General features: G+C 64.6%; 107 protein-coding genes, 2 tRNA genes, 1 other RNA gene and 2 pseudogenes (2 of these 112 only partly in view). 40 read left to right on the forward strand and 72 right to left on the reverse strand.

From position 1 onward, the window contains the following. The 9 genes from nusA to ftsH form a co-directional block, all read right to left on the reverse strand. Positions 1–317: the start of a transcription termination factor NusA gene (gene nusA, locus IB232_RS15160; RefSeq protein ID WP_192399450.1), read on the reverse strand. The gene continues 1,165 nt to the left of window position 1, outside the view; 317 of the gene's 1,482 nt are visible here — the first part of the coding sequence; the start codon lies at positions 315–317; its stop codon lies beyond the left edge, outside the window. A 47-nt stretch (positions 318–364) separates the two neighbouring features. Then, positions 365–823 carry a ribosome maturation factor RimP gene (gene rimP, locus IB232_RS15165; RefSeq protein ID WP_192399451.1) on the reverse strand — a complete coding sequence of 153 codons (459 nt, stop codon included), beginning with the start codon at positions 821–823 and terminating at the stop codon, positions 365–367. A 132-nt stretch (positions 824–955) separates the two neighbouring features. Then, positions 956–1,032, reverse strand: a tRNA-Met gene (locus IB232_RS15170). A gap of 96 nt (positions 1,033–1,128) precedes the next feature. After that, a tRNA-Leu gene (locus tag IB232_RS15175) sits at positions 1,129–1,214 on the reverse strand. A gap of 10 nt (positions 1,215–1,224) precedes the next feature. Continuing rightward, positions 1,225–1,608, reverse strand: a complete 384-nt coding sequence (secG, locus tag IB232_RS15180; protein WP_192399452.1) for a preprotein translocase subunit SecG — start codon at positions 1,606–1,608, stop codon at positions 1,225–1,227. A 3-nt stretch (positions 1,609–1,611) separates the two neighbouring features. Continuing rightward, a complete protein-coding gene (gene tpiA, locus IB232_RS15185; RefSeq protein WP_192399453.1) occupies positions 1,612–2,367 on the reverse strand; it encodes a triose-phosphate isomerase in 756 nt (251 codons plus the stop codon). 65 nt (positions 2,368–2,432) lie between these two features. Beyond that, the gene (gene glmM / locus IB232_RS15190; RefSeq protein ID WP_192399454.1) at positions 2,433–3,770 is read right to left on the reverse strand and encodes a phosphoglucosamine mutase; all 1,338 of its coding nucleotides are present in this window, start codon (positions 3,768–3,770) and stop codon (positions 2,433–2,435) included. A gap of 15 nt (positions 3,771–3,785) precedes the next feature. Continuing rightward, positions 3,786–4,637, reverse strand: coding sequence for a dihydropteroate synthase (gene folP / locus IB232_RS15195; protein ID WP_192399455.1), 852 nt, complete (start codon positions 4,635–4,637; stop codon positions 3,786–3,788). 9 nt (positions 4,638–4,646) lie between these two features. After that, positions 4,647–6,551, reverse strand: coding sequence for an ATP-dependent zinc metalloprotease FtsH (ftsH, locus tag IB232_RS15200; RefSeq protein WP_192399456.1), 1,905 nt, complete (start codon positions 6,549–6,551; stop codon positions 4,647–4,649). Positions 6,552–7,040: 489 nt separating this feature from the next. Here ftsH and yhbY point away from each other — a divergent pair, with 489 nt between their 5' ends. Next, entirely contained in the window at positions 7,041–7,352 is a 312-nt protein-coding gene (gene yhbY / locus IB232_RS15205; RefSeq protein ID WP_021700432.1) for a ribosome assembly RNA-binding protein YhbY, read from the forward strand. Between the two features lie 26 nt (positions 7,353–7,378). Here yhbY and IB232_RS15210 read toward each other — a convergent pair whose 3' ends face one another. The 8 genes from IB232_RS15210 to grpE all read right to left on the reverse strand — a co-directional run bounded on the left by IB232_RS15210 (position 7,379) and on the right by grpE (position 17,497). Continuing rightward, complete coding sequence (locus IB232_RS15210) at positions 7,379–7,813, reverse strand: DUF4149 domain-containing protein (RefSeq protein ID WP_192399457.1); 435 nt, start codon at positions 7,811–7,813, stop codon at positions 7,379–7,381. Continuing rightward, on the reverse strand, positions 7,791–8,267 hold the full coding sequence (gene greA, locus IB232_RS15215) for a transcription elongation factor GreA (RefSeq protein ID WP_192399458.1): 477 nt from the start codon (positions 8,265–8,267) through the stop codon (positions 7,791–7,793). Before greA ends, IB232_RS15210 begins: the two co-directional genes overlap by 23 nt. Next, a complete protein-coding gene (carB, locus tag IB232_RS15220; protein WP_192399459.1) occupies positions 8,264–11,485 on the reverse strand; it encodes a carbamoyl-phosphate synthase large subunit in 3,222 nt (1,073 codons plus the stop codon). Before carB ends, greA begins: the two co-directional genes overlap by 4 nt. Positions 11,486–11,521: 36 nt before the next feature. After that, positions 11,522–12,658 (reverse strand): glutamine-hydrolyzing carbamoyl-phosphate synthase small subunit, encoded by a 1,137-nt coding sequence (gene carA, locus IB232_RS15225; RefSeq protein ID WP_192399460.1) that lies wholly within the window; start codon positions 12,656–12,658, stop codon positions 11,522–11,524. A gap of 185 nt (positions 12,659–12,843) precedes the next feature. After that, the gene (gene dapB, locus IB232_RS15230; protein ID WP_192399461.1) at positions 12,844–13,647 is read right to left on the reverse strand and encodes a 4-hydroxy-tetrahydrodipicolinate reductase; all 804 of its coding nucleotides are present in this window, start codon (positions 13,645–13,647) and stop codon (positions 12,844–12,846) included. Positions 13,648–13,657: 10 nt separating this feature from the next. Then, complete coding sequence (gene dnaJ, locus IB232_RS15235; RefSeq protein ID WP_192399462.1) at positions 13,658–14,788, reverse strand: molecular chaperone DnaJ; 1,131 nt, start codon at positions 14,786–14,788, stop codon at positions 13,658–13,660. A 120-nt stretch (positions 14,789–14,908) separates the two neighbouring features. After that, on the reverse strand, positions 14,909–16,825 hold the full coding sequence (gene dnaK / locus IB232_RS15240) for a molecular chaperone DnaK (protein WP_192399463.1): 1,917 nt from the start codon (positions 16,823–16,825) through the stop codon (positions 14,909–14,911). Positions 16,826–16,927: 102 nt separating this feature from the next. Next, complete coding sequence (gene grpE, locus IB232_RS15245; protein WP_192399464.1) at positions 16,928–17,497, reverse strand: nucleotide exchange factor GrpE; 570 nt, start codon at positions 17,495–17,497, stop codon at positions 16,928–16,930. Positions 17,498–17,644: 147 nt separating this feature from the next. On the opposite strand from grpE, the gene recN reads away from it, so the two are divergent. Then, a complete protein-coding gene (gene recN, locus IB232_RS15250) occupies positions 17,645–19,318 on the forward strand; it encodes a DNA repair protein RecN (RefSeq protein ID WP_192399465.1) in 1,674 nt (557 codons plus the stop codon). Positions 19,319–19,385: 67 nt separating this feature from the next. On the opposite strand, the gene fur is transcribed toward recN, so the two are convergent. After that, positions 19,386–19,796 (reverse strand): ferric iron uptake transcriptional regulator, encoded by a 411-nt coding sequence (gene fur / locus IB232_RS15255; protein ID WP_192321966.1) that lies wholly within the window; start codon positions 19,794–19,796, stop codon positions 19,386–19,388. A gap of 97 nt (positions 19,797–19,893) precedes the next feature. Between fur and IB232_RS15260 the strand changes: the two genes are divergently transcribed. After that, positions 19,894–20,409, forward strand: coding sequence for an outer membrane protein assembly factor BamE (locus IB232_RS15260; protein ID WP_192399466.1), 516 nt, complete (start codon positions 19,894–19,896; stop codon positions 20,407–20,409). 59 nt (positions 20,410–20,468) lie between these two features. Here the strand turns inward: IB232_RS15260 and IB232_RS15265 are convergent, their stop codons facing one another. Both IB232_RS15265 and IB232_RS15270 read right to left on the reverse strand, forming a co-directional pair. Continuing rightward, positions 20,469–20,774, reverse strand: a complete 306-nt coding sequence (locus IB232_RS15265) for an RnfH family protein (RefSeq protein WP_192399467.1) — start codon at positions 20,772–20,774, stop codon at positions 20,469–20,471. Further along, positions 20,767–21,201 (reverse strand): type II toxin-antitoxin system RatA family toxin, encoded by a 435-nt coding sequence (locus IB232_RS15270; RefSeq protein WP_192399468.1) that lies wholly within the window; start codon positions 21,199–21,201, stop codon positions 20,767–20,769. Before IB232_RS15270 ends, IB232_RS15265 begins: the two co-directional genes overlap by 8 nt. A gap of 129 nt (positions 21,202–21,330) precedes the next feature. Here IB232_RS15270 and smpB point away from each other — a divergent pair, with 129 nt between their 5' ends. After that, positions 21,331–21,813, forward strand: a complete 483-nt coding sequence (smpB, locus tag IB232_RS15275) for an SsrA-binding protein SmpB (RefSeq protein ID WP_137971016.1) — start codon at positions 21,331–21,333, stop codon at positions 21,811–21,813. A 30-nt stretch (positions 21,814–21,843) separates the two neighbouring features. Here the strand turns inward: smpB and IB232_RS15280 are convergent, their stop codons facing one another. Continuing rightward, positions 21,844–22,611 (reverse strand): FCD domain-containing protein, encoded by a 768-nt coding sequence (locus IB232_RS15280; protein ID WP_192399469.1) that lies wholly within the window; start codon positions 22,609–22,611, stop codon positions 21,844–21,846. A gap of 311 nt (positions 22,612–22,922) precedes the next feature. On the opposite strand from IB232_RS15280, the gene IB232_RS15285 reads away from it, so the two are divergent. From IB232_RS15285 to IB232_RS15305, 5 genes are all read left to right on the forward strand, one after another. Further along, positions 22,923–24,608 carry a lactate permease LctP family transporter gene (locus IB232_RS15285; RefSeq protein WP_192399470.1) on the forward strand — a complete coding sequence of 562 codons (1,686 nt, stop codon included), beginning with the start codon at positions 22,923–22,925 and terminating at the stop codon, positions 24,606–24,608. A gap of 170 nt (positions 24,609–24,778) precedes the next feature. Continuing rightward, positions 24,779–25,924, forward strand: coding sequence for an FMN-dependent L-lactate dehydrogenase LldD (gene lldD, locus IB232_RS15290; protein ID WP_192399471.1), 1,146 nt, complete (start codon positions 24,779–24,781; stop codon positions 25,922–25,924). A 132-nt stretch (positions 25,925–26,056) separates the two neighbouring features. Further along, positions 26,057–28,882, forward strand: coding sequence for an FAD-binding and (Fe-S)-binding domain-containing protein (locus IB232_RS15295; protein ID WP_192399472.1), 2,826 nt, complete (start codon positions 26,057–26,059; stop codon positions 28,880–28,882). A gap of 65 nt (positions 28,883–28,947) precedes the next feature. Next, entirely contained in the window at positions 28,948–29,220 is a 273-nt protein-coding gene (locus IB232_RS15300; protein ID WP_192399473.1) for a hypothetical protein, read from the forward strand. A 77-nt stretch (positions 29,221–29,297) separates the two neighbouring features. Then, positions 29,298–29,543 carry a hypothetical protein gene (locus tag IB232_RS15305; RefSeq protein ID WP_137971010.1) on the forward strand — a complete coding sequence of 82 codons (246 nt, stop codon included), beginning with the start codon at positions 29,298–29,300 and terminating at the stop codon, positions 29,541–29,543. On the opposite strand, the gene IB232_RS15310 is transcribed toward IB232_RS15305, so the two are convergent. Then, entirely contained in the window at positions 29,544–32,462 is a 2,919-nt protein-coding gene (locus IB232_RS15310; protein WP_192399474.1) for an ATP-binding protein, read from the reverse strand. 146 nt (positions 32,463–32,608) lie between these two features. On the opposite strand from IB232_RS15310, the gene ssrA reads away from it, so the two are divergent. Beyond that, positions 32,609–32,966: a transfer-messenger RNA gene (gene ssrA / locus IB232_RS15315) on the forward strand. Between the two features lie 634 nt (positions 32,967–33,600). Here ssrA and IB232_RS15320 read toward each other — a convergent pair. From IB232_RS15320 to IB232_RS15370, 11 genes are all read right to left on the reverse strand, one after another. Continuing rightward, the gene (locus IB232_RS15320; protein ID WP_192399475.1) at positions 33,601–34,593 is read right to left on the reverse strand and encodes a tyrosine-type recombinase/integrase; all 993 of its coding nucleotides are present in this window, start codon (positions 34,591–34,593) and stop codon (positions 33,601–33,603) included. A gap of 204 nt (positions 34,594–34,797) precedes the next feature. Then, the gene (locus IB232_RS15325; protein ID WP_192399476.1) at positions 34,798–36,075 is read right to left on the reverse strand and encodes a hypothetical protein; all 1,278 of its coding nucleotides are present in this window, start codon (positions 36,073–36,075) and stop codon (positions 34,798–34,800) included. Between the two features lie 139 nt (positions 36,076–36,214). Continuing rightward, on the reverse strand, positions 36,215–37,402 hold the full coding sequence (locus IB232_RS15330) for a zonular occludens toxin domain-containing protein (RefSeq protein ID WP_192399477.1): 1,188 nt from the start codon (positions 37,400–37,402) through the stop codon (positions 36,215–36,217). A 12-nt stretch (positions 37,403–37,414) separates the two neighbouring features. After that, positions 37,415–37,744 carry a DUF2523 domain-containing protein gene (locus IB232_RS15335; protein WP_192399478.1) on the reverse strand — a complete coding sequence of 110 codons (330 nt, stop codon included), beginning with the start codon at positions 37,742–37,744 and terminating at the stop codon, positions 37,415–37,417. After that, complete coding sequence (locus tag IB232_RS23530; RefSeq protein ID WP_225592338.1) at positions 37,744–38,955, reverse strand: virulence factor TspB C-terminal domain-related protein; 1,212 nt, start codon at positions 38,953–38,955, stop codon at positions 37,744–37,746. The genes IB232_RS15335 and IB232_RS23530 overlap by 1 nt, the downstream gene beginning before the upstream one ends. Positions 38,956–39,108: 153 nt before the next feature. Further along, positions 39,109–39,315, reverse strand: a complete 207-nt coding sequence (locus tag IB232_RS15345) for a major capsid protein (protein WP_192399479.1) — start codon at positions 39,313–39,315, stop codon at positions 39,109–39,111. Between the two features lie 5 nt (positions 39,316–39,320). Beyond that, positions 39,321–39,539, reverse strand: a complete 219-nt coding sequence (locus IB232_RS15350; RefSeq protein WP_192399480.1) for a hypothetical protein — start codon at positions 39,537–39,539, stop codon at positions 39,321–39,323. A gap of 107 nt (positions 39,540–39,646) precedes the next feature. Beyond that, a complete protein-coding gene (locus IB232_RS15355) occupies positions 39,647–40,012 on the reverse strand; it encodes a hypothetical protein (protein WP_192399481.1) in 366 nt (121 codons plus the stop codon). 180 nt (positions 40,013–40,192) lie between these two features. Beyond that, positions 40,193–40,462, reverse strand: a complete 270-nt coding sequence (locus tag IB232_RS15360) for a hypothetical protein (protein WP_192399482.1) — start codon at positions 40,460–40,462, stop codon at positions 40,193–40,195. A gap of 4 nt (positions 40,463–40,466) precedes the next feature. Continuing rightward, complete coding sequence (gene pflM / locus IB232_RS15365) at positions 40,467–40,757, reverse strand: lysogeny maintenance protein PflM (RefSeq protein WP_192399483.1); 291 nt, start codon at positions 40,755–40,757, stop codon at positions 40,467–40,469. 3 nt (positions 40,758–40,760) lie between these two features. Beyond that, positions 40,761–40,976 carry a DNA-binding protein gene (locus IB232_RS15370; RefSeq protein WP_192399484.1) on the reverse strand — a complete coding sequence of 72 codons (216 nt, stop codon included), beginning with the start codon at positions 40,974–40,976 and terminating at the stop codon, positions 40,761–40,763. A 463-nt stretch (positions 40,977–41,439) separates the two neighbouring features. Between IB232_RS15370 and IB232_RS15375 the strand changes: the two genes are divergently transcribed. Next, complete coding sequence (locus IB232_RS15375; protein WP_192399485.1) at positions 41,440–41,793, forward strand: hypothetical protein; 354 nt, start codon at positions 41,440–41,442, stop codon at positions 41,791–41,793. A gap of 30 nt (positions 41,794–41,823) precedes the next feature. Here IB232_RS15375 and IB232_RS15380 read toward each other — a convergent pair whose 3' ends face one another. Further along, positions 41,824–43,635 carry an ATP-dependent nuclease gene (locus IB232_RS15380; RefSeq protein ID WP_192399486.1) on the reverse strand — a complete coding sequence of 604 codons (1,812 nt, stop codon included), beginning with the start codon at positions 43,633–43,635 and terminating at the stop codon, positions 41,824–41,826. Positions 43,636–44,229: 594 nt separating this feature from the next. On the opposite strand from IB232_RS15380, the gene IB232_RS23540 reads away from it, so the two are divergent. Beyond that, positions 44,230–44,379, forward strand: a complete 150-nt coding sequence (locus IB232_RS23540; protein WP_225592340.1) for a hypothetical protein — start codon at positions 44,230–44,232, stop codon at positions 44,377–44,379. Positions 44,380–44,652: 273 nt separating this feature from the next. Here the strand turns inward: IB232_RS23540 and IB232_RS15385 are convergent, their stop codons facing one another. Further along, positions 44,653–45,435, reverse strand: a complete 783-nt coding sequence (locus IB232_RS15385) for a MetQ/NlpA family ABC transporter substrate-binding protein (RefSeq protein ID WP_192399487.1) — start codon at positions 45,433–45,435, stop codon at positions 44,653–44,655. 290 nt (positions 45,436–45,725) lie between these two features. On the opposite strand from IB232_RS15385, the gene IB232_RS15390 reads away from it, so the two are divergent. Both IB232_RS15390 and IB232_RS15395 read left to right on the forward strand, forming a co-directional pair. Beyond that, positions 45,726–46,904, forward strand: coding sequence for an MFS transporter (locus tag IB232_RS15390; RefSeq protein WP_192399488.1), 1,179 nt, complete (start codon positions 45,726–45,728; stop codon positions 46,902–46,904). 159 nt (positions 46,905–47,063) lie between these two features. Next, the gene (locus IB232_RS15395; RefSeq protein ID WP_192399489.1) at positions 47,064–48,098 is read left to right on the forward strand and encodes a sensor domain-containing diguanylate cyclase; all 1,035 of its coding nucleotides are present in this window, start codon (positions 47,064–47,066) and stop codon (positions 48,096–48,098) included. Here IB232_RS15395 and IB232_RS15400 read toward each other — a convergent pair. The 7 genes from IB232_RS15400 to IB232_RS15430 form a co-directional block, all read right to left on the reverse strand. After that, the gene (locus tag IB232_RS15400; protein WP_192399490.1) at positions 48,095–48,847 is read right to left on the reverse strand and encodes a class I SAM-dependent DNA methyltransferase; all 753 of its coding nucleotides are present in this window, start codon (positions 48,845–48,847) and stop codon (positions 48,095–48,097) included. The two genes, IB232_RS15395 and IB232_RS15400, sit on opposite strands and share 4 nt — an antisense overlap. 179 nt (positions 48,848–49,026) lie before the next feature. Further along, positions 49,027–49,254 (reverse strand): hypothetical protein, encoded by a 228-nt coding sequence (locus IB232_RS15405; RefSeq protein WP_192399491.1) that lies wholly within the window; start codon positions 49,252–49,254, stop codon positions 49,027–49,029. Positions 49,255–49,415: 161 nt separating this feature from the next. Further along, positions 49,416–51,776 carry a DNA polymerase II gene (locus IB232_RS15410; protein ID WP_192399492.1) on the reverse strand — a complete coding sequence of 787 codons (2,361 nt, stop codon included), beginning with the start codon at positions 51,774–51,776 and terminating at the stop codon, positions 49,416–49,418. A gap of 65 nt (positions 51,777–51,841) precedes the next feature. Beyond that, positions 51,842–53,743 (reverse strand): potassium transporter Kup, encoded by a 1,902-nt coding sequence (locus IB232_RS15415; protein WP_192399493.1) that lies wholly within the window; start codon positions 53,741–53,743, stop codon positions 51,842–51,844. 172 nt (positions 53,744–53,915) lie between these two features. Further along, positions 53,916–54,464 (reverse strand): methylated-DNA--[protein]-cysteine S-methyltransferase, encoded by a 549-nt coding sequence (locus IB232_RS15420; RefSeq protein ID WP_225592341.1) that lies wholly within the window; start codon positions 54,462–54,464, stop codon positions 53,916–53,918. Between the two features lie 84 nt (positions 54,465–54,548). Continuing rightward, a complete protein-coding gene (locus IB232_RS15425; RefSeq protein ID WP_192399494.1) occupies positions 54,549–55,304 on the reverse strand; it encodes a substrate-binding periplasmic protein in 756 nt (251 codons plus the stop codon). Between the two features lie 51 nt (positions 55,305–55,355). After that, positions 55,356–56,189, reverse strand: a complete 834-nt coding sequence (locus tag IB232_RS15430; protein ID WP_192399495.1) for an AraC family transcriptional regulator — start codon at positions 56,187–56,189, stop codon at positions 55,356–55,358. A 141-nt stretch (positions 56,190–56,330) separates the two neighbouring features. Between IB232_RS15430 and IB232_RS15435 the strand changes: the two genes are divergently transcribed. Beyond that, complete coding sequence (locus IB232_RS15435) at positions 56,331–58,076, forward strand: S8/S53 family peptidase (RefSeq protein ID WP_192399496.1); 1,746 nt, start codon at positions 56,331–56,333, stop codon at positions 58,074–58,076. A 107-nt stretch (positions 58,077–58,183) separates the two neighbouring features. Here IB232_RS15435 and IB232_RS15440 read toward each other — a convergent pair whose 3' ends face one another. Then, the gene (locus IB232_RS15440) at positions 58,184–58,366 is read right to left on the reverse strand and encodes a hypothetical protein (RefSeq protein ID WP_192399722.1); all 183 of its coding nucleotides are present in this window, start codon (positions 58,364–58,366) and stop codon (positions 58,184–58,186) included. A gap of 103 nt (positions 58,367–58,469) precedes the next feature. Continuing rightward, positions 58,470–58,886, reverse strand: coding sequence for a group II truncated hemoglobin (locus IB232_RS15445; protein WP_192399497.1), 417 nt, complete (start codon positions 58,884–58,886; stop codon positions 58,470–58,472). A 194-nt stretch (positions 58,887–59,080) separates the two neighbouring features. Between IB232_RS15445 and IB232_RS15450 the strand changes: the two genes are divergently transcribed. Further along, positions 59,081–60,457 carry an L-serine ammonia-lyase gene (locus IB232_RS15450; protein ID WP_192399498.1) on the forward strand — a complete coding sequence of 459 codons (1,377 nt, stop codon included), beginning with the start codon at positions 59,081–59,083 and terminating at the stop codon, positions 60,455–60,457. 9 nt (positions 60,458–60,466) lie between these two features. Here the strand turns inward: IB232_RS15450 and IB232_RS23985 are convergent, their stop codons facing one another. Together IB232_RS23985 and IB232_RS23990 are read right to left on the reverse strand one after the other, a co-directional pair. Then, positions 60,467–61,312, reverse strand: a complete 846-nt coding sequence (locus tag IB232_RS23985; protein WP_412547740.1) for a methyl-accepting chemotaxis protein — start codon at positions 61,310–61,312, stop codon at positions 60,467–60,469. A gap of 63 nt (positions 61,313–61,375) precedes the next feature. Next, positions 61,376–62,503 (reverse strand): annotated as a pseudogene (locus tag IB232_RS23990) (cache domain-containing protein); the annotation flags it as partial. Between the two features lie 212 nt (positions 62,504–62,715). On the opposite strand from IB232_RS23990, the gene IB232_RS15460 reads away from it, so the two are divergent. The 3 genes from IB232_RS15460 to IB232_RS15470 are packed head-to-tail and all read left to right on the forward strand — an operon-like array spanning position 62,716 to position 65,248. Then, positions 62,716–64,500 (forward strand): DUF1538 domain-containing protein, encoded by a 1,785-nt coding sequence (locus IB232_RS15460; RefSeq protein WP_192399500.1) that lies wholly within the window; start codon positions 62,716–62,718, stop codon positions 64,498–64,500. Then, positions 64,497–64,859: a P-II family nitrogen regulator gene (locus IB232_RS15465; protein ID WP_192399501.1), complete on the forward strand. Its 363-nt coding sequence runs from the start codon at positions 64,497–64,499 to the stop codon at positions 64,857–64,859. The genes IB232_RS15460 and IB232_RS15465 overlap by 4 nt, the downstream gene beginning before the upstream one ends. Further along, positions 64,856–65,248 (forward strand): hypothetical protein, encoded by a 393-nt coding sequence (locus IB232_RS15470; RefSeq protein ID WP_192399502.1) that lies wholly within the window; start codon positions 64,856–64,858, stop codon positions 65,246–65,248. The genes IB232_RS15465 and IB232_RS15470 overlap by 4 nt, the downstream gene beginning before the upstream one ends. A gap of 58 nt (positions 65,249–65,306) precedes the next feature. Here IB232_RS15470 and IB232_RS15475 read toward each other — a convergent pair whose 3' ends face one another. From IB232_RS15475 to hutI, 13 genes are all read right to left on the reverse strand, one after another. Then, a complete protein-coding gene (locus IB232_RS15475; RefSeq protein WP_137970974.1) occupies positions 65,307–66,068 on the reverse strand; it encodes an ABC transporter permease in 762 nt (253 codons plus the stop codon). Continuing rightward, positions 66,065–66,997 carry an ABC transporter ATP-binding protein gene (locus IB232_RS15480; RefSeq protein ID WP_192399503.1) on the reverse strand — a complete coding sequence of 311 codons (933 nt, stop codon included), beginning with the start codon at positions 66,995–66,997 and terminating at the stop codon, positions 66,065–66,067. Before IB232_RS15480 ends, IB232_RS15475 begins: the two co-directional genes overlap by 4 nt. A gap of 50 nt (positions 66,998–67,047) precedes the next feature. Further along, positions 67,048–67,572 (reverse strand): SRPBCC family protein, encoded by a 525-nt coding sequence (locus tag IB232_RS15485; protein WP_192399504.1) that lies wholly within the window; start codon positions 67,570–67,572, stop codon positions 67,048–67,050. 63 nt (positions 67,573–67,635) lie between these two features. After that, entirely contained in the window at positions 67,636–68,064 is a 429-nt protein-coding gene (locus tag IB232_RS15490) for a YybH family protein (RefSeq protein ID WP_192399505.1), read from the reverse strand. Positions 68,065–68,081: 17 nt separating this feature from the next. Then, a complete protein-coding gene (locus tag IB232_RS15495) occupies positions 68,082–68,855 on the reverse strand; it encodes a DUF899 domain-containing protein (RefSeq protein WP_192399506.1) in 774 nt (257 codons plus the stop codon). Positions 68,856–68,971: 116 nt separating this feature from the next. Beyond that, on the reverse strand, positions 68,972–69,322 hold the full coding sequence (locus IB232_RS15500) for a YciI family protein (RefSeq protein WP_192399507.1): 351 nt from the start codon (positions 69,320–69,322) through the stop codon (positions 68,972–68,974). Between the two features lie 87 nt (positions 69,323–69,409). Further along, the gene (locus IB232_RS15505; RefSeq protein ID WP_192399508.1) at positions 69,410–70,645 is read right to left on the reverse strand and encodes an RNA polymerase sigma factor; all 1,236 of its coding nucleotides are present in this window, start codon (positions 70,643–70,645) and stop codon (positions 69,410–69,412) included. Between the two features lie 105 nt (positions 70,646–70,750). After that, positions 70,751–71,461, reverse strand: coding sequence for a histidine utilization repressor (hutC, locus tag IB232_RS15510; protein ID WP_192399509.1), 711 nt, complete (start codon positions 71,459–71,461; stop codon positions 70,751–70,753). 162 nt (positions 71,462–71,623) lie between these two features. Continuing rightward, a complete protein-coding gene (gene hutH, locus IB232_RS15515) occupies positions 71,624–73,156 on the reverse strand; it encodes a histidine ammonia-lyase (RefSeq protein ID WP_192399510.1) in 1,533 nt (510 codons plus the stop codon). Between the two features lie 49 nt (positions 73,157–73,205). Further along, a complete protein-coding gene (locus IB232_RS15520) occupies positions 73,206–74,606 on the reverse strand; it encodes a purine-cytosine permease family protein (RefSeq protein ID WP_192399511.1) in 1,401 nt (466 codons plus the stop codon). Positions 74,607–74,693: 87 nt separating this feature from the next. Further along, the gene (hutU, locus tag IB232_RS15525) at positions 74,694–76,358 is read right to left on the reverse strand and encodes a urocanate hydratase (protein WP_192399512.1); all 1,665 of its coding nucleotides are present in this window, start codon (positions 76,356–76,358) and stop codon (positions 74,694–74,696) included. A 36-nt stretch (positions 76,359–76,394) separates the two neighbouring features. After that, positions 76,395–77,330 (reverse strand): formimidoylglutamase, encoded by a 936-nt coding sequence (gene hutG, locus IB232_RS15530; protein ID WP_192399513.1) that lies wholly within the window; start codon positions 77,328–77,330, stop codon positions 76,395–76,397. Next, positions 77,320–78,537 (reverse strand): imidazolonepropionase, encoded by a 1,218-nt coding sequence (hutI, locus tag IB232_RS15535; RefSeq protein ID WP_192399514.1) that lies wholly within the window; start codon positions 78,535–78,537, stop codon positions 77,320–77,322. Before hutI ends, hutG begins: the two co-directional genes overlap by 11 nt. Before the next feature lie 188 nt (positions 78,538–78,725). Here hutI and IB232_RS15540 point away from each other — a divergent pair, with 188 nt between their 5' ends. Continuing rightward, entirely contained in the window at positions 78,726–79,298 is a 573-nt protein-coding gene (locus IB232_RS15540; protein WP_192399515.1) for a HutD family protein, read from the forward strand. Positions 79,299–79,346: 48 nt separating this feature from the next. On the opposite strand, the gene IB232_RS15545 is transcribed toward IB232_RS15540, so the two are convergent. Beyond that, the gene (locus IB232_RS15545) at positions 79,347–80,786 is read right to left on the reverse strand and encodes a sodium:solute symporter family protein (protein ID WP_192399516.1); all 1,440 of its coding nucleotides are present in this window, start codon (positions 80,784–80,786) and stop codon (positions 79,347–79,349) included. Between the two features lie 486 nt (positions 80,787–81,272). Between IB232_RS15545 and IB232_RS15550 the strand changes: the two genes are divergently transcribed. The 3 genes from IB232_RS15550 to IB232_RS15560 all read left to right on the forward strand — a co-directional run bounded on the left by IB232_RS15550 (position 81,273) and on the right by IB232_RS15560 (position 83,713). Further along, positions 81,273–82,214: a lysylphosphatidylglycerol synthase transmembrane domain-containing protein gene (locus IB232_RS15550; RefSeq protein ID WP_192399517.1), complete on the forward strand. Its 942-nt coding sequence runs from the start codon at positions 81,273–81,275 to the stop codon at positions 82,212–82,214. Positions 82,215–82,232: 18 nt separating this feature from the next. Then, entirely contained in the window at positions 82,233–82,967 is a 735-nt protein-coding gene (locus IB232_RS15555) for a class I SAM-dependent methyltransferase (protein ID WP_192399518.1), read from the forward strand. 134 nt (positions 82,968–83,101) lie between these two features. Then, entirely contained in the window at positions 83,102–83,713 is a 612-nt protein-coding gene (locus tag IB232_RS15560; protein ID WP_192399519.1) for a hypothetical protein, read from the forward strand. Between the two features lie 43 nt (positions 83,714–83,756). Here the strand turns inward: IB232_RS15560 and IB232_RS15565 are convergent, their stop codons facing one another. Together IB232_RS15565 and IB232_RS15570 are read right to left on the reverse strand one after the other, a co-directional pair. Beyond that, positions 83,757–84,836, reverse strand: coding sequence for a fatty acid desaturase family protein (locus tag IB232_RS15565; RefSeq protein ID WP_192399520.1), 1,080 nt, complete (start codon positions 84,834–84,836; stop codon positions 83,757–83,759). A gap of 9 nt (positions 84,837–84,845) precedes the next feature. After that, the gene (locus IB232_RS15570) at positions 84,846–85,934 is read right to left on the reverse strand and encodes a flavin reductase family protein (protein ID WP_192399521.1); all 1,089 of its coding nucleotides are present in this window, start codon (positions 85,932–85,934) and stop codon (positions 84,846–84,848) included. Positions 85,935–86,075: 141 nt separating this feature from the next. On the opposite strand from IB232_RS15570, the gene fabR reads away from it, so the two are divergent. The 8 genes from fabR to IB232_RS15610 all read left to right on the forward strand — a co-directional run bounded on the left by fabR (position 86,076) and on the right by IB232_RS15610 (position 91,930). Beyond that, positions 86,076–86,711: an HTH-type transcriptional repressor FabR gene (fabR, locus tag IB232_RS15575; RefSeq protein ID WP_192399522.1), complete on the forward strand. Its 636-nt coding sequence runs from the start codon at positions 86,076–86,078 to the stop codon at positions 86,709–86,711. A gap of 152 nt (positions 86,712–86,863) precedes the next feature. Continuing rightward, on the forward strand, positions 86,864–87,364 hold the full coding sequence (gene ureE / locus IB232_RS15580; protein WP_192399523.1) for an urease accessory protein UreE: 501 nt from the start codon (positions 86,864–86,866) through the stop codon (positions 87,362–87,364). Further along, positions 87,361–88,035 (forward strand): urease accessory protein UreF, encoded by a 675-nt coding sequence (locus IB232_RS15585; protein ID WP_192399524.1) that lies wholly within the window; start codon positions 87,361–87,363, stop codon positions 88,033–88,035. The genes ureE and IB232_RS15585 overlap by 4 nt, the downstream gene beginning before the upstream one ends. Positions 88,036–88,051: 16 nt before the next feature. Further along, positions 88,052–88,666 (forward strand): urease accessory protein UreG, encoded by a 615-nt coding sequence (ureG, locus tag IB232_RS15590; RefSeq protein WP_192399525.1) that lies wholly within the window; start codon positions 88,052–88,054, stop codon positions 88,664–88,666. An 82-nt stretch (positions 88,667–88,748) separates the two neighbouring features. Then, positions 88,749–89,321 carry a HupE/UreJ family protein gene (locus IB232_RS15595; RefSeq protein WP_192399526.1) on the forward strand — a complete coding sequence of 191 codons (573 nt, stop codon included), beginning with the start codon at positions 88,749–88,751 and terminating at the stop codon, positions 89,319–89,321. A gap of 69 nt (positions 89,322–89,390) precedes the next feature. Continuing rightward, on the forward strand, positions 89,391–90,284 hold the full coding sequence (locus IB232_RS15600) for a hypothetical protein (RefSeq protein ID WP_192399527.1): 894 nt from the start codon (positions 89,391–89,393) through the stop codon (positions 90,282–90,284). A gap of 223 nt (positions 90,285–90,507) precedes the next feature. Further along, positions 90,508–91,089, forward strand: a complete 582-nt coding sequence (locus IB232_RS15605) for a TIGR00730 family Rossman fold protein (protein WP_192399528.1) — start codon at positions 90,508–90,510, stop codon at positions 91,087–91,089. Positions 91,090–91,162: 73 nt separating this feature from the next. Then, positions 91,163–91,930, forward strand: a complete 768-nt coding sequence (locus tag IB232_RS15610; RefSeq protein ID WP_192399529.1) for a tetratricopeptide repeat protein — start codon at positions 91,163–91,165, stop codon at positions 91,928–91,930. A gap of 9 nt (positions 91,931–91,939) precedes the next feature. Here the strand turns inward: IB232_RS15610 and IB232_RS15615 are convergent, their stop codons facing one another. Then, entirely contained in the window at positions 91,940–92,794 is an 855-nt protein-coding gene (locus IB232_RS15615) for a mechanosensitive ion channel family protein (RefSeq protein ID WP_192399530.1), read from the reverse strand. Positions 92,795–92,944: 150 nt separating this feature from the next. Between IB232_RS15615 and IB232_RS15620 the strand changes: the two genes are divergently transcribed. The 4 genes from IB232_RS15620 to IB232_RS15635 all read left to right on the forward strand — a co-directional run bounded on the left by IB232_RS15620 (position 92,945) and on the right by IB232_RS15635 (position 97,260). After that, the gene (locus IB232_RS15620) at positions 92,945–93,982 is read left to right on the forward strand and encodes an ABC transporter substrate-binding protein (RefSeq protein WP_192399531.1); all 1,038 of its coding nucleotides are present in this window, start codon (positions 92,945–92,947) and stop codon (positions 93,980–93,982) included. After that, the gene (locus tag IB232_RS15625; protein ID WP_192399532.1) at positions 93,979–95,691 is read left to right on the forward strand and encodes a diguanylate cyclase domain-containing protein; all 1,713 of its coding nucleotides are present in this window, start codon (positions 93,979–93,981) and stop codon (positions 95,689–95,691) included. The genes IB232_RS15620 and IB232_RS15625 overlap by 4 nt, the downstream gene beginning before the upstream one ends. A gap of 123 nt (positions 95,692–95,814) precedes the next feature. Next, positions 95,815–96,813, forward strand: a complete 999-nt coding sequence (locus tag IB232_RS15630) for a response regulator (RefSeq protein ID WP_192399533.1) — start codon at positions 95,815–95,817, stop codon at positions 96,811–96,813. Positions 96,814–96,816: 3 nt separating this feature from the next. After that, positions 96,817–97,260, forward strand: coding sequence for a PAS domain-containing protein (locus IB232_RS15635; protein ID WP_192399534.1), 444 nt, complete (start codon positions 96,817–96,819; stop codon positions 97,258–97,260). Positions 97,261–97,263: 3 nt separating this feature from the next. On the opposite strand, the gene IB232_RS15640 is transcribed toward IB232_RS15635, so the two are convergent. Beyond that, entirely contained in the window at positions 97,264–98,610 is a 1,347-nt protein-coding gene (locus tag IB232_RS15640) for a DEAD/DEAH box helicase (protein WP_192399535.1), read from the reverse strand. Between the two features lie 56 nt (positions 98,611–98,666). Beyond that, positions 98,667–100,724, reverse strand: coding sequence for an AsmA family protein (locus IB232_RS15645; protein ID WP_192399536.1), 2,058 nt, complete (start codon positions 100,722–100,724; stop codon positions 98,667–98,669). Between the two features lie 116 nt (positions 100,725–100,840). Here IB232_RS15645 and IB232_RS15650 point away from each other — a divergent pair, with 116 nt between their 5' ends. Next, positions 100,841–101,623, forward strand: a complete 783-nt coding sequence (locus IB232_RS15650) for a TatD family hydrolase (protein WP_192399537.1) — start codon at positions 100,841–100,843, stop codon at positions 101,621–101,623. Between the two features lie 80 nt (positions 101,624–101,703). Here IB232_RS15650 and IB232_RS23995 read toward each other — a convergent pair whose 3' ends face one another. Together IB232_RS23995 and IB232_RS24000 are read right to left on the reverse strand one after the other, a co-directional pair. Continuing rightward, positions 101,704–102,417, reverse strand: a complete 714-nt coding sequence (locus tag IB232_RS23995) for a methyl-accepting chemotaxis protein (protein ID WP_412547741.1) — start codon at positions 102,415–102,417, stop codon at positions 101,704–101,706. 141 nt (positions 102,418–102,558) lie between these two features. After that, positions 102,559–103,701: pseudogene (locus IB232_RS24000) on the reverse strand (HAMP domain-containing protein); the annotation flags it as partial. Between the two features lie 208 nt (positions 103,702–103,909). Between IB232_RS24000 and IB232_RS15660 the strand changes: the two are divergent. Then, the gene (locus IB232_RS15660; RefSeq protein ID WP_192399539.1) at positions 103,910–104,803 is read left to right on the forward strand and encodes an ROK family protein; all 894 of its coding nucleotides are present in this window, start codon (positions 103,910–103,912) and stop codon (positions 104,801–104,803) included. A gap of 8 nt (positions 104,804–104,811) precedes the next feature. Here IB232_RS15660 and ampE read toward each other — a convergent pair whose 3' ends face one another. From ampE to IB232_RS15675, 3 genes are all read right to left on the reverse strand, one after another. Then, entirely contained in the window at positions 104,812–105,630 is an 819-nt protein-coding gene (gene ampE, locus IB232_RS15665; protein ID WP_192399540.1) for a regulatory signaling modulator protein AmpE, read from the reverse strand. Then, the gene (ampD, locus tag IB232_RS15670; protein WP_192399541.1) at positions 105,627–106,190 is read right to left on the reverse strand and encodes a 1,6-anhydro-N-acetylmuramyl-L-alanine amidase AmpD; all 564 of its coding nucleotides are present in this window, start codon (positions 106,188–106,190) and stop codon (positions 105,627–105,629) included. Before ampD ends, ampE begins: the two co-directional genes overlap by 4 nt. A 92-nt stretch (positions 106,191–106,282) precedes the next feature. Next, positions 106,283–108,622, reverse strand: coding sequence for a DUF1631 domain-containing protein (locus IB232_RS15675; RefSeq protein WP_192399542.1), 2,340 nt, complete (start codon positions 108,620–108,622; stop codon positions 106,283–106,285). Between the two features lie 308 nt (positions 108,623–108,930). Here IB232_RS15675 and nadC point away from each other — a divergent pair, with 308 nt between their 5' ends. Continuing rightward, positions 108,931–109,779 carry a carboxylating nicotinate-nucleotide diphosphorylase gene (nadC, locus tag IB232_RS15680; protein WP_192399543.1) on the forward strand — a complete coding sequence of 283 codons (849 nt, stop codon included), beginning with the start codon at positions 108,931–108,933 and terminating at the stop codon, positions 109,777–109,779. A gap of 172 nt (positions 109,780–109,951) precedes the next feature. Here the strand turns inward: nadC and IB232_RS24005 are convergent, their stop codons facing one another. Beyond that, entirely contained in the window at positions 109,952–110,296 is a 345-nt protein-coding gene (locus tag IB232_RS24005) for a prepilin-type N-terminal cleavage/methylation domain-containing protein (RefSeq protein WP_192399544.1), read from the reverse strand. Between the two features lie 142 nt (positions 110,297–110,438). Next, complete coding sequence (locus tag IB232_RS23765; RefSeq protein WP_192399545.1) at positions 110,439–110,789, reverse strand: prepilin-type N-terminal cleavage/methylation domain-containing protein; 351 nt, start codon at positions 110,787–110,789, stop codon at positions 110,439–110,441. Positions 110,790–111,017: 228 nt separating this feature from the next. On the opposite strand from IB232_RS23765, the gene pilB reads away from it, so the two are divergent. Together pilB and IB232_RS15700 are read left to right on the forward strand one after the other, a co-directional pair. Beyond that, complete coding sequence (gene pilB, locus IB232_RS15695; RefSeq protein WP_192399546.1) at positions 111,018–112,718, forward strand: type IV-A pilus assembly ATPase PilB; 1,701 nt, start codon at positions 111,018–111,020, stop codon at positions 112,716–112,718. 3 nt (positions 112,719–112,721) lie between these two features. Continuing rightward, positions 112,722–113,398: the 5' portion of a type II secretion system F family protein gene (locus IB232_RS15700; RefSeq protein WP_192399547.1), read on the forward strand. It continues 547 nt past the right edge of the window; 677 of the gene's 1,224 nt are visible here — the first part of the coding sequence; it begins with the start codon at positions 112,722–112,724; the stop codon falls past the right edge of the window.

Consider the following 113,398-nt stretch of genomic DNA (forward strand, 5'->3'; position numbering starts at 1 on the left):
CGGCCGAACTCGATGGACTCCACCGGTTCCTCGACAAAATCGCCAAGCTTGGCGCCGGCCTCGCGCTCCTGCGCCTGCTCGACGGTCAGCTGGGCCGACGGGTTTTCCAGATCGTCCTCGGCCACCACTTCCCAGCGACGGAAAGTCTCATAGCTGCCGTTATGGCGGTTGATCGCCACGCGCAGCTCGACTTCGTCGTCGAAACGTTTTTTGGTCGCCGTCGCCAGAGCCAGCTCCAGCGCTTCGAAAATCACATCGGCCGGTACGCCTTTTTCGTTGGATACCGACTCAACAACCAGCAGTACTTCTTTACTCATCGTACGCCTCGCCTTTCGCAATCCATTGGATCCGCGGGATCCGCGTCTCAGTCAAAACGGGGGATAATGTTGGCCTTGTCGATCAGATCGATCGGCAACAGGAATTCGTGGTCATCCACCAGCACCACCACGTCCTGCTCCTCCACACCGCGAAGGAGGCCCTGGAAATTGCGCCGCCCATCGAAGGGCGAACGCAGTTTGATCTTCACCTGTTCGCCAACATGCTTGGCGAACTGTTCGATAGTGAACAGCGGTCGATCCATGCCCGGCGAGGACACCTCTAGGGTGTATTCGCTGCTGATCGGATCTTCGACGTCCAGTACGGCGCTGACCTGCCGGCTGACCGCCTCGCAATCCTCGATCAGGATGCCGTTGGCATGATCGATGTACACGCGCAGCAGGGAATGTCGCCCCTGGGAAATGAACTCGATGCCCCAGCATTGATAGCCGAGAGATTCGATCACCGGGGCCAACATGGCCTGCAACTGTTCCAGCTTGCTCGACACCCGAAGCCCTCCGCGCATGTCGTAGAAATAAAAAATGGGCGAAACGCCCATCCATCGTGCCACCCGACCGCAATGCCGGTGGCGGATTGTCCAGCTAGCAAAAAGCCCCTGAATAAGGGGCTTCTCTACAACTGGTTGCGGGGGCTGGATTTGAACCAACGACCTTCGGGTTATGAGCCCGACGAGCTACCAGACTGCTCCACCCCGCGCCAAAGCTGGGCCAAGAGTATACGGACGTTACCCCTGAGGGTCAACCGAACTCCTGGAAACGACAAGGCCCGCGATCTGCGGGCCCTGCCGAAATATGGTACCGAGGAGGGGACTCGAACCCCTACAGCCTATGGCCACTACCACCTCAAGGTAGCGTGTCTACCAATTCCACCACCTCGGCAAAGAGGGTATTACTTCTGCTCCGGGACTTGCGGCACGTCAGCCTTTTCGACTGCCGGCTTTTGCTCTTCGAGCACCGGAACATCTTCAACCGCCGGCCTCTCTTGCTGCACTTCCAGCACTGCCGGATCTGGCAAACCAGCCTGCGTCAGATTATCAGCTTTTTCTTTAGCAAAGAAGGCTAAACCCAAGCTGGTAATGAAAAAAGCCGCGGCGAGTATAGCAGTAAAGCGACTCAGAAAGGTAGCAGAACCTTGGCTTCCGAACACGGTACCCGAGGCACCCGCACCGAAAGAAGCACCGGCATCGGCACCCTTACCCTGCTGCAGCAGCACCAGACCAACGACACCAATGGCGCCCAGCAGATGCACGACGATTACGACTGTTTCCAGCATTTATCAGTTTCCTGCGGCGCGACAGATCGCACCAAACTCATCTGCGTTCAAAGAGGCCCCACCAATGAGCCCCCCATCGATATCCGGCATACCGAACAACTCGGCAGCATTGGCGGCCTTGACACTGCCGCCATACAGAATTCTCACACCGCGCGCTACTTCTGCATTTTCTGCATCCAGCTGCGCACGAATAGCTGCATGGACTTCCTGAGCCTGCTGTGGCGATGCAGTCAATCCGGTACCGATGGCCCAGACCGGCTCGTAAGCCACAACAGCCTTGGAGAAGGCACCGACACCCAACTCCTCGATCACACTTCCCAACTGGGCGGACACCACTTCAAGCGTCCTACCCGCCTGACGCTGCTCAAGGGTCTCACCGATGCACAGAACCGGAACCAGACCACAGGATTGCGCAGCGGCAAACTTGCGACTTACCTGCTCGTCACGCTCACCCAGAATCATGCGACGCTCGGAGTGCCCCACCAGCACCATGCCGCAACCGGCATCGGCCAACTGGCTGGGCGCAATCTCACCGGTCAGAGCACCTTGCATGGGCTCTACGGCGCAGTTCTGCGCACCGACAGCGATCGCCTTGCCTTCCAACCCAATCAGTACCTGATTGATGTGCAGACAAGGCGGCATGACTGCCACTTCGACACCGCTAGGCAGCGCCAATTGACGAAGGCCCTTGATCAGCTCTGCGACGCTGGCGCGGGTACCGTGCATTTTCCAGTTACCAGCTACCAGGGGGCGACGCATGCCAGACCTCGTCGTTCAAAGTGGGCGCAGATGTTACCCAAGAGCTTTTCCACTAGCAAGCCGAATCAGGCACAGACCTCGCCGACCACTTTGGCCAGCTCCTCGGCATAGCTACGCACCTGATTTTCGTCATCGCCCTCGACCATCACGCGCACCAGCGGCTCGGTGCCGGACTTGCGCAGTAGCACACGGCCTCGCCCCGCCATGCTCTCGGTGACTCGCGCGCAGGCATCCTTGACCGCTGCATGCTCCACGGGATCAACATCGCCGGAAAAGCGCACATTGATCAGTATCTGCGGGCACTTGCGCACCACCTGGCGCGCCTCGGCCAAGGTCTGCCCGCTGCGCTTGAGCGCCATCAGCACCTGCAACGCAGCGATGATCGCGTCGCCCGTGGTGGTGTGCTGGCAGCACACCAGGTGTCCGGAGTTCTCGCCCCCCAACTGCCACTCGCGCTCCTGCAGCTCGGCCATCACGTAACGATCGCCGACCTTGGCCCGCACGAAGGGAATGCCCAGCTCGCCGAGCGCCAGCTCAAGACCGAGATTGCTCATCAGGGTACCCACCACACCGCCCTGCAGCTTGCCGCGCTCCTGCAGGTCGCGGGCGATGATGTACAGCAGCTCATCGCCATCCACTGCAGTACCCGTGTGGTCGACCATCAACACGCGATCGCCATCGCCATCGAAGGCGATACCCAAATCCGCCTGCTGCGCCAGCACCTCGGCCTGCAGCGACTCGACATGGGTGGAGCCACAGTTGTCGTTGATGTTCAGGCCGTTGGGCTGTGCCGACAACACGGACACCTGGGCACCCAGTTCGCGGAACACACTGGGCGCAACCTTGTAGGTGGCGCCATGGGCGCAGTCGATGACCAGCTTGAGACCGGCGAAGCTGGTGCTGCTCGGCACACTGCTCTTGCAGAACTCGATATAGCGACCCGCTGCATCGTTGATGCGCGAGACCTTGCCGAGCTGATCGGACTCCACCACCGTCATCGACTGATCGAGCAGCTCCTCGATCATCAACTCGATCTCGTCCGGCAGCTTGGTGCCCTTGCCGGAAAAGAACTTGAACCCGTTGTCATAGTGAGGATTGTGCGAGGCGCTGATAACGATGCCCGCCTCGGCCTGGAAGGTACGCGTCAGATAGGCAATAGCCGGCGTCGGCATGGGACCGAGCAGCATCACGTCCGCGCCAGCGGCTACCAGGCCCGCCTCCAGTGCAGACTCGAACATATAGCCCGAGATACGGGTGTCCTTGCCGATCAGGATGCGGCACTTACCCTGCTTGCGGAACGCCATTCCGGCAGCCCAGCCCAGCTTGAGGATGAACTCGGGAGTGATGGGAAACTGGCCGACAGGGCCACGGATACCGTCGGTACCGAAATACTTTCTGCTCATAGTCACTCCAACTTCTTATTCTGCTGCCTGCACGGCGGCGATCATGCGCACCGCATCGACAGTTTCGGCGACATCATGGACGCGCAGGATACACGCCCCCTTGGCCACCGCCAGGGCCGCCAGGGCCAGCCCGCCAGACAGGCGCTCGTGAACTTCGCGCCCCAGCGCCTGACCGATCATGGACTTGCGCGACACACCGACCAACAGCGGCCGACCCAGTTCATGCAGCGCCTCCAGGCGCTTGAATAGGCTCAGGTTGTGGGCGAGAGTCTTGGCGAAACCGAAGCCGGGATCAAGGACGATGCGCTCGGCATGAATGCCCGCCCCGGCGCAAGCGGCAATGCGTTGAGCGAGAAAATCACGAACCTCGCCCACCACATCGCGATACTGCGGATTCTGCTGCATGTTGCCGGGTTCACCGAGCATGTGCATCAGGCACACCGGCAAACCTGTGTCGGCTGCCGCCTCCAGTGCACCATCACGACGCAATGCGCGCACGTCGTTGATCAGCCCTGCCCCCAGCCGAGCGCCCTCGCGCATAACCGCGGGAGTCGAGGTATCCAGGGAGATGATCACATCCAGCTCGGCGGCAATGGCCTCGACCACCGGAGCCACACGCTCCAGCTCCTCGACAGGCGACACAGGGCGAGCCCCCGGGCGAGTTGACTCACCACCAACGTCAATCAGCGTCGCCCCGGCCTCTACCATCTGCTCAGCATGACGCAAGGCAGCATCGCGCGCGGCGAAACGGCCGCCGTCGGAAAAGGAGTCGGGAGTGACATTGAGGATGCCCATCACTTGCGGCTGGGCCAGATCGAGCACCCGGCTACCGCATGGCAGCCGGGGCGGGTACTGCGGAACGGTCATGCGCGGGCCTTAGTGCTCACCCGCCGGCCCGCCAATCGGAGTCTCCGGGCGCTCGGCCTGCTCCTTGGGTGCAGGCGTGCCGGAACCGCCCTGCCAATCGCGCGGCTCGCGCGGCGTGCGACCAGCCATGATGTCGTCGATCTGGTCGGCATCGATGGTCTCGTACTTCATCAGTGCGTCGGCCATCATGTCCAATTTGTCGCGATTTTCTTCCAGCAAACGCTTGGCGGTGCCGTAGCAGCCATCGATGATACTGCGAACTTCTTCGTCGATAGCCTTAGCAGTTTCGCCGGAGACATTAGCCTGCTGACTGCCGGCACTGCGACCAAGGAACACCTCGCCCTCCTCCTCCGCGTACATCAGCGGACCGAGCTTCTCGGACAGGCCCCACTTGGTCACCATGTTCCGCGCCAAGCGCGTAGCACGCATGATGTCGTTGGAAGCACCAGTGGTGACGCCATCGAAGCCGAGCGTCATCTCTTCGGCGATACGGCCGCCGAACAGCGAGCAAATCTGGCTGGTCAGGGCACGCTTGGACAGGCTGTAGCGATCCTCTTCCGGCAGGAACATGGTCACGCCCAGCGCACGCCCGCGCGGAATGATCGACACCTTATATACCGGGTCGTGCTCGGGAACCAGGCGACCAACGATGGCGTGACCGGCCTCGTGGTAGGCGGTATTGAGCTTCTCCTTCTCGGACATGACCATGGATTTGCGCTCGGCGCCCATCATGATCTTGTCCTTGGCGAGCTCGAACTCCTTCATCTCCACCAGACGCTTGCTGGCGCGAGCGGCGAACAGCGAGGCCTCGTTGACTAGGTTGGCCAGGTCGGCACCGGAGAAGCCCGGGGTGCCGCGCGCAATGACCGCAGGCTCGACGTTGTCACCCACCGGCACCTTGCGCATGTGCACTTTGAGAATCTGTTCGCGGCCGCGGATATCCGGCAGACCGACCACCACCTGGCGGTCGAAGCGACCGGGGCGCAGCAGCGCCGGGTCCAGTACATCCGGACGGTTGGTGGCGGCAATAACGATGATGCCGTCGTTCATTTCGAAGCCGTCCATCTCGACCAGCAGCTGGTTGAGGGTCTGTTCGCGCTCGTCATGACCACCGCCCAGGCCGGCGCCACGGTGGCGACCAACGGCGTCGATCTCGTCGATGAAGATGATGCAGGGCGCATGCTTCTTGGCCTGCTCGAACATGTCACGCACACGGGAAGCACCGACACCGACGAACATCTCGACGAAGTCGGAGCCGGAAATGGTGAAGAACGGCACTTTGGCTTCGCCTGCGATGGCCTTAGCCAGAAGGGTCTTACCGGTACCAGGCGGGCCGACCATCAGCACGCCGCGTGGAATACGGCCACCCAGGCGCTGGAACTTGCCAGGGTCGCGAAGGAACTCGACCAGCTCGCCGACCTCTTCCTTGGCCTCGTCGCAACCGGCGACGTCAGCCAGAGTGGTCTTGACCTGATCCTCGGAGAGCAGGCGCGCCTTGGACTTGCCGAAGCTCATCGGACCACCTCGACCACCGCCACCGCCCTGCATCTGGCGCATGAAGAACATGAACACGGCGATGATCACCAGGATCGGGAAGCTGGCCACCAGCAACTGGGTCCAGATGCTCTGGCGCTCCGGCTGCTTGCCGACGATCTCGACGTTGTTGTCGATCAGATCCTTGATCAGACCGCGGTCTTCGATGGCCGGACGAACGGTTTCGAAGGTAGTGCCGTCGAGGTTCTTGCCGCTGATGATGTAACCATCGACAGTGACTTGCTTGACCTTACCTTCCTGCACCTGTTGGATGAACTCGGAATAGTTCAGCTTGCCGGCTTCGCTAGGACTGGAGAAGTTGTTCATCACCGTGACCAGGACGGCTGCGATGATCAGCCACAGGATCAGGTTCTTTGCCATGTCGTTCAATTCGCTACCCTCTGAAACGAGCCTCGTCCTGGAAACGCGCTTCGCATGACGGCTGGTGGATTACCAGCCTAACTTACTACACAACCCCTACCCCAGGCAGGAACCGTCTGTAACCCTTTATGAGACCTGGCCATCCGACCCGCCCCCCTCAGGCCAGTTCCAGTCTAGGCGCCACGGCGCCTGCGAACCAGCCAGCGCACACGGCGGCAACTCTCCACCACACTCATATGGGGGCCGGATCGAAAATCACAAGGCCCATCCGATGGCCGCCTCTTCAGGAAAAGAGCACCGAAGCCATCCCGACCCGCGCGAACTAGTCTTGAGCGTGCAACAGGTTGATCGCCCGAATAGAAATGGGCGCAGCCGAGCCGGCTCGGGTAAACTCCGCGGTTTTTGCGGCCGGTGCGCGGCAACGGAATGGGTGAAGGCTGCGGCCTGCCCGCCGGGCAGGGTCGATATAAACAGCAGCAGGATTAGATTATGGCGCTTACCAACGAACAGAAGAAACACTTCAAGTCCATCGGTCACCACCTGAAACCGGTACTGATCGTAGCCGAGAACGGTCTCACCGAAGGAGTACTGGCCGAACTGGAGCGCGCCCTCAACGATCATGAACTGATCAAGGTGCAGTTCCGCCTGACCGAGCGCGACGACCGCCGCGCGCTGATCGACGAACTGGCCTCCGTCGGCCGCTGCGAGCTGGTTCAGGTGATCGGCAAGATGGCCCTGATCTACCGCAAGAACCCCAAGCCGAACAAGAACCTGTCCAACATTCATCGCTATCAGGCCTAAACAAGGCCTGTTCTTGCGTTCCCGCCTTACTCGCTCCGCTGCCCCGGCAGCGGTTGCAGCACCAGCACCAGGCCGCACAGTGCCAGCACCAGATAGTTGAACTGCAACCAGCGCGCCGCGTCCGGCTGCCACTGGCGCACGGCGAAGAACACAACGGCCATGACCAGCACGATCAGCAGCAACTGGCCGCGCAACTCGCGCCACAGGCTGGACAGCCCCTGCGCCTGTGCCAACACCATGCCCTGAAGCACCACGCAGAACGCAGCAAAGCCGATCAGCAGCGGGCTGAGCGCCGCATTGACCTCTTCGATCAGCAGCGGCGCTAGGCCCATCTTCTCCAGCGTCGGCAGCATGACGAAGTGCAGCAGCCACAGGCCACCAACCCAGAAGGTCTGGGCCAGCTGCCAACTGATCGCACCAGCCCTTAGCGGCTGGCGCTTAAATATGGCGGACTTCGACAATCTCGTACTCGACCAGGCCGCTCGGCGTCTTCACCGCCACCACATCGCCCTCTTCCTTGCCCACCAGGGCGCGGGCGATGGGTGAGCTGACAGACAGTTTGCCGATCTTGATGTCGGCCTCGTCCTCACCAACGATCTGATAGGTCACGCTCTCGTCGGTCTCGCAGTTGGCGATATCGACAGTGGTACCGAAGATCACCTTGCCGGTGTGGGCGATGGTGGTGACGTCGATCACCACCGCGTGCTGCAGGCGGCCTTCGATGTCGCGAATACGCGCCTCGACCATGCCCTGCTGTTCGCGGGCGGCGTGGTACTCGGCGTTCTCCTTGAGGTCGCCCAGCTCGCGCGCCTCACCGATGTCCTGGCTGAGCTTGGGACGCACCACCTTGGTCAGATGGGCCAGCTCTTCTTCCAGGGCGCGAGCGCCCTGGACGGTCATGGGGTACTTGTTCATGCCTTGATTCCTGCATGCAGGTCCTGCAGGCGACGCACGGTCTTCTCGGGACCGAACTTGAGCGCTTCGCAGATCGCCTGACCAGCCGCGATGGTGGTGGTGCAGTAGATCTTGTGCTGCAGGGCGTTACGACGGATGGAGTAGGAGTCAGCGATAGACTGACGGCCTTCGGTGGTATTGATGATCAGGGTGACTTCGTCATTCTTGATCATGTCGACCACGTGAGGACGACCCTCGGTCACCTTGTTCACGCGACGCACCGGCAGGCCGGCAGCCTCGATCACCTTGGCGGTACCGGCGGTAGCGACCACTTCGAAGCCCAGGTTGACCAGATCGCGCGCGACCTCGACGGCCTGCGCCTTGTCGTCTTCGCGCACGCTGATGAAGGCGCAACCGGAGTTTGGCAGGATCTCGCTGGCACCCAGCTGTGCCTTGGCAAAGGCCTCGCCGAAACTGTCGCCGACGCCCATCACTTCACCGGTGGACTTCATCTCCGGGCCGAGGATCGGGTCGACGCCCGGGAACTTGGCGAACGGGAAAACCGCTTCCTTGACACTGAAGTACGGCGGAATCACTTCCTCGGCGTAACCGGCTTCGGCCAGCGACTTGCCCGCCATGACGCGAGCAGCCACCTTGGCCAGCGACTCGCCGACGCACTTGGAGACGAACGGTACGGTACGCGAGGCGCGCGGGTTCACTTCGATGACGTAGATGTCCTCGCCCTGCACAGCCATCTGCACGTTCATCAGGCCGACCACGCCGAGCTCCAGGGCCATTTTCTTGACCTGGTCGCGGATCTCGTCCTGGATGTGCGCCGGCAGCGAGTACGGCGGCAGCGAGCAGGCGGAGTCACCGGAGTGCACGCCGGCCTGTTCGATGTGCTGCATGATCGCGCCGATCACCACGGTCTCGCCGTCGCAGACCGCGTCGATGTCGACTTCGATGGCGCAATTGAGGAAGCGGTCCAGCAGCACCGGGCTGTCGTTGGACACCTTCACGGCTTCGCGCATGTAGCGCTTGAGTTCTTCTTCCTGGTAGACGATTTCCATGGCACGGCCGCCCAGTACGTAGGACGGGCGCACGACCATCGGGTAGCCGATGGACTTGGACAGGGCCAGGGCCTCGTCTTCGCTGCGCGCGGTGGCGTTGGCCGGCTGACGCAGGTTCAGGCGCTGGACCATCTGCTGGAAGCGCTCGCGGTCTTCGGCGCGATCAATGGCGTCAGGCGAGGTACCGATGATCGGCACGCCGGCCTCTTCCAGGGCGCGGCAGAGTTTCAGCGGAGTCTGGCCGCCGTACTGCACGATCACGCCTTTCGGCTGCTCGACGCGGACGATTTCCAGCACGTCTTCCAGGGTCACCGGCTCGAAGTACAGGCGGTCGGAAGTGTCATAGTCGGTGGAAACGGTTTCCGGGTTGCAGTTGACCATGATGGTCTCGTAACCGTCTTCACGCATGGCCAGCGCCGCGTGTACGCAGCAGTAGTCGAACTCGATGCCCTGGCCAATACGGTTGGGGCCGCCGCCGAGAATCATGATCTTGTCGCGACCGCTCGGGTTGGCCTCGCACTCTTCCTCGTAGGTCGAGTACATGTAGGCGGTGTCGGTGGCGAACTCGGCGGCGCAGGTATCGACGCGCTTGTACACCGGCAGCACTTTCAGCTTGTGGCGGTGGCTGCGCAGGGTCTTCTCGGTCACGCCCAGCAGCTTGGCCAGACGGATGTCGGAGAAGCCTTTGCGCTTGAGCTTGTACATCAGGTCGCGGTCGATGGCCGACAGCGCCAGGGTCTTGATGCGCTCTTCGTCCTTGACCAGGTCTTCGATCTGCACCAGGAACCACTCGTCGATGCGGGTCAGGTCGAACACTTCGGCGACGGTCTTGCCGGCACGGAAGGCATCGGCCACGTACCAGACGCGGTCGGCGCTGGGCACGGTCAGTTCACGACGCAGGGTGCTCTCGGCTTCCGGGTCGTTCAGGTCGAGCTTCTCGTCGAAGCCGGCAACGCCGACTTCCAGGCCGCGCAGGGCTTTCTGCATGGACTCCTGGAAGGTGCGGCCGATGGCCATGACCTCACCCACGGACTTCATCTGGGTGGTCAGGCGGGCGTCGGCTTTCGGGAACTTCTCGAAGGCGAAACGCGGGATCTTGGTCACGACGTAGTCGATGGCCGGCTCGAACGAGGCCGGGGTGCGACCGCCGGTGATGTCGTTCTGCAGCTCGTCCAGGGTGTAACCCACGGCCAGCTTGGCGGCGATCTTGGCGATCGGGAAGCCGGTGGCCTTGGAGGCCAGGGCCGAGGAACGCGACACGCGCGGGTTCATCTCGATCACCACCATGCGGCCGGTGTTCGGGCAGATGCCGAACTGCACGTTGGAACCGCCGGTTTCCACGCCGATCTCGCGCAGCACCGCCAGGGAGGCGTTACGCAGGATCTGGTATTCCTTGTCGGTCAGGGTCTGTGCCGGCGCCACGGTGATCGAGTCACCGGTGTGCACGCCCATCGGGTCGAAGTTCTCGATGGAGCAGACGATGATGCAGTTGTCCTTCTTGTCGCGGACCACCTCCATCTCGTATTCCTTCCAGCCGATCAGCGATTCGTCGATCAGCAGCTCGCTGGTCGGCGACAGATCCAGGCCGCGGGCGCAGATCTCTTCGAATTCTTCACGGTTGTAAGCGATGCCGCCGCCAGTGCCGCCCATGGTGAAGGACGGACGGATGATGCAGGGGAAGCCGACCTTCTCCAGCACGCCGTAGGCTTCTTCCATGTTGTGCGCGATGCCGGAAACCGGGCAGGCCAGGCCGATGTCTTTCATCGCCTTGTCGAAGCGCGAGCGGTCTTCGGCCTTGTCGATGGTGTCGGCGTTGGCACCGATCATCTCGACGCCGAATTTCTCCAGGATGCCGTGCTTTTCCAGGTCCAGGGCGCAGTTCAGCGCGGTCTGGCCACCCATGGTCGGCAGCAGCGCGTCCGGACGTTCCTTCTCGATGATCTTGGCCACGGTGGCCCACTTGATCGGCTCGATGTAGGTGGCGTCGGCCATGGCCGGGTCGGTCATGATGGTGGCCGGGTTGGAGTTCACCAGGATGACGCGGAAGCCTTCTTCCTTCAGGGCCTTGCAGGCCTGGGCGCCGGAATAGTCGAACTCGCAGGCCTGACCGATGACGATGGGGCCGGCGCCGAGGATCAGGATGCTTTTGATGTCTGTACGTTTTGGCATGTTTCTTACTCGAATCCTTGGGTCAGTCGGCGGGGCTTAGCGGCGCTTGGCCATGGCTTCGATGAAGCGGTCGAACAGCGGGGCGACGTCGTGCGGGCCCGGGCTGGCTTCCGGGTGACCCTGGAAGCTGAAGGCATCCTTGTCGGTACGCTCGATGCCCTGCAGGGTGCCGTCGAACAGCGACTTGTGAGTGGCGCGCAGGTTGGCCGGTAGGCTCGGCTCGTCCACGGCGAAACCGTGGTTCTGGCTGGTGATCATCACCACGCCGCTGTCGAGGTCCTGTACCGGGTGGTTGGCACCGTGGTGGCCGGTGCCCATCTTCACGGTCTTGGCGCCGGAGGCCAGGGCCAGCAACTGGTGGCCGAGGCAGATGCCGAAGACCGGAATTTCGGTCTGCAGCACTTCCTTGATCGCAGCGATCGCGTAGTCGCACGGCTCGGGGTCGCCAGGGCCGTTGGAGAGGAACACGCCGTCCGGGTTCAGCGCCAGTACGTCCTTGGCAGGAGTCTGGGCCGGCACCACGGTCAGGCGGCAGCCGCGCTCGACCAGCATGCGCAGGATGTTGGTCTTGACCCCGTAGTCATAGGCGACCACGTGGTAAGGCAGCTCGCTGGCGGCGATTTCCGGATGGCTGTCGTCTTTCAGGTTCCACACGCTGGTGCGCCACTCGTAGCGCTCGGTGCAGCTGACCACCTTGGCCAGGTCCATGCCTTTCAGGCCGGGGAAGCTGCGCGCCAGCTCCAGGGCTTTTTCCTCAGTGGCGTCTGCGCCAGCCAGGATGCAGCCGTTCTGCGAACCCTTCTCGCGCAGGATGCGGGTCAGGCGACGGGTGTCGACGCCGGCGATGGCGACGGTACCGTTCTCTTTCAGGTACTCGTCCAGCGGCTGCTTGTTGCGCCAGTTGCTGGAGGTCAGCGGCAGGTCGCGCATGATCAGGCCGGCGGCCCACACACGGTTGGACTCGGCGTCTTCCGGCGTGGTGCCGGTGTTGCCGATGTGCGGGTAGGTCAGGGTGACAATCTGCTGGGCATAGGAAGGATCGGTGAGGATTTCCTGATAGCCGGTCATGGCGGTGTTGAACACCACCTCACCAATGGTATGGCCGTCGGCCCCGATTGCTTCACCGCGGAAAATGCTGCCGTCGGCAAGGGCGAGAATGGCTGGCTTAGTCAAGAAGACCTCCCTTAGATCTGAAACTTGCACAAACGCAGGTTGTAAAAAAGCGGGATGACGTATTGACCGTCACCCCGCTTCTTTATCTGATTCATTCTGCGTTACTTTTAGTGGACACACTAAAGCGGGAAGCTTACAGGAAAAGCCCTTTTCGGTCCACAGCTTGCATGGACCGTTCAGGCATTTCAGTTCAGCCCCAACACGTCCTGCATGTCATAAAGGCCGGCAGACTGCCCTTGCAGCCATTGAGCCGCACGCACCGCGCCCTTGGCGAAGGTCATGCGACTGGACGCCTTGTGGGTAATCTCCACTCGCTCGCCATCGGCGGCGAACAGCACGGTGTGATCACCAACCACATCGCCGGCACGCACGGTGGCGAAACCGATGGTCTCGCGCTCGCGGGCGCCGGTCTGGCCCTCGCGACCATAGACCGCGACCTTCTGCAGATCACGCCCCAGGGCATTGGCCACCACTTCCCCCATGCGCAGGGCGGTGCCGGACGGCGCGTCGACCTTGTGCCGGTGATGCGCCTCGATGATCTCGATATCGACATCATCACCCAGCACGCGGGCGGCAGTATCCAGCAGCTTCAGGCACAGATTGACGCCGACGCTGTAGTTGGCGGCGAAGACGATCGGAATCTGCTTGGCCGCTTCGCTCAGCAGCTGCTTTTCCTCCGGCGAGAAGCCGGTGGTGCCGATGACCATGGCCTTGCCCGCCTGGCGGCAGACTTCCAGATTCTTCAGGGTCACCGAGGGGTGCGTGAAGTCGATCAGCACATCGAACTGATCCAGCACGGCATTCAGGTCACCCGCCAGGGTCACGCCGATCTTGCCCTGCGCCGCCAGTTCGCCTGCGTCGGCGCCGATCAGGCTGCTGTCCGGGCGATCCACCGCCGCGCTCAGCTGCGCGCCTTCCGCCTGGCCGACCGCCTCGATGAGGATCTTGCCCATGCGCCCGGCGGCGCCCATCACTGCGATACGTTGCATAGCCTGTTCCTTAGATGTCGCCGAAGAAGCGCTTCATGCCGTCGAACCAGCCGCTGGCCTTGGGCGAGTGGGAACTGTCGCCTTCCAGCGACTTGCGGAACTCTTCCAACAACTCGCGCTGGCGCTTGTCCAGATTGACCGGCGTTTCCACCGCCACCCGACACATCAGATCGCCAGCACCGCCGCCGCGCACCGGCGCCACGCCCTTGCCACGCAGGCGGAACAGTTTGCCGGTCTGGGTGCCTTCCGGGATCTTCAACTTGACCCGGCCATCCAGGGTCGGCACTTCCAGCTCGCCGCCCAGCGCCGCGTCGGCAAAGCTGATCGGCACCTCGCAGTACAGGTGCTTGCCGTCGCGCTGGAAGATCGGGTGCTCGCGCACGTTGACCACCACGTACAGATCGCCTGAAGGCCCGCCGTGGGAGCCCGCCTCGCCTTCGCCGGACAGACGAATACGGTCGCCGGTATCGACACCCGCCGGCACCTTGACCGACAGGGTCTTGCTCTCTTCCACGCGGCCCTGACCATGGCAGCTGCCACAGGGGTCGGTGATCATCTTGCCGCTGCCGTGGCAGCGCGGGCAGGTCTGCTGCACTGAGAAGAAGCCCTGCTGCATGCGCACCTGGCCGATGCCGCCGCAGGTGGTACAGGTCACCGGACTGGTGCCCTTCTTGGCGCCGCTGCCATCGCAGGTCTTGCAGCCAACCAGGGTCGGCACGCGAATGGTCACGGTGGTGCCGCGCACCGCCTCTTCCAGGTCCAGTTCGAGGGTGTAGCGCAGGTCACTGCCGCGCTGGGCGCCGCCACGCTGACCGCCGCGACCGCCGCCACCGAAGAAATCGCTGAACACATCGCCGAAGATGTCGGAGAAGTTCGCACCGCCCGCGCCGAAGCCGCCACCGCCGCCCATCTGCGGGTCGACGCCGGCATGGCCGTACTGGTCGTAAGCCGAGCGCTTGGCGGCGTCGGAGAGCACCTCGTAAGCCTCGTTGGCCTCCTTGAATTTCTCTTCCGCGGCCTTGTCGTCCGGATTGCGGTCGGGATGGTGCTTCATCGCCAGGCGGCGGTAGGCCTTCTTCAGGTCCGCTTCGCTGGCGCCGCGCTCCACACCGAGCACTTCGTAATAGTCACGTTTGGCCATACATCTACACCTTTAAATTCGTCTGCCCCAGACACACCAACGCGGGAGCATGCTCCCGCGCGGCGAATCGCACCCGCCGAAGCCAGGCTTCGGCAGGCTGGAACGGAAGCAAGCCGTAGCTTACTTGTTGTCCTTGACCTCTTCGAACTCGGCGTCGACCACGTCGTCGCCGGCGTCCTTGGCATCATCCGCGCCTTGGGCGGCAGCGCCCGGTTGCGGCTGCTCGGCATACATCTTCTGCGCCAGCGGAGTGGTAGCTTCGGACAGGGCGTTGATCTTGGCCTCGATGGCAGCCTTGTCGTCGCCTTTGAGGGCAGCTTCCAGTTCGCCGATGGCCTTCTCGATGGCCGCCTTCTCGTCGGCAGTCGCCTTGTCGCCAGCCTCGGTGATCATCTTGCGAGTGGCATGGACCAGACCATCGCCCTGGTTGCGGGCAGCGGCCAGCTCCTCGAACTTGCGGTCTTCCTCGGCGTTGGCCTCGGCGTCACGCACCATGCGCTCGATCTCCTCGTCGGACAGACCGGAGTTGGCCTTGATCACGATCGACTGCTGCTTGCCGGTGGCCTTGTCTTTGGCACCGACGTGCAGGATGCCGTTGGCGTCGATGTCGAAGGTCACTTCGATCTGCGGCACGCCACGCGGGGCCGGCGGGATCTCGGCCAGGTCGAACTTGCCCAGCGACTTGTTCTGCGCGGCTTGCTTGCGCTCGCCCTGCAGCACGTGAATGGTCACGGCGCTCTGGTTATCGTCGGCAGTCGAGAACACCTGCGACTTCTTGGTCGGGATGGTGGTGTTCTTCTCGATCAGCGCGGTCATCACGCCGCCCATGGTTTCGATACCCAGGGTCAGCGGGGAGACGTCGAGCAGCAGCACGTCCTTCACGTCACCAGCCAGTACGGCGCCCTGAATGGCTGCACCGATGGCCACGGCTTCGTCCGGGTTGACGTCCTTGCGCGCTTCCTTGCCGAAGAACTCGGCGACCTTCTGCTGCACCAGCGGCATACGGGTCTGACCGCCGACCAGGATCACTTCGTCGATGCTGCCAACGTCCAGACCGGAGTCCTTCAGGGCGATGCGGCACGGCTCGATGGTGCGGGTCACCAGCTCCTCGACCAGGGCTTCCAGTTTGGCTCGGGAAATCTTCACGTTGAGGTGCTTCGGACCGGTCGCATCGGCAGTGATGTACGGCAGGTTGACGTCGGTCTGCTGGGCGGACGACAGCTCGATCTTGGCTTTCTCGGCAGCCTCCTTCAGGCGTTGCATGGCCAGCGGATCGCCCTTCAGGTCGATGCCGGACTCTTTCTTGAATTCGTCGACGAGGTAGTCGATCAGGCGGATGTCGAAGTCCTCACCACCGAGGAAGGTGTCGCCGTTGGTGGCCAGTACTTCGAACTGGTGCTCGCCGTCGACTTCGGCGATCTCGATCACCGACACGTCGAAGGTACCGCCACCCAGGTCATAGACGATCACGGTGTGGTCGCCCTTGGCCTTGTCCATGCCGTAGGCCAGCGCAGCCGCGGTCGGCTCGTTGATGATGCGCTTGACGTCCAGACCGGCGATGCGGCCGGCGTCCTTGGTGGCCTGGCGCTGGCTGTCGTTGAAGTAGGCAGGCACGGTGATGACCGCCTCGGTCACCGGCTCGCCGAGGTAGTCTTCGGCGGTCTTCTTCATCTTCTTCAGCACTTCCGCAGAAATCTGCGGCGGCGCCATCTTCTGGCCGTTCACTTCGACCCAGGCGTCACCGTTGTCGGCCTTGGCGATCTTGTAAGGCACCATCTTGATGTCTTTCTGCACGACTTCTTCGTCGAAGCGGCGACCGATCAGCCGCTTCACCGCGTACAGGGTGTTGTGCGGGTTGGTCACGGCCTGACGCTTGGCGGACTGGCCGACCAGGATCTCGCCATCGTTGGCGTACGCGATGATCGACGGCGTGGTGCGCGCGCCTTCGGCGTTCTCGATGACCTTGACGTTACCGTTTTCCAGAATGGCGACGCAGGAGTTGGTGGTCCCCAGGTCGATACCGATGATTTTGCCCATGTTCAAATTCTCCGAAACTTTGTCGTTAACCGCGGCCTGTCATGCCCGCCGCGTCAGCTATGAATTCGCTTGCTGTAACAGATGGGGTCGAGCCGATGAATTTCAAGCCTGCTCGTCGATGGAGGGCGGCGGCGCCATTGGCGCCTTGCTCACCACGACCATGGCCGGGCGCAGCAGGCGACCGTTGAGCAGGTAGCCCTTCTGGAACACCTTGAGCACGGTGTTCGGCTCGACGTGGGTGCTCTCTTCCATCGCCATGGCTTGGTGATGCTCGGGATTGAACGGCGCGCCATGCGGATCGACCGCCTCCAGCTGGTAGCGCTTGAGGGTGTCGTGGAACAGCTTGAGGGTCAGCTCCATGCCTTCACGCACAGCCCTGATCGCCTCGTCGTTGGGGCTGGACAGCTCCAGGCCACGCTCCAGGCTGTCGACCACCGGCAGCAGGTCGTTGGCGAACTTTTCCAGAGCGAACTTGTGCGCCTTCTCCACGTCCTGCTCGGCGCGGCGGCGCACATTCTGCAGGTCGGCGGCCACGCGCAGGGAATTGTCCTGGGCGGCGGCCAGCTGCTCTTCGAGGCTCTGCACACGGGCAGCCAGCTCGTCGCCGACGGCCATCTCGGGCGCCAGCTGCTCTTCCGGGTTCGTCGTATCCAGGGTCTGTTCGTCTGCCATTGGTTCCTCCTGTCTATACATCGGCGGGTCATGGCCCGCGCTTCTTGCCGCCTATATGGGGGCCGGTCGCACGGTTTCAAGGGTTATTGCCGGGACAAAACAAAACACTGTATAAATAGCCAGCACAAACTTTTGGGAGCGCTCTCCATGCTGGTGCACCTGTCCGTTCACAACTACGCCATCGTCGAACACCTGGATCTGGAGCTGGAACGCGGCATGTCCGTGATCACCGGCGAAACCGGCGCCGGCAAATCGATCATGCTCGACGCCCTTGGCCTGGCTCTCGGTGATCGCGCCGACAGCGGCGTGGTCCGCCCTGGCGCCGACAAGGTGGACATCCTCGCCAGCTTCGACCTGGAGGACATCGCCGAGGCCCGCGCCTGGCTCGCCGAGCGTGACCTGGACAACGACGGCCCGTGCATCCTGCGCCGCGTCATTACCAGCGAAGGCCGCTCGCGCGGCTACATCAACGGCGCGCCCTGCCCGCTCGGCGACCTCAAGGCCCTCGGCGAGCTGCTGATCGACATCCACAGCCAGCACGAGCACCAGTCGCTGCTCAAGCCCGACACCCATCGCCGCCTGCTCGACGAATACGCCGGCAGCCAGGAGCTGGCGCGCCAGGTTCACCTTGCCGCCCAGCGCTGGCGCCAGACCCGCCAGGAACTGCAGCGCCTGTCGTCGACCGGCGACGAGCAGCGCGCCCGCCACCAGTTGCTCAGCTACCAGCTGGAAGAACTGGAGAACCTGGGCCTGGGTGACAACGAGCTGGAACGGCTGGAGCAGGAGCACAAGACCCTGAGCAGCGCCGAACAGCTGCTCGGCGCATGCCGCCAGGTGCTCGACCTGTGCAGCGAGAGCGACGCCGGCAACGTGCTGTCCGCCCTCACCGCCAGCCTCAACCGCCTTACCGCCTTCAGTAGCCAGCCCGGCGCCCTGGGCGAAGCGACCAACCTGCTGGCCAGTGCGCAGATCCAGGTCGAGGAAGCGGTCGGCGAGCTGAATCGCTTCCTCGACCATTTCGACGCTGACCCGCAGCGCCAGCAGTTGCTGGAAGAGCGCCTGGACGCCATCTACAGCCTGGCGCGCAAGCATCGGGTGCAACCCTTCGAGTTGGCCGAGCTGCAGCAGAGCCTGCTGGAAGAGCTGGAAAGCCTCAACGCCGATGACGAGGCGGTGGAGCGCCTGGGCGAGGAGCTGGCCGCCTACGCCCGTCACTATCAGGAGAAAGCCGCCGAACTGAGCGCCCTGCGCCAGCAGGCCGCCAGTCGCCTGGCCGAAGCCGTGCAGGTTGAGATGCAGACCCTCGGCATGCCCGGCGGTCGCTTCAGCATCGAACTGCAGGCCGGCAGTGCCGAAGAGCCGCAACCCCATGGCCTGGAACAGGTGGAATTCCTGGTCAGCGCCAACCCGGGCCAGCCACTGAAATCCTTGGCCAAGGTCGCCTCGGGCGGCGAGCTGTCGCGTATCAGCCTGGCCATCCAGGTGATCACCGCGCAGACCTCGCGGGTACCGACCCTGGTGTTCGACGAAGTGGACGTCGGCATCGGCGGCCCCACCGCTGAAGTGGTCGGTCAGCTGCTACGCCGCCTGGGCGAGCGCGGCCAGGTTCTGACCGTCACCCACCTGCCGCAAGTCGCAGCCCAGGGCCACCATCATCTGTTCGTGCACAAGCAGCGCGACAGCGCCGAGACCCGCACCGCCGTGGCCAATCTGGATACCGCGCAGCGCGTCGAAGAGGTGGCGCGCATGCTCGGCGGCGTCGACCTCACCGAGGAATCCCTGCAGCACGCACGCAAGATGGTCACCAGCGCCCAGAGCTGACACCAAAAGCCGCCCATGAAAAAGGCGCCCCGCGGAGCGCCTTTTCTCTATCCAGTACAGGCTGCGCTTACTTCTTCTTGCGCACGTACAGCACCAGATTGTGATCGACCAACTCGAAGCCATGCTGCTTGACGATCTCTTTCTGCAGCTTCTCGATCTCCGGATCGAAGAACTCGATCACTTCGCCGCTATCCACGCAGACCATGTGGTCGTGGTGCCCGCCGTCGGCCAACTCGAACACGGCATGGCCGCCATCGAAGTTGTGGCGCTCGACCAGGCCGGCGGCCTCGAACTGGGTCAGCACGCGGTAGACGGTGGCCAGGCCTACATCTTCGCCGGCCTCCATCAGAGCCTTGTATACGTCTTCCGCACTCATGTGGCGCTGGCCGGAAGTGGCCGAGTCGAGCATCTGCAGAATCTTCACGCGCGGCAGGGTGACCTTGAGGCCAGCCTTACGCAGTTCGTTGTTTTCAACCATGGTCAGCTTTCTCGTGGTTGCTGCTTCGCAGCTCCCGTTAATGCGGGTATGATCGGGGTTTAATTTGCCCAGCCAAGATAGTGGAAGTCACCCACCGATGCAAAACACCAAGCTCTTGCTGCCCAGCCTCACCCTCGTGGGTCTGTTCGCGCTCGCCGGCTGTTCGTTTCCCGGGGTCTACAAAATCGACATCCAGCAGGGCAATGTCGTTACACAGGACATGATAGACCAGTTGAAGCCCGGAATGACCCAGCGCCAAGTGCGGTTTATCATGGGCAACCCGCTGATCACCGATACCTTCCACGCCAAGCGCTGGGACTATCTGTACAGCATTCAACCGGGTGGTCGTCAGCGTTACCAGGAACGCATCAGCCTGATGTTCGACGGCAGCGATCAACTGATCGGCCTGGCCGGTGACTTCATGCCGGGCGTCAGCCGCGACCAGGAAATCCTCGGCGAAGGCAGTGACACCAGCATCAACCAGCAGCCTCAGCAGCAGACCGAAGAACCGGCCAAGCCGGGCTCCCTGCTGGAGCAGATCCAGGACGAAGTGGACGCCGCCGAGCCGATCCCGGTGCCGATCCCGGAGCCGCTGGACCCGCAGCCGCAGTAATCCGCCACAACGAAAAAGCCCGGCCAATGCCGGGCTTTTTCATGGCCGCTGGAAAGCACTCAGTCGCCTTGCTGCGCCGCCCTGGCTCGCGCCGCACGCGCCTTGCGCACTTCCTTGGGATCAGCCAACAGAGGCCGGTAGATCTCGACCCGCTCACCCGCTTCCAGCACCCGCTCCTCCGGCTTGGCCACCAGCTTGCCAAAGATGCCCAGCACAGCGGCGTTCAGATCGAGACCAGGAAAGTGCGCCTGCATGCCCGAGCGCAGCGCCGCCTCGCGCACGGTGGTGCCGGCCGGCACGCTCAGGTGCAGCAGGCGCTGCTCGCCTTCGAGGGCGTACACCACCTCGATGTCGATCTCAGCCATAGAGCTGCTTGGCCCGCTGGCAGAAGGCATCGACCATGGTGTTGGCCGCCTGGGTGAACAGCGGACCGAGCGTCGCCTTGACCAGCGGCCCGGCGTAATCGAAGGTCATGTCCAGGCTGATCTTGCAGGCCTTGTCGCCGAGCGCCTTGAACTCCCACACACCGTGCAGCTTGGAGAATGGACCGTTCACCAGCTGCATGTCCATGGACTTGCCCGGCACCAGGCGGTTGCGCGTGGTGAACTGCTGGCTGATGCCACCCTTGGCCACCGTCAGGGTCGCGCGCATCTCGCTCTCGCTGGATTCCAGCACCTCGGATGCCGCGCACCAGGGCAGGAATTGCGGATAGCTGGCCACATCGTTGACCAGGTCATAGAGGGCCTGCGCCGGATAGGGCAACAGGGCCGAGCGTTGGATACGGGTAGTCATCAGCCTTTTGTTCCTGAACTGCCGCGCCAGCCTGCCAGCGCCACGGAGCGCGCATTGTGCGGAATTGGACCACCCCTCTCAAGCACACCTGTCGCCAGGGGCGCATCGACTCCCTATAATGCGCGCCCTATGGCCAAGCAGAAGAAACACCCCACCGGGACCATCGCGCTGAACAAAAAGGCGCTGCACGACTACTTCATCGAACACAAGTTCGAGGCCGGCCTGGTCCTGTCCGGCTGGGAAGTGAAGAGCCTGCGCGCCGGCAAGGCGCAGCTGGTAGACAGCTATATCCTGCTCAAGGATGACGAAGCCTGGCTCATGGGTTGCCACATCACCCCGCTGAAGACCGCCAGCACCCACGTCATCGCCGACCCTATCCGCACCCGCAAGCTGCTGCTGAACAAGCGCGAGCTGGACAAGTTGTTCGGCTCGGTACAGCAGAAGGGCTATACCTGTGTGGCCCTGTCGATCTACTGGAAGGCCCACCTGATCAAGTGCGAGATCGCACTGGCCAAGGGCAAAAAGGACTTCGACAAGCGCCACACCGAGAAAGAGCGCGACGCCGATCGCGAGGTCCAGCGCGCCATGCGCAGCAAGGGCAAGGACGAATAAGACAAAGGGCGGATCATCCGCCCTTTTCTTTTACAGTCCCTGGCGGCGCTGCGCCCGCTCCAGCCGCCGGGCCTCCTGCTGGGCCTCGGTCAGCACCTCCTGCACATACTGGATATGCAGATTCGACAGCTGCCGAGCCTCCTCGGCACGCCGCTCGATGATCGCCTCGAACAGCGCCTGATGCTGGGCGCGCAGCTGGTCACGCGTCTCGCTGCGCTGCAGGTACATGCCGCCGATATTGGTCACCACGTTGTGCCTGAGCAGATCGAACAGGCCGCGAATGGTGTGCAGCAGCACGGCGTTGTGGCTGGCCTCGGCGATGGCCAGGTGGAAGCGCGCATCGGCCGCGCCTTCCTCCGCCCGGCTGGCCTTGCTGTCCGGCGCATAGCAGCGCTGCAGCTCGTCGAAGGCGGCCTGCAGACGCTCGTGGTCGACCGGCGTGGCGCGCTGCGCCGCGTAGAAGGCGCAGGAGCCCTCCAGCGTATGGCGGAACTCCAGCAGATCGCGCTGCGCATCGGGGTTGCTTTCCAGCAGGTGCAGCAGCGGATCGCTGAAGGTCGAGCCCAGCTCGGCCGCCACGTAGTTGCCGCCACCCTGGCGACTGACCAGCAGCCCCTTGGCCACCAGCTTCTGGATCGCCTCGCGCAGCGACGGGCGCGACACGCCGAACTGCTCGGCCAGCGCGCGCTCCGCCGGTAGCCGCTCTCCAGCCTTCAGCGTGCCCTCGAGAATCATCGACTCGAGCTGACTGACGATGTCGTCCGACAGGCGGCGCTGCCGCACCTGACCGAATGTCATACCACTTTCCACCCTCATTCCCTATCGCCCGGCAACCGTCTGGCCCGCCATTCGCGACTTGTGCCGGGCAGCCTAACCAGCCCTGCCAGCAGCAGCAAGCAGCTGCAAGCGGTGAGCCGGTTCGACCAAAGTCGCAGACGGACAAATTGACACACCAAGAGCCGGGCTTTTACCCTGAGCGCCTGGCTTTGTAAATTGGTATGACCAATTATCTTAAGTCATCGCGTCGCTCGATCTGCCGCCGCCAGGCCAGAAGCCTGTCGATCACCGAGCGCAAGGCACCTCCAAAAACAATTAGGGAGCCACCCGCAATGCAAACCTGGCAACAGCTCTATACCCCGCTCGGCAGCCTGGGCCTGTCGGCGTTCGCCGCACTGATCCCGATCATCTTCTTCTTCCTGGCCCTGGCCGTGTTCCGCCTCAAGGGCCACATCGCCGGCACCATCACCCTGGCGCTGTCACTGCTGGTGGCGATCTTCGCCTTCGGCATGCCGGCCGAGAAAGCCTTCGCTGCCGCCGGCTACGGCTTCGCCTACGGCCTGTGGCCGATCGCCTGGATCATCGTCGCCGCGGTGTTCCTCTACAAACTCGCGGTCAAGAGCGGCCAGTTCGAGGTGATCCGCAGCTCGGTGCTGTCGATAACCGACGACCAGCGCCTGCAGGTGCTACTGATCGGCTTCTCCTTCGGTGCCTTCCTCGAAGGTGCGGCCGGCTTTGGCGCGCCGGTGGCGATCACCGCCGCCCTGCTCGTCGGCCTCGGCTTCAACCCGCTGTACGCCGCCGGCCTGTGCCTGATCGCCAACACCGCACCGGTGGCTTTCGGCGCGCTGGGCATCCCGATCACCGTGGCCGGCCAGGTCACCGGCATCGACGCCTTCAAGATTGGCGCCATGACCGGCCGCCAGCTGCCGCTGCTGTCGATCATCGTGCCGTTCTGGCTGGTAGCGATGATGGATGGCTGGAAAGGCGTGAAGGAAACCTGGCCGGCCGCGCTGGTCGCCGGTGGCAGCTTCGCCGTCACCCAGTACTTCACCTCCAACTTCATCGGTCCGGAACTGCCGGACATCACCTCGGCTCTGGTCAGCCTGATCAGCCTGACCCTGTTCCTCAAGGTCTGGAGCCCGCGTCGCGCCGAAGACAGCGAAGTAGTCGGCGTCTCCGGCGGTGCCGCCACCCTGGGCGGTTTCGGCGGCCAGAGCGGCGCCACCCCGTCGCCCTACAGCTTCGGCGAGATTCTCAAGGCCTGGTCGCCCTTCCTGGTGCTGACCGTGCTGGTCACCATCTGGACCCTCAAGCCGTTCAAGGCCCTGTTCGCTCCAGGCGGCGCGCTGGAGAGCTTCGTCTTCCTGTTCGCAATCCCTCACCTGGACCAGTTGGTGATGAAGGTCGCGCCGATAGTCACTGCGCCTACTGCCATCCCGGCCGTGTTCAAGCTGGACCCGATCTCCGCCACCGGTACCGCGATCTTCTTCTCGGCCCTGATCTCCATGCTGATCCTGAAGATCGATATCAAAACTGGTCTGACCACTTTCAAGGAAACCTTCATCGAGCTGAAGTGGCCGATCCTGTCGATCGGCATGGTGCTGGCCTTCGCCTTCGTCACCAACTTCTCCGGCATGTCCACCACCCTGGCGCTGGTCCTCGCCGGCACCGGCGCGCTGTTCCCGTTCTTCTCGCCGTTCCTCGGCTGGCTGGGCGTGTTCCTGACCGGCTCGGACACCTCGTCCAACGCCCTGTTCGGTTCGCTGCAGGCCACCACCGCGCACCAGATCGGAGTCAACGACACCCTGCTGGTGGCCGCCAACACCAGCGGCGGCGTGACCGGCAAGATGATCTCGCCGCAATCCATCGCCGTGGCCTGCGCCGCCACCGGCATGGTCGGCAAGGAATCCGACCTGTTCCGCTTCACCCTCAAGCACAGCCTGATCTTCGCCACCTTCGTCGGCCTGATCACCCTGGTCCAGGCCTACTGGCTGACCGGCATGCTCGTGCATTGAGGACATTCGGATCTGCTGCGCGTCGGCGATACAGCGTTAGACATGGGCTCGGGCTGCTCATTTACAGCTCGTAAACTCCGCGCCCTCGGCCATGTCTGCCTTGTCTCGCTCTAGCTCGCGAGATCCGCCCGCAACATCGTTGTTCCCATTTTCCAACGGATGAGAAGCCAATGATCATCTCCGCCTCCACCGACTACCGCGCCGCCGCGCAGCGCAAGCTGCCGCCGTTCCTGTTCCACTACATCGATGGTGGCGCCTACGCCGAGTACACGCTGCGGCGCAACGTCGAGGACCTGGCCAGTATTGCCCTGCGGCAGCGCGTGCTGAAGAACATGTCCGAGCTGAGCCTGGAAACCGAGCTGTTCGGCGAGAAGCTGGCCATGCCGGTGGCCCTGGCCCCGGTCGGCCTGACCGGCATGTACGCCCGCCGCGGCGAAGTGCAGGCGGCCAAGGCGGCGGCGGCCAAGGGCATTCCCTTCACCCTGTCCACCGTGTCGGTCTGCCCGATCGAGGAAGTGGCGCCGGCCATCGACCGGCCGATGTGGTTCCAGCTCTATGTGCTGAAGGACCGCGGCTTCATGCGCAATGCCCTGGAGCGGGCCAAGGCCGCCGGCGTCACCACCCTGGTGTTCACCGTCGACATGCCCACCCCCGGCGCGCGCTACCGCGATGCCCACTCCGGCATGAGCGGTCCCAACGCCGCCCTGCGCCGGGTGCTGCAAGCCATGACCCACCCGGCCTGGGCCTGGGACGTGGGCGTGCTGGGCAAGCCGCACGACCTCGGCAACATCTCCACCTATCGTGGCAACCCCACCGGCCTGGCCGATTATATCGGCTGGCTGGGGGCCAATTTCGACCCGTCGATCTCCTGGAAGGATCTGGAATGGATCCGTGAATTCTGGGACGGCCCGATGGTGATCAAGGGCATCCTCGACCCCGAGGACGCCCGCGACGCCGTGAAATTCGGCGCCGACGGCATCGTCGTGTCCAACCACGGCGGCCGCCAGCTCGACGGCGTGCTGTCCAGCGCCCGCGCCCTGCCGGCCATCGCCGACGCGGTGAAGGGCGAGCTGAAGATCCTTGCCGACTCCGGCATCCGCACCGGCCTCGACGTGGTGCGCATGCTCGCCCTCGGCGCCGACGGCGTGATGCTCGGCCGCGCCTTCGTCTACGCCCTGGCCGCCGCCGGTGGCGCCGGGGTGAGCAACCTGCTCGATCTGTTCGAGAAGGAAATGCGCGTGGCCATGGTCCTGACCGGCGCCAAGTCGATCGCGGAGATCAGCCGCGATTCGCTGGTGCGTGAACTGGGCGTCTGACGTTCTAGTCCCCTCTCCCTCCGGGAGAGGGCTAGGGTGAGGGAAAGTTCGAGTCGCCCACGGCACCCTCACCCCCGGCCCCTCTCCCAGTGGGAGAGGGGAGATAAAAACACCGTGATACATGGAGCACGCATGAGCCTGCCCGCCGCCTTCCTCGCCGAAGTCCACCGCCTGATCCCGCGCGAGCGCCTGTTCGACGATCCGCTGTCGACGCTGGCCTTCGGCACCGACGCCAGCTTCTACCGGCTGATTCCCAAACTGGTGGTACGGGTCGAGGCCGAGGCAGAGGTGGTGCGCCTGCTCGAACTGGCCAGCGCCCAGCGCGTGCCGGTGACCTTTCGCGCCGCCGGCACCAGCCTCTCCGGCCAGGCCATCAGCGACTCGGTGCTGATCGTCCTCGGCGACAGCTGGAACGGGCGCGACATCCGCGCGAACGGCGCACAGATCCGTCTGCAGCCCGGCGTGATCGGCGCCCAGGCCAACGCCTGGCTGGCGCCGCTGGGGCGCAAGATCGGCCCCGACCCGGCCTCGATCAACGCGGCGAAGATCGGCGGCATCGTCGCCAACAACTCCAGCGGCATGTGCTGCGGCACGGCGCAGAACACCTACAAGACCCTCGCCGGCCTGCGCGTGGTGCTGGCCGACGGCAGCGTGCTGGACAGCGAGGACGCCGCCAGCATCGAGGCATTCCGCCAGAGCCACGGCGCGCTGCTCGACACCCTGGCCGAGCTGGGTCGGCAGACCCGCGCCAACACCGCGCTGGCCGACAAGATCCGCCACAAGTACAGACTGAAGAACACCACCGGCTTCTCGCTCAATTCGCTGGTCGACTTCGACGAGCCGATCGACATCCTCAACCACCTGATGGTCGGCTCCGAAGGCACTCTGGGCTTTATCAGCGCAGTGACCTACGACACCGTGCCGGAGCACCCGCACAAGGCCAGCGCGCTGATCGTCTTCCCCGACGTGGAGAGCTGCTGCCAGGCCGTGCCGCTGCTCAAGCAGCAGCCGGTGTCCGCCGTGGAGCTGCTCGACCGCCGCAGCCTGCGCTCGGTGGAAAACATGCAGGGCATGCCCGAGTGGGTGCGGAGCCTGTCGAACGGCGCCTGTGCCCTGCTGATCGAATCGCGCGCCGCGGCGCAATCGCTGCTGCACGAGCAGATCGGCCGGATTATGGCCTCCATCGCCCACTTCCCGATGGAAAAGCAGGTCGACTTCAGCGAGGACCCGGCCGTCTACAACCAGCTGTGGAAGATCCGCAAGGAGACCTTCCCCGCCGTCGGCGCCGTGCGCCAGACCGGCACCACAGTGATCATCGAGGACGTCACCTTCCCGGTAGAACGCCTGGCCGAAGGCGTCAACCGCCTGATCGAGCTGCTGGAGAAGCATCGCTACGACGAGGCCATCCTGTTCGGCCATGCCCTGGAGGGCAACCTGCACTTCGTCTTCACTCAGGGCTTCGACGATCCAGTCCAAGTCGCGCGTTATGAGTCTTTCATGCAGGACGTGGCGCAGCTGGTGGCGGTGGAATTCGGCGGTGCGCTCAAGGCCGAGCACGGCACCGGGCGCAACATGGCGCCCTTCGTCGAGCTGGAGTGGGGCAGCGAGGCCTACCAGCTGATGTGGACCATCAAGCGCCTGTTCGACCCGCAAGGCATCCTCAACCCGGACGTGGTGCTGTCGGCCGACCCGCAGATCCACCTGAAGAACCTCAAGCCGCTGCCGGCCGCCGACGAGATCGTCGACAAGTGCATCGAGTGCGGCTTCTGCGAGCCGGTCTGCCCGTCCAAGGGGCTGACCCTGACGCCGCGCCAGCGCATCGTCATCTGGCGCGATATCCAGGCGCGCAAACGCGCCGGTATCGACACCACAGAACTGGAAGCCGCCTACCACTATCAGGGCGTGGACACCTGCGCCGCCACCGGTCTGTGCTCGCAGCGCTGCCCGGTGGGCATCAATACCGGCGACCTGGTGCGCAAGTTGCGCGCCCGCGACGCCGAGCACGGGCGCAGCGCCGACTGGCTGGCCGCGAACTTCCACCGTACCCTGCAGGGCGCGCGGGTCATGCTGCACGTGGCCAATGGCGCGCGCATGCTGCTGGGCGCACCGCTGCTGGGCAAGACCTCGGCCCTGCTGCACAAGGCCAGCGCCGGCCGCGTGCCGCAGTGGACGCCGGCCATGCCGCAGCCGGTGCGCAACCTCGACCTGCCCGCGTTCAGCGACGATGCGCGGCCCCGCGTGGTCTACCTCGCCGCCTGCATCTCGCGCGCCATGGGCCCGGCCTTCGCCGATGCCGAGCAGACACCGCTGATCGACAAGACCCGCCGCCTGCTGGAAAAGGCTGGCTTCCAGGTGGTGTTCCCTGCGGACGCGGACAACCTCTGCTGCGGCCAGCCGTTCGCCTCCAAGGGCTACCCGGAACAGGCCGAGCGCAAGAAGCAGGAGCTGGTCGACGCGCTGCTCAAGGCCAGCCGCGGCGGCCTCGATCCGATCTACTGCGACACCAGCCCCTGCACCCTGCGCCTGATCCAGGACGGCCTCGATTCGCGGCTGCGCCTGCACGACCCGGTGAAGTTCATCCGCGAACACCTGTTCGAGCGCCTGGAGTTCACCCCGCAAGACAAGCCGGTGGCGGTGCACGTCACCTGCTCCACCCAGCACCTGGGCGAGGCCCAGGGCCTGATCGACATCGCCCGCCGCTGCGCCAGGGAAGTGGTGATCCCCGAGGGCATCCACTGCTGCGGCTTCGCCGGCGACAAGGGCTTCACCACGCCGGAGCTGAACGCCCACTCGCTGCGCTCGTTGAAGGACGCGGTGCAGATCTGCGAGGAAGGCATCTCCACCAGCCGCACCTGCGAGATCGGCCTGTCGACCCACAGCGGCATCGACTACCACGGCCTGGTGTACCTGGTGGATCGCGTCACCCGGGCAAAAAACTCTGAACCGAGGCCGCTCTAGCTCAGTCGACTACACACGGGCCCGCTTGCCGGGCTCGCTTCGACGACTGAAGAGGAGAGACCTCGATGAAGCGTACTGCCCTGATTCTTGCCTGTGCCCTCGCCGCCTCGCCGGCGTTCGCCAACGACGATCTGTGCGCCACTAACCTGCAGAAGATCGATGACCAGCTGGCCAGCCAGACCGCCCTCGGCGAGGCCGCCAAGCAGCAGGTCGAAGATCTGCGCAAGCAGGCCGTGCAAGCCCAGCAGGCCGGTGATATGGAAGGCTGTGCCGGGCATGCCGGCCAAGCCGTGACCCTGCTGGAGAAAACCGGCAAGGGCGACGGCCCGGCCAATTGACGGCTGGAGAGCCGGCGGCACGGCGGACCTGGCGTCCGTCTCTATACTGAGTTCACCCCATCCATGGAGGACTCACCATGCGCCGGCTCTTCCTGCTCTGCTCTACCCTGCTGTTCAGCACCTCGCTATGGGCCATGCACTGCCCCCAGGACATGGCCAAGATCGACGAAATGCTCAAGACCGACCCGCCCGCCGATGCCGAAGTGCTGGCCGAAGTGCAGCGCCTGCGCGCAGAAGGCGAGCAGCTGCACAAGTCGGGCAATCACGGTGAGTCGGTGAAGGTGCTGGAGGAAGCGCTGAACCTGCTGCAGGCCAGCGAGTAGTCAGGCTTCCTGACCGAGCAGCGACAGCGCCATCTGGCGCAGTTGCTGCAGGTCCACCGGCTTCAGCAGGCAGGCCTGCGCCCCCCTGGCGCGGGCTTCCGCCAACAGCTCCTCGTCGGCCGCAGCGCTGACCACCAGCACCGGCACCTCGGCCAGGCGCGGCTCGTTGCGCATGTACTCCAGCACCTCCAGGCCGCTGCCATCGGGCAGATCGAGATCGAGCAGCACCAGCGCCGGCGTCTGCTCGCTGAGTTGCAGCAGCGCACGGCGCACAGAGCCCACGCCGCCGACCACCGCCATCTCGCGCAGCCCTTCCTGCAGCACCCGCAGGCAGGCCGGATGGTCTTCCACGCAGAGCACCTGGGCCAGCACCTGGCGCGCACGCGTCGCGGCCGGCTTTTCAGCGGCCCCATCGAGCGGCGGCTCGGCGGCGCTGGGCAGCTCGATCCAGAAACGGCTACCCAGGCCGATGTCACTGGTGAAGCCCATCTCGCCACCCATCAGCTCCGCCAGTTCGCGGCACAGCACCAGGCCGATGCCGGTGCCAGGGATATTGGAGTTCTCCCGGCCGAGCCGCTGGAACGGCTGGAACAGCTGCGCCTGCTGTTCGGTGCTGAGGCCAGGACCACTGTCATCGACCCACAGGCGCACACCGCTGGCACGCACCTCGTAGCCCATGCGGATCATGCCCTGCGGGCTGTTGTACTTGATCGCGTTGGACAGCAGGTTGAGCATCACCTGGCGCAGGCGGCGCAGATCGGCCAGGACGAACAGCGGCGGATGGGCCTCGGCCAGTACCTGCAGCTGCAGGCGGCGCTGCTGCACCTCGGGCTGGATCAGCTCAGCGCAACTGCGTAGCAACGGGCCGATATCCACCGGTTGCAGCTGCAGCTGCTGCTGGCGGCTCTCGATGCTGGAAAGGTCGAGAATGTCGTCCACCAGCGAGGTCAGGTGCCGGCTGGCCAGCACGATTTCGCGGGCGTATTCCGCCTCCTGATTGCGCTCGGCATGGTCCTGGGCCTCCAGCTCGATCAGTTGGGCGAAGCCGTGGATGGCATTGAGCGGCGTGCGCAGTTCGTGGCTCATGCTGGACAGGAAACGGCTCTTGGCCTGGCTGGCGGCCTGGGCCTCGTGGCTGGCTCGGCGCAACTCTTCCTGCACCTGCTTGAGGCGGGTGATGTCGACGTGGGTGCCCGCCGCTCGTACCGCGCGGCCCTCGGCGTCACGCTCGATCACCTTGCCGCGGCTGAGCAGCCAGACGTAGCGGCCCAGACCATCGGCATAGCGGTACTCGGCCTCGAAGAAGTCCTCGGCGCTGTCATCGGCCATGCTCAGGCGCAGGTGGCGCACTCGTGGCAGGTCGTCCGGATGCACGCGCCGGTTGAATTCGGCGAACGGCATGCAGTCGCTGGGCAGCCCGAAGCGCCGCACGAAGCGGTCGCTGATGCGGATGCTGAGGCTCTCCGCCTCCACTTCCCAGAGGCTCTCGGTGGTGCTCTCCAGCACCAGCTCCAGGGTGCGCTGAGCCCGCAGGCGACTCTCCTCGCTGGCCTGCAACTGCTGGCCGGCGTGCTGCACTTCCACCGCCATCTCGGCCATCTCGGCGATCGAGGTCGGTGGCGCCGCCGGCTTGCGCTCGCCCACCGCCAGGCTGCGCATCATGCCAACGATACCGGCGATGGGCTCGGCCAACTCGTTGCTCAGGCGCCGCGAGCGTGTCCACATCCAGGTACCGAACAGCAGATAGAAGAACACCAGGCCGGCGATCAGCAGGTAGCCGATGATCTGGTATTGCTCGGCCAGGCGGTTGGTCTCGCTGAAGATGTTCGCCTCGTCCACCACCAGCAACAGGCGCCAGCCGGTCTGCGGAATCTCGCTCCAGGCCATCAGTTGGCCACGGCCGCCGAGCTGCACCTCGACCACGCCGTGGTGCCGGGTGGCCATGGCCTCCAGCAGCGGACGCAGGCCCTGCTGGCGATCCAGCTTGAAGTCAGCCGGTTTGAGTACCTCGCGGCTGACCGCCTCGGCGTAGGAGTAGCTGGTCAGCTCGCGCAGGCCGAAGTCCTTCTCGCCCGCCGTGGGCAGGGCCATGATCGCGTTGTCGCTGCCCACCAGCAGCGCATATCCCTGCCAGGGCACCTGCAGGTTGCCGATCTCAGCGAGCATCTGCCCGACCGTCACGTCCAGGCCGGCGACGCCCTCGAGGAAGTTATCGCGATAGACCGGGGCGATGGCCGACATCATCCAGCCCTGACCGGCCGGATCGAGGTAGACCTCGGTCCACACGGTGCTGCGCTTGGGGTTGTGCTCGGCGTTGGCCAGGTAATAGAAGTTGTACTGCGGGATGACCATGTCATGCGGGTACTGCTGCAGCACATCGAAATACGGGTAGATGCGGTTGTAGCTGTCCCAGGTGTTGAAGTAGACCGCCGCCACCAGCGGATCAGCCTGGCGGATCGAACGCATCAGCGGGTCCACCCGCGACAGGCGTAGTGCCTTGGCGCGGTCCTGCTTGGCCGGTGGCGTAGCGGCGGAATAGAAGGAGGCGGCGCGGCCATCGTCGCTGCTGCTGTAGAACACGCCGCTCGGTGCGCTGGCGTGACGCTTGCGCTCCAGCTCGTCCGGGGCGAAGCGGTGATCGCTCAGGGCCTCGGTCACCGCGTCACGGTAGATGCCGACCTGGGCCTCGATGGCGCGCAGACGGCTGTCGATCACCTGCCCTTCGCGGCGCACAGCGCTGTCCAGATCCTGCAGCGCACTGCTCTGCAGATAACCGACCTGGGCCTCGCGGATGGATTCGTTGGTGTAGAGATAGACGGCGATCAGCACCGACTCCACCAGTACCAGGGGAATCAGCGCACTCTGCAGGAACGCTCGCCAGATCCAGCGGCGCAAAGGCTTGAGTGGTGCGAGCGGCATCCGTCGCTCCTCGAATTCTAATCTGAAGAGGATGGCACAAGACCGCCGAACGGCCAGTGCCTGCCAGGCATTGTACTGGCAGTTCGATGGTCGACGCTGGTGAACCTTTGCCGTACACTGCCTATTAAACCTCGCAAGAGAGTTCTGGGGCCGATTAGGATTCGACGCCGGTAGCAAAACTTGAGGGGCATGCCGAGTAGGTGACAGTTCTCGTAAATCCGCTGCCACAACTTTATAGTTGCCAACGACGACAACTACGCTCTAGCCGCCTAAGTGCCGCTAGCTGACCCTAGGGGATGCCTGTAAACCCGACGATTAGGTCAGTCAGATAGAACAGGATCGCCGCCAAGCTCGCTGCAGGTGTAACGGCTAAAACTTATGCAGCTCGCTCCAAGCGCCCTGCCACTCGGGCCGCGCGGAGTTAACTCAGTAGAGATGGCTAAGCATGTAGAACCGATAGCGGAGAGCTGGCGGACGGGGGTTCAAATCCCCCCGGCTCCACCAAATAAGCCCCTGATTTTCCTAGAGAAAGTCAGGGGTTTTTCTTTGGGTGTCGAAAAAGTGTCGAAACGACCCACGCGCAAGGCGAGAAAAAATTTGCAGGCATCGGCTGGCCCCAGACACCATTTTGACGTAGAAGTTATATAAATAATTTGCATTCAAGATGATCCGCCCCACTCTCCGCGCGGTCTCTGATAGTTCAGCTTGCAGCGCTTGCGCCTCGTCTTTCCGCTGAAGAACTGGCAAGGAATGTGGCTCCCCACCTGAGCAGCAGTAGGCATGCTCGCTTAGAAGGTTGCAGCCCAATGGGTACGCTTTACCGAGAGCGGTACGAGGTTCCTCTCGTGCAGCTTCCAGGCCAGCTATTTTTAGACGTTATGTGTCACGCAAGCAGAGTTTTGCTTGTGAATGTCCTCTATCAGGACGTGACACAGGCGGTCTACTACCCAGCTGAGAACGCCGAAATTCCTTGCGATGAGGCTGAGCGGGCATGCCGGATGGCCTTGGAGCATTTTCGCTCAAGCTCTTTTGATCTCTATGTACACGACCGGAGCAAGGTTCTCCGGCGTTGCGCCCTCATACTGGAACCCAATGCTCCGCTGTATGACGGAATCCTCTTTAAGATCGACGAAACCGATCAACGCGAGAGTGCGGCTAATGGCCCTAACCTCAGCGCATCCTGAAGGTGATCTGGCGCCAAGTGCGCATAGCGCATAGTCATGGCCAAGCTCGAGTGACCCAGGATCTTTTGCAGCGTAAGGATGTTGCCACCGTTCTGGATGAAGTGACTGGCGAAGGTATGTCGGAGAGAATGGGCCGCCTGCCCCTTCGGCAGCTCAATAGTCGTCCTGGCGAGGGCTCTGCGAAACGAGGTGATAGCCGAGTTCGGCTGACCATGCTGTTTCCAGTGTCTAAGGATTTTGGCTTCTAGCTCAGTCGTGATGGGTACTGATCGGACCTTACCGCTCTTGGTCCCACTGAAGGTAATCACCGCATTACGTAGCCCGGTCCGCTTCAGCTTCTCGGCCTCTGACCAACGTGCGCCGGTGGCCAGACAGATGAGCGTGATGATTTCGACATGTGGGTTATCACAGCCACTGCGGATAGCCTCCAACAGCTCGGCAATCTGATCGGTCGTCAGCCAGGACAATTCACGTTCCTGGATCTTCAACGGCTTCACCAGGGCCAGCGGATTGGCGTAGTCGATAACTCCTAGGCCTCGCAGTTCGTTGTAGAGCGAACGCAGATAGCCAAGCTCATTGTTGAGAGTCTTAGGCGAAACGCCCTCCCCTAGCCTGACGCGGCGATCATGAGCGTAGGTCTGCGGGTCGAGCTTGGCGGCCTGCGGATTGCGAAGTCGCTTAGCGAGCAAATCCAGCTTGGAGCGGCGGCGCTCCCCGTCCCTGAGAGAGTGCCCATGCAGGTCGAACCAAGCGGCGACCAGCTCGGTCAATCGGCGGGTGTCAGTTGGTTTGGGTGACCAGCTCGGATTGTCTACGACCTTGGAACGGCAATTAGCCTCGAACCGCTGAGCTTCTGCCTTGGTCTTGAGAATCTTGCGGAAGCGCTTGCCCTTGATCGGCTCTATGTCGACCTTCCAGCGGCCATCGACTAATTGCTCAATGGCCATTGCAGAAAAGCACGCTAGTGCATAGTGAGCAGCACCACAAACGCAACCAAAAAGACAGAAAAGACAATAAAGAAGCCCCATGAAAGGGCTTTCGCTCGGAAGGCACACGAGGGGCAGTCGTCAGCGTCTGACGGCCAATCTCTCCCACAATCCGGGCATTTGGGGGTGTTCTGCATAGCATCGACTCAGAAATAGAGACGGAGATCATATAGCACGCCCCCAACGGATATGCCGTTCCTCCAAGAGGTCGCGGATGTGGTTGTAGAGGTCAATCGTGGTCATATCCTTGGCCGCGTAGTGGTCGCGGATCACCGGCCAGCATTCCCACTCGGTGAGCCGCTTAAAGGCCTTTTTTGCGCCCACCCTTTCCCTTGCCAGCAAGCTGACGAAGTTGCCCAGGAACAGCTCGACGTTCTTTCCGGAGAAGCCACGGGCCGTCTTGTAGTGGCGCTTGTAGTGGGTGTCTTCCAGCAGCGAATCGGCGGCGATATCGACTCGCACATCCTGACGAATCAGGGTCCAGATGGCCTCATAGCGGCCGGGACGGGCTTGCAGGCGGAACTGACTAAGGCCGTAGCGCCAGAGGCCGTCTAGGTGGGCTGCAAAGGCCGCAAAGGAGCTGGTGTCGATCAGCTCGCCGGAGCGCACGTCTACCGAGCCGCTGGCGAATTGCTGGATGATCGAGTGGTGGTAGCGCAGCTCTATGCGCCACACGGCTTGGGCCGGGTTGTAGTTGTCCGGGTCGCCCTCGTCGAAGCTGTCACGACGACGCCAGACGCCTTCCCAGTAGTCGAGTTTGTCAGTGGCCTTGGCCTGCTCAGTCTTGTTGTAAATGCACAGCTGGATGCCGCCAGCGGAGCCAAACATGGAGGTTTCGCCACGGCCATACACACTGGCCTTGGTCGCCCAGGAAATCTCATTGATGCCCGATATGTCGCGGTGAGTGCGCGCACGGCAATGCATGCGAGCCATCAGGTCGGCAGGCGGTTGCCAGCCCTGTAGGTCTAGTGCCAGGTGCACAGCGCATTGATTGACTTCGAGGTTGGTCATCACCTCATTGGCGTAGTAGTCCATGCGAGCTTGCAGACGCTCAGGGCTCAGGGCGTCGATGGCATGCGGGGAGACTTCGATTTTCAGGTGGGGGCCGATGGCGTCGATCTTGGCGTTGAAGTTCTTCACCAGCAGGACGAAGCCCAGGTCGGCGTTCTGGAGCTTGTACTGGTAGCCGGAGTCACGTCCGACGCGACCGGAGTGCCAGCGCTGGCCGGCGAAATCGACGATGGCGCCAGGGGTTTCAAACAGCGCCATGATTTCCGGGCGGATCAGCCCCCGGTAGAGCTGGCGGACCGTGTCCACCCCGCAGCGCAGCAGACGGACTTTCGACAGGTCAGTGAGGATGGCGGTGTGGTCATCGAAGAACAGACGCCCGGTCGCTGACTCGTTGAATTCCTGATCGACTCGCAGTTGGTCCTTAACGCTCATTTTCTCACTCCGAATTGGTACGAATTGAAACTCGGTAATTGGGTTTATCTGACGTGTTACAGGGTCGTCCCGCGCGCGCCTTTTGCGCATCGCTCGTGCCTCGCGCATGCGCGAAAAGGCGCCCGAAAGCAGGCGCGGATCACCATAGGAAGCGGCCCTTCTCGTAGGGCACCCGTGTCACGATGCTGCCGGCTTGGGCTTGCTGCTGGCCTTCCAGGGGCTGTTCCGGTGGTGGGGGCTGGCGATCGGTGTTCATGCGTTCTTGATCACTGCCCCGATCGGCGATCGCGGGATCGAAGTAGCCGTGTTTAACCGTGTTCTGGCAGAAGGCAAACGAGGTTTTGTGCCAGGTGCCTTGCTGGCTGAAGCACTCGCAGATGTAGGACTTTTGGCCATCCCTGACGGGCTTATAGCGGCGCCGGTTGCGCTCGATGTAGCCCTCATCCGAACTCATCACGCAGGACAGCTTGGGGTAGGTCTTGGGCTTGGTTAGCTCGTCATAGATCGGCGCTGAGCTGGGCACATCGGGTATCCGCGGGGTGCGCAGGGCAAGGTATTTCTCCGCGGTGATGGCGTCCTTACCCGAAGCGCGGGCCACTGGGTTGATCAGGGAGCCGACCTGGCCTTTCACCTGATCGACCAGCCCCTTCTCCTCTGCGGGCGCGCCTTGCTCAGCGGCGGTTTCGGCCTTGCCCAGCTCGTAGCGTTCGTAGGCGCGGTAGACCAGAAAGGCCGCCCCGCCGATCACGGCCATGGCCAAGAGAAACTTGGTCGGCAGCTTGGTCTGGAAATGGTGCTGGGCGTTGGCGCTGGTGTAGACGCCGAAGAACTTCTTATCCAGGCGGACGGTCTTTTTGTCGGCGTCCTTGAAGCTGCTTTTGACCTCGACCTTTTCAATCACCGCATCCGACTCGAAGCGCAGCAGCTGCTGCGACTTGAACACCCGCCAGTAGTGGACGTGGCCGTTACACAGGCGGCGCAAATGCACGTCGATGTAGCGCGGGTCCTGGGTGACCAAGTGCACCTCGTGGCCGGAGTGACGCATGGTCTCGAAGCGGGTGATGTGTTCCGGTGGCCGGGCGCGGGTGTCGCGGGCACCGAACCAGCCTTGCGCCTCGTCCACCACGACGATGCAGTCCTTGGGCAGATCGAACCAGAGTTCGGGGTCATCGAACTGGAACCAGCTGGCTTTAAGCAGCTCGGGCTTGAGGCCGTTGATGTTGTGGTAGTAGACCGGGCGACCTTCCGCGAAGGCCTTGGCATCGACCTCGCGAATGGTGTTGAGGGTCTTGCCGTGGCCGGGCTTTCCGGTGCGGATGTAGAGCATGTGGCGGCCTCCTTATGCTTCGATGGAGGTGCCGCCCGGCTTGCGCCAGACCTGCGAACGTCGACGGTCCTGGGCCTTGTTCAGCCCCGCGATCACCAATCGAGTGGTGACGGCCGCCAGGAAGATGTTAATGGCTACATCGACCTTGGCCAGCCCGAGAATCTGCTGAATCACCAGGGTGCTAGAGCCCATGCGCGAGGTGACGTAGCCGGCCACCTGCTCGAGCAGGACGTTGTAGCCGACGTAGGTCACGAAGCCGATGCCTAGCAGGCGCAGCACGAAGTTAATCAGCGGCTGGATCAGCATGAAAACGAACTGAGCAACCCAGAGCCAGACGGGCATCATTCACCTCCAACAGCGCGGCCCACGTAGAGGGCGTAAAAGACCGCAGCTGCCGCCACGATCAGATAGGAAAGGTCGCTGGCGAACTGGCACAGCGGTTCGAACGAGAGTGAAAAGGTGCGGCCACCGTTGGTGGTCAGCGAGAACGACTTGGCCTGGGGGCAGCTGCTCGGCAGGAAGCGGGTTCCCTCGCTGAACATTTCGCTCAGATTGATTTCCTCATCCTCTTCAGCCTCGAAGTCCGGCTGATCCAAGAAGTCGGCGATATCGTCTTGCTGCCCAAGGAAGTCGGACTGTTCCAGACCGTCGCAATACTGTTCCTTCTGCAGGTAGAGCTGAGCGCAGGCGATGGCATCCCCCTCGCAGGAAAGCGGTGCGTCGCAGTTGGCAAAGCCGCCAGCAGAGCCACCGTTGTCACCGCCGCCAGGGTCACCACCTCCCGGATCACCGCCACCGGGATCGCCACCGCCAGGGTCACCACCTCCCGGATCGCCACCACCGGGATCGCCACCGCCAGGGTCACCGCCGCCCGGATCGCCACCACCGGGATCGCCGCCACCGGAGCAGCCTTCGCCTTGTGGATTGGTATCGCAGGGATCGGGCGGAACCTCGGGCACATCGGGTTGAGGCGTGTCTGAGGTGTTGCAGGTCTCGCCGGTCTGCTCGCCCTTGTAGTCGCAGTAGGTCACGGCGCCTTCGCCGTCGAAGTTGTAGCAACCGTCCACACCAGAGGTTCGGTTGACCTTGCAGCCGCTGCTACAGGCCCAGGACGGCGGTGGAATCTCAGTGCCGGGGGCGATGTTGTTAGGGGCGTTGGAGTCTTTACGGCCTAGTGGCCACTGGAAAACGTCAGGGTTTCCAGATACGCACTCTTCCCAGGGAACTGCGTTCACCCCCACGCCGGTGACTGAGCTTTGATCCTTGATTCCGCCCTCATAAACGGCGTACTTGATTTCATAGAGGCAGGTGTAAATCTCTGGAGGGGAGCTAGTGACCTGCTGGACACCATTGAAGGTGAAGTCCGCGACACGACGACCATCGGGAGCCGACCACTTGCTGCGCCAGTCGTCGCGGGCAGCGTCAAGAACGGCCTGACACGCTGCCTGGGGGGTCGCGTACTCGCCGTCGTCGTACTTGTCGGGCATGTACGGAAAGGCGGCGAAGACAGCAGGCGAAAGCAGTACTAGCAGGGCGAGTAAGACACTGCGCATGGTCACACCCGCCCAAAGAACAGCGCCCACAAGGCGGCCACTGTGACGATGAGAACGAACCATTCTTGAGACATGGCGGTTACTTCCAGCTGGATAAGAAAACCCCGCCGGAGCGGGGTTGTTCTTGCCCGGCACGGGACGTGACGAGCAGGCTTACAGGGCGCGACGCATGTACTTGAAGGCCGCAGCGGCCACCAGCACACCGAACACAGCCCAACCGATGGTGCCAACGTCGGTGCCGGCCTCGGTCAGAGCAGCGGTGGCATCGGCCGGGACAGCGGCGTAGGCCTGCTGGATGGACAGAACGCCGACAGCAGCAGCGACACCGAGGGAGCGTTTCAGGGTTTGCAGTTGTTTCATGGTCATTACCTTTGCTTGAGTGCTTTTCGGAGGGCCAGGAAGCCGAACACCAGGGCAAACAGGGTGATTGCTTCGCCTTGCAGCTCGGCCACTTGGTCCCAGGTCAGGGCAGACCCATACAGGGCCTGCATTTCCTCTTGGGTCAGGCTGACCAGAGTTCCGGTGCAGATGGGTTCACCACCTGCGCCGACGCTCCAGCTGCCGTCACACGCCAGGAAATTCATAGGGGGCTCAGGCAGCGCGGGCAGGCTTTAACCAGCGACCACAGGCGCTTGGGGGCGCAGTTGTGGCAGTGGTTGCAGAAGATCCGGACCATCTGAGCCGCCCGTTATCAGGACTTGGCGGCGTCAGCCGGGGTCGCCGGTTTGGCGGTCTGGCTCTGCTGCTGGGCTTGGCGCTGACCGGGTTCGGTGCGGGGCTTTGCCGACTCGATGTGCAGGGCGAGATTTTTGCCCTTGTTCTGGCCGCCACGGTCCACCTCGAAGGTGATGCGGACCATTTCCAGCGGCTCGAAGTGAGCGCCAGCGGCGAAGACCTCGTCGGCGTGATCGTCGGCGACGGCCATGCCGATGATGGACAGGCCGTGTTCGGTCTTGCCGTCCGGCTCATCGCCGTAGAAGACCTTTACGTACTTCGCGCCTTCCATTTCGGTTTTCTGGGTGCCCAGGAATACGACTTCCATTACGGAACGTGCCATGTGTGTTGCCTCGCTAGTGGTGCGCCTGATTGCGCGGTTTGCCTTTCAGCAGGCCGAGCGGGTCCACACGGGCGAACTTTTGAAGTTTTTCGCCCGAGGGGTTTCTCGGTATGCCGGGGGTTTACAACTCGGCCGGTGCGCGGGCCGTTATCGCGTTAACACCAAGGGCCACGGCCCTTGTCATCCCGTGTCGCCACCGTCGCCCGCGACTGGTGGACCAGTCCCGGACGCCGCTGGCGATGGCTTGTCGGGTGGGGGATCGGTCGAGGCCTCGCAGGACTCGACTACCGATTGCATGGAGCGGGTCAGAATCTCTTCGATCAAGTCGGCCTCTTCGGTGAGCTGCCAGGTGCTGAGGCCGACGCCAAGAGCAATGCCGATGATTACCGGGATGGTCCATTGGCCCAGGAGCCAAAACATGTAGCGGCCGAAGCTGACAGTCAGGCTCATTGGCTCAGCCCTCCAACTCGAACGGCTCGCGGATTGGAACGAAGGGCGTTGGATTGCCCGAGTCGTGAATAACGTTCCAGTACTTCGGGGGCCGGCGCGGTGGCGTGTGTTTCGCGCAGAGAGAGGCAGGGCTCGCCTTCCAGATTCCATCGACCTTGGCCACAGACGCGGGGTGGCATTGGTCGCAGGGTGTGGACTGGGAGAGCGCGGGAGCCGGTGCGCGACGGGACCAGCACACAGAGCAGTCGCAGTTGTCGGCGTGCGGTAGGTGTAGATAGCGGTCGAGAGTGTTCATGGCTCATGCCGTCCACTCCTGTTCCAGCAGCCAGGAACGCAGCAGAGCGCTATTCACCATGCGAAGCTTCCCCAGCTTCACCGACGGCAGAACACCGCGATACACCCAAGCGCGGGCAGTGCCAACGGTCAGCCCATTGCGGTCGGCCCACTTCTCAATAGTTTCTACATCCTGTTGCGGCCCTGCCAGCTTGCCGGGCTCCAGCTCTTCCAGTTCCATGCTCGTTCCGTCACTATTCGTCTCAATAAGCACGTAAATGAGTCAGCTCATTTATGTAATGTACAACCGTAATATACATAACGAGACGCACGATGTGTATATTACAAAGACACGGTTTTAGACCGTTTGAGTCTATGGACGAAAGGATTAGGCGCTTAATTGACATAACAGGTGTCGATGAGCTGGTGAGAGCAACCAGCATCGGCGGCACCCGGTGGAAGACGGTGCGCTATGACAAGAGAACGAGGATCAGCACCCAAGAGGTTGCAGCCCTCGTCTCTCTCTATCCGCAGTACGCCCTGTGGATTGCTAGTGGCGAGGTGCATCCGGAGTGCGGCCAAACAAGCCCTGACTACGATGCAGCCAATTCAAAATTGCCCAGTCAGAACGCGGGATAGCGATCACTAAGGAAGTAGCTAGACGCTGGTATTCCCGAAGGATGGGCGGCGAAAAGGACTGAAGCATGCGAGTGGATGACGAGGACGTTTACATTCGGCCAAGGCACCGGGAGCGGAGCTCTTTTGAATGGCTTGGCATCATCACCCTGGCAATCGTGCTAGGCACCTTCATCACTGATGGCATTCGGGTTCTAGCAGCAAATGCATGGATGAATTATCAGCTTGAGCAGCTATCCAGGGAGTTTCAGCGCGGTAAAGCTGAGAGTCGTAGGGATGCTGAGCTACGTCAGCAAGCCTTACAAAAACAGCAGATCGAGAGGCGCTTACAGTCGTATGAGTGCCGATTCTGGTGGGATCAGTTCCGCGACAATCCAACGGCTAAAAACGAAGCAAAAAAAATGCAAAGCTGCGGGGTTTGATAGAGGGGGGGGGCGAGCCCCCCTCTATAATTAGCAGAACGCGAACTCCAATATATTTTTCAATGTATCTTTACTGGATTGCGTAAGATCCTGCCTTCCATCAAGAAAATTCCTTACACGAAGCCAGGAGTTATACGGCTTATCCTTTGAGCTAGCCTGTTCGCCTTCGAGCTGGTCCCAAAGCACATGCTCAAATGTATCTGAAACTACATATACATTTTGTGCCCCAGCAATGCTGGCAATTTTTGCATTAGCTTTAAAAGGATGAAGCGCAGCTTTTGCTTCGAGCTCCTCGTCGGTAAGATTCTTCCTATCCATATCGTGAATAACTTTATAATCAATACCCAGCGTGTTAAGTATTTTTGCGATAGCGGGAATAGTCCATTTGCCACCAGCAGAAATAACAGTAATGTCCTTTGTTAGCGCGGGGTTCAACCCAAATCGCTCAAGCAGCTCGAACGCCATACCAAATACTGCTACCTCGGTGTCCCCTTCTACCAGCACAACACGCTTCGCGAAAAGACTTTCACAAACGGTTGGGTGAAAGTCCAGGGTTGCCCTGAGCATGGCTCGCTCATCATATTCGCCGCTTTTTTCGAATATATCAGCGGTTATTTGGTGGATGCTTCTTTGATTGCCAGCGTCGCGTTTGATTAGCTTTAATGATTCAGGTTTGTCGGCTAGCGATATTAAGAATGGAGAGTGTGTGGAGCAGATGACTTGCCAGCGAGGAGAGCTAGTCTTACTGACCAAAGCAGATTTTAGTCTGCGCATTAAGTGAGGATGTATGTAGAGCTCTGGCTCTTCATACAGAACCACTACGGCCCTATCTCCACCTTCTACAGCGGCTGCCTGCTCCGCATTGCTTTCAAGCATCGCAAAGGCTAGAGCCCTTTGAACACCGCTGCCTTGATATTGGAGGCTGGTTTCAAATTCCTCGTCTATCAAGAACGTCGCGGCCTTCATGAATAGAGGCTCAATTTCGATATCACCAACAGCCAATCTCACCTTAGAGTCAAAATCCAGAATCTGATTCAGCGTATTCGATACTTGATCAAGAGCATCGGTAAGACCGTCAATAATTTGATCGCCATCGGCCTTGCCCTGTATTTTCTTCTGTAAATCCGCAGCCTTGCCAATATACTCCCTATAAGTGGCGTCATTTTTGACAAGCGGGAATAGTTTGTTTGAAAATAGGAATGAAAATGGGCTGTTGTTGGTTGCTTTCAGGTCATCTTCAATCTTAAAGCATGCTGGCACATACATAACATGCGGAACAGCTTGCTGAAGAGAGTTTGCAAATTTCTTTTGGTGCCATTCAGTTGTGGTTGTCACTAAGTGTGGGTGCCGGTCTCTAATATAATTCTCGACATCAACCCCTCGCTGTTTGAATTCTTCGGAACTAGTTATATTCAATGCTTGCAGGCATTCTTTAACCTCAGCAAACTTCTTAGCCTCGGTATAATTCTTCCATGGAAATTCATCCATAGTGCAGAACACACTATACTCGTGAGAAATTGAAGTGCTTTCTTCCGGCCAAGTTGCAGACATCCTGACCTTCAGAGAGTCCCCATCTAAAAGTCCGGAAATTGACGGTTTACGCTTCTCCCACTCTTCCAAATCCTTAAATTCGCATGTGATCTGCATTATTTCGGCCGATTGAGTCTTGTTTGGCCAATCATCAATGGTGGGCTTTTCGTTATTGAGCAAAATATGAAGCGCATGGAGAATAGAAGACTTCCCGATATTGTTTGGCCCAATAAAAGTTGTGAAGTCTTCCAGATTTATCTCTGCGTAAGAAATACCGCGAAAGTTCTGAATGGTAACCTTTCTTATCTTCATGGCAATTCCCTTTGGCTTAGGTGGCATCACATTGCCATCAAGTCATAGCAGAGGAATTGACTTGTGTCAGGAGAGGCACGGCGGAGCAGCACGACGGAGTGTCGAAGAAGTGTCGAAATCAATGTGCCGGATAGCTAGGAATTGAAAGGGAGAGAGGCCTTGGAGCCCTAGAATGAGCGGGTTTGATACGAAACAGAACGCAAAAAACAGGGTTCAAATCCCCCCGGCTCCACCAAACAAGCCCCTGATTTTCCCAGTGAAAATCAGGGGTTTTTCTTTGGGTGCCGAAAAGTGGTCGAACCGCTTCTTTACGGGTGCCCAGCCAACGGAACGGAAACCAAAGCGAAGCGTCCAAGAACTGAAGGAGCTCCATTTGCCAGTGGCTGAGCTGCAGCGTTTTAGTTCAGGAGTACGATCATGAATTACATGACATTGATAACGCTTGTGTCGGTTCTTGCACTGACTGGCTGCAGCTTCAGCGCGCCAGGCGTTCATGCCCGCATAGGTGACGCCGATGCCATTCACCTAGACATCGGCGATCATCGCGGCGGAAGTTTTTGCCCCCCAGGGCATCGCATGAAAGGAAGTTGCTAAATGACTGCACGAATTGTCGCCCTGATCATGGCTGCTGTTCTTATTTCGGGTTGTAGCCTGAGGCTTCCGGGCATAGGCATTGATATTGGCGACGGCGGCGGCGGCCCACCTCACTGCCCACCGGGTCAAGCCAAGAAAGGCAGATGCTAGAGCGCATCCTGGCGTTCTAAGCCTGAATCTGGCTCTGTAGTTAAAAAGGTCGGCATTGCCGGCCTTTTTTATTTATTGACCGCGTAACCCTAGCTAGACGCTACCAGGCGAATATTCCCCGCTCTTCTGCTTTGATGCCCAGGAAACTCCCCACACTCCACAAAAAACAACGCCGACCAGCTTGCGCGGGTCGGCGTCAAAAGGAGAAGGCAGCTCAGCCTTCACCACCGTGGTTCACGGCGGGCAGCAGCGACACAAAAGAAAGAACCGCGCTTAGAACGCGGGAACTACGGCTCCCGAATAGCGCTTCTCGATGAAGGCCTTCACTTCCGGGCTGGTCAGGGCGGCAGAGAGTTTCTTGATGGCCTCGCTGCTCTGGTTGTCCGGGCGGGACACCAGGTAGTTCACGTAAGGCGAGTCGCTGCCCTCGATGACCAGCGCGTCCTTGCTCGGGTTCAGCTTGGCTTCCAGGGCGTAGTTGGTGTTGATCAGGGCCAGGTCGACCTGATCCAGCACGCGCGGCAGGATGGCCGCCTCGAGCTCCTTGAACTTGAACTGGTGCGGGTTCTCGGCGATGTCCTTGGGCGAGGCCAGGGCGTTGCTCGGATCCTTGAGCTTGAGCAGGCCGGCCTTCTGCAGCAGGAGCAGGGCACGACCGCCGTTGCTGCCCTCGTTGGGGATGGCGATGGTCGCACCCTTGGGCAGATCGGCCAGCGACTTGTACTTCAGCGAATAGCCCCCGAAGGGCTCGACGTGCACACCCTTGACGATCACCAGGTCGGTGCCACGGTCGTGGTTGAAGGTGTCCAGGTAGGGCTTGGTCTGGAAGTAGTTGGCGTCCAGTTGCTTCTGGCTCACCTGCAGGTTGGGTTGCACGTAATCGGTGAAGACTTTGACGTCCAGGTCGACGCCTTCCTTGGCCAGCTGCGGCTTGATCAGCTCGAGGATTTCCGCGTGGGGCACGGGCGTGGCGGCAACGCTGAGCTTCTCTCCGGCGTGCGCCAGAGTGGCAGAGAGAGCAGCCGCCAGAGCGGTCAACAGCAAGGTCTTCTTCATGTCCATGATCTCGATTAAGGCGCCGCGGCTGGATCTTCAGCCGCCGGCAGGTTGGCTTTGGTCCCAGTGGGTAGGCTGGGTGGAGTGACAGTAGGGATTTTTCTTATTCCTTAAAAATACTGTTTAATTATTTTTATATTCTATTTATAAATAAAAGAAACGCAGCCTCTGAATCTGCTGACCGACTGGTCGCGCGGGAGAGCGCCCGATCGCGTATAGTCGCGACCCGCACAAACCTGAGCGCCCGGACAATTTCAGCCGCGCGCTCGATCGCTTTCCCGGACCTCCGCATGCACCCGCGCACCCTGCTCTCCTTGCCCCTGCTGGCCCTGGCTCTCGGCGGCTTCGTCGTCGGTAGCAGCGAGTTCATCATCATGGGCCTACTGCCCGAAGTGGCCGCGGACCTTGGCGTGAGCCTGGCCGACGCCGGCCTGCTGGTCAGCGCCTATGCCATGGGGGTGGTGATCGGCGCACCGCTGCTCGGTCCGCTGCTGGGTCGCCTGCCGCGCAAGCAGGCGCTGCTGTGGCTGATGGGCGCCTACTCGCTGGGCAACCTCGGCTGCGCCCTGGCGCCGGACTACAGCTGGCTGATCGCCATGCGCGTGCTCACCGCCGTCAGTCACGCCGGCTTCTTCGGCTGTGCCACGCTGATGGCCGCCGAGCTGGCGCCGCTGCACCGGCGCGCCTCGGCCATGGCCCTGGTGCTCAGCGGCCTGACCATCGCCAACGTGCTCGGTGTGCCACTGGGCGCCTGGCTCGGCCAGGCCACCAGTTGGCGGGTGACCTTCGCCGTGGTCGCCGCAATCGGTCTGCTCGCCCTGCTCGCCCAGGCCCTGTGGCTGCCGCGCACGCCCGTGCCACCGCGCGGCGAAGCCGGTGCCTGGAGCGGCATCCTGCGCCGTCCGGTGCTGCATGCGCTGTTGGTGTGCTGCCTGTCGTCGGTGGCGCTGTTCGGCGTGTTCACCTACATCAGCCCGTTGCTGCGCGATGTCGGCGGCTTCAGCGCCTCGCACAGCAACGGCGCGCTGCTGCTGTTCGGCATCGGCCTGACCCTGGGCAACCTGCTCGGTGGCCGCCTGGCCGACAAGGGCGTGCGCTTCGCCCTGCCGCTGGCCTTCGCCGCCAGCACCCTGTGCCTGCTCGGCCTGTACCTGTTCATGGACGTGGCGCCGCTGGTGCTGGCCCTGCTGTTCGCCTGGGGCGTGGCCAGCTTCGCCATCTCCTCACCGCTGCAGCTGCTGCTGGTCGAGCAGGCCGGCGAATCCGCCAGCCTGGCCGCCACCCTGAGCCACGCCGCGTTCAATCTGGGCAACGCCAGCGGCGCCTATTTCGGGGGCCTGTGGCTGAGCGTCAACCTCGGCCTGGCCAACCTGCCGCTGCTGGGCGTGGGACTGCTGGCGATGGCCATCCTGGTCAGCCTGCCACTGCCGCGTCTGCGCGCGACGCGCGAGCGCCTCGGGCAACACTGAGGACGCCTGGATAACCGTCACTCACAAGCCATGCGCCCCTCCACCTCGCTGCAGATTGCAGGAAATTTGCAGCTCTCGACGATTACGCGCACCGCAACTGTTCAGCTCCCCACAGATCGGCTAACAATCGCTTATCCGTTCCGCTCAAGAAGTGCGCCCATGGATCAGATACTGTCGCAGCTCTCCGAAACCGTCCCCAATGCCCGGACGTTGGAGGAGCTGACACGCCCCTTGCTGACGCTGCTCGGCCAGGTCACAGGCATGGAGTCGACCTACCTGACCACCATCAATACCGACCAGGGCGTCCAGCGCGTCGAGTTCGCCCGCAACGTCGGCACCATGGAGATCCCCGAAGGGCTGGTGGTGCCCTGGGCCGATACGCTGTGCAAGCGGGCGCTGGACGAGAACCGCATGTACTCGGACAACGTCGCCGAATGCTGGGGCGATTCGGAAGCCGCCGCGGCCCTGGGCATCCGCACCTATGTGAGCGCACCGATCCGCGCCCAGGATGGCCAGGTGCTGGGCACCGTCTGCGCGGCCAGTTCCGCCCAGGTGGCGCGCGCGCCGGAGGTGGAGCCGCTGCTGAAGCTGCTGTCCGGGCTGCTCAGTTACTCCCTCGAACGTGAGCGACTGGTCGCGCGCCTGCAAGTCGCCAACAGCGAGCTGGCCAGGCTGGCCCTGACCGACGCCCTGACTGGCCTGCCCAACCGCCGCGCAGTGCTCAACGATTTCGCCCACCTGTTCGCCCTGGCCCAGCGCGAGAGCCGCTACATCCTGGCGGCGGTCATCGACCTGGATGGCTTCAAGCAGATCAACGACACCCATGGCCACCTGGCTGGCGACCAGTTCCTGCGCGGCATTGCCGCCCAGCTGCAACACGATCTGCGCGCCAGCGACGTCTTCGGCCGTACCGGCGGCGATGAATTCGTGGTCATCGCCCTCGGTACGCCGTCCGATCACGCCGATCTGACCGTTGGCATGCAACAGGCCGCGCAGCAGCTGCAGGAGCGCCTGACCCAGGCGACCATCGGCCGCTACGAACTGGGCGCAGGTATCGACGCGCTGCACTACACGGGCGCCAGTGTCGGCGTGGTGGCGGTGATTCCGGACGACATGACGGCGGAACAGGCGATCAAGCTGGCCGACCAGGAAATGTATCGGGTGAAGCAACAGCGCAAGCGGCAAAAGCCCTAGATCGTTTGGCGCCTCACGCATACGAACAGCGCATTGCCCGACGCCCCGTCCCAAGGCGCGATGCGCTGGTAGTCATGCTCGAATACCTGCACCTCGAAGTACGGTTCCAGCTGCGCCTGCAGCTCGGCGAAGCTCAGGGCGACCATCGGGTGTTCGTCGTGCCAGGTCTGCGTCTGCCCGGCCGTGGTCTTCTCGATGCTCAGGCGCAGCGCCTGGCGCTCGCCCTCGCCGCCGTAGTACCAGCCGGAACCGAAGGCGAACAGGCTGCCGTCGTGCTCCACCCTGTGGCGCACGAACGAGCGGTTATCGATTTTGTGCTTGTCCACCGCGTTGAAGCACAACACCCCGCCTTCGGCGAGCGCGGCATGCGCGCTGGCCAGACAATCGCCCAGCTCGTCCAGCCCGGCGTTGTAGTGGATCGAGTAGAGGAAGCAGGTGATCAGGTCCAGCGGCTGCTCGGCCTTGAAGTCGGCCATGTCCTGGCGGCTGAAGTGCGCCTCGGGGCAGCGCTGCTGGGCGATGTCGAGCATCGGCTGGTTGATGTCCAGGCCGGCGCTGCAGTAGCCGAAGTCGAGGAAGTGGCGCACGTGCGGGCCGGTGCCGCAGGCGAGGTCCAAGTGGTTGCGCCCTTGGTTGCCGAACAGCTGGTGCAGACGACGCACGCTGTGGCTCTGCGCCTGGTAGTCGATGTCGGCGCACATCAGGTCGTAGTAGGCGGACAGGTCGGTGTACAGGGCGTTGGAGGACATAAGCGGCCAGCAAATTGGGCGGGAAATTTCGGCCGGCATGGTAGCGCAACCCCAAAGTGCCCATGGCAGAAACAGACAACCCGCACGGAGCCGAGACCTACTTAAAGCAGGGGCTCAACAGAACGCCGACCGCGCGAACGAGGCGGCAGAGCCCCACTTCCTGGATCTGCTCACAGAACTCAGGAGGCCTTGCTCTTCCTGAGTCTTTGCCACAGCCAGCCCACCAGCACGCCGGCGAGGTAGCTGAGCAGGATGGGCGCCACCAGTCCGACCAGGGCTTCGGCAATCAGATTCCAGTTGAGCAACTCCTCCCGGTCGGTCAGGCGCCAGGTCTTGGTCACGTAGAACAGCACCAGGCCCGTCCAGACCAGAGAAAACAGCATCCACAGCCGCTGCCAGCCATTCATGTCCCTTCAGCTCCGTTCCGATAGCCATGAATTCCCATACTCCAGGCCGGAAAGTATAGAACCGCCTGCCGGCAGAGAAGCCCCGTGTGGCGCGATGAAGGCCGGTTTGCCGACTCGCTCACGCCGCCGCAGCGCCCGTTCGACCGCCCGGCCAGCAGGCCTCAGAAAAGGCCCAGCTGCGGATTGACCAGGCGCGCGAAGTCGTCGCCCACGAACGGCAGGATGGCGTCGGCGATCGGCTGCAGCTGCCGGGTCAGGTAATGCTCGTAGTCGATGGCGGCGGCGCGGGTCTCCAGTGGCTCGGGGCCGGCCACGGTGATCAGGTAGCTGATCGAGCCGCCGCGCTGGTACTGGCGCGGGCGGCCCAGGCGGTCGTTGTGCTCGTCGGCCAGGCGCGCGGCGCGCACGTGTGGCGGCACGTTGCGCTCGTAGTCACCGAGCTTGCGGCGCAGGCGCTTGCGGTAGATCAGCAGCTCGTCCAGCTCGCCGGCCAGGGTGCGCCGCACGTAGTCGCGGATGTAGTCCTGGTGCGGCTTGCGCTCGAAGATCAGGCGGTACAGCTCCTGCTGGAAGCGCTGGGCCAGCGGCGACCAGTCGGTGCGTACGGTCTCCAGGCCCTTGAACACCATCTCCTCGTGGCCGTCGGCGCGGCGCACCAGGCCGGCGTAGCGCTTCTTGCTGCCCTCCTCGGCGCCGCGCACGGTGGGCATCAGGAAGCGCCGGTAGTGGCTCTCGTACTGCAGTTCCAGGGCGCTCTCCAAGCCCATCTCGTCGCGCAGGTGCTCGCGCCACCACTGGTTGACTCGCACCACCAGCGCGCGGCCGATACGCGCGGCATCCTCCTCGGCATGCTCGTGGCCGAGCCAGACGAAGGTGGAGTCGGTGTCGCCATAGATCACCTGGTAGCCCTCGGCCTCAATCAGCTCGCGGGTGCGCTTCATGATGGCGTGGCCGCGCAGGGTGATGGACGAGGCCAGGCGCGTGTCGAAGAAGCGGCAGCCGCTGGAGCCGAGCACGCCGTAGAAGGCGTTCATGATGATCTTCAGCGCCTGCGACAGCGCCGCATTGCCCTCGCGCTTGGCCGCCTCGCGCCCCTGCCAGACCCGCTCGACGATGGCCGGCAGGCAGTGCCGGGTGCGCGAGAAGCGCGCGCCGCGGAAGCCCTCCACCGAATGCTCGTCGTCCGGCTCGCGCAGGCCCTCGATCAGGCCCACCGGGTCGATCAGGAAGGTGCGGATGATCGACGGGTACAAACTCTTGTAGTCGAGCACCAGCACCGACTCGTACAGCCCCGGACGCGAATCCATGACGAAGCCACCAGGGCTGGCCTGGGGCATCTTCTCGCCCAGATTCGGCGCGACGAAGCCCATGCGGTGCATGGCCGGCAGGTACAGGTGGGTGAAGGCCGCCACCGAACCGCCGCTGCGGTCGGCCGGTAGGCCGGTGGTGGCCGCGCGTTCGAGGAGGAAGTCGATCAGCCGGGTGTGGGCGAAGATGCGCGTGACCAGCTCGCAGTCCTTGAGGTTGTAGCGGGCCAGGGCCGGCTTGTCCTCGGCGAACATGCGGTTGATCTCGTCCATGCGCTGGTAGGGCGTGTCGATCGCCTTGCCCTCGCCGAGCAGGGTCTGCGCCACGTTTTCCAGGCTGAACGAGGGGAAGCTCCAGGTGGCCGAGCGCAGCGCCTCGATGCCGTCGATGATCAGCCGCCCGGCCGCCGCGGCAAAGAAGTGGTTGTGGCTGGCGTGCTCGCGCCATTCCATCGTCTCGCCGCCACGGCCGAACAGCAGCGGCACCTGCAGCTCGGTGGAGTGGCGCTGCAGCACGCGCAGGTCGAACTGCACCAGGTTCCAGCCGATGATGGCGTCCGGATCATGCGCGGCCAGCCATTCGTTGAGCCGGTGCAGCAGCTCGGCGCGACTGGCGCAGTAGGCCAGGTCGAAATCCACCTCGGGAGCAACTTCCGGCTGTGTGCCGAGCATATAGACTCGGCGCTGGCCGCAGCCCTCGATGGCGATGGAGTACAGCTCGCCGCGCTCGCTGGTCTCGATGTCCAGCGAAGCCAGGCGCAGGGACGGACGATAGCTGTCGTCCGGCTTCAGGCGGGCGTCGAGCAGCGTGCCGTCCTCGCCCGGGGTGCCGGCGAAGCTGACCGGCGCGGTGATGAAGCGCTCCATCAGGAAGCGTTCGGGCGGACGGATATCCGCCTCGTAGACATCCACCCCGGCCTTGCGCAGCTGCTTGTCGAGCTTGATCAGTTGGCGATGCGAGCGGCAGTACAGGCCGAGCATCGGCCGCTGGCGGAAGTCGCGCAGGCCCAGCGGACGCAGCTCCACCTCGCGCTCGCCGCGCAGCTGCGCCTCGGCGCGCTCGCGCTGCACCTCGGGGATAAAGGCCACCGAGGGCTGGGGTGCCAGGCGCACCCGGCGCGGGCCGGCGTCGCTGGCCAGCCAGAATTCGACCTCGGTGCCGGCCGGCGTGTCGCGCCAGTGCCGGGTCAGGACGAAGCCCTGCTGTAGATCCACGCTGCTCTGCCTCGGGAAAATCGTTTCTCGCGGCGATTCTACCGGGCGGGGGTGACCTTGCGGGGTCAGATCTCGACTTGCGTGCCGAGCTCGATTACCCGGTTAACCGGTAGCTGGAAGTAGCTCATGCTGCTGTTGGCGTTCTTCTGCAGGAAGGCGAACAGGCGCTCGCGCCAGGGCGCCATGCCGAAGCGCTTGGTCGGAATCACCGTCTCGCGGCTGAGGAAATAGGTGGTGCGCATCGGCGAGAAGTCCAGCTCGTCCAGGTGACACAGGCGCAGCGCCGCGGGCACGTCAGGCTCCTCCATGAAGCCGAAGTGCAGGATCACCCGGAAGAAGCCGTCGCCATACGCCGTCACCTCGAAGCGCCGCTCCGGCGCCAGGCGCGGTTCGTCCTCGCTGACCACGGTGAGCAGCACCACCTGCTCGTGCAGCACCTGGTTGTGCAGCAGGTTGTGCAGCAGCGCGTGGGGCACGGCGTCCGGCCGCGCGCTGAGGAAGATGGCGGTACCGCCGACGCGATGCGGCGGCTGCAGGCGGATGCTGCCGAGGAAGGCCGGCAGCGGCAGGGCCGTCTCGTCCAGGCGGGCGAACAGCATCTGCTTGCCGCGCTTCCAGGTGGTCATCAGCAGGAACAGGGCGATCCCGGCCACCACCGGGAACGCGCCGCCCTGGAGTACCTTGGGCACGTTGGCGCTGAAGAACAGGCTGTCCACCAGGAGGAAGCCGAGCAGCACCGGGATGGCCAGCCAGCGCGGCGTACGCCACAGCAGGAGCATCACCGCCGAGACCAGCAGGGTGTCGATCAGCATGGTGGTGGTCACCGCCACGCCATAGGCGGCGGCCAGCGCACCGGAGGAGCCGAAGCCGATCACCAGCAGCACCACGGCGACCATCAGCGCCCAGTTGACCACGCCGACGTAGATCTGCCCCTGCGCCGCGCTGGAGGTGTGCTGCACCTGCATGCGCGGGATGTAGCCGAGCTGCATGGCCTGCTGGCTGAGGGAGAAGGCGCCGGAGATCACTGCCTGGGAGGCGATGATGGTGGCGAGCGTGGCCAGGCCGATCATCGGCAGCAGCGCCCAGGACGGCGCCAGCAGGTAGAACGGATTGCGCGCCGCCTCGGGGTTCTCCAGCAGCAGCGCGCCCTGGCCGAAGTAGTTGAGCACCAGGCCGGGCAGCACCAGGGAAAACCAGGCGCGAGCAATGGGTTTGCGGCCGAAGTGGCCCATGTCGGCATACAGCGCCTCGGCACCGGTCAGCGCCAGCACCACGGCGCCGAGGATGGTCACGCCGATGCCCGGATGGGCGATGAAGAAGTTGACCGCCCACCAGGGATTGAGCGCCTGCAGCACCTCGGGGCGCTGCAGGATGCCATAGATGCCGAGTACGCCGAGGACCAGGAACCACAGGACCATCACCGGGCCGAACAGGATGCCGATGCGCGCAGTGCCGTGCTTCTGGATCAGGAACAGGCCGATCAGCAGGATCACCGTGACCGGCACCACCCAATGGCTCATGCCCGGCAGCGCCACGTCCAGGCCCTCCACCGCGGAGAGCACCGAGATGGCCGGGGTGATCATGCTGTCGCCGTAGAACAGTGCGGTGCCGAACAGGCCAAGCAGCACCAGCACGCCACTCAGCCGTGGGTGCGCGGCGGTGGCGCGACGGGCCAGGGCGGTGAGCGCCATCACCCCGCCCTCGCCGCCGTTGTCGGCGCGCAGCATGAACAGCACGTACTTGAGCGAGACCACCCAGAGCAGCGACCAGAGGATCAGCGAGAGGATACCCAGCACCCCATCGTGATCGACGCGCACGCCGTAGTGGCCGGCGAAGACTTCCTTGAGGGTGTACAGCGGGCTGGTGCCGATATCGCCGTAGACCACGCCGATGGCGGCCACCAGCAGACCGAAGGATGACGATTTACTACGGGAAACCCCGTCCAACTCCGCGATGCTGGAACTCAACGACGCACCTCAGGGAAAGAGTGGCGGCGTCACGGACGCCGCACTTGAGACCGTGGGCATGCGCAAGGGCAAACCGCCCAGCACACCACCCTGATGCGTCAATTCTCGCCTGGCGGCCAGGGCCTGGCCGTTAAGAATGCGTAAAGAATCCCCCGGCGCCTACCGGAAACGCCTACAGCAGCGACTGCTGGCGCGCCGGGGTGGCCACGCCTTCCAGTTCCAGCAGCGCCTGTTTGCGGTGCAGGCCGCCGGCATAGCCGGTGAGGCTGCCGTTGGCGCCGATGATGCGGTGGCAGGGCACGATGATGGCGATGGGATTGACCGCATTGGCGCGGCCCACGGCGCGTGCCGAGGTGTTGCGATCCAGCTTCAGGGCCAGGGCGCCGTAGGTCATGGTGGTGCCGTAGGGTACCTGGCGCAGATGCTTCCAGGCCTCATGCAGGAAGGCGTTGCCCAGCGGCGCCAGGGCCAGCTCGAACTCACGGCGGCGGCCGGCGAAGTACTCGTCCAGCTGGCGCGCCACCGGCGCCACCAGCGCGGCTTCGCGCTGCAGCTGGTAGCCACGCCAGATCAGCGGCTCGTGCACTTCGTCGTCGAGAAACTCCAGACGCTGCAGGGCGCCCTGGGCGTCCACCAGAGCGATCATCACGCCGAGTGGCGTGTCGATCAGGTCGCCACGTACCAGGGTCGGCGTCAGTCCGTTGCTGCGCAGGCTGTCCATCGTTCCATGTCTCGTCGGGTGGGGCCTGCGACTATCGCGCCACTCGCCACGGCGGGCAAGTCGTGCCATTCGGCCAGCAGGCCTTCATAGCTCGTACTTGTCCTTGAGCGCCTTTACAGCCTGCTGCTCGCGCAGCAGGAAGGCATCGAAGCGCTGGATCAGCTCGGGATGGCGGATGCTCGACAGGTGGTAGTAGCTGTCGCGTAGCGGCAGCAGGATCGGCTCCACCATCAGGCTATCCGGCCGGCCCAGGCGCTTGAGGTGGAAGCGCGCCATGTTGGCGGCGTCGATATAGCCGGCCAGGGTCATGCGGATCAGCCCCTCGGGGTTGGGCGACTCGTGGATGCTGACGCGGCCGGCGGCGATGTCGTCCTGGAACTTCCACGGGGTGAAGCCGCGCACGAAACCCAGTTTGCGGAAACTCGCGCGCGGCTGGCCGAGGCGCTTGGGCAGCACCAGCATGGCGTCCTGGAACTGCAGCACAGGTTGCGAATAGCGGATGCCGGCCGGCTTGTCTTTGGTCTCCCAGCGCGGGTTGTCGGGGAACACCAGGTCAACCTGCCCCGCCCGGTAGGCGTGCAACAGGCGCCGCACCGGCAGCGCCACATAGGTCAGGCGCAGATTCTCGCGGGCGGCGAACAAGTCCAGCAGCTCGCGGGCATAGCCGCGGTAGTGGTTATCCGGCGGCACGGCCGAGTAGATCGGGTAGTAGTCCACCGCCTCCACGCCCACGCGGTACTCCGGCGCGGGCGTGGCGGCGCCGGCCGGCTGCCAGGCCAGGGCGGCGCACAGCAGGGCGGCGAGGTGAACCAGGCGCGAGAATTGGAGCGGGTTGGGCATCTGCAGAAGCCGTTATCAACAGTGTCTGCAGTGTAGGCCGGCCCGCCCCCTTCAGTCGCGCAGCGGCACCCAGATATCCACGTGCCCCTTGCCGGCCATGGGGTCGAAGTCGGCGCTGTAGCGCTCGAACTCCGGCGCGTCCGCCGCCAGCATGCCGGACGCCGGCAGCCAGCGCTGGAAGATCGCGGCGAAGGTTTCGTGAATGCTGGAGATATGCCCCGAGTGGCGGAACACCGCGTAGCGCCGCGCCGGTAACCGCTGGTGGGTGAAGCCGGGCAGCAGCTCGTCGACACGGCTGACCCGCACCCCGGCGATGTACTCGAAGCTGCCGTCCTCGTCCGGGCTGTGGCACAGGCCGAAGGTCTCCCAGCCCTGCTGCCCCGGCACCTTGCCGATATAGGGCACGAAGCGTTGCCAGAGCGAACTGATGCCCTGGGACTTGTCGACGCTGAAGCGCTCGCCGAGCCCGGCGATCAGCAGCTCCTCGCCTTGCTCGAAGCGCGGTTCGGCGAGTGGATAGGTGGTGGTGGGTTGCATGCGCATGGCCTCCCTCAGTTCGATGCCATCCAGTTGGCCGCTCGCCCGCAAGGCTTCCGGCGTGATGCCGAACTGCTCGCGGAACGCGCGGGTGAATGCCTCGTGGGAGCCATAGCCCGCCTCCAGTGCCAGGCCGAGAATGTCCTGGGCGCCGTCGGCCAACCGCCGCGCCGCCCGGCTCAGGCGCCGCGCGCGGGCGTAGCGCATCACCGGCCAGCCGGTGGCGACCACGAAGGCCCGCGCCATGCCGAAGCGCGACAGCCCGCAGGCGTCGGCGATGTCCTGCAGATCCAGGCGTCCTTCGAGATCGGTCTCGATCAGCCAGAGGGCCTTGCCGATGGGGTCCATGTTTGCTCCTCACGTTGCGCCGGCAGTATCGGTGGCCAGTATGCCCGGCGCTTGATCGTTCTTGCGCGCGCTGGCGACAGGGTATGAACGCGACAGGCGCAGCGCGGGTCTAGTGCCAGACACCCCAAGGAGATCGCTACCGTGCTCGCCCGCGCTGCCCTGCTCGCCCTGCTGCCCGTCGCCCAGCTGCTACATGCCGAAGAGGCATTGCGCATCACCCAGCTGCAACGCTGCGGCGACCTGCTGCAGCAGGACGCCAGCCAGTATTGCCTGCGCACGCGCGGGCTGGCCGAAGGCGAGCTGCAGGTGCATCTGGGCGAGGCCACGTTGACTGCCGAGAACGTTGAGCGCGATGGCCAGAGCCTGCGCCTGGACCTGCCCAAAGGCCCCAGCGCGCCGCTGTGGCTGCAGCAGGGAGAACGGCGCAGCAACCCGGTGTGGCTGTCGCGCGGGCGCAGCCAGGTGGTGGCGGCCGGCCCGGACGAGGTGGCGACGAACATGGACGGCCTGACCACCTACCTGGACCTGGTCAGCCTGCTGATCGAGGAGAAGCACGACGGCCGAGAAGAGGCCGAGCGCCTGGCCAAGCGCTACGGGGCCCAGGTGGTCGGTGGCATCCCACCACTGAACGTTTACCAGCTGCGCTTGCCAGCCAAGGACCTGGTGCAGCGCGATGCGCTGATCCTGCGTCTGGGCAGCGAGGCCAGCGTGGATGCGGTGATAGTCGAGGAATCCGCCCCGGAGAAAGGCGAGGAAAGCGAGCGAGATAAAGTTCCGGAACAGCCGAGCGACGACGAGTGGGCGGCCAATCGCTTCGCCGACGCGGTGAACTACTACCGCCGGCGCATTCCCGCCAAGCAGGCGCCGGTCGAGACCAAGCCGGTACGCATCGGCGTGATCGAGCGCAACGTCGACATCGACGCGGCGGACTTCGCCGACCAGCTCGGCGGCTGCCAGCCGGACAAGCGCACCTGCCTGTACGCCCGCGATTCGGACCAGCCCGACAACCACGGCAGCACCGTGGCCGGCATCCTCGCCGCACACCCCGAGCGCGGCGGCAACAGCGGCTTCCTGCGCGCCCTGGACGACGCAGGGCCAGGCTTCGAGGTGATAGTCGAGCGCAACTCCGACGCCGGCATCACCGCCAACGTGGCCGCCTCGGTCAACCTGGTCGAGGACGGTGCGCGGGTACTCAACTGGAGCTGGGGCATCCACCGGGTCGGGGCGAAGAACGTTAAGGGCGACGAAGTCGATTCGCTGATCCGCTCGGGCCTGGCCATGAGCGGCTACGAGGAGCTGCTGGAAGAGTTCTTCCTGTGGCTGCGCCGCGAGCACCCGGACGTGGTGGTGATCAACTCGGCCGGCAATGGCGCGGCCTTCTCCGGTACCGACGAGTACCGCCTGCCCTCCTCCTTCATCACCGACCAGCTGCTGGTGGTCGGCGGCCACCAGCGCAGCCAGAAGCAGGGCGTGGCGGTGGACGACCCCGACTACGTGATCAAGCGCAGCTCGTCGAACATCGACATGCGCGTGGACATCACCGCCTCCGCCTGCACCCGCGCCTCGACCCTGGGCGACGGCGAGCGTGGCGAGGTGCACTGCGGCACCTCCTACGCCACGCCGATGGTGGCCGGCGTGGTGGCGGCCATGCTGTCGATCAATCCCGAGCTGCAGCCGGACCAGCTGCGCATGCTGCTGCGCCGTAGCGCCATGACCATCGGCGGCGATTACGACTTTGAACCCATGGACGCCGAGGACCTGACCGCGCCGATCCTGCCATCCGAGCGCAACTACCAGCTGGACGACAAGGACGTGGGCCGCTCCGCGCGCCTGGACATGCAGAAGGCCCTGGACCTGGCGGTGCAGAGCCGCGATCGGGTGCGCTGAGCGGACAAAAAAGAGCCCGCCGGAGCGGGGCGGGCAAGGGGAATAAACGGGCAGCCGGGGCTGCCTAAAGCGCCACTATGGACGCTGGAGCATTCGCTGTCAGGGGATCAGTGCCAGTGCAGTTGGCGCTCGACATGACGCTTGGAGTCACGGGCCAGGTCGGGCGACACATAAGGCCCGAGATGCTGCTGGCCATCGACCATCACGTACCAGCAGGCCAGGTGGCCACTGCTGCGTAGCGGCGCCGGGACGGCGCTGCCGATCATGGACATGATGTCGATGCGGGGCATCTGCTGATCTCCTCTGAATGTGTGACCACTCTAGGCGGGCGCACGTTCGGGCGGAAATCGCTGCTCTCGATAGTGGCTATGCCCCGGGCCGATGCTCGCCGCGTTAGCTGGAGTGGCGCGCGGCGCTGGCCTGGACGATGCGCCGGGCAGGCACGCGCAGCTGGGTCAGCAGGTACTCGGCAAATGCGGGGGTGTAGCCCTGCCGCTCGATGGCGCGAGCCATGCAGGTCAGCCAAGCCTCGGCCTGCGCCTCGCCGATCGGCCACTGGGCGTGGAAGCTGGGAATGGCGATGGGCCCGTACTTCTCTCCGAACAGCTTGGGCCCGCCGAGCCAGCCACTGAGGAAACAGGCCAGCTTGTCGCGCGCCGAGTCCAGGGTCGCCCGGTGCATGGCACGCACCTCGGCGGCCTCTGGCAGCTCGTCCATGCAGCGGTAGAAGTCGTCGACCAGGCGGCGCAGGCCCTCGATGCCACCGGCCGCCTGGTAGGAGGCGTCGCCGACGCCGTACTGCTCGCTCATGTCCGTACCTCCGGGAAAGGCCGGCATTCTAACGCCGCTCTCCGGGCCGTAAATTGCCCCTCATCCGCAGCATGCGCAACCGGACAAGCTGCAACGGCTGGTGGGCGGAGAAAGGTAATTGCCGGTCGCATCCATGACCGTCTTTGTCGGGCATCCGGGTGTAAGCTGTGACCAGTCAGTCACCGGAGCCCTTCATGTCCCTCAGCGTTTTCGACCTGTTCAAGATCGGTATCGGCCCTTCCAGCTCCCACACCGTCGGGCCGATGCGCGCCGCGGCGCGCTTCGTCGAGGGTCTGCGGCGCGAGGGGCTGTTCGACGCCACGCACAGCCTCAAGGTCGAGCTGTACGGCTCCCTCGGCGCCACCGGCAAGGGCCACGGCAGTGACAAGGCAGTACTGTTGGGCCTGGAGGGCGATCAGCCGGACAGCGTCGATACCTCGACCATCGACAGCCGCCTCACCGCCATGCGCGCCAGCGGCGAGCTGAAGCTGGGCGGCGACAAGCCGATCCGCTTCGTCGAGAAGGAACATCTGGCGATGATCCGCAAGCCGCTGGACTTCCACCCCAACGGCATGATCTTCCGCGCCTTCGACGCCGCCGGCCTGCAGGTCCGCTCCCGCGAGTACTACTCGGTGGGCGGCGGTTTCGTGGTGGATGAAGAAGCCGCCGGCGCCGACCGCATCGTCGAGGACCAGACGCCGCTGGCCTACCCGTTCAAGACCGCCAAGGAGCTGCTGGCCCAGTGCAACGAGCACGGCCTGTCGATCAGCCAGCTGATGCTGGCCAATGAAGCGGCCTGGCGCCCGGAGGCCGAGACCCGCGCCGGCCTGCTGAAGATCTGGCAGGTGATGCAGGACTGCGTCACCGCCGGCTGTCGCAACGAGGGCATCATGCCCGGCGGCCTAAAGGTGCGCCGCCGCGCCGCCGCCCTGCATCGCCAACTCAGCGAGAACCCCGAGGCCAGCCTGCGCGACCCGCTGACGGTGATGGACTGGGTCAACCTCTACGCCCTAGCGGTGAACGAGGAGAACGCCACCGGCGGCCGCGTGGTCACCGCGCCTACCAACGGCGCGGCCGGCATCGTGCCGGCGGTGCTGCACTACTACCGGCGCTTCGTGCCCGGCGCCAACGACGACGGCGTGGTGCGTTTCCTGCTCACCGCCGCGGCCATCGGCATCCTGTACAAGGAGAACGCCTCGATCTCCGGCGCCGAGGTCGGCTGCCAGGGCGAAGTCGGGGTGGCCTGTTCGATGGCCGCTGGCGCCCTGTGCGAAGTGCTCGGCGGGACCATCCAGCAGGTGGAGAACGCCGCCGAGATCGGCATGGAGCACAACCTCGGCCTGACCTGCGACCCGGTCGGCGGCCTGGTCCAGGTGCCGTGCATCGAACGCAACGCCATGGGCTCGGTGAAGGCGATCAACGCCGCGCGCATGGCCCTGCGTGGCGACGGCCAGCACTTCATCTCGCTGGACCGGGTGATCCGCACCATGCGCGAGACCGGCGCGGACATGAAGAGCAAGTACAAGGAAACCGCCAGGGGCGGCCTGGCGGTCAATATCATCGAGTGCTGATCGTCAACTTCACTCGGTGCGGAAACGCCCCACCAGTTGCTTGAGCGCACTGCTCAGCTCGCGTTGCTCGTGGGAGTACTGCTCCACCTCCATGGCCTGGCTGGAGACCTGGCTCACCGAGTCGTTGATGGCGACGATGTTCTGGTTGATGTCCTCGGTCACCAGGTGCTGCTCCTCGGTGGCCGTGGCGATCTGCATGGTCATGTCGCGGATCATCTGCATGGCGCCCTCGATGCTCTCGAAGGCGCCCATCACCTCGCTGGCCAGCTCGATGGCCTTGCCCGACTCGCTCAGGCTGTGGTCCATGGTCGTCGTCACTTCGCTGATGCGGCTGACCAGCAGATTGAGGATCTTGTTGATCTCGCCGGTGGAGTCCTGGGTGCGCTTGGCCAGGTTGCGCACCTCGTCCGCCACCACCGCGAAGCCGCGGCCCTGCTCGCCGGCGCGCGCCGCTTCGATGGCCGCGTTGAGGGCCAGCAGATTGGTCTGTTCGGCGATCTGCTGGATGGTCGAGAGGATGTTGTTGATGCTCACCGTCTCGCGCTCCAGCTCCTGGATCACCTTGCTCGACTCGAGGATGCTGGCGCCCAGCTTGTTGACCCCGGCGGTGCTGCGGGCGATCACCTCCTTGCCGTTGCTGGTGGCGTCCAGCCCCTGCTTGGAGGCGTCGGCCGTGCGCACGCAGGTCTGCGCCACCTCGTTGGCGGCGGAGGACATCTCGGTCACCGCCGTGACGATCTGCTCCACCGCGCTCAACTGATGCTGCAGGCTGGCTGACATGGCCGTGGTGCGTTCGTTGGTCTGGCTGGACACGCCGTGCATGCTGATGGCGTTGTCCTTGATCACCTTGATCATCGCCTGGGTCGACTCGATGAACTGATTGAACCAGTTGGCCAGCTCACCGGTTTCGTCCTTGCTCAGCAGGTTCAGCCGGCGGGTCAGGTCGCCCTCGCCCTGGGCGATGGTACGCAGCCCTTCCTTGACCAGGTTGATCGGGGTGACGATGCGGTTGGCGATGATCACCCCGGCGAAGCCGAACAGCAGCACCAGCACGGCGGAGACGACCAGGGTCTGCCAGGCCAGCTGATGGGCGCTGGCGAAGATTTCGTCGCTCTGCATGAAGCCGATGAACTTCCAGCCCAGCTCCGGCGAGGTGTAGACGTTGGCCATGTAGTCGACGCCGTCGATGCTCACCTCAATCAGGCCGTTGTCGGTCTGGGCGATGGTGGCGAAGTAGTCGCCCTTCAGCTCGCTGAGCTTCTTGAAGTTGTGCGCCGGCTGCCGGCCGTCGACCAGCAGGGTGCCGCTGCTCTCCACCAGCATGAAGAAACCGGTCTCGCCGAAGCGGATCTTCTGGGTCATGTCGGTGAGGGCCTTGAGCGACACGTCTACCGCCACCACCCCGGCGAAGGCGCCGGCCTGATCCTTGAAGCCCTTGAGCACCGAGACGTACACCGCGTCGTCCGACTCCCAGTAGTAGCCGTCACGGCGCGCCAGGGTGAAATTGGCGTTCTTGCCGATGTCGTACCAGGGCCGCTTGCGCGGGTCCCAGTCGCCGTACTCGCCGGTGCCCGGCCACTCCACATAGGCGCCGTTGGTATCGCTCATGTAGACGTAGCCAAAAGTGGGGTTGTTGTTGCCGATGCTGGAGAAGTAGTCGAACACCTGTTTCTCGCGGCCGCCATTGGCCGTGGCGACCTCGCTGGGCTTGCGCTTTTCGCCGAAGTAGTTGCTCAGCTCGCCGCCGGCGGTGTCGCGCAGCGCGGGGTAGTCCGCCAGCGCGGAGACGGTGTGGCCGACCGAGTCGAAGAAGGTGACGAAGGTGTTGTCGACCAGCCGCACATCCAGGCTGCTGGCCTCGTGGAAGTGGGTCCTGGCCTGCTGCGTCACGTTGCGGATGGTCAGCAGCGCGACGATCAGCACGGGGACCAGGGTCGCCACCAGAAAACTGGTCAGCAGTTTGCTCTTGATGCTCATGGCAGGAGTGGCCTCAGGCAGATTCGACGAAGCTGACACGGGGCCGCTCTCGCGGCGGCCAATTTTCATACTAGGTAATCGCCTTCTTTTTGCCAGCGACCGCGAGCATGCCCAGCGGCCGCTGCGCCAGGCTTCGCGCCATGGGCGAACGCGACGTCGATGGTCATATTCCTGTGTGAGATTGGACGCGCCCGGAAATGCTCCCTAGCCTTCTGGGCAGAATCACACCACCGCCAGACCACTGGCATGTCGTGGGTAGATCACCCGGAGCAGAAGAGCCTATGAAAGACTCCATCCGCTATGCCGACTACCTGCGCGGGATCGGCGCGGGGCGCCGCGAGATCCCCCTGCGCGACCTGACCCCCGCGCCGGGTCGCGATGCCGACGGGCGCTGGCGCGCCGCGCCCTACCAGGCCGCACAGCTGCGCGGGGACGAGGTCATCGCCGTCCTCAAGCCCTATATCAATGTCCGCCTGATGGAGCAGCTGCGCGCCGTGGTGCCGCTGGCGCTGTACCTGGCGCTGTTCCAGATCATCGTCCTGCGCCAGGTGGTGGAGGACTCGCTGCTCGTCACCGGCGGCCTGTTCGCGGTGATAGTCGGGCTGATGCTGTTCATGGAAGGGCTGAAGCTCGGCCTGATGCCCTTCGGCGAGGTGATCGGCAGCAACCTGCCGCGCAAGTCGTCGCTGCCCGTGGTCCTGCTGATCACCCTGCTGCTGGGCATCGGCGTGACCTTTGCCGAACCGGCCATCGGCGCGTTGCGCGCTGCCGGACAGAATGTCTCTGCAGAGCGGGCGCCCTACCTGTGGGCGATCCTCAACCAGTGGACCGGCGAGCTGGTACTGGTGGTCGGGGCCAGCGTCGGCCTGGCCGCAGTGATCGGCACGCTGCGCTTCCTCTACGGCTGGAGCCTGAAACCGCTGATCTATGCCTCACTGGTGCCGGTCCTGCTGCTGACGGTGTATATGGCCAGCGACCCGGAGCTGGCCAAGGTCATCGGCCTGGCCTGGGACGCCGGCGCGGTCACCACCGGCCCGGTCACGGTACCGCTGGTCCTGGCACTGGGCGTCGGCATCGCGGCGGCGGCCGGCAAGGGCGGCTCCGGGCTGTCCGGCTTCGGCATCGTCACCCTGGCCTCACTGTTTCCCGTCGTCGGCGTCATGCTGCTGACCCTGTATGTGGCAAGCAGCGCCACGCCGACGGAAATCGTGGCGGCTGCCCAGGCCGCCGCTGGCGCCGGACAACAGGCGGCCGCCTGGTACAGCGTCAGCCCCGGGCTGGAAATCGTCTCGGGAGTGCGCGCCATCGTGCCCCTGGTGATCTTCCTGCTGCTGGTACTGAAACTGCTGCTGCGCCAGAGCCTGCCGCGGCGCAGCGAGATACTCCTCGGCATCGCCCTGACCGTGATCGGCATGTGCGTATTCAACCTCGGACTGACCTACGGCCTGTCCAAGCTGGGCGGCAGTGCCGGCGCGCTGATCCCGGCCGCCTTCATGGAGATTCCCGGCGCGGACAACTCGCCGCTCTACCGCTATCAGGTGGGACTGGTCCTGGCCCTGGCCTTCGCCTGGCTGCTCGGCTACGGCGCCACCGTCGCAGAACCGGCACTGAATGCACTGGGCGTCACGGCACAGACCCTGACCAACGGATTCATGCGCAAGAGCAGCCTGATCCGCGCCGTGTCGATCGGGGTCGCCTGCGGTGTGTCCCTCGGCGTGGCCAAGCTGGTGTTCGACCTGCCGCTGGTCTGGCTGGTGCTGCCGCCCTATCTGCTGGCCGCACTGCTGACGGCGTTCTCCAGCGAAGAGTTCGTCAACGTGGCCTGGGACAGCGCCGGCGTAACCACCGGGCCGATCACCGTGCCGCTGGTGCTGGCCATGGGCCTGGGGCTGGGCAATGCCACCCATGCCGTCGAGGGCTTCGGCATTCTCACCATGGCCTCGGCCGGCCCCATCATCAGCGTCATGCTCCTCGGCCAATGGGCCCGCATCCAGATGTGGCGTCAGGCCAGGGCAGCCACCGTGCAGCCTGCAGATCAATTACTGACCAAGGGAGAGTCGACATGAAAGCCGAGGGGATCACCTACCTCACCGACGTCGCGCTGATCACCTGTATCGTCGCCGCAGGGCGTGCCGACCAGGTGATTCGCGCGGCCCAGGGCATGGGCGCACCGGGCGCGATCGTCTACCACGCTCACGGCTTCGGCCCGCGCGAGCGCCTCGGCCTGCTCAGCATCGCCATCGATGCGGAGAAGGAAGTGGTCAACCTGCTGGTGGCGGCCGACTATCAGGACGCCCTGATGGAAACCATCTACCACACGGCCGGACTGGATGTGCCCGGCGCCGGCATGATCTACGCCACCCAGGTCGAGAAAGTGGCCACCTACATTCCCCGCGACATGCATGGCAAGGGTGATGCCTCGTGAGCGGGCCGACCTTCGCCCTACCGGGTGCGGCGGCCAAACTCATCACCTGCATCCTGCCCGACGACGGCACCGATCAGCGGGTGCTGCAGCGGCTGCGCGACGAGCTGGGCATCACCCGGGCGCACAGCGTGCACTGCCGCGGCGTGGCCGTGCTACAGGCGGCCAAGGCGCCCCGCGACAAGGTACCGGAGGCGGCGCTGGCGCGGGTTCTGCACGTGGTGGTGGATGCGCCGCAGGCCGATGCGGTGTTCGACTTCATCTGTGCCCTGGCGAATCTGGATCGGCCGGACAGCGGCACCCTGTACATGACCGCCTTGAACTTCGCCACGCCGCTGGCGATGCCCGCAGGCGTTCCCGACGAGCCCCGCGCCAAGGCCACGGGGCTCTAGCAGGCCCGGCGGGCCGGATGAGTGGCCCGGCAACCCATCCTGCCCGGGGCCGCAGCCGTCAGTGGCGCAGGCGGTAACCGGTCTTGAAGATCCAGCTCACCACCAGCACGCAGGCCAGCAGGAAGCCGAGGATCATGCCGATGCTCAGGCCGAGGTTGACATCAGCCACGCCGAAGAAGGCCCAGCGAAACGCGCTGATCAGGTACACCACCGGGTTGAACAGGGTCAGCTTCTGCCACAGTTCCGGCAGCATGCTGATCGAGTAGAAGCTGCCGCCGAGGAAGGCCAGCGGCGTGACGATCAGCGCCGGCACCACCTGCAGCTTCTCCCAGCCGTCGGCCCACACGCCGATGATGAAGCCGAACAGGCAGAAGGTGATCGCCGTCAGCAACAGGAAGGCCAGCGCCCAGAACGGGTGGGCCACCTCGAAATCGACGAACAGCGACGAGGTGGCGAAGATGATCAGGCCAAGGATCACCGACTTGGTCGCCGCCGCGCCGACATAGCCGACCAGGATCTCGAAGAACGATACCGGTGCCGACAGCAGCTCGTAGATGGTCCCCGAGTACTTGGGCATGTAGATGCCGAACGAGGCATTGCCGATGCTCTCGGTGAGCAGCGCCAGCATGATCAGGCCCGGCACGATGAAGGCGCCGTAGCTGACCCCGTGCACCTCGGTCATGCTCGAGCCGATGGCCGAACCGAACACCACGAAGTACAGGGAGGTGGTGATCACCGGGGTGGCGATGCTCTGCAGCAGGGTGCGCCAGGTGCGGTGCAGCTCGAACAGGTAGATGGACTTGATGGCTTGCAGGTTCATGCGCGCTCCTTCTCATGGACCAGGCTGACGAAGATGTCTTCCAGCGAGCTCTCGCTGGACTGCAGGTCCTTGAAGTCGATGCCGTGCTGGGCCAGGTCCTTGAGCAGCTCGGCGATGCCGGTGTGCTCGCGCTGGGCGTCGAAGGTGTAGACCAGCGCATGGCCCTCGTCGGCCAGCTCCAGGCCGTGGCCGGCCAGCTCGACCGGCACGCTGCCCAACGGGTGCTTGAGCTGCACGGTCAGCTGCTTCTTGCCGAGCTTGTGCATCAGCACGTCCTTGTCCTCCACCAGGATGATCTCGCCCTTGCGGATCACCCCGATGCGGTCGGCCATCTCCTCGGCCTCCTCGATGTAGTGGGTGGTGAGGATGATGGTCACGCCGCGCTCGCGCAGGCGCCGCACCATGTTCCACATGTCGCGGCGCAGCTCCACGTCCACGCCGGCGGTGGGCTCGTCGAGGAACAGGATCGACGGCTCGTGGGACAGCGCCTTGGCGATCATCACCCGGCGCTTCATGCCGCCGGACAGTTCGAAGATCTTGGCGTCGCGCTTGTCCCACAGCGACAGGTCCTTGAGCAGCTGCTCGAGGAACTGCGGATCGGGCTTCTTGCCGAACAGGCCACGGCTGAACTTCACCGTGGCCCAGACCGTCTCGAACACATCGTTGACCAGTTCCTGCGGCACCAGGCCGATGGCCGAGCGCGCGGCACGGTAGTCACCCTTGATGTCGTGGCCGGCCACGCGCACCCTGCCCTCGCCCGGATTGACGATGCCGCAGATGATGCTGATCAGGGTGGTCTTGCCGGCGCCGTTCGGACCGAGCAGGGCGAAGATCTCGCCCTGGCGGATATCCAGGTTGATGTTGCTCAGCGCCGGATGACCGGACTTGTAGGTCTTGCTCAGATTCTCGACGGAAATCACCGATTCCACGGTTACTCCTTAGCCAGGCAGCGGAAAGCAAAGCCGCGATTGTACGCCGATCAGCTCTCCTCCACGCGCATGCGCAGCTGCTGCAGGCCCTGCTCGAAGTCGCCGCCGACCATCTTGTCCATGTTGAACACCAGGCCCATGGCCTTGCCGACGAAGCCGTTGTGGCCGGTCATGCTCCAGTTCACACGGGTGCCTCCGCCCTCGGGCTGGAAGCGGAACTCGGCCAGGTTGCTGGCGCGGAAGGGTTCGAGGAATTCCAGCTGGATCAGCACGCGCTGGCCCGGTTCGCTCTCGAGGATGGTCGCGCTGCCCTTGCCCACTTCCTTGTTGCCGACCCAGCGCTGGATGGCGCCGACGCCGCGCTCGGCGCCCTCGTAGTCCACCTGCATGGCCGGGTCGCGCCTGGCCCAGGGCGACCAGTGCGGCCACTGGTGGAAGTCCTCGATCTGCGCCTGCAGCGCGGCGGGCGGTGCCTGGATCAGCGCGCTGCGCTCGACGCGGAACTGGTCCGGGCGGCTGGCGACAAACACCACCAGGCCGGCGACCAGCAGTACGACGACGATCAGAATGGTCATGCTCTTCTTCCCTTGCATGCTTGTTATCTCCTGCGGGGCCCGCACAGGCGTGCCCCGTTCATTTCACGGCTGCAGTTCGAACAGCGCCTGGCCACTCTCGGGGTCGAAGGGCGCGGAGAAGTGGTCATGCACGATGCGCCACTGGCCGCCGATCCTGCGGTAACCCTGGGTCACGCGCATCCAGCAGTTGTGCGTATTGCCCTCGTTGTCGGTGCCGCCGCAGTGGCAGAGGAAGTGGCCGAAACCGACATCGCCCTCGCCCCACTGCTGCAGCTGGTGGACCTCGAAGGTCATCGGCCCCTGGCACATCTCCAGACAGTTCTTCCAGTGCGCCTTGTAGACCTCGCGACCCTTGAACTGCAGCTGCAGGATGGCATCGAAGGCGACCAGGTCGTCGGAGTAGTGGCCGAGAATGGCGTCGACGTCGCGGGCCTTGTTGGCCGCCTCCCAGCTGGTGGTCAGGGCTTTCAGTTCGCTCTGTACGGTGCTCATGGATTCGCTCCTCGCGCTCAGGCGCAGCAATCGTGTTTGGGCGCGGTCGCGCCGTCGTATTGGTCGTGCAGGCGGGTCCAGTTCAGGCCCTTGCCGTCCACATTGGCCATGCCGTCCCAGCCCTCGCCACGACCGAACGGCGTTAGGTCGAGGTAGTGGTAGGCGTTCATCAGCATGTCCAGGCCGCGGGCATAGGTGGAATAGGTGTGAAATACCCGCTCGCCATCACGCAGGAACACGCTGGCGCCGGGCAGTTCGCCCTTGATCATGTCCAGCTGGCCCATACGCTTGAGCTCGGCCTCGTCCTGGTAGTTGTACTCGACCGGCGCCTGGCTGGAATCGATGGTGACGTGGAAGTCATAGTTGAAGCGGCTACCGAACGAGGAGTACCAGGGGAGGTCCCAGCCCATGCGTTTCTTGAAGGTTTCCAGCTCCGCCAGCGGTGCATTGGAGACCAGCACCAGGCTGGTATCGCGGGCATGCAGGTGGGCCAGGTGGCCGATGTTGTCGGCCAGGAAAGAGCAGCCGGGGCAGCCCTCGCCTTTGTCGCGATGGAACATGAAGTGGTAGACGATCAACTGGCTGCGCCCGGCGAACAGATCGGCCAGGCCGACCTCACCTTGCGGCCCGGTGAAGCGGTAGTCGGCCGTGACCTCCACCATCGGCAAGGCACGGCGCTGGGCGTTGAGCGCATCGCGCTGATGGGTCAGCGCTTTCTCCTGCGCAAGCAGCTCCAGGCGTGCGGCCAGCCATTCCTCACGGCTGGCGACTTTCGGGTAATCAGGATTCATCGTTATTCCTCCTCGTGGCAGCGCGGCGGCAGCCGAGCCACAGGCCGATGCCGCCAGCACCGGCGACGCTGGCGCCGCCCACAGCCAGGGCAGCCAGACAGAACGGGCACACGACTTCAGCCCTCGAGTTGCAGCTGACGCACCGGCCGTACTTCGACGCTACCGACGCGCGCGGCCGGAATGCCGCCGGCGATCTGCAGCGCCTCGTTGAGGTCGCGCGCCTCGATCAGGTAGAAGCCGGCCAGCTGCTCCTTGGTCTCGGCGAAGGGACCGTCGGTGATGCTCAGCTTGCCGCCGCGCACGCGCACGGTGGTGGCCGTGGCCACCGACTCCAGCGGTTCGGCGGCGAGCATGCGGCCGCTCTGCTGCACGCTCTGGAAGTAGTCGTAGCATTCGCCGTCGCGCGGGCTGTCCGGCGAGTTGTGCAGGACGTTTTCGTCGCTGTAGATCAGGCACAGGTATTTCATCGCTCTCCTCCCTGGCAGCGGAAATCGCTGCTGTCACCTTCTGGTCGAGCGGCGCATCGAGATTTCGACAGGGCCGCGAAAAATTTCTCAGGCGCTCGGCAACTCGGCCAGACGGCGCTCGAGAAATAGCCGGTCGGCGCCCTGCTGACTCAGCTGCAAGGCGCGCTGATAGGCGCTGCGCGCCTCGCTCCAGCGGCCCAGGCGGCGGTTGAGATCGGCCAGGGCGGCATGCGCCAGGTGGTAGTCGCCCAGCTCGCCGCGTTCGAGTATGGCCTCCACCTGGCGCAGCCCGGCGTCGGCGCCGTCGCGCATGGCCAGGGCCACGGCGCGGTTGAGCTCGATCACCGGCGAGGGGTTGGCGGCCAGCAGCACCTCGTACAGGCCGACGATCTGCGCCCAGTCGGTGGCCTCGACGCTCGGCGCCTCGGCATGCACGGCGGCGATGGCGGCCTGCAGGCAATAGGGGCCGATCTCGCCGGAGGCAAAGGCGGCCTGGATCTGCGCCTCGCCTTCGGCGATCAGCTCACGGTCCCACAGGCTGCGGTCCTGCTCCTCCAGCAGCACCGGCAGGCCGTCGGCATCGCTGCGCGCAGCGCGCCGCGACTCCTGCAGCAGCATCAGCGCCAGCAGGCCGCGCACTTCGGCCTCAGGCAGCAGCTCACACAGCAGGCGACCGAGGCGGATGGCCTCGGCGGACAGATGCTGGCGGGTCAGCTCGTCGCCGCTGCTGGCGAAATAGCCTTCGTTGAACACCAGGTAGACCACCCGCAGCACCGCCTCCAGGCGCTCGGGCAGCTCGCTGCGGCCGGGCACCTCATAGGGGATGCGCGCATCGCGGATCTTGTTCTTGGCCCGCACGATGCGCTGGGCGATGGTCGGCGGCGTGGCCAGGAAGGCGCTGGCGATCTCCTCGGTGGTGAGGTCGCAGATCTCGCGCAGGGTCAGCGCCACCTGGGCGTCGGGTGCCAGGGCCGGGTGGCAGCAGGTGAAGATCAGGCGCAGGCGGTCGTCTTCCAGATGCTCGCCATCCCAGGCCTCGCCGCCGGCCGGCTCCTCCACATCGTCGAGGGCCTGGAAGCGCGCCTGGCGGCGCAGCTGGTCGATGGCCTTGAAGCGCCCGGCGGAGACGAGCCAGGCGCGCGGATTGTCCGGCACGCCCTGCTCCGGCCACTGTTCCATGGCCGCACGGAAGGCCTCGTGCAGGGCCTCCTCGGCCAGGTCGAAGTCGCCCAGCAGGCGAATCAGGGTGGCCAGCACCCGGCGCGACTCCTCGCGGTACAGGCGCTCCAGCGCCAGCTCGAATTGCTTCGCTTGTCGATCCATCGTCTCGTCCGTTGGCACGGTAAACCCCAGAGCCTAACCACTGGGCGCGGGATAAGAAACCGGATCGACGGGCGGTCGCCAAGCGAAGCGCGTCAGCGAAACGCGTTAACGACGCTTCATGCGCGAGCGCAGTTTGTAGCGGGCACCGGGGTGGATCAGCCGGGCGTAGCTGATCAGGTGTTCGGCCGACCAGGTGCGGCGGATCATCGACAGACACGGCGAGGCGGGGTCGATATCCAGCCAGGCGGCGGTCTGCTCGTCCACCAGCACGGCCTCGACCACATGCTCGACATCGGCGATCGGGCAACTGGCCACCAACACCTCGTTGGGCGTCTGCTGGGAGAAGTCACACTCCAGGTAGTGCGGCACCCAGCGCGGATTGACGTAGCGATCCTCCAGCTGGATCGGCACGCCGTCCTCGCGGTGCACCAGGATGCTGTGGAACACCTGAGCCCCCAGGCGCAGGCCAAGGCGCAGGGCCACCTCGTCGTCGGCCTCCACCGCCTCGCAGCGCAGCACGTCGTTGCTGTAGGCATGGCCACGGCCACGCACTTCGGCGGCGATGTTCAGCACTTCATGCAGCGAGGACTCGGCCTTGCGGTCGGTGACGAAGGTGCCAAGGCCGGCCTGGCGCACCAGGTAGCCCTTCTGCACCAGATTGTTGATCGCCTTGTTGGCGGTCATGCGGCTGACGTCGAAGTCGCGGGCCAGCTGCTCTTCCGGGGGGATCTGATGGTTGACCGGGTAGGCGCCGCCGTGGATGCGCTCGAGAAGGAAATCCTCGATCGCCTTGTAGCGCGGGGTTGTGCTGGTCACTGCGGCTCCTTGGGTAACGACCCGGTGCGCAGATGATAGCGCCCCTCCCATCAAGAACAGAGAGGCATGTAGGGTGGATGACGCACTGCTCATCCACCACTGACTCCACCCGGTGGATCGGCGAAGCGTGATCCACCCTACATGGCCGTGCAGGCTCCCGACCTACAGGGAGGGCAGCATGCCTGCCGGCAGCAGCGGCGTCAGCACCTGGCGCTGCAGCAGCTCGTCCGCCGCGGCGATGTCCGGGGCGAAGAAGCGATCCTCCACGTAGTACGGCACCTCGGCGCGTAGGGCCTGGCGTGCCTGCTCCAGGGCCGGCGAGCTGTGCAGGCCCTCGCGGAAGTCCAGGCCCTGGCAGGCGCCCAGCCATTCCACGGCGAGCACGCCGCGAGTGTTGGCGGCCATCTCCCACAGGCGCTTGCCGGCGTTCGGCGCCATCGACACGTGGTCTTCCTGGTTGGCCGAGGTGGGCAGGCTGTCGACGCTGTGCGGGTGGGCCAGGGCCTTGTTGTCGCTGGCCAGGGCAGCGGCCGTAACCTGGGCGATCATGAAGCCGGAGTTCACCCCACCATTGGCCACCAGGAACGGCGGCAGTTGCGACATGTGCTTGTCCATCATCAGCGAGATGCGCCGCTCGGACAGCGAGCCGATCTCGGCGATGGCCAGGGCGATATTGTCGGCGGCCATGGCCACCGGCTCGGCGTGGAAGTTGCCGCCGGAGATCACGTCACCCTCGGCGGCGAACACCAGCGGGTTGTCCGACACCGCGTTGGCCTCCACCGCCAGCACCTCGGCAGCCTGGCGCAATTGGGTCAGGCAGGCGCCCATCACCTGGGGCTGGCAGCGCAGCGAGTACGGGTCCTGCACCTTGTCGCAGGCGGCGTGGGAGCGGCCGATCTCGCTGCTGGCACCTAGCAGATGACGGTAGGCGGCGGCCGCGTCGATCTGCCCACGCTGGCCACGGGCGGCGTGGATGCGTGCATCGAAGGGCGCGCGCGAACCGAGCATGGCCTCGACGCTCAGGGCCCCGCAGACGGTAGCGGCGGCGTACAGGTCCTCGGCCTCGAACAGACCGCGCAATGCGTAGGCGCTGGACACCTGGGTGCCGTTGAGCAGGGCCAGGCCTTCCTTGGCGGCCAGGGTCATGGGCTCCAGGCCGGCGATGGCCAACGCCTCGGTGGCCGGCAGCCATTCACCCTTATGCCGCGCCTGGCTCTCGCCGAGCAGCACCAGCGACATATGCGCCAGCGGCGCCAGGTCACCGGAGGCGCCCACCGAGCCCTTGAGCGGGATATGCGGATAGACCTCGGCGTTGACCAGGGCGACCAGTGCCTCGATCACCTTGCGGCGGATGCCGGAGAAGCCGCGGGCCAGGCTGTTGATCTTGAGCAGCAGGATCAGCCGCACCATGGCGTCGTCCAGCGGCTCGCCGATGCCGGCGGCATGCGACAGCACCAGCGAGCGCTGCAGCTTCTCCAGGTCGGCATTGGCGATGCGGGTCGAGGCCAGCAGGCCGAAACCGGTGTTGATGCCGTAGGCCGTACGGCCCTCGGCGACGATATGGTTGACGCAGGCGACGCTGGCATCGATGGCCGCGTGGGCCGAGGTGTCCAGGCTGATGCGCACAGGAGCCTGGTAGGCGGCGCGCAGTTGGGCCAGGGTCAGCTGGCCGGGAAGCAGATGCAGGGTATTCATCGTTGTCTCCAGAGCCGGGCGGCTCGTGACTGCCCGGCGCACAGGTAATTCAGGCCTTGGCCACGGGTAGTACGGCACTCGCCGGCACGCTGCGCTTGCGCGCCACCAGGTAGTAGAGCACCGCCGGCACCAGCAGGCCGATGATCCAGGAAATGTCCACGCCACCCAGGCGCTCCACCAGCGGGCCGGTGTACAGCTTGGTGGAGATGAACGGCAGCTGGATCAGCACGCCGATCAGGTACACGGCAATGCCCGCCAGGTTCCAGCGCCCATAACGGCCGTCGGGGTCGGCCAGCGCCGCCACGTCGTAGCGCTCGCGGGTGATGAAGTAGTAGTCCACCAGGTTCACCGCGCTCCAGGGTGTGAAGAAGGTCAGCAGGAACAGGATGAAGGACTTGAACGCGCCGAGGAAGGAATGCTGGCCGAGCAGCGCCAGCACGGTGGCGGCCCCGACGATGCCGAGCACGAACAGCAGGCGCTGGCTGCGCGACACCTCGATATGGCCACGGAAGCCGCTGATGATGGTGGCGATGCACATGAAGCTGCCATAGGAGTTGAGCGTGGAGATGGTCACCTTGCCGAAGGCGATGCTGAAGTACAGCAGCGCGGCAATCGCCCCGGTGCTGCCCAGGCCGACGATATAGGCCACCTCGCGACCGGCGAACTGACCGTTGGCCAGGGCCGCGGCGAGCACGCCGAGGACCATCGCCACCTGGGCGCCGAGCACCGAGCCGGCGCCCACGGCGAGGAAGGTCTTCAGCGACGAGGTGCTGCTCGGCAGGTAGCGCGAGTAGTCCGCCACGTAGGGGCCGTAGGCGATCTGCCAGGACGCCGCCAGTGAAACGGCGAGGAGGAACGACGACCAGCTGAAGTGGCGAATCTGCAGCAGCGCGCCGACATCGCTGATGGTCATCAGGCGGGCGAACAGATAGACGAAGGCGATGATGCCGAGCACGCTGGCGATGCGGCCGATCCAGTGGATCACCCGGTAGCCGAGGGTGGTGGCCAGCACGATGCAGGCGGCGAAGATAAGGATGCCGACGCTGTCGCTGGCGCCGGTGAGCTGGGCGATGGCCTGGCCGGACAGCACGGTGCCGGTGGCGGTGAAGCCGAGGTACATCAGGCAGACCAGGGCGATCGGAATGGCCGCGCCATACACGCCGAACTGCACGCGGCTGGAGATCATCTGCGGCAGGCCCAGCTTGGGCCCCTGGGCGGCGTGCAGAGCCATCACCCCACCGCCGAACAGCTGGCCGATGAACAGGCCGATCAACGACCAGAACACGTCGCCGCCCAGCACCACGGCCAGGGCGCCGGTGACAATGGCGGTGATCTGCAGGTTGGCACCCAGCCACAGGGTGAACTGGCTGTAGAGGCTGCCGTGACGCTCGGCCTCGGGGATATAGTCGATCGAACGACGTTCGATCAGCGGCTTGTTAGCCTGGGTCATCTGGTGTTCTCCACTGCGCCGTCCGTTGCCGGCGCTCTTGTTGTTGTCTGGGAACAGCGAGCCGGTGCGGGCACCGGCAGTCTTCTTTCAACCGGTGATCATCGGCAACTTCAGGCCCTGCTCCTTGGCGCAGTCGATGGCGATCTGGTAGCCGGCATCGGCGTGGCGCATCACGCCGGTGCCCGGGTCGTTGGTCAGCACGCGGGCGATGCGCGCGGCCGCCTCGTCGGTGCCATCGCAGACGATGACCATCCCCGAATGCTGGGAGAAGCCCATACCCACCCCGCCACCATGGTGCAGCGAGACCCAGGTGGCGCCGCTGGCGGTGTTGAGCAGGGCGTTGAGCAGCGGCCAGTCGGACACGGCGTCGGAGCCGTCCTGCATGGCTTCGGTTTCGCGGTTGGGGCTGGCCACCGAGCCGGAGTCGAGGTGGTCGCGGCCGATCACGATCGGCGCACTCAGCTCGCCGCTGCGCACCATCTCGTTGAAGGCCAGGCCGAGCTTGGCGCGCAGGCCCAGGCCGACCCAGCAGATACGTGCCGGCAGGCCCTGGAAGGCGATGCGCTCGCGGGCCATATCCAGCCAGCGGTGCAGGTGGGCGTCGTCGGGGATCAGCTCCTTGACCTTGGCGTCGGTCTTGTAGATGTCCTCGGCGTTGCCGGACAGCGCCGCCCAGCGGAACGGGCCGATGCCGCGGCAGAACAGCGGGCGGATATAGGCCGGGACGAAGCCGGGGAAGTCGAAGGCGTTGGCCACGCCCTCCTCCTTGGCCATCTGGCGGATGTTGTTGCCGTAGTCGAAGGTCGGCACGCCCAGCTTCTGGAAGTCGAGCATCGCCTGCACATGCACGGCCATGGACTGCTTGGCGGCCTTGACCACCGCGGCCGGGTCGGTCTTGCCACGGTCCTTGTACTGCTCCCAGCTCCAGCCGATCGGCAGGTAGCCGTTGAGCGGGTCGTGAGCGCTGGTCTGGTCGGTGACCATATCTGGGCGAACCCCGCGCCTGACCAGTTCCGGCAGAATCTCGGCGGCATTGCCCAGCAGGGCGATGGAGATGGCCTTGCCCTCGCGGGTGTATTTGGCGATGCGCGCCAGGGCGTCGTCGAGGTCCTTGGCCTGCTCGTCGACGTAGCGGCTGCGCAGGCGGAAGTCGATGCTCGATTGCTGGCATTCGATGTTCAGCGAGCAGGCGCCGGCCAGGGTCGCGGCCAGCGGCTGGGCGCCACCCATGCCGCCGAGGCCGGCGGTGAGGACCCAGCGACCCTTGAGGTCGCCGTTGTAGTGCTGGCGGCCGGCCTCGACGAAGGTTTCGTAGGTGCCCTGGACGATGCCCTGGCTGCCGATGTAGATCCACGAACCGGCGGTCATCTGGCCGTACATGGCCAGGCCCTTGGCATCCAGCTCGTTGAAGTGCTCCCAGCTGGCCCAGTGCGGCACCAGGTTGGAGTTGGCGATCAGCACGCGCGGCGCATTGCTGTGGGTCTTGAACACGCCGACCGGCTTGCCGGACTGCACCAGCAGGGTCTCGTCGTCGTTCAGCTCCTTCAGGGTGGCAACGATCTTGTCGTAGCACTCCCAGTTGCGTGCGGCGCGGCCGATGCCGCCGTACACCACCAGCTCCTTGGGGTTCTCGGCCACTTCCGGGTCGAGGTTGTTCATCAGCATGCGTAGCGGCGCTTCGGTCAGCCAGCTCTTGGCGGTCAGCTGGTTGCCACGCGGGGCGCGGATCTCGATGTCGCGAAACTTGCTCATGGGGGCTCCTTGTTCTTGTGCGGAGTGAGGTTCGGGCTAGAGGGTCAGCAGATGGATCAGGCGCGCCACCACCCGGGCGGTGCGGTTGTCGATGTCGTGTTGCGGGTTGAATTCGGCGAAGTCGATCAGGCGCAGCTTGCCGCTGCCCTTGATCCGTTCCAGCAGCGGTTCGAGCAGCGCCAGCGGCACGCCGCGGGCGGCCGGAGCACTGACTCCAGGGGCCTCGCAGGCCGGCAGCACGTCGATGTCGAGGGTCAGGTAGAGGGCATCACAGCCGGCGATAAAGGCGTCCAGTTCGGCGCCGATGGTCTCCAGGCTCGACTCGCGGATCTCGCGGTCCTCGCGCACCAGCACCTGCAGTTCGGCGGCGCGGGCGAACAGGGCGCGGGTATTGCTGGCGCGGCTGACGCCCAGGCAGGCATAGCGGAACGGCCAGCCGCGGGCGGCACATTGCTCGGCGATCTGCGCGAAGGGCGTACCGGACGAATGCACATGGGCCGGGTCGCGCAGGTCGAAGTGGGCGTCGAAATTGATGATGCCGATCTTCGGAGCAGCCTCGCCGCTCAGATGCTCGGCCAGGCCGGACCAGCTGCCGAAGGCCACCTCGTGGCCGCCGCCCAGCACCAGCGGCAGGTGGCCGGCGTCCAGCAGGGTGCAGACGCCACGCGCGAGGCGCGCCTGGGCCGCCTCCAGGTCGCCGTCCGCGCAGAACACGTCGCCGGCGTCGTAAGCCGGGCCCTGGCGATGCCAGGGCAGGTTGGCCAGGGCCTTGCGCAGCAGCGGTGGGCCGCCCGCGGCGCCGACGCGGCCGTGATTGCGGCGCACGCCTTCGTCACAGGCGAAGCCGAACAGCGCCACGCCGGCCGGGCTGTCGGCCTGCAGCGGCTGGATGCGCTGGTGCCAGCGCGGGCTGTCCGGCTCGGGGTCGGTGCGGCCGGTCCAGGCCTCCATGGAGAAACGATCAGCGTGCATGAGTGATGGCTCCGGCGAAGATGCGTTGGCGCAGGCGTCCCGGCTGCACGGCGTAGGCCAGCTCGGCGGGGTGCTGGATGTCCCACAGGCACAGGTCGGCCGGGGCGCCGACGGCGATGCGGCCCAGTTCGGGGTGGCCGAGGGCGCGCGCGCCATGGGCGGTCATGCCGGCCAGGGCCTCGCGCGGGGTCAGGCGGAACAGGGTGCAGGCCAAGTTGGCCAGCAGGCTGGGCATGCAGATCGGCGAGGTGCCGGGGTTGGCGTCGCTGGCCACGGCCATCGGCACGCCGTACTGGCGCAGCAGTGCAATGGGCGGCAGCTGGGTCTCGCGCAGGCAGTGGAAGGCGCCGGGCAGCAGCACGGCCACCGTGCCGGCCTCGGCCATGGCGCGCACGCCGGCCTCGTCCAGGTATTCGATATGGTCGGCGGACAGCGCGCCATAGCGCGCGGCCAGGGCGCTGCCACCAAGGTTGGAGAGCTGTTCGGCGTGGGCCTTGATGGCCAGGCCATGTTTATGTGCAGCCTGGAAGATGCGCTCGCACTGGGCCGGCGAGAAACCGATGCCTTCGCAGAACACATCCACCGCATCGGCCAGGCCCTCGGCCGCGGCGGCCGGAATCATTTCTTCGCAGACCAGGCGCACGTAGCCGTCGGCGTCGCCGGCGTATTCCGGCGGCAGGGCGTGGGCACCGAGCAGCGTGGTGGTCACCCGCACCGGACGCAGCTCGCCGAGGCGCCGGGCCACGCGCAGCATCTTCAGTTCGTCGGCGAGGGTCAGGCCATAGCCGGACTTGATCTCGACCGTGGTCACGCCATCGACCAGCAGCGCATCCAGGCGCGGCAGGCTGGCAGCGATCAGTTCATCCGCGCTGGCCGCGCGGGTGGCGCGCACGGTGCTGAGGATGCCGCCGCCGGCCTTGGCGATCTCGGCGTAGCTGACGCCTTCCAGGCGCCGCTCGAATTCGTCGGCGCGGTTGCCGGCATAGACCAGGTGGGTATGGCAGTCGACCAGGCCGGGGGTCATCACCCCGCCGCGCCCGGCCTGCTCGGCGCCGGCGGCCAGGGACTGGTCGAACTCGCGCTCGGGCCACAGCCCGGCAATGCGCTCGCCCTCCACCAGCACGGCCATGGGCTCGGGCAGCTGCTGCAGGCCATCGAACAGGATGACGTCGCGCCAGAGGCGACGTGGCCGGGGAGACAAGGGCATCGGGTTGTCCTCTCGCTTCAATGTATATACATTTAAAGTCAACGCACGGTGCCGTCAAGCATTGCCATCGGCGAGCTTGCGACCTCTACGGCAAGAGCCATTCAAGGCAGGCTGTCCGAGCCCAGAAAAAACGAGGCTTTGGCGCTGATCAACCATTTGTATATACATTAAATCGAGAGACGAACGGTATGTCCTGCCGAATCATCGACCTGCAGACACTGCCCGCTACACCTTGGAAGAACGGCGGCGGCACCACTCGCCAGCTGGCCATCGCGCCGCCTGCCGCCGGGCTGGAGGATTTCGCCTGGCGCATCAGCTGCGCCCGGGTGGCCGGCGGCGGGCCCTTCTCGCCCTTCCTCGGAGTCGACCGCAGCCTGGCCGTGCTCGACGGCGCCGGTCTCGATCTGCAGCTGCTGGGCGCCAGCCGCACCCTGCGCCCCTGCGGCGAGGCGCTAGCGTTCGCCGGTGAGGCCGAGGTGACGGCTCAGCTGCTCGACGGCCCGGTCAGCGACCTCAATGTGATGACCCGCCGCGACGCCTGGCAGCACCGCCTGTGGCATCTGCACCTGAATGGCGAACGAGCGCTGCACAACGACGCCGAGGTGCTGCTGCTCCTCTGCCATGGCGGCCAGGTGGACGTTCGGGACCGAGCGACGCTGCACAGGGGCCAGGCCCTGTTGCTGGAAGGCGAACAGGGCCCGCTGCAGCTGCGCGGCAGCGCCGCCTGCCTGCAGGTGGCCCAGCTGTATCGCCGCTCCTGAAACGCGAAACCCCGCCATGGGGCGGGGTTTCGGCGAACGCGGCGTGGCTTACTCGGGCTGCAGCACCAGCGCCTGGTCCGGGTTGCGGTGCCACTGCGGCAGCAGCGAACCGACGATCATGGCGCCCAAGCTGAACAGCAGGCCGGCCAGTTGCGGCGGCCAGAAGGCCTCGTCGGTCAGGCTGTATTCCAGGTACAGCCAGGAGCTCAGGCCGGCGACGATGGCCAGCAGGGCGCCCTGGGTGGTGGCGCGCTTCCAGAACAGGCCGGCGAACAGCGGCACCACGGCGGCGACCAGGGTCACCTTGTAGGCATTGCCGACCATCTCGTAGATGCTGGCGTCGGAGTACATGGCAAAGGTCAGGGTGGCGGCGGCGCAGACCACGATGCTGATGCGCATGGCCAGGAGGAACTGCTTGTCGTTCATCACCGGCACGAAGCGCTTGAGCACGTTCTCGGTGAAGGTCACCGATGGCGCCAGCAGGGTGCCGGAGGCGGTGGACATGATCGCCGAGAGCAGCGCGCCGAAGAACATGATCTGGGCGAACAGCGGGGTCTTCTCGAGGATCAGGTGCGGCAGGATCATCTGCGCGTCTTCGGCCAGCCAGCGCTTCACCATCTGCGGATCGATGATCGACGCGGCGTAGGCCAGGAAGATCGGCAGCATGCAGAAGCACAGGTAGAAGGCGGCACCGAACATCGAGGCGCGGGCGGCGATGTTCTCGGTCTTGGCCGACATCACCCGGGCGTACACGTCCTGCTGCGGGATGGAGCCGAGCATCAGGGTCACCGCAGCGCCGATGAAGGCGACGATGTCCTTGGGCTCGAAGCTGTGCATGAAGGTGAACTTGCCTTCGCTGGCCGCCTTGCCGATCACCACGTCGGCACCGCCGGCCATGTCACCGATCAGCCAGGTCAGGTAGATCAGACCGGCGACGATGATCAGCATCTGGAAGAAGTCGGTCAGCGCCACCGACCACATGCCACCGAACAGGGTATAGAGCAGCACGATGAAGGTGCCCAGCAGCATGCCCTGGGTGGTGCTGATGGCACCGTCGGAGATCACGTTGAACACCACGCCCAGCGCGGTCAGCTGCGCCGCGATCCAGCCCAGGTAGGAGAACACGATGACCAGGCTGACGATCAGCTCGACGTTGCTGCCGTAGCGCTTCTTGAAGTAGTCGCCGATGGTCAGCAGGTTCATGCGGTACAGCGGGCGGGCGATGATCAGGCCGACCAGCATCAGGCAGCCGAAGGAGCCGAACGGGTCTTCGATGATCCCGGCGAAGCCTTCCTCGATGAAGGTCGCGGGAATGCCCAGTACCGCCTCCGAGCCGAACCAGGTGGCGAACACCATGGCCGCGACAATGGGGAAGCCCATGCTGCGTCCACCTGCAGCGAAATCCTTGGAGTTCTTGACGCGAGTGGCGGCGTAGAAGCCGATACCGACGGTGACCAGCAGGTAGAGCGCAACGAACCAGATCAGCATGTTTCCCGTTTCCAGAGGCATCGGCCCGCCACATGCTGCCCCGCGAGATGCAGGGGCTGGGAACGGCGGACCACAGGTTTTTGTTATGTCCGCCAGGCTCGTTCGAGCGGCCTGGCGGCACGGCCGCGCAGTCTGGCAAAAACGTAAAATATGTCAAACGAAAACAACGAAATACCTGCACATTTGTTTCAGAGCCTGGCCACGCACTTTGCTAAGAGCATGAGAAATAGCGATTTTTACACTGGAAATCCGCAGTCACAGTTTTAAATTTTTGACACCACCCCAGCTTCGCAGCGCCCGTCCCAGACCGCGCCCCCGCCGGTTCGCCTTGTAACAGCCAGTAACGCCCGCCGAATACGCACGGCTTGAGCCGGGCGGCCGCCTCCGGGATACTGCACGCCGATTTGCGCACCGCCTGCCTGCCATACTGCGATGCGCCAAGTGGCCAACGGATTGCCTTCAGATAGAGACGGGGAGCCATCGTCGATGATGAAAAGAAGCGACTGGATCTGGACCGTCATAGGTTTGGCCGCAGTCGTATTTTCCTGCTACCTGCTCTACAAGGAGATCCGCACGATCTCCCTGAACGAGCTGCAGGACAGCCTCAATGCCATCTCCTTCCATAACTGGCTGATGGCCGCCGGTGCCACCCTCGGCGCCTACGTCGCCCTGGCCTGGTACGACCGCATCGCTATTGCCCACCTGGGCAAGAAGATTTCCTGGTGGTTCATCACCCTCTGCTCCTTCACCACCTACGCCCTGGCCCACAACATCGGCGCCTCGGTGTTCTCCGGCGCCGTGGTGCGCTATCGGGCCTACTCCAGCAAGGGCCTGGTGCCGTCGGAAATCGGCGTGCTGATCGTCTTCTGCTCCTTCACCTTCGCCCTCGGCGTGCTGCTCTCCGGCGGTGCCGTGCTGGTCTGCCAGCCTGACCTGATCAAGCGCGTGGCGGATGTCGGGCCCTGGTTGTCGGTGGCCATCGGCCTGCTCCTGCTCGGCCTGGTGGCACTCTACGTGCTCGGCTCCTGGCGCCATTTCAAGCCGTGGAAGTGGGGCAAGCTGCATGTCGAATATCCGCGCCTGGGCATAGTCGCCCGGCAGCTGCTGGCCGGGCCGTTGGAGCTGGCCTGCGCGGCGGCGATCATCTATTTCGCCCTGCCGGTGGAGGGCAATCCGGGCTATCTCGTCGTGCTCGGCGTGTTCCTCGCCTCCTTCTCCCTGGCGCTGCTGTCCCACGCCCCCGGCGGCCTGGGCGTGCTGGAAGTGACCTTCCTCGCCGCCATGCCGGAGCTGCCGACCGCCGACGTGCTGGCCGCGCTGATCGTGTTCCGCGTGTTCTATCTGCTGTTGCCGTTCGCCCTGTCGATGCTGGTGGTGCTCGGCTTCGAATGGAGCCAGTGGAACCAGAGGCGCCAACGGCGCGATTGACCAGGACAGGGACGAGGCATGAGCACACACAGCATCGAGCGGATCTACCCGCCTGACCTCGACCCGGAAAACCCCAGCGACCAGACCACCCTGCGCATCCACCTGGAGCGCTACGAGTTCGCCGCCCAGCACCTGAGCGGCGACCGCGTGCTGGATATGGCCTGCGGCTGCGGCTACGGCACCGCCCTGCTGGCCGAGCAGCACCCGGACAAGCAGGTGACCGGCGTGGACATCGACCCCGAGGCCATCGCCTACGCCCAGCGCCACTACCGCCTGCCCAACCTGCGCTATGTCTGCGCCGACGCCGAGCGCTTCGAGGCCGAGTCCGGCTTCGACAGCATTGTCAGCCTGGAGACCATCGAACACCTGCCGCACCCGCCGCGCCTGATCGCCAACTACGCGCGACTGCTGGCCGCCGGCGGCCGGGTGATCGCCTCGGTACCGATCACCCCGACCCTGGATGGCAATCCGCATCACCTGCACGACTTCAGCCGGCGCTCCTTCCTCGCCCTGTTCAGCCACCATCGCCTGCGCCCGCATGCGCAGCACCTGGAGCAGATCCAGTGGTGGCAGTTCCGCGGCCTGTTCTCCCGCCGGCCGGACCACGCCAAGCGACATCGCTCCGAGGGTGTGGGCAATGCGGTGCTCGGTTACTACCGGCGACACCCCACCTACCTGTTTTCCCGCCTCGCGGCGATGCTGCGCTACGGCTTCAGCAACCGCTATCTGACCTGCCTGTTCCTCGCCGAATAGCCTGATCCAGAGCGGCCCAGGCGTTACATTACTGACATCGATGGGCACCATCAGGACGATCAACTTTTGTCTCGGCGGCGCGTGAGTACCATTTGCTCCGTAGCCACTTTCCAGCCCCTTCGAGGAGGCCCGAGATGAACAAACAACTGATCGCCAGCCTGATCCTGTCCACCCTGACCAGCGCCGCCTTTGCCCTGCCGGGTGACGAACAACCGCCACTGACCGAACTGCAGCACATCAGCGCCCCGGCCACCGTTGCCGAAGGTGGCGCGGATCGCCTGATCGACGGTCGCGATGTCGCCGAGAATGGCGCCGAACGCACCAAGGCCTTCCGTGTTGCCGAAGGCGGTGCCGATCGCCTGCTCGACGGCCGCGACGTAGCCGAGAATGGCGCCGAGCGCACCAAGGCCTTCCGTGTTGCCGAAGGTGGTGCCGACCGCCTGATCGAGGGCCGCGATGTGGCCGAGAATGGCGCCGAGCGCACCAAGGTCTTCCGTGTTGCCGAAGGCGGTGCCGACCGTCTGCTCGAAGGCCGTGACGTGGCCGAGAACGGCGCCGAGCGCACCAAGGCCTTCCGTGTCGCCGAAGGCGGTGCCGACCGTCTGCTCGACGGCCGTGACGTGGCCGAGAACGGCGCCGAGCGCACCAAGGCCTTCCGTGTCGCCGAAGGCGGTGCCGACCGTCTGCTCGACGGCCGCGCAGTTGCCGAGAATGGCTCCGAGCGGGTCGGCCGTCAGACCGCCTGACGCGGACAGCAGTACCCCGAAGCCCGGCGCCCGCCGGGCTTTTTTATTGGGCGGGCACAGCCGGCGGCAGGCGATGGATCCAGATGCGTTTGAGCACGGTGGCGAACTGCGCAGACAGGGTTCCGCTGTTGTAGATCTGCCCATAGCGCCCGGCGATCTCGCGCACTTGTGTGGCCAGCTCGGCATAGCGGCGCGCCGGCAGGTCGGGGAACAGGTGGTGCTCGATCTGGTGGCTGAGGTTGCCGGTGAGGATATGCAGCAGCTTGCCGCCCTCCAGGTTGCTGGAGCCGCGCAACTGGCGCAGGTACCAGTGGCCGCGACTCTCGCCCGCCACCGACTCCTTGCTGAACACGGCGGCGCGTTCGGTGAAGTGGCCGCAGAAGATCACCAGGAAGGTCCACAGATTGCGCAGCAGATTGGCCAGCGCGTTACCGGCCAGCACGGCCAGGGCATTGGCGCCGACGGCCAGCGCCAGCAGCGGGAACAGCAGGTAGTCCTTGCCCCACAGGCGCAGCAGCTTGGCGCCGAACTGGCGGAGCAGCGGGCGTACCTCAGCGCCGTCGATCTTGCCCTTGTACCACTTGTCCAGCCGCAGGTGCTGAATGGCCACGGCGTACTGGAACAGCAGCGCCTGCAGGGTCACCCACAGCGGCTGCCAGCGATAGAACGGCTTCCAGCGCTGCTCGGGAAACAGCCGCACCACGCCGTAACCGACGTCGTCGTCCATGCCGATCACGTTGGTCCAGGTGTGGTGCACATGGTTGTGGGTGTGCCGCCAGAAATCGGCCGGGCCGACGATGTCCCACTCATAGCGGCGCCCGGCCAGCTCGGGATCGTTCATCCAGTCGTACTGGCCGTGCATCACGTTGTGGCCCAGCTCCATATTCTCAAGGATCTTGCCCAGCCCCAGCAGCAGGCTGCCGAGCAGCCAGGTGGGCGGGAACCAGCCTAGCATCAGCAGCGCGCGGCCGCTCCAGCAGCACAGCCGCACCACCCCGCGCACGCGGCGGATATAGCGCGCGTCAGCATCGCCGAGATCGGCCATGGTGCTGCGGCGCAGGCCGTCCAGCTCGGCGGCGAAGTCTTCCAGTTCGGCGGCGTTCAGTTCACGGTCGATTCGCATGGCGCGCTCCTAGATATCGAGTTGCACATCGCCCAGCGGGGCGCTGACGCACAGCCGGATCGGCTGGCCCGGTTCGGCGAACGGCTCGCCACTGCGCAGGTCGCGCACCGTGCCGGCCAGCAGGGTGCAGGTGCAGCTGGCGCAGATGCCCTGGCGGCAACCGTGGGCCGGACGCAGGCCATGTTCCTCGGCCTGTTCCAGCAGGCTGCGGTTGCTGTCGCCCAGGGCCGCGACGCGGCTGCGGGCGAAGTCCAGGCGCACCGCCTGGCCGGGTTCGCTGATCCGCTGCGGCGGGCTGAAGGCCTCGACCTGCAGGGAACCGCCCCAGTTGTTGCGCACCGCCTCGACGAAGCCGGCAGGGCCGCAGGCGAGCAGGCCGAAGTCGCTCATGCCGAGCAGATGGCCGGCCTGGAAGCGCCCGCCTTGGGGATCGTGCCGTGCGTCCTGGCCGGTCAGCAGCCAGCGCACCTGCAGGTTGGGGTGGCGCAGCATCAGTTGCTGCAGTTCTGCCTGGTAGGCGCGTTGTCCGGCCTCGCGTACGTAGTGCAGCAAGGTCACCGGCGCCGTATAACCACGCGCCAGGGCCTCGCGAAGCAGGCCGAGCAAGGCGGTGATGCCGCTGCCGGCAGCCAGCAGGCCGACGCCCGCGCCCTGCTCCGGCCACTGCAGTTCGCCCCGAGCCTGGCCTAGCTCCAGCACCGCGCCGACGGGCAGGTGATCGAGCACGCGATTGGACAGCCGCCCACCCGGTTGGCGGCGGATGCCCAGCTCGATCAGGCCGCCGGCGCCCACGCGGGTCAGGCTGTAGCTGCGACTGTGGCGCACGCCATCCAGCTGCAGATGCAGCTGCACGTGCTGGCCGGCGCGCCAGCCGCGGGCGTTGCCATTGCAGCGCAGGCGCAGGGCGAGCAGGTCGTCGCTGACCCACTCGCGCCCGACTACCCGGGCGAACACCCGGTTCAGACGCCAGGCCGGATGCAACCTGGCCAGCACGGCATCCACTTCCGCCTCACGCAGCCAGGCCCGCGTCGTCAGAGCGCGCAGTGGCCACAGCAGCGGCGCCAGCCAGCGAATGAGAAACAGCGGTAGGAGGGACATGGAAGACATTCCAGTGAACAACTGTTCACGCAGAATGGCTGACCGATCCATTTCAGTCAACATTCGTTCACTGAACGTCATTCGACGCCGACAAAACGCATTTGCTAGAGTGCGCCGCAACCTCGCCATCGCCCGAACGTCATGTCGCCACGCGCCGAACAGAAACAGCAGACCCGCCAAGCCCTGATGGATGCCGCACTCAGCCTGATGGACAGCGGCCGCGGCTTCGGCAGCCTGAGCCTGCGCGAAGTCACCCGCACCGCGGGCATCGTGCCGACCGGCTTCTACCGCCACTTCGACGACATGGACCAGCTCGGCCTGGCCCTGGTCGCCGAGGTCGACGCGACTTTCCGCAGCACCCTGCGCGAAGTGCGCCACAGCCAGTTCGAGATGGGCAGCATCATCGAGGCCAGCGCGCGCATCTTTCTCGACGCGGTAAGCGCCAACCGCAACCAGTTCCTGTTCCTCGCCCGAGAGCAGTACGGCGGCTCGCAGCCGGTGCGCCAGGCCATCGGCTGCCTGCGCCAGCAGATCACCGCCGACCTGGCCGCCGACCTCAAGCTGATGAACCGCACCCCGCACCTGGACGAGCCGGCGCTGGAGGTGGTCTCCGACCTGGTGGTGAAGACTGTGTTCGCCACCCTGCCGGAGCTGATCGACTCCCCCGACGCGTCGCTGCCCGCCCATCTCACCCCCGAAGCCAAGATGACCCAGCAACTGCGCTTCATCTTCATCGGCGCCAAAAGCTGGCTGGGCCTGGGCCAGGGTCGCGAATAAGCGCACCAATCTGGCTCACGCCCCGCACTCGCGCACCGCAACTGCGCGCATAAAAGCCCCAACTTCAGGCACCAAGCCGCCAGGCCTGGGCCTGTGCGGCTTGGCAAGGGCCTTGCTCTAGCGTCAGGACCATTCCTGGCCGGAAGCCCAACATGCTGGTGATCCATCACCGCCTCGAACCCCAGCCCTACTGGGACGAAGAACTGCACCTGACCTTCGACGCCCGTAGCAAGAGCCGCCTGCGCTGCTTCAGCGCCGCCGGCGAGGACGTCGGCCTGTTCCTTGAACGCGGCCAGCCCGCGCTACGCGACGGCGACTGCCTGCGCGCCGAGGACGGCCGCATCGTGCGGGTTTGCGCCCGTCCGGAAACCCTGCTGCACGTCACCTGCGCGTCGAGCTTCGAGCTGATGCGCGCCGCCTATCACCTGGGTAACCGCCATGTCGCCCTGCAGCTGGGCGATGGCTGGCTGCGCCTGCTCGACGACTACGTGCTCAAGGCCATGCTCGACCAGCTCGGCGCCACCACCTGCACGGTCGACGCACCCTTCCAGCCCGAGCAGGGCGCCTATGGTGGCGGCCACCACCATTCGCATGCCGGCGAGGCCGAGTTCAGCTACGCACCGCGCCTGCACCAGTTTGGCGTGCGCCCGTGAACAAGGCCTGGGCCCTGCTGCGCCTGGCCAGCCCGCAGCTGCCGATCGGTGGGTACAGTTATTCCCAGGGCCTGGAGATGGCCGTGGAACGCGAGCTGGTACATGACCAGCACAGCGCCCGACGTTGGATCACCGATCAGTTGCTACTCAACCTGGCGCGTTTCGAAGCACCGCTGCTGCTGGCCCACTGCCAAGCGGCGGCAAGGGCGGACTGGCCACGCCTGGCCGAGCTTGCCGGGCAACACCGCGCCAGCCGCGAGACCCGCGAGCTGGCCCTGGAAAGCCGGCAGATGGGCTACTCGCTGCGCCAGTTGCTGGAAGGCCTGCCCGAGCTGGACCAGGAAGCCCGCAGTTTCCTCGCCGACCAGTCCGAGCTGGGCCTGGCTCCGGCCTGGGCCCTGGCCGCCCGTGCCTGGGCGATCAGCCCGGATGACGCGATGGCTGCCTGGCTATGGGGTTGGCTGGAGAACCAGCTGGCGGTGTTGATGAAGACCCTGCCGCTGGGCCAGCAGGCCGCCCAGCGCCTGACTTCCGAACTACTCCCGCTGCTGGAACAGGCGCAGCAGCAGGCCACCACCCACGATCCACAACACTGGGGCAGCGCCGCCTTCGGCCTGGCCCTGGCCAGCATGGCGCACGAGCGCCAGTACAGCCGCCTCTTCCGCTCATGAGAAAAGGAAACACGCCATGAACAGCCAACCCCTGCGCGTCGGTATCGGCGGCCCGGTCGGGTCGGGCAAGACCGCCCTGACCCTGGCCCTGTGCCAAGCCCTGCGCGAGCGCTACAACATCGCCGTGGTCACCAACGACATCTACACCCAGGAAGACGCCCAGTTCCTGGTGCGCAACGAGGCCCTGGCGCCCGAGCGCATCATCGGCGTTGAGACCGGCGGCTGCCCGCACACGGCGATCCGCGAGGACGCCTCGATCAACCTGGAGGCGGTCGACCAGCTCAACCGGCGCTTCCCCGGCCTCGACCTGATCATCGTCGAATCCGGCGGCGACAACCTGTCCGCCACCTTCAGCCCGGAGCTGTCGGACCTGACCCTGTACGTGATCGACGTCTCCGCCGGCGACAAGCTGCCGCGCAAGGGCGGCCCGGGCATCTGCAAGTCCGACCTGCTGGTGATCAACAAGATCGATCTGGCGCCCATGGTCGGCGCCTCGCTGGAAGTGATGGACCGCGACGCCCGCAAGATGCGCGGCGACAAGCCGTTCGTGTTCAGCAACCAGAAGGTCGGCCAGGGTCTCGATGAGATCATCGCCTTTATCGAACGCCACGGCATGCTTAGTGCCGCTTAAGCCATGACTCCCTCTCCCCTCGGGAGAGGGCTGGGGTGAGGGACACCCCGCCAACGCCATGCCTTACCAGGAGTACTCATCAATGAATCTGCGCAAAACCCTGTTCGCCATAGCCCTGTTCCTCAGCCCGGCGCTGGCCTTCGCCCATGCCGGCCATGACCACTCCGGCCTGATGGCGGGCGTCGCCCACCCGGTCACCGGCCTCGATCATCTGCTGGCGATGCTCGCTGTCGGCCTGTGGGCCGCGCAGCAGAGCGGCGCTGCACGCTGGGCGCTGCCGGGCACCTTCGTCGCCACCATGCTGCTCGGCGGCCTGCTCGGCTTCGCCGGGATGGAAATCCCACTGATGGAAACCGGCATCGCCGGCTCGGTGCTGGCCTTCGGCCTGCTGGTGGCGGTGGCCGCACGCCTGCCGCTGGCCGTGTCGCTCGGCCTCACCGGCCTGCTCGCCCTGACCCACGGCGTGGCCCACGGCCTGGAATTGCCGGAGCTGGCCAGCCCCTGGGGCTATGCCGCAGGCTTCGTGGCCGCCACCGCCGCCCTGCATGGCCTGGGCTACGCGGTCGTGCGTTACCTGCCGCGCGCCGCCGCGCCACTGGTGCGCCTGGCCGGTGCTGCTTCGGCGGGTGCCGGGGTCTGGCTGCTGGCCAGCTGAGAAAGCGCTCACGGGCGTGCCCGGCACGCCCTTGCTAGACTGGCGGGGTCTATCTCCACGGTTCCCGCCATGCCTGTTCGTCCTCGCCGCGCGCTGATCGGCCTGCTGCTGTTGTGCTCCTCGATCGCCCACGGTGCGCAACCGCAAGGCCTGGAAGTGACGTGGAACATGAGCCCCTGGCCGGGGCTGATCAACATGCAGGACGGCCGCCCCAGCGACGGCATCATCGTCGACGTACTGCAGCAGATCATCCAGCGCCTGCCGCAGTACCAGCACCACTACCGGATGAACAACCTCACCCGCGGCCTGGAGCAGCTCAAGCGCGAGCCGCTGAGCTGCTTCCTGCCGACCTTCCCCACGCCCGAGCGCGACCAGCACGGCTACTACGTCGGCCTGTTCGTGGCCATGCCGCACCAGCTGGTGGTGCGCACCGCCGACCTGCAGCGCTTCAGCAAGGGCCAGGGCGAAGTGTCGATCCGCCAGCTGTTGCGCGACAACCAGCTGCGCGGCGGTCTGGTGCGCGACCGCAGCTACGGGCCGATCCTCGACCCGCTGCTGCAGGCGCCCGAGGCCCTACCACAGCTGCAGCGCATCCAGACCAGCAGCGCCGGCAGCAACCTCTACGGCATGCTCGAACACCACCGCATCGACTACCTGCTGGACTACGCCGAAGTGGTGCAGTACGTGCAGCGCCAGCAGGGTGTGGCCCAGGGCCTGAGCCTGCTGCCGCTGAGCGAGGCCAGTTCGCCCTACGTCAGCGGCATCTACTGCAGCAGGAACGCCGAGGGTGCCGAGCTGGTCCGCCAGATCGACCGGATCGCCCGCCTGCCCGAGGTCATCGCCTTGTTCATCGAGGCGCAGAAGGCCTATATGCCGCCGCGCACCCTGGCCCACTACCAACCCTGGCTGGATCGCTTCTTCGCCGAACGGCCGCACAAGGACCTGACCAACCTGCCGCGCTAATCGCTATGACGGCCATCGAGACAATCTACGGGCCGATGCCACAGTGCCGGCCTAATCTGGCGGCCAGCCCCACGCGGAGATGCCGCCATGCCCATCCACGATTTCCTCTACGCCCTGCTGGCCTGCTACGCGGCCGGCGCCAGTGGTACTTGCCCGCAAGAGCTCGCCTGACCGATCGGACAGGGTTACCCTGTGCAGCCTTTTTCGCCTGGGAGCACCCTGCATGAGCCTGAAGTCCGTCTGCGTGTTCTGCGGCGCCAGCCCCGGCGCGCGCCCGATCTACCGTGAAGCCGCCGAGAACCTCGGCCGCAGCCTGGCCGAGCGCGGCCTGACCCTGGTCTACGGCGGCGGCGCCGTCGGCCTGATGGGCGTGGTGGCGGATGCGGCCCTGGCCGCCGGCGGCGAAGTGATCGGCATCATCCCGCAGAGCCTGGAACGCGCCGAGATCGGCCACAAGGGCCTCACCCGCCTGGAAGTGGTGGACGGCATGCACGCGCGCAAGGCACGCATGGCCGCGCTGGCCGACGCCTTCATCTCCCTGCCCGGCGGCCTCGGCACCCTGGAAGAGATGTTCGAGGTGTGGACCTGGGGCCAGCTCGGCTACCACGCCAAGCCGCTGGGCCTGCTGGAGGTGGAAGGTTTCTACGCACGCCTGACCGATTTCCTCGACCACCTGGTGGCCGAGCGCTTCGTCCGCGAACCCCACCGCGCCATGCTGCAGGTCGGCGAGTCGCCGACCGAACTGCTCGATCGCCTGGCGGCCTGGCAGCCCACCGTCGCGCCCAAGTGGGTCGACCGCTCGTAACGCCTGCGAGGCCGATGACAGTAGCTCGACGCCATGCTACACAGAGGCTCCACCCAACAAGGATGTTTCGCCCATGCCCCTGCTCGCGTTGCTGCTCATCGCCTGCCAGATCGTCTGTGGCCTGCACGTGGTCCGTAGCGGCCAGGAGCGCTACTGGCTGTACCTGATCATCGCCCTGCCCGGCCTCGGCTGCCTGATCTACTTCCTCGGCGTGATGCTGCCGGACATGCTCGGCAGCCGCAGCGGCCGTCGCGCGATCAACCAGCTGCACGACCGCCTCGACCCCGAGCGCCATCTGCGCGCCCTGCGCGATGCCCTGGACCTGAGTGACACCCGCGAGACCCGCGTGCAGCTGGCCGACGAACTGCTGCGCCTGGAGCAATCCGCCGAGGCCGCCGACCACTATCGCGCCGCCCTGCGCGGGGTACATAGTCACGCGCCGGACATCATGCTCGGCCTGGCCCGCGCCCAGTTCGCCCTGGACAACGCTGCCGGTTGCCGCGAGACGCTGGACCAACTGATCCAGCACAACCCGCAGTACCGCTCCGCCGACGGCCACCTGCTGTATGCCCGCGCCCTGAGCCGGCTCGGCGAGCTGGCCAAGGCCGAGGAGGAATTCCACGCCCTGCTAGGCCACTTCGCCGGCCCCGAGGCGCGCTACCACTACGCCCAGCTGCTGCGCCAGGCCAACCGCAATAGCGAGGCCCGCGCCCAGCTGGAGCAGATCGATCTGTACGCGCGGCGCGCGCCCAAGCACTACCGCAACCTGCACCAGGCCTGCCTGGCCCAGGTGCGCGAGGAACTCAAGGCGCTGGACGCCCCGCAGCAGCAGAGCGCCTGACGCCAGCCCTCAGCCGGCGGCCTGCTGGACGATCACCGTCTGCGCCGCCATCGGTGCCGGGAAACCGGCCTCGCCGAGAGCGTCCTTGATCACCTTGTTGCTGTCGAAGTAGACCTGCCAGTAGTGATCGGTGTGGCAGTAGGGCCGCACCGCCAGCACCGGGCCGACCAGGTTGAACTCGAGAATCTCCACGTCCACCGCCGGCGTCGCCAGCACGTTGTCGATGGCTGTGATGCGCTGCTTGAGCAGGGCCACGGCGGCCTTCCAGTCGGTGGCGCCGGACAGCTGGGCGACCAGGTCGACGCGGCGGAAGGCGTTGTGCGAGAAGTTCTGGATGTTGTCGCTGAAGATCTTGTTGTTGCCCACCAGAGTCAGCACATTGTCCGGCGTGTTGATCGCGGTGACGAACAGGCCGATCTCGGTGACGGTACCGGTGACCCCGCCGGCGCAGATGAAATCACCCACCTTGAACGGCCGCAGCACGATGATGAAGCCGCCCGCCGCCATATTGGCCAGCAGCCCGGACCAGGCCATGCCGATGGCCAGACCGACCGCCGCGATCAGGGCCGCGAAGGTGGTGGTCTGCACCCCGAAGTAGCCGAGGATGCCGATCACCAGCAGGATGTTCAGCGTCACCGTGATGAAGTTGCCCACGTAGCGCAGCACGGTCGGGTCGACCTTCTGCCGTCCCAGGGCCTTCTGCACCAGGCCTACGGCGAAGCCGATCAGCCAGCGCCCGATCACCCAGAAGGCAATGGCCGCAAGGATCTTCGCGGCGAAGGCGGCACCGTACTGCGCCACCATGTCCATCAGCTGGTTGACCTTGGTGGTACCCACCGTGATCAGCGATTCGCCCTCTTCCATTGCCCTGTCCTCGCATGCCGTGAATGACAGCAGGAACGCTAGCACGCCATGGCCGAAACGCCTTGGCGTGGCGTCCGCTTTGCCGTTACGGCAAGGCACTTGGCCATCGTATACACTGCTGAAGCGTCCCCTCGCTTCCCGGTCCGCCCCATGCGCCCGATCCTGGTGTTGCTCGCAGTTCTGCTACCCCTGGCCCCGGGCTTTGCCGCTGCCAGCGAGGCGGTGCTGCGGCTGCTGACCTGGCCCGGCTATGCCGACGCCGACCTGGTGGCGCAGTTCGAGCAACAGCACGACGTGCGGGTGGAAGTCACCCTGGTTGGCAACGACGACGTGCTGCGCAGCAAGCTGGCGAAGAACAAAGGCGGCGACTACGACCTGATCGCCGCCAACACTGCCGAGATCGAGCGCTACATCGACCAGGGTCTCTTGCAGCCGCTGCAGCCGACGCGCATCGCCAATACCACCCGCCAGCTCTGGCGCTTCCGCGACTACCCGAAGATTCCCGGCATCAGCCGCGACGGCAAGGTCTACGCCATCCCCTACACCTATTCGGAGATGGGCCTGATCTATGACCGCAGCCAGTTCAGCAGCCCGCCGCAGTCCATCACCAGCCTCTGGGACCCGCAGCTGCAGGGCCGGGTGCTGGCCTTCAATGGCAGCAGCCACAACTTCTCCCTGGCCAGCCAGGCACGCGGTCGCGACCCGTTCCGTATCGAGCCAGACGACTTCCCTCTGCTCACCGAGCAGCTGATCGCCCTGCGCCGCAACGTGCTGACCTTCTATTCGCTGCCGGAGGAGGCGGCCAGCCTGTTCCAGGAGCACAAGGTCGCGCTGTTGTTCGCCAACTACGGGCGCCAGCAGCTCAAGCAGCTGCGCGACAGCGGCGCCGACGTCGGCTACGTGATCCCCCGCGAGGGCGCCCTGGCCTGGCTCGACTGCTGGGCGATCAGCCGCGGCGCCAGTGACCTGAAGCTGGCCGAAGCCTGGATCAACTTCGCCCTGGAGCCGCCGATGAGCCGCGCCCTGGTCGAGCGCCAGGGCCTGTCCAACACCCTGCAAGAGGAGGAAAGCAGCGGCGTGCCCGGACGCATGATCTGGCTGCGCCCGGTCGAGGACACCGAGCGCCGGACCCGCCTGTGGGAACGCATTCTCTCCGGCGAACGCCCGCCGCTGACGGAGGCGCCATGAAGTTCGGCATCGCCTTCAAGCTCGGCTGCCTGCTGGCGGTGTTCGGCGTGCTGGTCTGCGGCCTGACCGGCTACTACTCCTACAGCAGCAGCCGCGCCATCCTGCTCAAGGCCGCCGAGCGCGACCTGCTCACCGCCACCCAGGTACTCGGCCGCAACCTGCGCGGCAGTATCGACGGTGTGGCCCGCGACGCCCTGCTCATGGCCGCAGTATCCAGGGCCCGCGAGTTGCCCCGGGTAAATGACGAGGACCACCGCGAACACAGCGAGCATGACCTGGCCGAGCTGTTCCGCGCCCAGATGCAGGTGCACCCCGAGTACATGCAGATCCGCCTGATCAGCGCCACCGGCCACGGCCTGGAGCAGGTGCGCATCGACCGCGACGGCGAGCGTCTACTGAATATCGGCGGCGCCGAGCTGCAGGAGAAAGGTCACTACGCCTACGTGTTCGACACCCTGCGCCTGCCGCCGGGCGAGGTGCGCCTGTCGCCCATCGTGATCAACCATGAGCTGGGCGCCCACTCCGGTCTGGGCAAGCCGACCCTGCATGTGTCCACCCCGGTAGCCGACGCCGACGGCAAGGCCGGCGCCCTGATCGTGATCAACGTCGACCTAGACCAGATGTTCGACCAGATCAAGAGCGACCTGCCCAGCCACTATCAGGTGTACCTGAGCAACCGCTGGGGCGACCTGCTGATCCACCCCGACCATCGCCGCACCTTCGGCTTCGACCAGGGACGTCGACTGTTCATCCAGGAGGAGTTCCCCGATGTCGCCGCCCTGCTCGGCGACGGCAAGCAGAGCAGCCTGATCAGTCATACCGACGAAAGCGGCCACGATCTGGTGGCCGCGTTCGTCCGTGTCGCTGTCAACGCCAGCACCCCGGAACGCTTCATCATCCTCGGCCTGGCCCAGCCGGAGGACCATGTGCTGGCGGAGACCACACGCCTCGGCCGGCGCATCATCCAGGTGGTGATCCTCTCCAGCCTGCTGGCCCTGGCCATCGCCATCGTCGCCTCGCGGGCCATGACCCATTCGCTGAAGAGCATCACCCTGGCCGTGCAACAGTTCACTCGCGAGCGCCGCAGCGGTCCGCTGCCGGTGCAGCGCCAGGACGAGCTGGGCCAGCTGGCACGCAGCTTCGCGCAGATGCAGGAGGAGATCCTCGACCAGCTCGACGAGCTCAACCAGAGCCGCAACGCCCTGGAGCACCTGGCGCGCCACGATGCGCTCACCGGCCTGCCCAACCGGCGCATGTTCTTCGAACGCCTGGACCACGCCCTGGCCAACGCCCGGCGTAGCGCCATGCCGCTGGCCGTTTTGTTCGTCGACCTGGATCACTTCAAGCAGCTCAACGACAGCCTCGGCCACGGCGCCGGTGACCGCGTGCTGCAGGCAGTGGCCAACCTGCTGCGCTCCGCCACCCGCGAGAGCGACACGGTGGCGCGCCTGGGCGGCGACGAGTTCGTCATCCTGATCGAGCAGATGGACGATCCGCAGCGGGTAATCGCGGTTCTGCACAAGCTGCACGAGCGCTTCCAGCTGCCCATGCTGCTGGACGGCCACGAGGTACAGGTGCAGGCCAGCATGGGCGTCAGCCTGTTCCCACGCGACGGCGACGATATCGAATCGCTGCTGCAGCAGGCCGACCGCGCCATGTACGCGGCCAAGAACGCCGGGCGCAACACCTACAGCTACGAGGCCCGCTGAGCCTTTGCCGCCGGCGTTCGGCACCGGGGTACTGGTCACCGCCGCCCCCTCAGTTTTCTCCTATCGCGACCTCGCCGACACGCCGTCTATGCTTGCCTTAACGCTTATCACCAGGTGCCTCCAGTGCTTCCACTGCTGGTCTGCGACGACTCCACCATGGCGCGCAAGCAGCTGATCCGCGCCCTGCCCCCCGAATGGCCGGTGACCATTACCCAGGCCAGCCAGGGCGAGGAAGCCATGGCCGCGATTCGCCAGGGCCTCGGCCAGGTGGTGCTGCTGGACCTGACCATGCCGGTGATGGACGGCTACCAGGTGTTGGCCAAGGTCCGCGAGGAAGGGCTGGATTGCCGCATTCTGGTGGTCTCCGGCGATATCCAGGACGAAGCCCAGCGGCGGGTCGCCGAGCTCGGCGCCCTGGGCTTCATCCAGAAGCCGGCGCCGGCCGAGGAGCTGCGGGCCACCCTCGAACGCCTCGGCCTGTTCCAGCCCCCCGCTAGCGGCGAATCCGCACCGGCCCATGAAGAACCGCTGTTCAAGGTCGGTTTCCGCGACGCCCTGCGCGAGGTCAGCAACGTTGCCATGGGCCGCGCCGCCGCCCTGCTGGCCGCAGAGCTGGGCGTGTTCGTGCAGCTGCCGATTCCCCAGGTCAACCTGTTCGAGGTCAGCGAGCTGCACATGGCTCTGGAGGACGCGCGGCGTGGCGAGCACCTCAGCGCCGTGTGCCAGGGCTTCATCGGCGAGGCCATCGCCGGCGAGGCGCTGCTGCTGTTCCATGATTCGGAGGTGGCCGACATCGCCCAGCTGCTCGGCTGGCAGCCGAAGGACGCCGGCGAGACCTCGGAGATGCTGCTGGACCTGGCCAGCATCCTGATCGGCGCCTGCCTGGCCGGCATCGCCGAGCAGATCGACATCCGCTTCTCCCAGGGCCACCCGCAGCTGCTCGGCCAGCACGCCGCCATCGGCGAGCTGATCCAGCTCAATCGCGAGCGCTGGAAGAAGACCCTAGCGGTGGAGATCAGCTATGGCCTGGAGGGCCACGCCGTGCATTTCGACCTGCTCCTGCTGTTCACCGAGGACTCGCTGCCCCGGCTGACCGACAAGATCCGTTACCTGATGGAGTGACCCATGACCGGCCGCGCGCAGATCGACATGCAGGAACTGCACTGGCTGCTCGATATCGTCCAGTGCCTGGACGTGGGCGTGCTGGTGCTGGACCGCCAGTACCGCATCGAGGTGTGGAACAGCTTCATGGAGAACCACTCCGGCCTGGGCGCCGACCAGGTGCAGGGCCGCGAGCTGTTCGAGCTGTTCCCGGAGATCGACCGGGCCTGGCTGGAGCGCAAGGTCAACAGCGTGCTGCGCCTGGGTACCCGCGCCTTCAGCCTGTGGCAACAGCGCCCGTACCTGCTGCGCTTCAAGAGCTACCGGCCGATCACCGGCCAGGCCGACTTCATGTACCAGAATCTCACCGTGCTGCCGCTGGCCGCGTCGCGGGGCCGGGTCGAGCACGTGTGCCTGGTGATCTATGACATGACCGACGCCGCCGTCGCTCAATTGCGCGGCGGCTAGGCCTCAGCGCTTTTTCGGCCCCGGCTTGGGCTTCTCGCCGAACCTGGGCACGGCGCGCACGGCCTTGGCCTTGGGCTTGTCGTCCTCCGCATCAAACCAATTACCCAGGTGGATCTTGCCCTTGCCGCCCGCACCGGTGCCGGGGATCAGCTTCTGCTTGGGTTTCTTCGGCTTCTTCAGTACCGCGCCGCTGGCGTCGGTCACCGGCACCCGGTGGTCCGGCTCGAAGCCCGGTTCGTCCTGACGACGGATCACCTGACGGGTCAGCACCTCGATGGCCGCCAGCATTTGCACCTCGTCGGCGCACACCAGCGACACCGCCTCGCCGGTGGCCCCGGCACGGCCGGTACGACCGATGCGGTGCACGTAGTCCTCGGCGACGATGGGCAGGTCAAGATTGACCACCAGCGGCAGATCGTCGATGTCCAGGCCGCGGGCCGCCACATCGGTGGCCACCAGCACCCGCACCTCACCGGCCTTGAACCGCTGCAGCGCGCGCAGGCGCGACGGCTGCGGCTTGTCGCCATGGATCGAGTCGGCGGCGATGCCTTCGGCCAGCAGCAGCTGCTCCAGCTCGTCGACACCCTTGCGGGTCTTGCCGAACACCAGCAGCTGGTCCCAGCCGCGCTCGCGGTACAGGTGCAGGAACAGCTCGCTCTTGCGCTTCTTGTCCACGGTCACCAGCCACTGCTTGACGCCCTTGGCCGTGGCGTTGCGCGGGCTAACCTCAATGGACAGCGGGTCGCGCAGCAGCTCCTTGGCCATCTGCCGGATGGCATCGGAAAAGGTGGCGGAGAACAGCAGGGTCTGGCGTTTGCGCGGCAGGGCGGCGAACAGCTCGTCCAGCTCGCTGGCGAAACCCAGGTCGAGCATGCGGTCGGCCTCGTCCAGCACCAGCGCCTGCAGCTGGTCGAAGCGCACCGCGTTCTGCCGGTACAGGTCGAGCAGCCGACCGGGCGTGGCCACCAGCAGGTCGATGCCTTTGCGCAGCTTGAGCATCTGCGGGTTGATGCTGACCCCGCCATACACCGAGTAGGTGCGCAGCGGCAGGTTCTGCGCGTACTGCTGCACGGTCTGCTGCACCTGCTCGGCCAGCTCGCGGGTCGGCACCAGCACCAGCGCACGCACCGAGTTGGCCGCCACCTGGCTGCCTTCCATCGTCAGTTTTTGCAGCAGCGGCAGGGCGAAACCGGCGGTCTTGCCGGTGCCGGTCTGCGCCGCGGCGAGCACGTCGCGGCCCTTGAGCACGGCAGGGATCGCCTCCTTCTGCACCGGCGTCGGCGTGCGGTAGTCGAGCGCCTCGAGGGTGCGCAGGATTGGATCGATCAGGCCGAGGGTGGCAAAGGACATGGGGCGGAACCGGCAGGGGAACGAGCGCGCATTGTACCCGCTGCGCAGGGTTGCGCTCAGCCCTGCTTCTGCATCTGCCGCAGCAGCGGCGTGCACTGGCTGGGCTCGTCGCCGCCGCTGGGCGCCACCAGCGCCAGCAGGCCGGCCGCCGGCGCCACCGCCACGCCGAGCGCCACCAGGCCGGCGCCGCGCAGGGCCAGCGGTGTGCCCTTGACCCCGGCGTCGGGATTCTTGAAGGTGCCACGCACGAACAGCGGCGAGCGCAGGGAGAAGATGCGCAGGCCCTTGGCCGCGGGGGTGACGACGAAATCGAGGCGCTCCTCGGCGAAGCTGGCGCTGCCGTCGACCTTGACCACTGCATTCTCGGTATCGACCACGAACAGCCGACTGCTCATCAGCCCGTTGCGGATGCCGAGGTCGGCGGCGGCGCAGTTGATCTGTACCTCCTCGTCGCCGAACAGCTTGCCGACCAGGTAGTTGCCGACGTTGAGCCCGGCGATCTCCAGCAGGCCACGGCTCACCGCGCCATCGTTGATCAGCATCTTCAGCTCGCCATCGGCGCTGCCCAGCAGGGCCGCCACCGAGTTGCCGGTGCCACTCAGTTTGGCGTCGCCATTCAGCGCGCCGAGGCTGGTCTGCATCGGCGCGAAGGTGGGAAATAGCTGCTTGAGCTTGAGATCGCGGGCGCTCAGGCGCGCCTGCCCGCGCATCGGCACCTGCGCACCGTTCAGACGAATCTGCGCATCCAGCGTGCCGCCGGCCATGCCGAAGCGCAGGGGCTCCAGACTGAGCACACCGTCGTTGAGCACCAGGTGGGTATCCAGGTCGCGGATCGGCAGTTTCTCGTCATGCACGATGCGCTTGCCGGTGAAGCGTACGTCAGCGTCCATGCTGCGCCAGCGCTCGGTGCGAAACTCCTCCACCGGCAGCACCTTGTTCGCCGGCTGGCGGGCGGCGGCGCCGCGGGCCTTCTTCTCGGCATTGGAATCGGCGCCGATCAGCGGCGCCAGGTCGGCGAACAGCAGCTGGCTGGAGGTCAGCTGGCCGGACAGCTTGGGCCGCGGCTGGCGATTGACGAAGGTCAGGTCGCCGTGGATATCGCTGTCGCCGATGCGTCCGTTGAAGCCCTGGTAGCGGAACAGCGCACCGTTGACGTCACGCAGGTCCGCCTGCAGGCGGCCATCGGTGCTGTACGGCGGGGTGTCCGGCAGGGTCACGCCGGTCAGCGGATAGAGTTGGCTCAGGCTGGCCCCGGCTAGCTGCAGGCGCAGGTCGAGGGCGCCGAGGTTCTGCGGATCGGTCAGGCTGCCGGCGACCCGGATGCGCGTGGCGCCGATGCGCACATCGGCCTGCAACGGGAATGGCAGGCTGGCATCCTGCAACGCCAGCAGGCCGCCGACCTTGCCGCTGCCGCTCACCGCCTGGCCCTGAAAACGCCCCTTGGCACGCCAGGCGAAGGCGTAGTCCTGGGCCGCCGCATGTTCGTCGGCCAGGCGCTTGGCGGCGCTGTCACCGACTATCTGGGCAAACGGGATGGGCGCGCCGAGCGGATCTATCTGCGCCTCGAGGCGGGTCTTCGACACTTGGTCATCGAGGCTGACCACGCCCTGATCGAAGCCTATGGTGCCGATATCCAGGGTCCAGGGGCTCGGCTCGGCGACCTCATCCGTCTGCTCGCCACCCAGGTCGAAGGTCCAGTTGGCGCGGCCGTCGGCCAGGCGCTGCAGGCTGGCGTATGGCGCGCCGAGCTCGATGCGCGGGATGCTCACGGTCTTCCACAGCAGCGGCAGCGGTGCCAGGCGGAACTGCACCCGGTCCAGGCTGACGAAGGTGTCGCCCTCGGCCCACTCGGGATTGCCCAGGTTCAGCTGTTCGGCGGCGAAATGCGGCCAAGGCAGCCAGGCGCGCCAGCCACCCTCCTCCGATTCGCGCTGCCAGACCACGCTGAGGTTGCCCTCGATGGCGAACGGCCGGTTCAAGGCCTGCGACACCTTGTCATTGATGGTCGGGCGCAGCAGATTCCAGTCGAACAGCACGAGAAACAGCATGAGCCCCGCGACCGCCAGAAGCAGTACGGCCAATGCGCCGCTCACCCACTTGCGAATCCGCAGCATCCCTCGATTCCCGCTATGACTACTGCAGTTTCGACTGACGAAACGCGGGAACGCTCCCCATGCTGGTGCACTCGAGTGAAATACCCGATGCTGGAACCTTCAACCGGACCCGCCCCATGCAGCTGATCGATACCCACACCCACCTCGACTTCCCCGACTTCGACGCCGACCGCGCCGAGCTGCTGGCGCGCAGCCGCGCAGCGGGTGTGGAGAAGCTGGTGGTGCTCGGCGTGTACCGGGACAACTGGCAACGTCTATGGGACCTGGTGCAGAACAACGAGGGCCTGTATGCCGCCTTCGGCCTGCACCCGGTGTACCTGCAGCAGCACCGACCCGAGCATCTGGATCAGCTGCGCGAGTGGCTGCAACGCCTGGCCGGGCACCCACTCCTGTGCGCGGTGGGCGAGTTCGGCCTGGACTATTACGTGGAGAGCCTGGATCGCGCGCACCAGCAGCAGCTGTTCGAGGCGCAGCTCGACCTGGCCGCCGAGTTCGAGCTGCCCGTCCTGCTGCATGTCCGGCGCGCCCACGCGGCGACCATCGCCACGCTCAAGCGCTACAGGCTGCCACGTGGCGGGGTGATCCATGCCTTCGCCGGCAGCTACGAGGAGGCGCGCGAATACATACGCCTCGGCTTCAGGCTCGGCCTAGGCGGCGCGCCGACCTGGCCCCAGGCCCTGCGCCTGCGCAAGGTGATTGCGCGCCTGCCGCTGGAGGCCATAGTGCTGGAGACCGACGCGCCTGACATGGCCCCGGCCATGCACCCGGGCATGCGCAACAGCCCGGAACATCTGCCGGATATCTGCGCCGCCCTGGCCGAACTGTGCGACGTGATGCCGGAGGAACTGGCCCGCGCCAGCAGCCGCAATGCGGCCGAGCTGTTCGGCTGGTCGCTCTGAGAGAAGACTGAAACGGGTTTCACGCGCCCTATAACGACAAGGCCCGCCGATTGGCGGGCCTTGCTTGCTGCGGCGGCAGATCAGACGCGGAAGGCGCCGATCAGCTCTTTCAGGCGCGCCACCTGATCGGACAGCGCGCGGCTGGCCTGCTCGGTCTCGACGGCACCCTCGGCAGTGCGCTCGCCAGCCTGGTTGATTTCGACGATGTTCATGTCGATATCGTGGGCCACGGCGGTCTGCTGCTCGGCGGCGGCGGCGATCTGCTGGTTCTGGTCGACGATCATGCCGACCGCACCGAGGATGTTCTCCAGCGCGTGCTGCACCTGGGCCGACTGGTTTACGGTATTCTCGACCATCTGGTGGCTGCCGTTCATGGCCGTCACCGTGGCACCCACGCCGCTCTGCAGGCGACCGATCATCTGCTCGATCTCTTCGGTGGACTGATGGGTGCGCTTGGCCAGGTTACGCACCTCGTCGGCCACCACGGCGAAACCGCGGCCCTGTTCGCCGGCCCGCGCCGCCTCGATGGCGGCGTTGAGCGCCAGCAGGTTGGTCTGCCCGGCGATGCCCTTGATCACGTCCAGCACCTGGCTGATCGAGGCGCTGTCGGCGGCCAGCTGGTTGATCACCGTCACCGACTGGTCGATCTCGCTGGCCAGACGCTGGATGCTGCCGACCTGGGACTCGACCATGGCGCGACCGCTGACGGTCTCGTCGTTGACGCTCTGCGCACTGCCCACCGCGGCCGCGGCGCTGCGCGCCACCTCCTGGGCGGTGGCGGACATCTGGTTCATCGCGGTGGCCACCTGCTCGATCTGCCCGCGTTGGGCGGACACGGCCTGGCTGCTCTCGCCGGAGACCAGCTCGACGCGATCGGCCTGGCGTTCCACTTCGGTGACAGTCTGGCCCACCAGCTCGATCAGGTCGCGGATCTTCGCCACGGTGCCGTTGAACACCTGGCCCAACTCGCCCAGCTCGTCCTGGCTCTTGACGTTGACGCGCACGGTCATGTCGCCGGCGGCGACCTGGCCGAGGGTCTTGCCGAAGCCCTTGAGGGTGCTGCGGGTCGAGACGTAGAAGCCGCCATACAGGTAGCCGATGGCGAGGAACAGCACCACCAGCGCCACGACCAGCAGGACCATCTGGGTACGCTTCTGCTCCAGGCGCTGGCTCAGTTCCTTGTCGAGGAAGTCGAGTACCGAGTCGTTCAGTGCGTAGGTCTTGTCGATGGCCGCGCTGAGCTGGTCATAGAAGCCCTGCCAGGGCGCATCCAGACTGTCGGCCATGAGCAGCTGCTCTTCCAGCACCGCGCTGACCTCGGTCAGGCTGTTGCGGCTGGCCTCGGCCCTGTCACCCAGCTCGCGCTTGGCATGGGCGTTGCCATCCAGCGCGCTCTGCAGCTTGAAGCCGTACTCGGCGTGCAGCTTCTCCAGCTCCAGCAGCAGCTCGTCGAGCTTGGTGCTGTCGGAAGAACCAAGAATGCCCTGACCCAGGGAGTAGGAGCCCAGGGCGCGGCCCTTGCTCAGGGCCTCGGTCACCGGAGGGCTGGCGGTGGTCATCAGCTCGGTCATCTGCCGCACGGTCAGTTCACTGTCTTGGCTGAGGCCGGACTGGCTGGCGACGAACTTGATGAACACCTCGGAGTTGTCCAGCGCCTTGACCACCAGGCCGGCCTTGCTGCGCAGGGATGACTCGGCGGACACCGCATCCATGGCCGACTTGATGGCATCGCGCTGGGCGTTGAACTCCTCGATCTTCTGCGCGTCATCACTGGGCGACTCCAGCGCAGCCAGCATCTCGCTGACGCCGCTCTCCAGCGGACCGATCAGCGCGGTCAGCTTTTCCGCTTCACCGGACTGACCGAGGACGGCATTGATCTCGTAGAGATCGTTGAGGCGCTCCAGATCCTGGCGCATCTTCATGCTCTGCTTGAGCAGCGCAAGGCTCTGCAGCTCGGTGCGCGTATCGACGAAGGCGTCGTAGGACTCGCGCACCAGGAAGTAGTTGGTGACCAGCATGGGCAGGAAGAACAGCACGCTGATCAGGCTGAACTTCATGCCGAAGCTCATGCGGTTCATCAGAGCGATGGCAGGGTACAACACGCTATTCACTAGACGTCTCCTATTGCCATTATTGTTTTTTGCCAGCCGGGAGCGGGCTGATCTATTGAACGGCAAGGTAGCGGTATATCTGAAATTCTAGCGGGAGTGGCCATTTGCCAGGCACAGTGCCCCCACAGCCTGTATACCGGATATCGGCCTTCGCCTCTGTAACTTAAGGTTAAGAATGCGCGCACCTTTTCGCCTCGGCATTGATCTGGGTGGGACTAAGACGGAAATCATCGCCCTCGAAGCTTCCGACGAGCGGTTGCGGCATCGCCTGCCCACTCCGCAGGGCGACTACCGAGCCACTCTACACACCATAGTGCAGCTGGTGAGCGAAGCCGAGCGGCAACTGGGAGATAGCGGCAGCATTGGTATCGGCATCCCCGGTACCCGCTCGCCGGACCACGGCCGTATCAAGAACGCCAACTCCACCTGCCTGATCGGCCAGGACCTGCAGGGCGACCTGGAACACCTGCTGCAGCGCCCGGTCCGCCTGGCTAACGATGCCGACTGCTTCGCCCTGTCCGAGGCCACGGACGGCGCAGGAGCAGGCGCGGCCAGCGTGTTCGGGGTCATCCTCGGTACCGGCGTGGGGGGAGGCATCGTCATCCACGGCCGCCTGTTGAGTGGCCCGAATGCCATTGCGGGGGAGTGGGGTCACAACGCCCTGCCCTGGCGCAACGCGGAAGACGGCCCGGCGCGGCGCTGCTATTGCGGCCTGGACGACTGCATCGAAACCTTCCTCAGCGGCCCCGGCTGGGCCGCCCGCAGCGACCTGGGGCTGAATGCTACGCAGCTGGCCGAGGCGGCACAGCGTGGCGAGGCAGCTGCCGTAACGGCACTGCAACGCTACTGCGAGCAATTGGCGCGGGCGCTGGCATCGGTGATCAACGTCATCGACCCGGAAGTGATAGTGCTGGGCGGCGGGCTGTCGAACATGCCGGCGCTGTACCGGGAGGTGCCGCGCCTGCTGGTGCGGCACGTGTTCTCGGACCAGGTCAACACGCGCCTGGTGCAGGCCCGCCACGGCGACTCCAGCGGCGTGCGCGGCGCCGCCTGGCTGTGGCCAGAATAAGATCGACCTTACAGCAGCAGGATCCACACGGCGAAGGCGGCGTACCACAGCACCGCGGCACGGATCAGCAGCTGCCACAGCTCGTCCAGGCTGTTGGCGCCCAGCTCTCCCGCCTGCGGCTCGGGCAGTTCGCTGGCGGCGCGACCGGCGTTGGCCACCAGCCGCGCGGCCGGCAGCTCCCAGGCCAGCAGATCGTGCAACACGGCTCGACTGACCGCGGCAAAGTTGCCCACCAGGGCGAAGCTGGCGGCCAGCACCCGCACCGGTAACCAGTCCATGGCATGACGCAGCTGCCCCGCCCGCTCGGCGACACCGGGGCTGGCATGTTCGGCGCTCAGCGCCAGCAGCCGATAGGCCAGGGCCGGCAGCGGGCCGAGCAAGGCATACCAGAAGATCACTGCGAAGAAGCCCTGATAGGCCTGCCACAGCTCGTAGTCCTGCACTCGCTCGAGCAACTCGGCCTCGCCATCGGCGGCCACCCCCAGATCGCGCTCAGCCACATGCAGGGCGGCCTGATCGTCACCACGGCGCCAGGCATCGCGGAACGGCCCCAGCGCCGCCAGCACATCGCCACGGCCGAGGCTGTAGACCAGCACCAGCAGGTGCACCGGCAGTGCCAGCCAGCCATAGGCCAGTGGCTCGAGCACCAGCAGCAACAGGCCGAGCAGCACTACCGGCAGCAACACCGCCAGCAGCAGGGTTTGCCATGGTGACGGCCCCTCGCTACGCGCCAGCCATTGCAGCCAGGGGCCATCCTGCTGGATACGGCGGCGCCCGGAGGAAAACTTCTCCACCCAGAGCACCAGCAGCAGCACCAGAAAATTCATTTACCGCTCTCCTCGGTCTGCAGGGCCGCACGCAGGCGTGCCCAGTCGAAAAAGGGCCCCGGGTCGGTCTTGCGCCCCGGCGCGATGTCGCTATGGCCACGGATACGCTCGACGCTCAACTCAGGATAGGCATGCAGCAGCTCCTTCGTCAGGGCCGCTAGAGCCTGGTACTGGGCATCGCTGAAGGGCAGCTCGTCGGTGCCCTCCAGTTCGATGCCGATGGAAAAGTCGTTGCAGTTCTCCCGCTCCTCGAAGCGCGACACGCCGGCATGCCAGGCCCGCTCTGCACAGGAGACGAACTGGGTAACGGCGCCATCACGCTCGATCAGAAAGTGCGCGGACACCTTGAGCTGGGCGATACCAGCGAAGTAGGGATGCTCGTCAACCGGCAGGCGGTTCTGGAAGAACTGCTGCACCTTGCCGGTACCGAACTGGCCCGGCGGCAGGCTGATGTTGTGGATCACCAACAGGGAGACCTCTCCCAGCGGGCGCTCGTTGAAGTTCGGCGAGGGGCAGTGACGGGCTCCGTCACACCAGCCGCTGGCAGGGTCCAGCCGCATTGCAGGCTCCTTGAAGACTGGCGCCACTCTAGCAGACTGCACCAACGAAAACGCCCGGCACAGAGCCGGGCGTTTCATCTAGCCGGTGGCGCTTAGGCGCCCTTGAGCTTGCGCAGGTTACCGATCACCGACTCCAGGGCGCGATCGAACAGCAGCGCGTCATCGAGCAGGCGGATGGCGCCGCGGCGGAACTCCACGGCCAGGCCCATGCGGGTCTTCTCCATCACCTTCATACCAGTGCGGTTGACGAAGATGAACTTGCCGGTGGGCTTGATGATCGCCGCCAGCTTGCCGCGCAGCTTGTGCTCCTCGTCTTCCTGGATTTCCACCCAGCTGCCGACGCGCAGGCTGTCTACCTTCTCCAGCGCCTCGTCATCGTCCGGCAGACTGGCCTCGGGCTCCTGCGAACGGCTCTCGCCGGGTGCCAGCAGGACGATTTCCTCGACCACCTCGACCATGGCCGGAGCATCGACTTCAGGCTCCAGCGGCGGCAGCTCCAGCAAAGGACCGGCGCCCAGCTCGACGACGATCTCGGCAGACGCCTCGACGCCCTCCTCGTCCTCGGCCGGCAAGGCCTGTGGCTCGACGCTTTCGCGCTTGAAGCGCTGGAAGGCCTGGACATGCACGGCCTCCAGCTTGCTGAAAAACTCGCTGGTGATGAACGGGTCGATGGCAGCACTGGACAGGCCATCGCGCAGCGACTTGAGCAGACTCGGCACCAGCTCCAGCAGGCGCAGGCGATCTTCCGGGGACTCGTGGGGCTCCACGCTCCACACCAGATCGTCCATCACCATCAGCGCCGCTTCCCACTCGGCGGACTCGGCACCGTGCTTCAGGCAGGTCAGCTGCAGCACCTTGCTCCAGCCTTCCTGCAGCAGACGCACCACCACTTCCGGCAGGGTCTTGCCGAGCAGACGCGAGTTCAGAGCCTGCTCCACCTGCTGACGAGCCAGTTCGGCCTTGGCACGACCTTCCTCGGCATCGCGGGTGCGCTGCTCCAGCAGCTCGCTGCGGCGCTTCTCGTCGCCGGTGAAGGCCAGGAACTCGGCTAGCACATCGGAGAAGATCGCCGGATCGTCGGTAAAATCATTGAGCAGACGTTGCACCACCTGCTCGATACGCTGGTACAGAGCATCGCGCTGCTCGTCACCCTGTGCACTCCAGCCCAACGCTGCGGTGGCGATCTCGTTGAGCAGGCGACGTGCCGGGTGGCTGCCACGGCTGAAGAAGGTCTTGTCCAGTACCGCGACTTTGAGCATCGGAATCTGCAGACGGCCTATCAGCGCCTTGAGCGAGTCGGGCAGGGTGCGGTCGTCGAGAATGAACTCGAACAGCATCGCCACCAGGTTGATCACGTCCTCGTCGACTTCGCCGACGATGCGCGCCTTGCCACTCTTGGCGCTGGCGCGAGACAGCAGGCTTTCCAGCTGGTTGCGCAAGTCGTAGTCATCGCTGACCTGAGGGCCACCAACCGGGAAATGCTGCTGCATGTGCGAAAGCAGGCGCATCAGGTCGTTGCTGGAGATCGGCACGGCATCTGCCGGAACAATGCGTTGTGGCAGCACAGAGGTACCGCGCACCTGGGAGAGCAACTGCTGTAGGGCACCGAAGACCTCTTGCACGCCTTCGTCGGCATAACTGCCGGCAGCGACCGAATCCTGACCAGCCGCGGACTCCGCTCTCTCAGCGCGGCTGGCAGCCTGCGGGCGCCCCGGCTGGCGACGGGCTGGCGGAGCGGACTTCAGCTCCGGCAGCACACCGGCCTCGACCAGTTGTTGGTTGGCATTGGCGTAGAGCTGATCGAGATCACCCAGCACGTATTTTTCGAACAACTTGAGGATGATCAGCTTGACGCGAATCTCCACCCCCAGTCCTTCGCAGGAGCCAAGAAATTGCTCACAGAGTACCCGCGGGCCTAGCGGGTTGGTCTTGTCCTCGACCTTCTTGCTGATCATTGCATTGAAGCGAGTGGTCAGGTGCCCCAAGGCCACTCCATCACGATTCAGGACGCGCGAGACCATCGCATCCAGTGCCACCGACTCTTCCAGCACGTCGTCCTGAACCAGGGACAGGCTCTCGAAGGAAACGCCATCCAGCTGGGGAGCCGGCTTACCGATTTCATATTGATTCAGGGTGGAGAAGCTTTCGAACACGCGCTGCAGGAAACCACGCTCGATGGTCTTGCGCTTCAGGCGCAGGTCGCGCATGGCTTCGAAGAAGGAATTCTGCTCGGCGTTACTGGACGCACGATCGGCCATTTCGAAAAGGGTGTCGTCCGCATTGTCGAAGAGACCTTGCAGAGCCTGCTTGAGCTGCTGGGCAGCCTTGTCGCGCACCTGGGTCAGGGCCACGGGAAGCCTTCCTGCCGGCGAAGTTGGCGATTGCTCGGGGGCGACCTTGTTCAGGTGCACCACTTTCGCGTCGGTCTTCATTGCGAGTCTCCCGCAGGCTGCGTGATCAGAGCAGCCATGCATACAATCAGCTGGGCGTCGTCCGTAACGTCAAAGGTATGGCGCCAAACTTCATGGCCAACCTGAGTATAGGGGGAGGCGAAGCATGACCAAATACCCCCTTTCGCAGACATGACCCAGATCACAGAGTGCGAAGCCAAGGTTACGAACGGTCATTTCGAACCGACATAAATCATCTGTCTAGCATAAAGGCTAGACATTCTCCCGTACCCGCTGCACCAGCCGTCGCCTCCCCCCCTATAATCGCGCACCGGAATATGGAGGACGAAATGCCCAACCTGACCCTAGCCGAGCTCGGCGCCGAGATCGAAGCCAACGTACGCACCGCGCTGCGCGAGGATATCGGTAGCGGCGACATCACGGCGCAACTGATCCCAGCCGAGCGCCTGGCCCACGCAACAGTGATTACCCGCGAGGCCGCGGTTATCTGCGGCACCGCTTGGGTCGATGCAGTGTTCCGCCAGCTCGACCCTCGCGTAGCCGTGCATTGGCAGGTCGGCGATGGCGATCGAGTCGAGGCCAATCAGGCACTTTTCCACCTCGAAGGCCCCGCACGCGCGCTACTCAGCGGCGAGCGCAGCGCGCTGAACTTCCTGCAGACCCTGTCTGCCGTCGCAACTCGCTGTCGCCACTTCGCCGACTTGGTCGTAGGCACCCAGGTAAAACTGCTGGATACCCGCAAGACACTTCCCGGCCTGCGCCTGGCACAGAAGTACGCTGTGACCTGTGGTGGCTGCCACAATCATCGAATCGGCCTCTACGACGCCTTTCTTATCAAGGAAAACCATATCGCCGCCTGCGGTGGTATCGCCCAGGCAATTACCGCCGCTCATGGCATTGCCCCTGGCAAACCAGTAGAGATCGAGGTGGAAAGCCTGGAAGAACTGCAGAAGGCGCTGGAAACCGGCGCCGATATCATCATGCTCGACGAACTGAGCCTCGATGATATGCGCACCGCCGTTTCTCTTACGATGGGACGCGCCAAGCTGGAAGCATCGGGAGGCATCAACGAAAGCACCCTGCGCACCATTGCCGAGACCGGGGTGGACTACATCTCCATTGGTAGCCTGACCAAGGACGTCAAGGCCATCGACCTGTCGATGCGGCTGAGCCTGTAATCAGGGCTCGCCAGAAACACGAAGCCCCTCATCCACAGGGCCTTCTTTTATTGCGGAGGAAACAGGGGGCAAGCCTGCGACTTTAGCATTACCTATGCGTCGCTCTACACCAATCTACACCGGCGCGGACGCAACAACAGCGACGTGGGGTACAGGATGAACGACAACTAAATCAATTGTGCGTGCAGCTTCCGCCAGCAGCCAAGCTACAGGTCACTGTACCCGAACCTGGAGAACGTGGCGTAGCGGTAAACGAACCAGTCAATGTTAGTGTCGGCCCAGCATTTGTGTAACCAGAGCAAGCGCCTGTGCGCGCCGCAGATGGAGACTGACCATGATTCAACAGCACCAATGCATCGTTAGCATAGGTCTTTGCTTCGATCAGACAGGATCTATTCGCTGAGTTGGTAGTGTAGTTCTGATAAGCCGGAATCGAGATTGCCGCCAGAATTCCTATGATAGCTATAACTATCATTAACTCCACCAAAGTGAAGCCTCTATCAAGATGCACCCTCATATCTCCTCCCGCAAGCCTTGCCCATGCAGCGCGCCAAGCCAACACGACACGGGAAAATTAGAGCTATAAATTCTCTTTTCAAGCCGCCTAAAAATACGCCCCTGATATAGGGGCGTATTTTGTAATCAGCTCAAGCGAAGGCTCACGGCGCGTGGGTGCACGAACCGCCAACACTCAGATCGCAGGTCACGGTACCAGCACCAGGAGCACGAGGAACAGCAGTAAAGGTAGAAGCCAGAGTCAGACCAGCGCCAGCACCGGCATAAGACGCACAGGCACCGCCAGCACGCGGGTTGGCAGCGGCGTTACCCAGGTTGATCTCGGTAATCGCAGTATTGGCGTACGCCTTGGCCTCAATCAGGCAGGAGTTGTTGGCAGAACGAGCGGTGTAGTTGGTGTACGCCGGGATGGCAATGGCAGCCAGGATGCCGATGATCGCGATCACGATCATCAGTTCGATCAGGGTGAAGCCTTTTTGCATTTGAACTTTCATAAATATCTCCTTGAAGTGATCAGGCAGAAGCCTAGCAATGCATCAGCAGTTAGCGTGCCAACTTCAGGAGCCCCTACATACAGGCCTAGCCCAATAACCCAGCACTAATCCGCCGGCACAACCAGGTAACTTCCGACATTTTTTGTCACCCGCAGCTGAGGGGGTTTGGCAGCCCGGAGCAACTAAGCTATAAGGCACGATTATTCGCTCCTGGCACGGACCCATCTCATGAACGACTCGGTTTCTCTTTCCGGCCTGGCCCGCCAGGTGGCCCATGCCGGCCTTCTTGATGAGAAGGGCGCCCAGCAGGCACAGCTGCAGGCCGCGCGCAACAAACTGCCACTGATTACCTATCTGGTGCAAAACAAGCTGGTCAAGGCTCGTGACCTGGCCGAGCTGACCGCCGAGCAGTTCGGCGTGGCCTTCTTCGACCTAGGCGCACTGGATAAGGAAGGCCAGCCGCGCGACCTGGTCAGCGAGAAGCTAATCCGCCAGCATCGCGCCCTACCACTTTGGCGACGCGGCAATAAGCTGTATGTGGGGGTTTCCGACCCCAGCAACCATCAGGCTGTTACAGACATCCAATTCAGCACAGGCCTAAATACCGAAGGCGTACTGGTCGAGGATGACAAGCTGGGCGAGGCAATTGAAAAGTTCTTCGACACAGCCAGCGGGATGGATGATCTGGGGGATATGGATCTCGACGGACTCGACGTCGAAGCCGTTGACGACGATAAGCAGGACAGCGGCACAGGCAACGACGCAGACGATGCCCCCGTGGTACGTTTCGTAAACAAGATGCTTCTTGACGCCATCAAGGGCGGCTCGTCCGACCTTCACTTCGAGCCCTATGAGCGCACCTACCGCGTACGATTCCGTACCGACGGCATCCTGCATGAGGTAGCCAGGCCGCCGGTGCAGCTTTCCCCGCGAATATCTGCACGATTGAAAGTCATGGCAAGCCTGGATATCTCTGAGCGGCGCAAGCCCCAGGACGGGCGAATCAAGATGAAGATCTCCAAAACAAAGGCGATCGATTTCCGCGTCAATACTCTCCCCACTCTCTGGGGCGAGAAGATCGTAATGCGAATTCTTGACCCCAGCAGCGCGCAAATGGGCATCGACGCGCTGGGCTATGAAGAATTTCAGAAGGAGCTGTATCTCGGGGCGCTCAAGCAACCCCAAGGCATGATTTTGGTAACAGGGCCTACCGGCTCCGGCAAAACCGTATCGCTGTACACCGGCCTGAACATCCTCAACACAGTCGACGTAAACATCTCGACCGCCGAAGATCCCGTAGAGATCAACTTGGAAGGCATCAATCAGGTAAGCGTGAACCCCAAACAAGGCATGGATTTCTCCCTAGCACTTCGAGCATTCTTGCGCCAGGACCCGGATGTCATCATGGTTGGCGAGATTCGCGACCTAGAGACTGCCGAGATCGCCATCAAAGCCGCACAGACCGGTCACATGGTGATGTCCACACTGCACACCAACAGCGCCGCCGAAACCCTTACCCGCCTGCGCAACATGGGAGTGCCCAGCTTCAACATTGCCACCTCTGTAAACCTGATTATCGCCCAGCGACTGGCGCGAAAGCTCTGCCTCCACTGCAAGAAGGAAGTCTCGCTACCGAGAGATGTGCTGCTCGGTGAAGGATTTCGCGAGGAAGAAATCGGCACATTCAAAGTTTATGCCCCAGCCGGCTGCGACAATTGCAAGGACGGCTACAAGGGCCGTGTCGGTATTTATGAAGTAGTTAAAAACACGCCTTCACTGCAACGAATTATCATGGAGGACGGAAATTCCATCGATATCGCCTCACAGATGCGCAAAGATGGGTTCAACGACCTGCGCCGTTCCGGCCTACTTAAAGTAATCCAGGGCGTAACCAGCCTGGAAGAAGTCAATCGCGTGACCAAGGATTAAACCATGGCGGAAAAAGCACTGAAGAACAGCATCTTCGCCTGGGAGGGCACTGACCGGCGCGGATCCAAAATGAAGGGCGAACTGAGCGGTCAAAATCCCGCACTAGTAAAAGCCCAGCTGCGCAAGCAAGGCATTAATCCGACACGGGTCCGCAAGAAATCCAACCTTACCATCGGCACGGGCAAGAAAATCAAGCCCATGGACATCGCCATCTTTACCCGACAGATGGCGACGATGATGAAAGCTGGCGTGCCACTGTTGACGTCCTTCGACATCATCAGCGAAGGCTTTGAAAACCCTAACATGCGCAAGCTGGTGGAAGAGCTAAAGCTCGACGTCGCGGCGGGCAATAGTTTTGCATCCTCCTTACGCAAACGGCCACTGTACTTCGACGACCTCTACTGCAACCTCGTCGAGTCGGGCGAGCAATCCGGCGCACTGGAAACCCTGCTCGACCGGGTCGCCACTTACAAGGAAAAGACAGAGGCCCTGAAATCAAAAATCAAGAAGGCCATGAATTACCCCATCGCAGTTGTAGTGGTTGCGGTCATTGTTTCGGCAATTCTACTGATCAAGGTGGTACCACAGTTCCAGGCCGTTTTTGATAGTTTTGGCGCCGAGCTTCCGGCCTTTACCATGATGGTGGTTAACCTCTCGCACGCTCTGCAGGAGTGGTGGTA

The sequence above is a fragment of the Pseudomonas sp. PDM15 genome, assembly GCF_014851565.1.
Classification (GTDB): domain Bacteria; phylum Pseudomonadota; class Gammaproteobacteria; order Pseudomonadales; family Pseudomonadaceae; genus Aquipseudomonas.

Coding starts and splice junctions, on each gene's coding strand:
- secG (WP_192399452.1), bottom strand. CDS start 1,608: ATGCTGGAAACAGTCGTAATCGTCGTGCATCTGCTGGGCGCCATTGGT.
- tpiA (WP_192399453.1), bottom strand. CDS start 2,367: ATGCGTCGCCCCCTGGTAGCTGGTAACTGGAAAATGCACGGTACCCGC.
- glmM (WP_192399454.1), bottom strand. CDS start 3,770: ATGAGCAGAAAGTATTTCGGTACCGACGGTATCCGTGGCCCTGTCGGC.
- folP (WP_192399455.1), bottom strand. CDS start 4,637: ATGACCGTTCCGCAGTACCCGCCCCGGCTGCCATGCGGTAGCCGGGTG.
- ftsH (WP_192399456.1), bottom strand. CDS start 6,551: ATGGCAAAGAACCTGATCCTGTGGCTGATCATCGCAGCCGTCCTGGTC.
- yhbY (WP_021700432.1), top strand. CDS start 7,041: ATGGCGCTTACCAACGAACAGAAGAAACACTTCAAGTCCATCGGTCAC.
- greA (WP_192399458.1), bottom strand. CDS start 8,267: ATGAACAAGTACCCCATGACCGTCCAGGGCGCTCGCGCCCTGGAAGAA.
- carB (WP_192399459.1), bottom strand. CDS start 11,485: ATGCCAAAACGTACAGACATCAAAAGCATCCTGATCCTCGGCGCCGGC.
- dapB (WP_192399461.1), bottom strand. CDS start 13,647: ATGCAACGTATCGCAGTGATGGGCGCCGCCGGGCGCATGGGCAAGATC.
- dnaJ (WP_192399462.1), bottom strand. CDS start 14,788: ATGGCCAAACGTGACTATTACGAAGTGCTCGGTGTGGAGCGCGGCGCC.
- dnaK (WP_192399463.1), bottom strand. CDS start 16,825: ATGGGCAAAATCATCGGTATCGACCTGGGGACCACCAACTCCTGCGTC.
- grpE (WP_192399464.1), bottom strand. CDS start 17,497: ATGGCAGACGAACAGACCCTGGATACGACGAACCCGGAAGAGCAGCTG.
- recN (WP_192399465.1), top strand. CDS start 17,645: ATGCTGGTGCACCTGTCCGTTCACAACTACGCCATCGTCGAACACCTG.
- fur (WP_192321966.1), bottom strand. CDS start 19,796: ATGGTTGAAAACAACGAACTGCGTAAGGCTGGCCTCAAGGTCACCCTG.
- IB232_RS15260 (WP_192399466.1), top strand. CDS start 19,894: ATGCAAAACACCAAGCTCTTGCTGCCCAGCCTCACCCTCGTGGGTCTG.
- IB232_RS15265 (WP_192399467.1), bottom strand. CDS start 20,774: ATGGCTGAGATCGACATCGAGGTGGTGTACGCCCTCGAAGGCGAGCAG.
- IB232_RS15270 (WP_192399468.1), bottom strand. CDS start 21,201: ATGACTACCCGTATCCAACGCTCGGCCCTGTTGCCCTATCCGGCGCAG.
- smpB (WP_137971016.1), top strand. CDS start 21,331: ATGGCCAAGCAGAAGAAACACCCCACCGGGACCATCGCGCTGAACAAA.
- IB232_RS15280 (WP_192399469.1), bottom strand. CDS start 22,611: ATGACATTCGGTCAGGTGCGGCAGCGCCGCCTGTCGGACGACATCGTC.
- IB232_RS15285 (WP_192399470.1), top strand. CDS start 22,923: ATGCAAACCTGGCAACAGCTCTATACCCCGCTCGGCAGCCTGGGCCTG.
- lldD (WP_192399471.1), top strand. CDS start 24,779: ATGATCATCTCCGCCTCCACCGACTACCGCGCCGCCGCGCAGCGCAAG.
- IB232_RS15295 (WP_192399472.1), top strand. CDS start 26,057: ATGAGCCTGCCCGCCGCCTTCCTCGCCGAAGTCCACCGCCTGATCCCG.
- IB232_RS15300 (WP_192399473.1), top strand. CDS start 28,948: ATGAAGCGTACTGCCCTGATTCTTGCCTGTGCCCTCGCCGCCTCGCCG.
- IB232_RS15305 (WP_137971010.1), top strand. CDS start 29,298: ATGCGCCGGCTCTTCCTGCTCTGCTCTACCCTGCTGTTCAGCACCTCG.
- IB232_RS15310 (WP_192399474.1), bottom strand. CDS start 32,462: ATGCCGCTCGCACCACTCAAGCCTTTGCGCCGCTGGATCTGGCGAGCG.
- IB232_RS15320 (WP_192399475.1), bottom strand. CDS start 34,593: ATGGCCATTGAGCAATTAGTCGATGGCCGCTGGAAGGTCGACATAGAG.
- IB232_RS15325 (WP_192399476.1), bottom strand. CDS start 36,075: ATGAGCGTTAAGGACCAACTGCGAGTCGATCAGGAATTCAACGAGTCA.
- IB232_RS15330 (WP_192399477.1), bottom strand. CDS start 37,402: ATGCTCTACATCCGCACCGGAAAGCCCGGCCACGGCAAGACCCTCAAC.
- IB232_RS15335 (WP_192399478.1), bottom strand. CDS start 37,744: ATGCCCGTCTGGCTCTGGGTTGCTCAGTTCGTTTTCATGCTGATCCAG.
- IB232_RS23530 (WP_225592338.1), bottom strand. CDS start 38,955: ATGCGCAGTGTCTTACTCGCCCTGCTAGTACTGCTTTCGCCTGCTGTC.
- IB232_RS15345 (WP_192399479.1), bottom strand. CDS start 39,315: ATGAAACAACTGCAAACCCTGAAACGCTCCCTCGGTGTCGCTGCTGCT.
- IB232_RS15350 (WP_192399480.1), bottom strand. CDS start 39,539: ATGAATTTCCTGGCGTGTGACGGCAGCTGGAGCGTCGGCGCAGGTGGT.
- IB232_RS15355 (WP_192399481.1), bottom strand. CDS start 40,012: ATGGCACGTTCCGTAATGGAAGTCGTATTCCTGGGCACCCAGAAAACC.
- IB232_RS15360 (WP_192399482.1), bottom strand. CDS start 40,462: ATGAGCCTGACTGTCAGCTTCGGCCGCTACATGTTTTGGCTCCTGGGC.
- pflM (WP_192399483.1), bottom strand. CDS start 40,757: ATGAACACTCTCGACCGCTATCTACACCTACCGCACGCCGACAACTGC.
- IB232_RS15370 (WP_192399484.1), bottom strand. CDS start 40,976: ATGGAACTGGAAGAGCTGGAGCCCGGCAAGCTGGCAGGGCCGCAACAG.
- IB232_RS15375 (WP_192399485.1), top strand. CDS start 41,440: ATGCGAGTGGATGACGAGGACGTTTACATTCGGCCAAGGCACCGGGAG.
- IB232_RS15380 (WP_192399486.1), bottom strand. CDS start 43,635: ATGAAGATAAGAAAGGTTACCATTCAGAACTTTCGCGGTATTTCTTAC.
- IB232_RS23540 (WP_225592340.1), top strand. CDS start 44,230: ATGACTGCACGAATTGTCGCCCTGATCATGGCTGCTGTTCTTATTTCG.
- IB232_RS15385 (WP_192399487.1), bottom strand. CDS start 45,435: ATGAAGAAGACCTTGCTGTTGACCGCTCTGGCGGCTGCTCTCTCTGCC.
- IB232_RS15390 (WP_192399488.1), top strand. CDS start 45,726: ATGCACCCGCGCACCCTGCTCTCCTTGCCCCTGCTGGCCCTGGCTCTC.
- IB232_RS15395 (WP_192399489.1), top strand. CDS start 47,064: ATGGATCAGATACTGTCGCAGCTCTCCGAAACCGTCCCCAATGCCCGG.
- IB232_RS15400 (WP_192399490.1), bottom strand. CDS start 48,847: ATGTCCTCCAACGCCCTGTACACCGACCTGTCCGCCTACTACGACCTG.
- IB232_RS15405 (WP_192399491.1), bottom strand. CDS start 49,254: ATGAATGGCTGGCAGCGGCTGTGGATGCTGTTTTCTCTGGTCTGGACG.
- IB232_RS15420 (WP_225592341.1), bottom strand. CDS start 54,464: ATGGACAGCCTGCGCAGCAACGGACTGACGCCGACCCTGGTACGTGGC.
- IB232_RS15425 (WP_192399494.1), bottom strand. CDS start 55,304: ATGCCCAACCCGCTCCAATTCTCGCGCCTGGTTCACCTCGCCGCCCTG.
- IB232_RS15430 (WP_192399495.1), bottom strand. CDS start 56,189: ATGGACCCCATCGGCAAGGCCCTCTGGCTGATCGAGACCGATCTCGAA.
- IB232_RS15440 (WP_192399722.1), bottom strand. CDS start 58,366: ATGCCCCGCATCGACATCATGTCCATGATCGGCAGCGCCGTCCCGGCG.
- IB232_RS15445 (WP_192399497.1), bottom strand. CDS start 58,886: ATGAGCGAGCAGTACGGCGTCGGCGACGCCTCCTACCAGGCGGCCGGT.
- IB232_RS15450 (WP_192399498.1), top strand. CDS start 59,081: ATGTCCCTCAGCGTTTTCGACCTGTTCAAGATCGGTATCGGCCCTTCC.
- IB232_RS23985 (WP_412547740.1), bottom strand. CDS start 61,312: ATGATCAAGGTGATCAAGGACAACGCCATCAGCATGCACGGCGTGTCC.
- IB232_RS15460 (WP_192399500.1), top strand. CDS start 62,716: ATGAAAGACTCCATCCGCTATGCCGACTACCTGCGCGGGATCGGCGCG.
- IB232_RS15465 (WP_192399501.1), top strand. CDS start 64,497: ATGAAAGCCGAGGGGATCACCTACCTCACCGACGTCGCGCTGATCACC.
- IB232_RS15475 (WP_137970974.1), bottom strand. CDS start 66,068: ATGAACCTGCAAGCCATCAAGTCCATCTACCTGTTCGAGCTGCACCGC.
- IB232_RS15485 (WP_192399504.1), bottom strand. CDS start 67,572: ATGACCATTCTGATCGTCGTCGTACTGCTGGTCGCCGGCCTGGTGGTG.
- IB232_RS15490 (WP_192399505.1), bottom strand. CDS start 68,064: ATGAGCACCGTACAGAGCGAACTGAAAGCCCTGACCACCAGCTGGGAG.
- IB232_RS15495 (WP_192399506.1), bottom strand. CDS start 68,855: ATGAATCCTGATTACCCGAAAGTCGCCAGCCGTGAGGAATGGCTGGCC.
- IB232_RS15500 (WP_192399507.1), bottom strand. CDS start 69,322: ATGAAATACCTGTGCCTGATCTACAGCGACGAAAACGTCCTGCACAAC.
- IB232_RS15505 (WP_192399508.1), bottom strand. CDS start 70,645: ATGGATCGACAAGCGAAGCAATTCGAGCTGGCGCTGGAGCGCCTGTAC.
- hutH (WP_192399510.1), bottom strand. CDS start 73,156: ATGAATACCCTGCATCTGCTTCCCGGCCAGCTGACCCTGGCCCAACTG.
- IB232_RS15520 (WP_192399511.1), bottom strand. CDS start 74,606: ATGACCCAGGCTAACAAGCCGCTGATCGAACGTCGTTCGATCGACTAT.
- hutU (WP_192399512.1), bottom strand. CDS start 76,358: ATGAGCAAGTTTCGCGACATCGAGATCCGCGCCCCGCGTGGCAACCAG.
- hutG (WP_192399513.1), bottom strand. CDS start 77,330: ATGCACGCTGATCGTTTCTCCATGGAGGCCTGGACCGGCCGCACCGAC.
- hutI (WP_192399514.1), bottom strand. CDS start 78,537: ATGCCCTTGTCTCCCCGGCCACGTCGCCTCTGGCGCGACGTCATCCTG.
- IB232_RS15540 (WP_192399515.1), top strand. CDS start 78,726: ATGTCCTGCCGAATCATCGACCTGCAGACACTGCCCGCTACACCTTGG.
- IB232_RS15545 (WP_192399516.1), bottom strand. CDS start 80,786: ATGCTGATCTGGTTCGTTGCGCTCTACCTGCTGGTCACCGTCGGTATC.
- IB232_RS15550 (WP_192399517.1), top strand. CDS start 81,273: ATGATGAAAAGAAGCGACTGGATCTGGACCGTCATAGGTTTGGCCGCA.
- IB232_RS15555 (WP_192399518.1), top strand. CDS start 82,233: ATGAGCACACACAGCATCGAGCGGATCTACCCGCCTGACCTCGACCCG.
- IB232_RS15560 (WP_192399519.1), top strand. CDS start 83,102: ATGAACAAACAACTGATCGCCAGCCTGATCCTGTCCACCCTGACCAGC.
- IB232_RS15565 (WP_192399520.1), bottom strand. CDS start 84,836: ATGCGAATCGACCGTGAACTGAACGCCGCCGAACTGGAAGACTTCGCC.
- IB232_RS15570 (WP_192399521.1), bottom strand. CDS start 85,934: ATGTCCCTCCTACCGCTGTTTCTCATTCGCTGGCTGGCGCCGCTGCTG.
- fabR (WP_192399522.1), top strand. CDS start 86,076: ATGTCGCCACGCGCCGAACAGAAACAGCAGACCCGCCAAGCCCTGATG.
- ureE (WP_192399523.1), top strand. CDS start 86,864: ATGCTGGTGATCCATCACCGCCTCGAACCCCAGCCCTACTGGGACGAA.
- ureG (WP_192399525.1), top strand. CDS start 88,052: ATGAACAGCCAACCCCTGCGCGTCGGTATCGGCGGCCCGGTCGGGTCG.
- IB232_RS15595 (WP_192399526.1), top strand. CDS start 88,749: ATGAATCTGCGCAAAACCCTGTTCGCCATAGCCCTGTTCCTCAGCCCG.
- IB232_RS15600 (WP_192399527.1), top strand. CDS start 89,391: ATGCCTGTTCGTCCTCGCCGCGCGCTGATCGGCCTGCTGCTGTTGTGC.
- IB232_RS15605 (WP_192399528.1), top strand. CDS start 90,508: ATGAGCCTGAAGTCCGTCTGCGTGTTCTGCGGCGCCAGCCCCGGCGCG.
- IB232_RS15610 (WP_192399529.1), top strand. CDS start 91,163: ATGCCCCTGCTCGCGTTGCTGCTCATCGCCTGCCAGATCGTCTGTGGC.
- IB232_RS15615 (WP_192399530.1), bottom strand. CDS start 92,794: ATGGAAGAGGGCGAATCGCTGATCACGGTGGGTACCACCAAGGTCAAC.
- IB232_RS15620 (WP_192399531.1), top strand. CDS start 92,945: ATGCGCCCGATCCTGGTGTTGCTCGCAGTTCTGCTACCCCTGGCCCCG.
- IB232_RS15625 (WP_192399532.1), top strand. CDS start 93,979: ATGAAGTTCGGCATCGCCTTCAAGCTCGGCTGCCTGCTGGCGGTGTTC.
- IB232_RS15635 (WP_192399534.1), top strand. CDS start 96,817: ATGACCGGCCGCGCGCAGATCGACATGCAGGAACTGCACTGGCTGCTC.
- IB232_RS15640 (WP_192399535.1), bottom strand. CDS start 98,610: ATGTCCTTTGCCACCCTCGGCCTGATCGATCCAATCCTGCGCACCCTC.
- IB232_RS15645 (WP_192399536.1), bottom strand. CDS start 100,724: ATGCTGCGGATTCGCAAGTGGGTGAGCGGCGCATTGGCCGTACTGCTT.
- IB232_RS15650 (WP_192399537.1), top strand. CDS start 100,841: ATGCAGCTGATCGATACCCACACCCACCTCGACTTCCCCGACTTCGAC.
- IB232_RS23995 (WP_412547741.1), bottom strand. CDS start 102,417: ATGAACCAGATGTCCGCCACCGCCCAGGAGGTGGCGCGCAGCGCCGCG.
- IB232_RS15660 (WP_192399539.1), top strand. CDS start 103,910: ATGCGCGCACCTTTTCGCCTCGGCATTGATCTGGGTGGGACTAAGACG.
- ampE (WP_192399540.1), bottom strand. CDS start 105,630: ATGAATTTTCTGGTGCTGCTGCTGGTGCTCTGGGTGGAGAAGTTTTCC.
- ampD (WP_192399541.1), bottom strand. CDS start 106,190: ATGCGGCTGGACCCTGCCAGCGGCTGGTGTGACGGAGCCCGTCACTGC.
- IB232_RS15675 (WP_192399542.1), bottom strand. CDS start 108,622: ATGAAGACCGACGCGAAAGTGGTGCACCTGAACAAGGTCGCCCCCGAG.
- nadC (WP_192399543.1), top strand. CDS start 108,931: ATGCCCAACCTGACCCTAGCCGAGCTCGGCGCCGAGATCGAAGCCAAC.
- IB232_RS24005 (WP_192399544.1), bottom strand. CDS start 110,296: ATGAGGGTGCATCTTGATAGAGGCTTCACTTTGGTGGAGTTAATGATA.
- IB232_RS23765 (WP_192399545.1), bottom strand. CDS start 110,789: ATGAAAGTTCAAATGCAAAAAGGCTTCACCCTGATCGAACTGATGATC.
- pilB (WP_192399546.1), top strand. CDS start 111,018: ATGAACGACTCGGTTTCTCTTTCCGGCCTGGCCCGCCAGGTGGCCCAT.